Here is a 114615-nt window from a genome sequence, read left to right as displayed (position 1 = left end):
TGTGGCCGCTGCCGTATTCGGCGACGCCAACAAGGTCAAGTTCAGCCAGTTGAACGCCAAGGAGCGCTTCACCGCGCTGCAGTCCGGCGAAATCGACCTGCTCTCGCGCAACACCACCATGACCAGCTCGCGTGACGCCGGCATGGGCCTGAAATTCCCGGGCTTCATCACTTACTACGACGGCGTGGGCTTCCTGGCCAACAACAAGCTGGGCGTGAAAAGTGCCAAGGAACTGGACGGTGCAACCATCTGTATCCAGGCCGGTACCACCACCGAACTTAACGTCTCCGATTACTTCCGCGCCAACGGCCTGAAGTACACCCCGATCACTTTCGACACCTCCGATGAAAGCGCCAAGTCGCTGGAATCCGGTCGTTGCGACGTGCTGACCTCCGACAAGTCGCAGCTGTACGCACAGCGCAGCAAACTGGCTTCGCCAAAAGACTACGTGGTGCTGCCGGAAACCATCTCCAAAGAACCACTGGGCCCGGTCGTGCGTAACGGCGACGACGAGTGGCTGGCGATCGTTCGCTGGGTTGGCTACGCGCTGCTGAACACTGAAGAAGCCGGCGTGACCTCGAAAAACGTGCTGGAAGAAGCCAAATCCACCAAGAACCCGGACGTCGCTCGTCTGCTGGGTGCTGACGGTGAATACGGCAAAGACCTGAAACTGCCGAAGGACTGGGTTGTGAAAATCGTTTCGCAGGTCGGTAACTACGGTGAAATCTTCGAGAAAAACCTCGGCAAGAGCACTCCGCTGGAAATCGACCGTGGCCTGAACGCGCTGTGGACCAACGGCGGCATTCAGTACGCACCACCAGTGCGCTAATGGTTCTATCACCCGGCGGGCCAACCGCCGGGTGATGTTCTGTTCCATTTCTTCCGGGGCACTTCATGCAAAATTCAATCGGCGCACCAAAGCAGAGGCTCAGCCTCAGCGATCCGCGAGTGCGTGCGTGGCTGTTTCAGATCATCACCGTCGTGGCGGTGGTCGCCATGGGCTGGTATCTGTTCGATAACACCCAGACCAACCTTCAGCACCGGGGCATCACCTCCGGTTTCGACTTTCTGGAGCGCAGTGCCGGGTTCGGCATCGCTCAGCACCTGATCTCCTACACCGAAGCGGACAGTTACGCTCGGGTGTTCGTGATCGGCCTGCTCAACACCCTGTTGGTGACCTTCATCGGCGTGATCCTGGCGACCCTGCTGGGCTTCATCATCGGTGTGGCGCGGCTGTCGCCGAACTGGATCATCAGCAAACTGGCGACCGTGTACGTGGAAGTGTTCCGCAACATTCCGCCGCTGCTGCAGATCCTGTTCTGGTACTTCGCGGTATTCCTGACCATGCCGGGACCGCGCAACAGCCACAACTTCGGCGACACCTTCTTCGTCAGCAGCCGTGGCCTGAACATGCCGGCCGCGCAAATGGCTGACGGCTTCTGGGCGTTCTTCATCAGCGTGGTGCTGGCCATCGTCGCCATCGTGCTGATGTGCCGCTGGGCCAACAAGCGTTTCGAAGACACCGGCGTCCCGTTCCACAAGTTCTGGACCGGCCTGGCGATCCTGCTGGTGATCCCGACCTTGTGCGCGCTGATCTTCGGTGCCCCCCTGCACTGGGAAATGCCGCAACTCAAGGGTTTCAACTTCGTCGGCGGCTGGGTGCTGATCCCGGAACTGCTGGCGCTGACCCTCGCCCTGACCGTGTACACCGCGGCGTTCATCGCCGAAATCGTGCGTTCGGGGATCAAGTCGGTCAGCCATGGTCAGACCGAAGCGGCGCGTTCGCTCGGCCTGCGCAACGGCCCGACCCTGCGCAAGGTGATCATTCCGCAAGCCTTGCGGGTGATCATTCCGCCGCTGACCAGCCAATACCTGAACCTGGCGAAGAACTCGTCGCTGGCCGCCGGTATCGGTTATCCGGAAATGGTTTCGCTATTCGCCGGCACCGTGCTCAACCAGACCGGTCAGGCGATCGAAGTCATTGCCATCACCATGAGCGTGTACCTGGCGATCAGTATCAGCATTTCCCTGCTGATGAACTGGTACAACAAGCGCATTGCGCTGATCGAGCGGTGAGGAAACGCGCATGACAACCCATACTTTCAAACCCGACATGCCACCGCCGGCCAAGGTCTTCGGCCCGATGGCATGGATACGCGCGAACATGTTTTCCAGCTGGCTCAACACCCTGCTGACCCTGTTTGCGTTTTATCTGATCTACCTCGTGGTACCACCGATCCTCAGTTGGGCGATTCTCGATGCCAACTGGGTCGGCACCACCCGCGCCGACTGCACCAAGGACGGCGCCTGCTGGGTGTTCATTCAGCAGCGTTTCGGCCAGTTCATGTACGGCTACTACCCGACCGGCCTGCGCTGGCGCGTCGACCTGACCGTGTGGCTGGCGGTGATCGGCGTGGCACCGCTGTTCATCTCGCGCTTCCCGCGTAAAGCGGTGTACGGTCTGAGCTTCCTGGTGATCTACCCGATTGTCGCCTGGTGCCTGCTGCACGGTGGCGTGTTCGGCCTCGACGCCGTGGCGACCAGCCAGTGGGGCGGTCTGATGCTGACCCTGGTCATCGCCACCGTGGGTATCGCCGGTGCCTTGCCGCTGGGGATCATTCTGGCGCTGGGCCGGCGCTCGAACATGCCGGCGATTCGTGTGGTCTGCGTGACCTTCATCGAGTTCTGGCGCGGCGTGCCGTTGATCACGGTGCTGTTCATGTCCTCGGTGATGCTGCCGCTGTTCCTGCCCGAAGGCATGAACTTCGACAAGCTGCTGCGGGCGCTGATCGGGGTGATCCTGTTCCAGTCGGCCTACGTTGCCGAAGTGGTGCGCGGCGGTCTGCAAGCGATCCCCAAAGGTCAGTACGAAGCGGCTGCGGCGATGGGCCTCGGTTACTGGCGCGCCATGGGCCTGGTGATTCTGCCGCAAGCCTTGAAGCTGGTAATCCCCGGCATCGTCAACACGTTTATTGCGCTGTTCAAGGACACCAGCCTGGTGATCATCATCGGCCTGTTCGACCTGCTCAACAGCGTCAAGCAAGCCGCTGCCGACCCGAAATGGCTGGGCATGGCCACCGAAGGCTACGTGTTCGCCGCTCTGGTGTTCTGGATTTTCTGTTTTGGTATGTCGCGCTATTCCATGCATCTGGAACGCAAGCTCGACACTGGCCACAAGCGTTAGGAGTTCTCTGTAAATGAGCGAAGCAATCAAAAAGCCTGTCGGCCCTGAAGGCATTATCCAGATGCAGGGCGTGAACAAGTGGTACGGCCAGTTCCACGTGCTGAAAGACATCAACCTCAACGTCAAACAGGGCGAACGCATCGTCCTGTGCGGCCCGTCGGGTTCCGGCAAATCGACCACCATCCGCTGCCTCAACCGTCTGGAAGAGCACCAGCAGGGGCGCATCGTTGTCGACGGCGTGGAGCTGACCAACGACCTCAAGCAGATCGAAGCGATCCGCCGCGAAGTCGGCATGGTGTTCCAGCACTTCAACCTGTTCCCGCACCTGACCATCCTGCAGAACTGCACGCTGGCGCCGATGTGGGTGCGCAAGATGCCCAAGCGCAAGGCCGAGGAAATCGCCATGCATTATCTGGAGCGCGTACGCATTCCGGAGCAGGCGCATAAATTCCCGGGGCAACTGTCCGGCGGTCAGCAACAGCGTGTGGCGATTGCCCGCGCGCTGTGCATGAAACCGAAAATCATGCTGTTCGACGAACCGACCTCGGCCCTCGACCCGGAGATGGTCAAAGAGGTGCTGGACACCATGATCGGCCTCGCCGAAGACGGCATGACCATGCTCTGCGTGACCCACGAAATGGGCTTCGCCCGCACCGTGGCCAACCGTGTGATCTTCATGGACAAGGGCGAAATCGTCGAACAGGCGGCGCCGAACGACTTCTTCGACAACCCGCAGAATGACCGCACCAAACTGTTCCTGAGCCAGATCCTGCATTGATTGCCTGAAAAGCTCGCCTGACAAAAAGCCCTGCCGGTATGCCGACAGGGCTTTTTTCATGGGGGCGAATCAGCCCGCATTTGTTTTGCGTTCAAGTGCCAGGTGCACGGCACGCAGCGCGTTGAGTCGGCCGTGCCCGTAGTAGTGACTGTGGCCGTTTTCGTCGTACTGGCCGCGCGGCCCGTCATCGGGGTGGCCGATCTTGTCGCAGCAATCGGCAAGGATCTGGCGTACCGCAGAGCGATCAAGCTCGGGATTGACGCCGAGCACCAGCGCAGCGATGCCCGCGGCGCCGGGGCAGGCGCTGGAGGTACCGCTGAAGGTGTCGGTGTAGGCCGGCAATGTGGCGGCGGCAAACTTTGCGCTCAAATCAGTGGTACGGATACCCCGGGTCTGCGGGATCGAGGTTGCAGGTTTGAACTTCGGATCGGGGTGTTGCTGATCGCCGCTGGGAAAGCAGCACCAGAGTGACTTGCCATAATCACTGTAGGCACTGCGCCGGTTCTGATCGTTGCAGGCACCTACCGCAATGACGTGGGGGTGGCTGGAATAGCCATCGTTATCGGCGCACTCGTTACCGTTTCCCGCGCCAAAAAAGATCACACAGCCTTTGCCATTGCGGCCCTTGGTGGCGGCGTATTCGATTGCCAGCCGTGTGCTGGCGGCCAGGGGAAACACTTGCGTGTGACGCGGGTCCGCCGGGTCGGCCCAATGCCCTTCAGCCGGCCCCCAGCTGCAGGAAATGACGTCGGCTCCCTGATCGGCCGCCCAGAAAAAGGCGTCGGCCTCCGCGCGGGCTCCCAAGGGTTTGGTGAGTTTCAACGGCATCAGGCTGGCTTTGGGGGCGACACCGCTGGCGCCGTCCTTTCCATTGGCGCAAGCCACGCCGGCGGCGGCCGTACCGTGGCGCTCCAGGGCGTTCTGTGGGCGCGGGCCGCCTTTGGCGTTGCGTCGGTCAAAGTTCTGTGCACCGACCACTTTGCCTTCTCCGGAAAATTCGGGATGGTCAATATCGAACGCGTCATCGATGACTGCGATGACGATGCCTTCGCCCTGCGCGAGCTCATGTGCGGCTTCGACGTTGGCGCTGGCATCGATTTCAACCTGATAGGTCACGGTGGTTTTCTTCAGGTGCCACTGATTGGCATGGATCGCTCGGCGTTGACCCTGGCGCAGCAGCTCCGGGTGGCAGTATTCGATCTCGTCGCGTTCCAGCCATTCACTCGTGAGGGTGCAGATATCGATGCCATGGATGGCGGGGTGATGCACAAAAAAGGCATTTTTTGCATACGGCACCTGTTGCTTGATCATCAGGCCCAGCGCTTGAAGTATGACCATGCACTCGGTGGCTTTCAGCGAGTCGATGAACTTCAAAAAGATATTTTCGGTATAGAGCACCGGCTCCTGAGTGATGGGATCCACCAGCACGCTGCCCGCGAAGCGCACGTCGGGCAATTCGCGCAACAGCGCCTTGCGTTGCGAGGCGTCCGAGTGCTCAGGCAGTTTGAAAATCTGCACATCAGCGTCCTCGACATGCAGCAACAGTTCGCAACCTTCCAGCGCTGCGTGAGCAGATTCGCAGCAAAGCGTTTGCGCCAACTGCGCTCCCGCGTGGCTGCGGATTGCCAGCAATCGGCGATTTTTCTGCAGAACAAAAGGGCGGTCGTGCCGCTTGCCAAAATTGACTTCTACCATGAACGTTGCATCTTCCTTTGGATAAAGACGGGGCAAAACGCCCCTGGATCAATTTCCAGAGTCTGCAGTCCAGCGTCTGCAAGTGATGTCGGCAGTATTACTGCGGACTGTGGGAAATCACTTCGCCTGTCAGCGGTTTTTACAACTCGTCGGGTAGGACTGATGTCTCGGTTGGGGTTGTGTGCGGCACTTCAGCTGACTACCATGTCAAAAAATTCATCCTATGATTGGATGAAAGGGCGAATTTCATGACAGACATCTCACCTTTGATCAAGCGATCCCTGGTCGATCAGGCCTTGGATCAACTGCGCCAACGCATCACCGATGGCGTGTGGCAGGTCGGCGAACGGCTGCCGACCGAGCCTGAGTTGTGCGCCGAACTGGGCATCAGCCGCAACACGGTGCGCGAAGCCATGCGCGTGCTGGCGTTTTCCGGGTTGATCGAAATCCGTCAGGGCGACGGCAGTTATTTGCGCGCAGTGGTCGATCCGATGGACACGCTCAAGGCGTTGTCCCGTTGCTCGCTGGAGCAGGCGCGTGAGACCCGGCACATCCTCGAAGTCGAGGCGATTGGCCTGGCCGCGCTGCGTCGCACCGATGAAGACCTGCTCGCGCTGCGCGCAGCGCTCGGCACCAGCGGCAGCCACTACCACGGCGATCTCGACACTTACATTGCCTGCGATCTGGTGTTCCACCGCCGTCTGGTGGACGCCGCGCACAACCCCACCCTCAGCGAGTTGTATCGCTATTTCTCCAGTATCGTCGGCGCGCAATTGCGCCAGACGCTGAACATCGTCCCGCGCCGTCAGGAAGTGTTCGACCTGCACATCGAGTTGCTCGATGCCGTCGAACAACGCGACCCGGAACGGGCCAAAGCCATATCGAGACAGTTGATCAATGAACCTTGAAAGCGAGAAAAACTTTTCAACCCCCAAGCGCACGGCGGAGCTCGAGGAGCTGCTGATCGACGCCGAGGCTGACGACGAACAAGTGCAGCAAAGCCATCCGCTGGTGCGCCGGCCGTGGCTGTTGTTGCTGGGACTGATTCTGGTGGCGCTGAACCTGCGCCCGGCGCTGTCGAGCATGGCGCCGCTGCTCAGCGAAGTGTCGAAAAGCCTTGGCCTGTCTGCGGCTCAGGCCGGTTTGCTGACCACGTTGCCGGTGTTGTGCCTGGGACTGTTCGCGCCGCTGGCGCCGATTCTGGCGCGGCGTTTCGGCGCCGAACGGGTGGTGCTGGGGATACTGCTGACCCTGGCCGCCGGGATCATTGTGCGCAGCAACTTCGGTGAGATCGGGCTGTTTGCAGGCAGCGTGCTTGGCGGTGCGAGCATCGGCATTATCGGCGTGCTGCTGCCGGGCATCGTCAAACGCGACTTCGCCAAACACGCCGGGACCATGACCGGCGTCTACACCATGGCCCTGTGCCTGGGCGCGGCAATGGCAGCGGGTTCCACCGTGCCATTGAGCGAACACTTCGACCACAGCTGGGCGCTGGGCCTGGGTTTCTGGGTGATCCCGGCGCTGGTGGCGGCGCTGTTCTGGCTGCCGCAAGTCGGGCAGAAACACGGCGCGCACAACGTCGCCTATCGGGTGAAAGGTCTGCTGCGCGATCCGCTGGCGTGGCAAGTGACCTTGTACATGGGCCTGCAATCGTCGCTGGCGTACATCGTGTTCGGCTGGTTGCCGTCGATCCTGATCGGTCGTGGCCTGACTCCGACCCAGGCCGGCCTGGTGCTGTCCGGTTCGGTGATCATCCAGCTCGCCAGTTCGCTGGCTGCGCCGTGGCTGGCGACCCGGGGCAAGGACCAGCGACTGGCGATCGTGGTGGTGATGGCGCTGACCCTCGGTGGTCTGTTCGGTTGCCTGTATGCGCCGATTGAAGGGCTCTGGGGCTGGGCGATTCTGCTGGGGCTGGGGCAGGGCGGTACGTTCAGTCTGGCGCTGACCCTGATCGTGCTGCGCTCGCGGGATTCGCATGTGGCGGCGAACCTGTCGAGTATGTCCCAGGGCTTCGGCTACACCTTGGCGTCGATGGGACCGTTCGCGGTCGGCGTGGTGCATGACTGGACCGGCGGCTGGAATGCGGTGGGCTGGATCTTCGGCATCATTGGCACCGGTGCGATCATTGCCGGGCTGGGTGCCGGCCGGGCGTTGTACGTGCAAGTGCAAAGCGAAAAGATCTGACACGGTTCAACTTGTAGGAGTGAGCCTGCTCGCGATAACGGTGTGTCGGTCAACATTGCGCTGACTGATACACCGCTATCGCGAGCAGGCTCACTCCTACAGTGGTTCTGTGTGTTGCTGATATTCGGTGCACGAATGCCGATAGTGTTTCTTCGATTTGCAGCTTATCGTGCTGGCAATCTGTCCATTTCCCGGAGTTTGCCCATGAGCGAAGCCCACGCCGCCCTGATCACCCGCTTCTACCAGGCCTTCCAGCGCCTCGACGCCGAGGCCATGGCCGCCTGCTATACCGACGATGTGGTGTTCAGCGATCCGGCCTTCGGTGAACTGCGCGGGCGCGATGCCGGCGACATGTGGCGCATGCTCACCACCCGCGCCAAGGACTTCTCCCTGACCTTCGACAATGTCCGCGCCGACGAGCGCAGCGGCGGCGCGCATTGGGTGGCGACTTACCTGTTCAGCCAGACCGGCAACGTGGTAATCAACGATATCCAGGCGCGCTTCGTCTTTCGCGACGACAAGATCTGCGAGCACCACGATCACTTCGACCTGTGGCGCTGGTCGCGGCAGGCGTTGGGCTTCAAAGGCCTGCTGCTCGGCTGGACTCCGCTGGTGCGCAACGCGGTCCGGGCGCAGGCGCTGAAAGGTCTGAAGGCATTTCAGGCTACTCGCTGATAAGATCGCGGCCTGTTTCCTACACATCCAGATCCCGAAGTGACCAGCCTCAGCGAAAAACCGGTTGAAGTCGTCGAGCCAGCGAGCAAGTCCTGGTTCGTCTACCTCGTGCGCGCGGCCAACGGTTCGCTGTACTGCGGGATCAGCGACGACCCGGTGCGCCGCTTCGCCAAGCATCAAAGCGGCAAGGGCGCACGCTTCTTCCTGTCCAGCCCGGCGATGGCGCTGGTCTACACCGAGCGTTGCCGCGACAAGAGCGACGCGCTGCGCCAGGAACGGCTGATCAAAAAGCTGCGCAAGAGCGCCAAGGAATGCCTGGTCGCGTCTTATCAATCTGACTGATCGGTTCCCATCAGGCAGATCTGTAGGCTGCTAATCAAATGCACGCTAAGCTGCGGACTCACTTTCTGTGCGGCGGAGCCGAGCATGTCCGAGTTGATTCTGCATCATTACCCGACCTCTCCATTTGCCGAAAAGGCTCGTCTGCTGTTGGGCTTCAAAGGCTTGTCGTGGCGCTCGGTGCACATTTCGCCGGTGATGCCCAAGCCGGATCTGACTGCGCTCACTGGCGGCTACCGCAAGACCCCGGTGTTGCAGATCGGCGCCGACATCTATTGCGACACATCGTTGATTGCCCGTCGTCTGGAGCAGGAAAAAGCCCTGCCGGCGTTTTTCCCGGAAGGCCAGGAAATGACCAGCGCCAGCTTCGCCGCGTGGGCCGATTCGGTGGTGTTCCAGCATGCGGTCAGCCTGGTGTTCCAGCCGGAATCGGTGGCGGTGCGCTTCGGCAAGTTGCCGCCGGAAGCGATCAAGGCGTTTATCGCTGACCGTGCCGGGCTGTTCAGTGGCGGCAGCGCCACGCGACTGTCGGCCGAACAGGCCAAGCATCAATGGCCAACGATCATGGCGCGGCTGGAGCAGCAGTTGCAGCGCGAGCAGGGCGACTTCCTGTTCGGTGAGCCGTCGATTGCCGACTTCGCCCTGGCGCATCCGCTGTGGTTCCTCAAGGCGACGCACGTCACTGCGCCGTTGGTCGATGAATATCCGGCCGTGACTGCCTGGCTGGGCCGTGTGCTGGGCTTTGGTCATGGTGCCGCGAGCGAAATGACTGCCGAGGAGGCGCTGGAAGTGGCGCGCAGTTCGACGCCGGCGGCGCTGCCGGATGAGCAGTTTGTCGATCCGAACGGTTTCAAGGCCGGGCAGCAGGTGGCGATTGCCGCGACAGATTACGGGGTTGATCCGGTGGTGGGTGAGTTGCTGTTTGCTGGCCGCGAAGAGCTGATCCTGCGCCGCGAAGACCCGCGTGGCGGCGTGGTGCATGTGCACTTCCCGCGTTTTGGTTTCCGCATCGAAGCTCGCTGATCAGCAAGCGGCCTTTGCTTGTGGGGGCAATTGTGGTGAGGGGATTTATCCCCGATGGGGCGCGAAGCGCCCCCAAAAAACTGCACGCCCTACCAGGCAGATTTTGCGACGGCTTCGCCGCCGATCGGGGATAAATCCCCTCACCACAGATGAGTTGTGTTATTTCAGGGCGGCGAGGATCTCGTCTGGGTCGAACCCGCGAATCAATGTGCCATTCACGTCGATCAGCGGAATCCCGCGCCCGCCCAGCGCCTCGTACGCCTTGCGCGCCTCGGCGTCCTTTTCGATATCGAATTCCTTGAAAGGAATCCCCTTGCTGTCGAGAAAGCGCTTGGTCTGCTTGCAGTAGCCGCACCAGTCGGTGGCATACAGCACGACATGGGCGTTGGCGCGAACCTGTTCAGAGACCATTTGCGACGGCTTGAACACCCGCTCGATCTTGCCCCAGTTCTGATAGATCACCACCACCAGCAGAACCAGCGCGACCTTCTTCAGTACATTGCCGAGCATCAGTTGCGGCGCTTGAGCTGATCAGTGAGCGAGGTCGGCAGGCCCTTGATGATCAGGGTGCCAGCCTCTTCGTCGTACTCGATCTTCGAGCCCAGCAGGTGCGCTTCAAAGCTGATCGACAGGCCTTCGGCGCGGCCGGTGAAGCGGCGGAACTGGTTGAGGGTGCGTTTGTCCGCGGGAATCTCCGGCGACAGGCCGTAGTCCTTGTTGCGGATGTGGTCGTAAAAGGCTTTCGGGCGTTCTTCATCGATCAGCTCCGACAGCTCTTCCAGGCCCATCGGCTCGCCGAGCTTGGCCTGGCTGCTGGCGTAATCGACCAGGGTCTTGGTTTTCTCGCGGGCGGAGTCTTCCGGCAAGTCTTCGCTCTCGACGAAGTCGCTGAAGGCCTTGAGCAGCGTGCGCGTCTCGCCCGGGCCATCGACGCCTTCCTGGCAACCGATGAAGTCGCGGAAGTATTCCGAAACCTTCTTGCCGTTCTTGCCCTTGATGAACGAGATGTACTGCTTGGACTGCTTGTTGTTCTGCCACTCGGAGACGTTGATCCGCGCCGCCAGGTGCAATTGGCCGAGGTCGAGGTGACGCGACGGCGTCACGTCCAGCTCATCGGTCACCGCCACGCCTTCACTGTGGTGCAGCAGGGCGATCGCCAGGTAGTCGGTCATGCCTTGCTGATAGTGGGCGAACAGCACGTGGCCGCCGACCGACAGGTTCGACTCTTCCATCAGCTTTTGCAGGTGCTCGACCGCAACCTTGCTGAACGCGGCGAAGTCCTTGCCGCCTTCCATGTATTCCTTCAGCCAGCCGCTGAACGGGAACGCACCGGATTCCGGATGGAACAGGCCCCAGGCTTTGCCCTGTTTGGCGTTGTAGCTCTCGTTGAGGTCGGCGAGCATGTTCTCGATGGCCGCGGACTCAGCCAGTTCAGAGTCACGGGCGTGCAGAACTGCGGGCGTGCCGTCGGGTTTTTTGTCGATCAGGTGGACGATGCAATGACGGATCGGCATGGGCTTCTCGGCTGGTGGAAGGGAGGAGGGCAGGCTCCCCCGAAAAAGCGCCCAGTGTACCGCAACCACTGGTTTTGGCGCGGGGTGAAGGGCAAATCCAGGGCGGGTGGGTGCCCTTATGCAGTTTTTTACCGATTTAGAGCAATAAAGCTGACCAAATGGGTAGCTAGAGGCGGATATTTCCCCGTCTCTGTGCTAGTTTTGCCCGGTCTTACGCGAAGTCACTGCGTTAAGCGTGCAATCAGCATTTGTCAGGTCGAACCAAACCCTGATTTCGGCATCTATAACCCGACTCGTCGTGGTTATCGCCGAGGGTGCCAGATCCAGAAGATCGGGCTCGATGGCTGACACTGCACTCTGCAATCCATATGAATTTGATAGGGAAGGAACACTACATGGCTCTTACTAAAGACCAACTGATCGCCGACATCGCTGAAGCTATCGACGCGCCGAAAACCACCGCGCGTAACGCTCTGGACCAACTGGGCCAAATCGTTGCCGATCAGCTGGAAAACGGCGGCGAAATCACCTTGCCAGGTATCGGCAAGCTGAAAGTGACCGAGCGTCCTGCCCGCACTGGCCGTAACCCTTCGACTGGCGCTGCCATCGAAATCCCTGCCAAGAAAGTGATCAAGCTGGTTGTGGCCAAAGGCCTGACCGACGCTGTGAACAAGTAAGACGCAGCGATAAAAAACCGTGCACCGGAGTGATCCGGGCACGGTTTTTTTGTGCCTGTGATTTAGCGATGCACCTCGAACCTTTGTAGGAGTGAGCCTGCTCGCGATAGCGGTGTGTCAGTCACCCTGATGTCGGCTGATATACCGCTTTCGCGAGCAAGCCCGCTCCCACAAGTAGCTCAGTGTCAGCGAACCCAGCGCTCGCGCCGCCAGATCTGCTGCTCGGACTTGGTCTGGAAGGTCCACGCCACGAAGCGGCTCTGCTTCTGCCCTTGCGACATCTCCACCACCTTGCTTTCCAGCACGCCGGCCTTCTTCAGCGCGCTTTCGATGGCGGGCAGGTTCGAGGCTTTCGACACCAGCGTGCTGAACCACAGCACCTTGTGCTGGAAGTGCGCGCTTTCGGCGATCAGTTGCGTCACGAAACGCGCTTCACCGCCTTCACACCACAGCTCGGCGGACTGCCCACCGAAGTTCAGCACTGGCAGCTTGCGTTTTGGATCGGCTTTGCCCAGTGCGCGCCATTTGCGCTCGCTGCCCTTGGTCGCCTCTTCCATCGAGGCGTGGAACGGCGGGTTGCACATGGTCAGGTCAAAGCGCTCGCCCGGCTCCAGCAGACCAATCAGGATGTGCTTGCGGTTTTCCTGCTGGCGCAGCTGGATCACCTTGTTCAGCCCGTTGGACTGGACGATGGCTCGGGCGGCGGCCACGGCCGTCGGGTCGATTTCCGAACCGAGGAAGTGCCAGCGGTATTCGCTGTTACCAATCAGCGGATAAACGCAGTTGGCGCCCATGCCGATGTCCAGCACGTTGACGATCGCACCGCGCGGGACCTTGCCGTCGTTCATGCTGGCCAGCAGGTCGGCGAGGAAATGCACGTAATCGGCACGGCCCGGGACCGGTGGGCACAGATAGTCCGCCGGAATGTCCCAATGCTCGATGCCATAGAACGCCTTGAGCAGCGCCCGGTTGAACACGCGCACCGCGTCGGGGCTGGCGAAGTCGATGCTTTCCTTGCCGTACGGGTTGGTGATCACGAATTTCGCCAGTTCCGGCGTGGTCTTGATCAGCGCCGGGAAGTCGTAGCGACCCTGGTGGCGATTGCGCGGATGCAGGCTGGCCTTTTCACGCGGCTCGACGGCTTTGGCCGGGGTCGCGGCATCAGGCTTCTTGCGCGCAGGTTTGGGTGTGCGGGGGGCGTTCATGGGTGTGATCGATTCGGGTATGGCTGAAAGTGGCGGGTATTGTCCCACATCTAAAGGCAACACCGTTCAAACTGTGGGAGCGGGCTTGCTCGCGAAGGCGGTTACACATCCGGCAGATTTGTCGACTGACACACCGCATTCGCGAGCAAGCCCGCTCCCACAGGGTATTTGTAGCGATTCTTGAAAAAAAAGGGAGGCCTTTGCGGGCCTCCCTTTTTCATTGCGGCTTGCCCTTACAGGCTGGAAATCCGCGCGTGCTGCTCGGCCAGTTTGCCCAGGGCCTGTTCAGCCTCGGCCAGTTTGGCGCGTTCCTTCTCGATGACTTCGGCCGGGGCCTTGTCGACGAAACCGGCGTTGGACAACTTGCCACCAACCCGCTGGACTTCGCCCTGCAGACGCAGGATTTCCTTGTCCAGACGTGCCAGCTCGGCGCCCTTGTCGATCAGACCGGCCATCGGCACCAGCACTTCCATCTCGCCCACCAGTGCGGTGGCGGACAGCGGCGCTTCTTCGCCAGCAGCGAGTACGGTGATCGATTCCAGACGCGCCAGTTTCTTCAGCAGCGCTTCGTTCTCGGTCAGGCGACGCTGATCTTCAGCGCTGACGTTCTTCAGGTAGATCGGCAGCGGTTTGCCCGGGCCGATGTTCATTTCGCCACGGATGTTGCGCGTGCCGAGCATCAGGCCCTTGAGCCATTCGATGTCGTCTTCGGCGGCCGGATCGATGCGCTCCTCGTTGGCCACCGGCCAAGGCTGCAGCATGATCGTCTTGCCCTGAATGCCGGCCAGCGGCGCGATGCGCTGCCAGATTTCTTCGGTGATGAACGGCATGAACGGGTGCGCCAGACGCAGCGCCACTTCCAGTACGCGCACCAGGGTGCGACGGGTGCCGCGCTGACGCTCGACCGGAGCGTTTTCGTCCCACAGCACTGGCTTGGACAGTTCCAGGTACCAGTCGCAGTACTGGTTCCAGATGAACTCGTACAGCGCTTGCGCGGCGAGGTCGAAACGGAACTGATCCAGTTGACGGGTCACTTCGGCTTCGGTGCGCTGCAGTTGCGAGATGATCCAGCGATCCGCCAGCGACAGCTCGTAGGCTTCGCCGTTCTGGCCGCAGTCTTCGCCCTTGTCCAGAACATAACGCGCGGCGTTCCAGATCTTGTTGCAGAAGTTGCGATAGCCTTCGACGCGGCCCATGTCGAACTTGATGTCGCGACCGGTGGACGCCAGCGAGCAGAAGGTGAAGCGCAGGGCGTCGGTGCCGTAGCTGGCGATGCCGTCGGCGAACTCGTCGCGGGTCTGCTTCTCGATCTTCTTCGCCAGTTTCGGCTGCATCATGCCGGAGGTGCGTTTCTGCACCAGGGCTTCCAGCTCGATACCGTCGATGATGTCCAGCGGGTCCAGGACGTTGCCCTTGGACTTGGACATCTTCTGGCCCTGGCCATCACGCACCAGGCCGTGCACGTAAACGGTCTTGAACGGTACTTGCGGAGTGCCGTCCTCGTTCTTGATCAGGTGCATCGTCAGCATGATCATCCGGGCAACCCAGAAGAAAATGATGTCGAAACCGGTGACCAGCACGTCGGTGGAGTGGAATTTTTTCAGGAACTCGGTTTGTTCCGGCCAGCCGAGGGTGGAGAACGTCCACAGACCCGAGCTGAACCAAGTGTCGAGCACGTCGTTGTCCTGTTGCAGTGCAACGTCCGGGCCGAGGTTGTGCTTGGCACGCACTTCGGCTTCGTCGCGACCGACGTAGACCTTGCCCGACTCGTCGTACCAGGCCGGAATCCGGTGGCCCCACCACAGCTGACGGCTGATGCACCAGTCCTGGATGTCGCGCATCCACGAGAAGTACATGTTTTCGTACTGTTTTGGCACGAACTGGATACGGCCGTCTTCAACGGCTGCAATCGCCGGTTCAGCCAGAGGCTTGGTCGACACGTACCACTGGTCGGTCAGCCACGGCTCGATGACGGTACCGGAGCGGTCGCCTTTCGGCACTTTCAGGTTGTGATCGTCGACGCTGACCAGCAGGCCGGCGGCGTCGAACGCAGCGACGATCTGCTTGCGCGCTTCGAAACGCTCGAGACCGGCATACTCGGCCGGGATCTTGCCATCGATGCTGTCATTCAACGTGCCGTCGAGGTTGAACACCTGGGCTGCGGGCAGCACGTTGGCGTTCTTGTCGAAGATGTTCAGCAGCGGCAGGTTGTGGCGCTTACCGACTTCGTAGTCGTTGAAATCGTGGGCCGGGGTGATCTTCACGCAACCGGTGCCGAATTCAGGATCGCAGTAATCGTCGGCGATGATCGGGATGCGGCGGCCAACCAGTGGCAGCTCGACAAATTTGCCGATCAGGGCTTTGTAGCGCTCATCGTTCGGGTTAACCGCGACGGCAGAGTCGCCGAGCATGGTTTCCGGGCGGGTGGTCGCGACGATCAGGAAATCGTTGCCTTCAGCGGTTTTCGCGCCGTCAGCCAGCGGGTACTTGAGGTTCCACAGGAAACCTTTCTCGTCGTGGTTTTCCACTTCGAGGTCGGAAATCGCCGTGTGCAGCTTGGTGTCCCAGTTGACCAGACGCTTGCCGCGGTAGATCAGGCCGTCTTCGTGCAGGCGTACGAAGGCTTCTTTAACCGCTTCCGAGAGACCGTCGTCCATGGTGAAGCGCTCGCGGCTCCAGTCCACGGACGAACCGAGGCGACGGATCTGGCGGCTGATGTTGCCGCCGGACTGATCCTTCCACTCCCAGACTTTCTCGAGGAATTTCTCGCGGCCCAGGTCGTGGCGGTTCTGGCCGGTGGCTTCCAGTTGACGCTCCACCAGCATCTGCGTGGCGATACCGGCGTGGTCGGTGCCCGGCTGCCACAGGGTGTTGCGACCCTGCATGCGGCGGAAACGGATCAGGGCGTCCATGATCGCGTTGTTGAAACCGTGACCCATGTGCAGGCTGCCGGTGACGTTCGGCGGCGGGATCATGATGGTGTAGGAATCGCCCGCGCCTTGCGGTGCGAAATAGTTCTCGGACTCCCAGGTGTTGTACCAGGAAGTTTCAATGGCGTGCGGCTGGTAGGTCTTATCCATGCGCGGCGGGACCCTATTGGCATTTATTCAGGAAAAGCCGGGAAGTATAGCGGGGCATGGGGCCGAGGGCGAGCGGGGGAGGTAGTGCGCGGTTCAAATGTGGGAGCGGGCTTGCTCGCGAATGCGGTGTGTCAGCCAGCGATGATGGTGCCTGACATACCGCATTCGCGAGCAAGCCCGCTCCCACAGGGGATTTGTGGTTATTCGTATTGGCTCAAAAGCCGTTCCATCCGCGCCTCNCCCCCCCCCCCCCCCCCCCCCCCCCCCCCCCCCCCCCCCCCCCCCCCCCCCCCCCCCCCCCCCCCCCCCCCCCCCCCCCCCCCCCCCCCCCCCCCCCCCCCCCGCTCCCACAGGGGATTTGTGGTTATTCGTATTGGCTCAAAAGCCGTTCCATCCGCGCCTCGAGGCGGCGTTTGATTTCGGTTTCGATGTGCGGTGCGAAGTCGTCGATCACGTCCTGCATGATCAATTGCGCGGCGGCGCGCAGTTCGCTATCGAGGTGCAGCAGGGCGTCCGGGCCTTTATCCACAGGTGCGGCAGCAGGTGCCGGGGCCGGAGCAGGTAGCGGTTCGATGGTCGGCGGCGTGGCGTCGACGGCCTCGAACAGCATCGGAATCTGTTCCTGTTCGCCGTCCTCGACCGTGTCGGTCAGCAAGGGCGGTTGCAGGTTGTCATCGCCGAGCAACTGGCGGATCGATTCGAGATCGTCCAGCAGGTGTGCGGGCTTTTGCAGCGGTTTTGGAGTTTCCATCGGCGTACTCAGAGTCGCTGTAAACGGTGATCTTGCAGAGGATAGCCCTGTTCGCGGTAGAAACGGAAACTCTCCCGTGCCGCCGCGCGAATCGTCGGATCTTCCACCACCACTTCCGCCACGCGGGCGAATTTGCTGGCGAAAGCCGGGACTTTCAGGTCGAGGTTGACCAGCAGATCCTGATGCTCGCCGCAGTCAGCGCCCAGTCCCAGCACGATCAAACCGTCCGGTTCGCTCTCGGCAGGGCCGTGCGGCACGAACGTTTCGCCCTTGAACGCCCACAGGCGCGCATCGAGATCGTCACGCTGAGCAGCATCGCTGCAATGCAGGTAGATGCGATGGCCCATGCGCCAGGCTTTCTCGGTGAGCTTGCAGGCAAAGTCCAGACGAGCCGAAGGATCGGCGCTGGGCAGGATGTAGAAGTCGACTTTGGTCATTGCGGTTCCTGAGCCTTGAACGGCGTCACCGTAGAGTGACGCCGCCCAGGTTCATCGGTTTCAGGCTTTGGCGCGGTCCAGCAGGTATTGGGTCAGCAGCGGAACCGGACGGCCGGTGGCGCCCTTGTCCTTGCCGCCGCTGGTCCACGCGGTGCCCGCGATGTCCAGGTGCGCCCAGTTGAGGTTCTTGGTGAAGCGCGACAGGAAGCACGCGGCAGTGATGGTGCCGGCCTTCGGCCCGCCGATGTTGGCGATGTCGGCGAACGGGCTGTCCAGTTGCTCCTGGTATTCGTCGAACAGCGGCAGTTGCCAGGCGCGGTCGTCAGCAGCTTTGCCGGCGCTGAGCAGTTGCTCGATCAGCTCGTCGTTGTTGCCCAGCAAGCCAGACGTGTGTGCACCGAGTGCAACCACGCAGGCACCGGTCAGGGTGGCGATGTCGATCACCGCTTGTGGCTTGAAGCGCTCGGAGTAGGTCAGTGCGTCGCACAGCACCAGACGGCCTTCGGCGTCGGTGTTGAGGATTTCCACGGTCTGGCCGCTCATAGTGGTGACGATGTCGCCCGGACGCGAAGCATTGCCGCTCGGCATGTTTTCGGCGCAGGCGAGGATGCACACCAGGTTGATCGGCAGCTTCAGCTCAAGCACGGCACGCAGGGTACCGAACACCGAGGCAGCGCCGCCCATGTCGTACTTCATTTCGTCCATGCCGGCGCCCGGCTTGAGGCTGATGCCGCCGGTGTCGAAGGTGATTCCTTTACCGACCAGCGCGTAAGGTTTCTCGGATTTCTTGCCACCGTTGTATTGCATGACGATCAGGCGCGGCGGTTGGGCGCTGCCTTGGCCGACGGCGTAGAACGAGCCCATGCCCAGGGATTTGATCTTCTTCTCGTCGAGGACTTCGACTTTCAGATCCTTGAACTCTTTGCCGAGGTTCTTGGCTTGCTCGCCGAGGAAGGTCGGGTGGCAGATGTTCGGCGGCAGGTTGCCCAGATTACGGGTGAAGGCCATGCCGTTGGCGATCGCGGTGGCATGGTTCACGGCGCGCTGCACTTCGGCCTGAGCGGCTTTGATGGTCAGCAGGGTGATTTTCTTCAGGGCGCGCGGTTCGGCTTTCTGGCTCTTGAACTGGTCGAAGGTGTATTCGCCGTCCACCAGGGTTTCCGCCAGCAGACGGGTCTTGCCGTAGCTGTCGCGGTTCTTGACGATGATTTCATCCAGGGCCAGCACGGCATCGCTGCCACCCAGACCTTTCAGGGTGTTGAGGATGCCAGCCACGATTTTACGGAACGGACGGTCGCCCAGTTCTTCATCCTTGCCCACGCCGACCAGCAGCACGCGCTCGGCTTTCAGGTTCGGCAGGCTGTGCAGCAGCAGGCTCTGACCGACCTTGCCGGCCAGATCGCCACGCTTGAGCACGGCGCTGATCGCGCCACCGCTCAGCTCGTCGACCTGTCTGGCGGCGACGCCGAGTTTGCGGCCTTCGCCGACGGCAACCACCAGGGTGGCGGTTTTCAACGTTTCTGGGCTAACGCTTTTTACAACCAGTTCCATGTCCGGATCCCTGAATGAATGGTCAACACACAGGCGTTCGACGGTGTCCGCAGTCGCCTGCTTATAGATAGAAGAGGCGCAGGTCTGTGCCTGCGACGAAGGCGGCAGTTTGAACCTCGCTCACCGCGCCTGACAACCCTCGGTTGTGCGATCTTCAACGGAATCTACGCTTGGGTGAGTGTGCGCAGTGACAGGCGCCCTCAATCACAGGATAATGCCGCATCTTTTTTCGACGGCTCTGCCTTGCGGGTCGCTCGAAACGTTTGCTTGTTTGGCCGCCTTAGCCTGACAACCCTGGAGTGTCTGGTTTGATCGTCTTCCGTTATCTGTCCCGTGAAGTGATGTTGACCCTGAGCGCCGTCAGCGCCGTGCTGCTGGTCATCATCATGAGCGGTCGCTTCATCAAATACCTTGCCCAGGCCGCTGCGGGCCAACTCGATCCGGGATCGCTGTTCCTGATCATGGGTTACCGTCTGCCGGGTTTCATGCAACTGATCCTGCCGTTGGGTCTGTTTCTCGGGATCCTGCTGGCTTACGGCCGGTTGTACCTCGAAAGCGAAATGACCGTGCTCTCGGCCACCGGCATGAGTCAGCAGCGTCTGCTGCGCATGACCCTGTTCCCGGCGACGCTGGTGGCACTGGTGGTGGCGTGGCTGAGCCTGAGTCTGGCCCCGCAGGGCGCCAACCAGTTCCAGCTGCTGCTGAACAAACAGGACGCCCTGACCGAATTCGATACCCTCGAACCTGGCCGTTTCCAGGCGTTGCGTGACGGCACTCGGGTGACCTACACCGAAAGCCTGACCGACGATCGCGTCAACCTCGGTGGCGTGTTTATCTCGCAGAAAAACCTCGGCTCCGATCAGAAGGACCGCGGGATTTCCGTGCTGGTGGCCGAGAAGGGCCGTCAGGAGATCCACTCTGACGGCAACCGCTACCTGATCCTGCACAACGGCTATCGCTATGACGGCAGCCCGGGTCAGGCCGATTACCGCGCGATCAAATACGACACCTACGGCGTATTGCTGCCAAAACCCGATGCCAGTGACGAAGTCACCGACCGTGACGCGATCCCGACTTCGACCCTGCTGGGCGCCAACGACGAGCGTTCCAAGGCCGAACTGCAATGGCGGATTTCCCTGCCGTTGCTGGTGTTCATCGTGACCCTGATGGCGGTGCCGCTGTCGCGGGTCAATCCGCGTCAGGGCCGTTTCCTGAAGCTGCTGCCGGCGATTCTTCTTTATATGGCTTACCTGACCATCCTGATTGCCGCCCGCGGCGCCCTCGAAAAAGGCAAGATTCCAGCGGCGCTGGGCCTGTGGTGGGTGCACGGGATCTTCCTGGTCATCGGTCTCGGCCTGCTGTACTGGGAGCCGTTGCGCCTGAAGCTGGCCAGCCGTCGCAGCGCTGCGCTGGAGGTGGCCCGTGGTTAAACTCGACCGCTACATCGGCAGCAGCGTATTCGTGGCGATCATCGCCGTGCTGGCGATCATTCTGGGTCTGGCGACCCTGTTTGCCTTCATCGACGAGATGAGCGATGTCAGCGATACCTACACGCTGACCGACGTGCTGAGCTTCGTCCTGCTCACCGCGCCGCGTCGCCTGTATGAAATGCTGCCGATGGCCGCGCTGATCGGCTGTCTGATCGGCCTTGGCAGTCTGGCCAGCAGCAGCGAGCTGACGGTCATGCGTGCCGCGGGTGTGTCCATCGGGCGCATCGTCTGGGCCGTCATGAAGCCAATGCTGGTGCTGATGCTGGCCGGCGTGCTGATCGGCGAATACGTGGCCCCGGCCACCGAAAGCATGGCTCAGGCCAATCGCTCGCTGGCGCAAGGCAGCGGCGACGCGCAGAGCGCCAAGCACGGCATGTGGCACCGTCAGGGTGAGGAATTCATCCATATCAACGCCGTGCAACCCGACGGCCTGTTGTATGGCGTGACCCGCTATCACTTCGACAAAGAGCGCCACCTGCTCAGCTCCAGCTTCGCCAAGCGTGCGGAGTTCGACGGCAAGCGCTGGCTGCTGAGCGACGTGACCACCACGGTGTTCCACGAGCGCAGCACCGAAGTGGTGAACGCGCCGAGCGAGGAGTGGGACGTATCGCTGAGCCCGCAATTGCTCAACACGGTGGTGATGGCGCCTGAGTCGCTGTCGATTTCCGGTCTGTGGGGCTATATCCACTATCTGGCGGATCAAGGCCTGAGCAATGGCCGCTATTGGCTGGCATTTTGGGTCAAGGTGTTGCAGCCGCTGGTCACCGCCGCGCTGGTGCTGATGGCGATCTCCTTCATCTTCGGCCCGTTGCGCTCGGTCACCCTCGGTCAGCGAGTGTTCACCGGTGTGCTGGTGGGCTTCACCTTCCGCATCGTCCAGGATCTGCTCGGCCCGTCGAGCCTGGTGTTCGGCTTCTCGCCGCTGTTCGCGGTGCTGGTGCCGGCCACGGTCTGTGCGCTGGCAGGTGTCTGGTTGCTGCGACGGGCCGGTTGATGGCCGCGTTGTTGCCAACGCTTTAACCGCGAAAACGCCTCGGTCGACAGATCGGGGCGTTTTCGTATGCAATCGGGGTGACAGGCGAACGTGACGCTTGCGCCGTGTATCAGGTACAATTCCCGGCTATTTTTCGGCGGGCCAAGCCTGCAGCCTTTTTGAGTGTTGATCCGTGAGTGATTTGAGTCATATCCGCAATTTCTCCATCATCGCCCACATTGACCATGGCAAGTCGACGCTGGCTGACCGTTTCATCCAGATGTGCGGTGGCCTGGCCGAGCGTGAGATGGAAGCCCAGGTACTGGATTCCATGGATCTGGAGCGCGAACGCGGGATCACCATCAAGGCCCACAGCGTTACCCTCTATTACAAGGCCAAAGATGGCGTCACCTACCAGCTGAACTTCATTGACACCCCGGGTCACGTCGACTTCACCTACGAAGTCAGCCGTTCCCTGGCCGCGTGTGAAGGCGCGTTGCTGGTGGTCGATGCCGGTCAGGGTGTTGAAGCCCAGTCCGTGGCCAACTGCTACACCGCCATCGAGCAAGGCCTCGAGGTCATGCCGGTGCTGAACAAGATCGACCTGCCACAGGCCGAGCCGGACCGCGTCAAGGACGAGATCGAGAAGATCATCGGCATCGACGCCACCGACGCCGTCACCTGCAGCGCCAAGACCGGCCTGGGTGTCGACGAAGTGCTCGAGCGTCTGGTCGCGACCATTCCTGCGCCGACCGGCAACATCGAAGATCCGCTGCAAGCGCTGATCATCGACTCCTGGTTCGACAACTACCTGGGCGTTGTCTCCCTGGTGCGCGTGCGTCATGGCCGCGTGAAGAAGGGTGACAAGATCCTGGTGAAATCCACCGGCAAGATCCACCTGGTCGACAGCGTTGGTGTATTCAACCCGAAGCACACCGCTACCGCTGACCTCAAGGCTGGCGAAGTGGGCTTCATCATCGCCAGCATCAAGGACATTCACGGTGCACCGGTCGGTGACACCCTGACCCTGAGCTCGACCCCGGATGTCCCGGTTCTGCCCGGTTTCAAACGCATCCAGCCACAGGTTTACGCCGGTCTGTTCCCGGTCAGCTCCGACGACTTCGAGGACTTCCGCGAAGCGCTGCAGAAACTGACCCTGAACGACTCGTCGCTGCAGTACACCCCGGAAAGCTCCGACGCACTGGGCTTCGGCTTCCGTTGCGGGTTCCTCGGCATGCTGCACATGGAGATCATCCAGGAGCGCCTCGAGCGCGAATACGACCTGGACCTGATCACCACCGCGCCAACGGTAATTTTCGAGCTGGTACTGAAAACCGGTGAAACGATTTACGTCGACAACCCATCCAAGCTTCCGGATGTGTCGGCCATCGAAGACATGCGCGAGCCAATCGTGCGGGCCAACATCCTGGTTCCGCAGGAGCACTTGGGTAACGTCATCACCCTGTGCATCGAGAAACGCGGCGTACAGGTCGACATGCTGTTCCTCGGCAATCAGGTCCAGGTGACCTACGACCTGCCGATGAACGAAGTGGTCCTGGATTTCTTCGACCGCCTCAAATCCACCAGCCGCGGCTATGCTTCGCTGGATTACCATTTCGATCGTTACCAATCGGCTAATCTGGTGAAACTGGACGTGCTGATCAACGGTGACAAGGTCGACGCCCTGGCGTTGATCGTGCACCGTGACAATTCGCACTTCAAAGGTCGCCAGTTGACCGAGAAGATGAAAGAACTGATTCCTCGTCAGATGTTCGACGTGGCGATCCAGGCGGCCATTGGCGGTCAGATCGTTGCCCGGACAACCGTCAAGGCACTCAGAAAGAACGTATTGGCCAAATGCTACGGCGGTGACGTAAGCCGTAAGAAAAAGCTGCTTGAAAAGCAAAAGGCCGGTAAGAAACGCATGAAGCAGGTCGGCAACGTGGAAATTCCACAAGAAGCCTTCCTTGCCGTGCTCAGGTTGGAATAGTCAGGTCCTATGTCACTAAATTTCCCGCTGTTGCTGGTCATCGCCGTGTTCGTCTGCGGCCTGTTGGCGTTGCTCGATCTGCTGTTCCTGGCGCCGCGTCGGCGTGCTGCCATTGCCTCTTACCAAGGCAGTGTCAGCCAGCCCGAGCCCGTGGTGGTCGAGAAGCTGAACAAAGAGCCGTTGCTGGTCGAATACGGCAAGTCGTTCTTTCCGGTGCTGTTCATCGTGCTGGTGCTGCGTTCGTTCCTGGTGGAACCGTTCCAGATCCCGTCCGGCTCGATGAAACCGACTCTGGACGTGGGCGACTTCATTCTGGTGAACAAGTTTTCTTACGGGATCCGCCTGCCGGTGATCGACAAGAAAATCATCGAAGTCGGTGATCCACAGCGTGGCGATGTGATGGTGTTCCGCTACCCGAGCGACCCGAACGTCAACTACATCAAGCGTGTAGTCGGTCTGCCGGGCGACACGGTGCGTTACACCGCCGACAAGCGTCTGTTGGTCAATGGCGAGTCGATTGCCGAGCAACTGGTCGGCTCCGAGCCAGGCACGCTGGGCAGCGCCGAGCTCTACAAGGAAAAACTCGGCGCCGCCGAGCACCTGATCCGCAAGGAAATGAGCCGCTACCGCGCCACGCCGGACCATACCTGGACCGTGCCGGCCGGGCACTACTTCATGATGGGCGACAACCGCGACAACTCCAACGACAGTCGCTACTGGGATGACCCGAACATTCCCAAGGACCTGCTGGGCATGGTTCCCGACCAGAATATCGTCGGCAAAGCCTTCGCTGTCTGGATGAGCTGGCCGGAACCGAAACTCAGCCACCTGCCGAATTTCTCGCGGGTTGGCCTGATCAAGTAATCAATCACGGCGCTGTTGACCACAGCGCCGAATGCATTTCTGGAGTCGACACAAATCGGCACCAGGGCATGAAGCCACGATATTCAGGACGTCATTTTTGAACACAGCGTTAATTGTCCCAGGCCTGCGCCGTACCCCGGCGATGGCAGTGGAATCCAGCCACGAACTCAGCGTGGGTAAACCGTGAGCGTTTCTCTAAGCCGTCTCGAGCGCCAGCTCGGTTACACCTTCAAGGATCAGGAGCTGATGCTGCTGGCCCTCACGCACCGCAGCTTTGCCGGGCGTAACAACGAACGCCTGGAATTCCTCGGCGATGCCATCCTCAACTTCGTTGCCGGCGAGGCGCTGTTCGATCGCTTCCCGCTGGCCCGCGAAGGCCAGTTGTCGCGTTTGCGCGCACGTTTGGTGAAGGGTGAGACACTGGCTGTGCTGGCCCGTGGTTTCGACTTGGGCGACTACCTGCGTCTGGGCTCGGGCGAACTGAAAAGCGGTGGCTTCCGTCGCGAATCGATTCTGGCCGATGCCCTCGAAGCGCTGATCGGTGCGATCTACCTCGATGCCGGCATGGACGTCGCTCGCGAGCGGGTACTGGCCTGGCTGGCCGGTGAGTTCGAAGGCCTGACGCTGGTCGACACCAACAAGGATCCCAAGACCCGACTGCAGGAACACCTGCAATCGCGCGGTTGCGAACTGCCACGCTACGAAGTGGTGGATATCCAGGGTGAGCCGCACTGCCGTACCTTCTTCGTCGAGTGCGAAGTGGTCTTATTGAATGAAAAAAGCCGAGGTCAGGGTGTGAGCCGTCGTATTGCCGAACAGGTAGCGGCCGCCGCAGCACTGATTGCCCTGGGCGTGGAGAATGGCAATGACTGATACAAACGCAACTCGCTGTGGCTACGTTGCCATCGTCGGCCGTCCCAACGTCGGCAAGTCGACGTTGCTGAACCACATCCTCGGCCAGAAGCTCGCGATCACCTCGCGCAAGCCGCAGACCACCCGTCACAACATGCTCGGGATCAAGACCGAGGGTGACGTGCAGGCGATCTACGTCGACACCCCCGGCATGCACAAGGGTGGCGAAAAGGCCCTGAACCGCTACATGAACAAAACCGCTTCGGCGGCGTTGAAAGATGTCGACGTGGTGATCTTCGTGGTTGATCGCACCAAGTGGACCGAAGAGGACCAGATGGTGCTGGAGCGCGTGCAGTACGTGACCGGGCCGCTGATCGTCGCACTGAACAAGACCGACCGCATCGAAGACAAGGCCGAGCTGATGCCGCACCTGTCGTGGTTGCAGGAACAGCTGCCGAACGCACAGATCATCCCGATTTCCGCGCAACACGGGCACAACCTCGACGCGCTGGAAAAGGTCATCGCCGATCACCTGCCGGAGAACGATCACTTCTTCCCGGAAGACCAGATCACCGACCGCAGCAGCCGTTTCCTCGCCGCCGAACTGGTGCGCGAGAAAATCATGCGCCAGATGGGCGCCGAGCTGCCGTACCAGATCACCGTCGAGATCGAAGAGTTCAAGCAGCAGGGCAAGACCCTGCACATCCACGCGCTGATCCTCGTCGAGCGTGACGGCCAGAAGAAAATCATCATTGGCGACAAGGGCGAGCGCATCAAGCGCATCGGCACCGAGGCGCGCAAGGACATGGAGCTGCTGTTCGACTCCAAGATCATGCTCAACCTGTGGGTCAAGGTGAAGGGCGGCTGGTCCGACGACGAGCGTGCACTGCGTTCGCTGGGTTACGGCGACCTGTAATCACCGGTTTTCCGAGACATCGGAGAACTCCCTGTGGGAGCGGGCTTGCTCGCGAATGCGCAGTGTCAGTCGACCTATACTTTGACTGATTCACCGCTTTCGCGAGCAAGCCCGCTCCCATAGTAGTTTTGGGTTGTGAGTAAAACCGCGTTTCTTCATCGAGAACTCCATGTCGCAAACCCCACCTCCCGCCCAGCTCGCCTACGTCCTGCATTCGCGCGCCTACCGCGAAACCAGCGCGCTGGTCGACTTCCTTACGCCGCAAGGGCGGCTGCGGGCGGTGTTGCGCAGTGCGCGGGGCAAGGCCGGGACATTGGCGCGACCGTTTGTGCCACTGGAAGTCGAGTTTCGTGGCAAGGGTGAACTGAAGAATGTCGGGCGCATGGAAAGTGCCGGCAACGCGACCTGGATGGTCGGCGAGGCGCTGTTCAGTGGCCTCTACCTCAATGAGCTGCTGATCCGCCTGCTGCCTGCCGAAGACCCGCACCCGGCGGTGTTCGACCATTACGCTGCAACACTGCTGGCCCTGGCCGAAGGTCGCCCGTTGGAGCCACTACTGCGTTCTTTCGAATGGCGCCTGTTGGATGATCTCGGTTACGGCTTCTCCCTGAATACCGATATCCACAGCGAACCGGTCGCGCCGGACGGTCTGTATCGTCTGCAAGTGGACGCCGGGCTTGAACGGGTGTTTCTGTTGCAGCCGGGCCTGTTCAACGGCACCGAACTGCTGGCCATGGCCGAAGCCGACTGGACCGCTCCCGGCGCACTGTCGGCGGCCAAGCGCCTGATGCGTCAGGCACTGGCCGTGCACTTGGGCGGTCGTCCCCTCGTCAGCCGCGAGCTATTTCGCAAGCCCTGATATGCTGTGCGCCGAATCTTTCCCTTCAGGAGCGCATCCGTGACCACCAGCAATCGCATTCTTCTTGGCGTGAACATCGACCACGTCGCCACCCTGCGTCAGGCCCGTGGCACACGCTACCCGGATCCGGTCAAGGCAGCGCTGGACGCGGAAGAGGCGGGCGCCGACGGCATCACCGTGCACTTGCGTGAAGACCGCCGGCACATTCAGGAGCGCGACGTGCTGCTGCTCAAGGATGTGCTGCAGACCCGCATGAATTTCGAAATGGGCGTCACCGAAGAAATGATGGCGTTCGCCGAACGCATCCGTCCGGCGCACATCTGCCTCGTCCCGGAAACCCGTCAGGAACTGACCACTGAAGGCGGTCTGGATGTAGCGGGGCAGGAAGAGCGCATCAGGGCAGCGGTCGAGCGCCTGTCGAAGATCGGCAGCGAGGTGTCGCTGTTCATCGATGCTGACGAGCGCCAGATCGCTGCGTCGAAGCGCGTCGGTGCGCCGGCCATCGAACTGCATACCGGGCGTTACGCTGATGCCGAAACTCCGAGCGAAGTCGCTGAAGAGCTGAAGCGTGTGGCGGACGGCGTGGCGTTTGGTCTGGCGCAGGGCCTGATCGTCAACGCCGGGCATGGCCTGCATTATCACAACGTCGAAGCCGTGGCGGCGATCAAAGGCATCAACGAATTGAACATCGGCCATGCGCTGGTGGCGCATGCGTTGTTCGTCGGGTTCAAGTCTGCAGTGTCCGAGATGAAGGCGCTGATCTTGGCTGCCGCCAAGCCCTAAGCAACACCCCAGAACCCAATGTGGGAGCGGGCTTGCTCGCGAATGCGGTGTATCAGTCAAAGAACATGTCGACTGACACTCCGCATTCGCGAGCAAGCCCGCTCCCACATTGGATTTATGCTGTTGGTTAGAGCGGGGCAGGCTCTTGAGTCGGTTTTGACTTGTCGATCCCCGGCACATGCAGATTGCCCTCGGCCACCTGATCGCCTTCAAGCTGCGGCTGGGTCACCCAGGTGAGGATGTCGTAGTAGCGACGGATGTTCGCCACGAAATGCACCGGCTCGCCGCCCCGGGCGTAGCCATAGCGGGTCTTGCTGTACCACTGCTTCTGCGACAGGCGCGGCAGCATCTTCTTCACGTCCAGCCACTTGTCCGGGTTCAGGCCTTCGCGGGACGCCAGTTTGCGTGCGTCATCGAGGTGACCGCTGCCGACGTTATATGCCGCCAGGGCAAACCAGGTGCGGTCCGGCTCCTGAATCGATTCGTCGAGCTGATCCTTCATGTAGGCCAGGTACTTGGCGCCGCCCATGATGCTTTGCTTGGGATCGAGACGGTTCGACACGCCCATCGCCTGAGCGGTGTTCTGGGTCAGCATCATCAGACCGCGCACGCCGGTTTTCGAAGTGACGGCAGGTTGCCACAGCGATTCCTGATAACCGATGGCCGCCAGCAGGCGCCAGTCGACTTTCTCTTTCTTGGCGTAGGTCTTGAAGTGCTGTTCGTATTTGGGCAGGCGCTGCTGCAAGTGCTGGGCGAAGGTGGTGGCGCCCATGTAGCCGAGGACATCGACGTGGCCGTAATAACGGTCTTTCAGGCGCTGCAGGGTGCCGTTTTTCTGCACCTTGTCGAGGTAGGCGTTGATCTCGTTGAGCAGGCTGTTGTCTTCGCCGGCGGCCACCGCCCAACTCTGGCTGCGCGCATCGCCGAGGTCGAAGGCCACGCGGATGTTGGTGAAGTACACCTGGTTCATCGCCACTTCGTTGGAGTCGACCAGCGTCAGGTCGATCTGGCCTTCATCGACCATGCGCAACAGGTCGACCACTTCAACGGCGTCGGATTCTTCGTATTCGATGCCCGGAAATTTCTTTTTCAGCTCCGCCAGTTGTTCGGCGTGGGTGCTGCCCTTGAGCACCATGATCTTCTTGCCGACCAGATCGCCTGGGTCGGTAGGGCGAGACTGGCCGTTGCGGTAGATGATCTGCGGGGTGACTTCGAGGTAGGAGTGGGAAAACCGCACCTGCTTCTTGCGATCCTCGCTGCTGACCAGACCTGCCGCCGCCAGCACCGGGCCGTTCGGCTTGCCAATCTGGTTGAACAGGTCATCGAGGTTGTCGGCGGTCTCGATCTTCAGTTCAACCCCCAAATCGTCGGCGAAGCGCTTCACCAGCTCGTATTCGAAGCCGGTTTCACCGCTGCGATCCTGAAAGTAGGTGGCGGGGCTGTTACGGGTAATCACCCGCAGCACACCATCCTCCTTTACGCGCTCGAGTGTGTTGGGTTTATCAACACAGCCACCGAGCATCAGGAAGAGTCCGGTTGCGATCAGCCATTTGGCGTACCGCGGACGCAAAGCCGTTGGGAAAAACATCTGCGCAGTATACGCAAACGGCTGCGGGCGCCATATCTCGACAGTGAGCGGCTTGTCTGCTAGAGATCACAAAACCGCACGAAACCCCGCAGGAATAGGGCTGAACGGCATTTTGTGACAGAAAAAATAAGCGCTGCTCGCACACCCTTGAAATTTGACTTCAAAGGCAGAAACACAGATTGATATCCGAGTGCAACCGTGCGTAGCGTTTCGGGTGATGTTGAGGGCGGTTTAGGCTAGAATGCACGGCCTCAAAGCACACCCCTTCCCGAGGCTGTCCCGAAGATGTTGATCCTGCGCGGCGCTCCTGCCCTTTCTGCCTTTCGCCACAGCAAACTCCTTGAGCAACTGAGCCAGAAGGTTCCAGCTGTCAGTGGCCTGTATGCTGAATTCGCTCACTTCGCCGAAGTCACCGGCGTCCTGACCGGCGACGAACAGCAGGTGCTTGCGCGCCTTCTGAAGTACGGCCCAAGCGTTCCGGTACAAGAGCCGACCGGCCGTCTGTTTCTGGTGTTGCCGCGTTTCGGCACCATCTCGCCATGGTCGAGCAAGGCCAGCGACATCGCTCGCAACTGCGGCCTGAGCAAGATCCAGCGCCTGGAGCGCGGCATCGCGTTCTACGTGGCCGGCCAGTTCAGCGACGCCGAAGCCCAGCAAATCGCCGACGTGCTGCATGACCGCATGACCCAGATCGTTCTGGGCAATCTGGAACAGGCCGCCGGTCTGTTCAGCCACGCCGAGCCGAAGCCGCTGACCGCGATCGACATCCTCGGTGGCGGCCGCGCCGCGCTGGAAAAGGCCAACACCGAGCTGGGCCTGGCCCTGGCCGAAGACGAGATCGATTACCTGGTCAACGCCTTCAACGGTCTCAAGCGCAACCCGCACGACATCGAACTGATGATGTTTGCCCAGGCCAACTCCGAGCACTGCCGCCACAAGATCTTCAACGCCAGTTGGGATATTGACGGCGAGAGCCAGGAAAAAAGCCTGTTCGGCATGATCAAGAACACCTATCAAATGCACAACGAAGGCGTGCTGTCCGCTTATAAGGACAACGCTTCGGTGATCGTCGGTAACGTCGCCGGCCGCTTCTTCCCGGATCCGGAAACCCGCCAGTACGGCGCGGTGCAGGAGCCGGTGCACATCCTGATGAAGGTCGAAACCCACAACCACCCGACCGCGATCGCCCCGTTCCCGGGCGCGTCCACCGGTTCCGGTGGCGAGATTCGCGACGAAGGTGCAACCGGTCGTGGCGCCAAGCCAAAGGCCGGCCTGACCGGTTTCACCGTGTCCAACCTGCAGATCCCGGGCTTCGAACAGCCGTGGGAAGTGCCGTACGGCAAGCCTGAGCGCATCGTTACCGCGCTGGACATCATGATCGAAGGCCCGCTGGGCGGCGCCGCGTTCAACAACGAATTCGGTCGTCCGGCCCTGACTGGCTACTTCCGTACCTTCGAACAGTCGATCACCACCCCGCACGGTGACGAAGTTCGTGGCTACCACAAGCCGATCATGCTCGCCGGCGGCATGGGCAACATCCGTGAAGAACACGTCAAGAAAGGCGAGATTCTGGTCGGCTCCAAGCTGATCGTGCTTGGCGGCCCGGCAATGCTGATCGGTCTGGGCGGCGGTGCTGCGTCCTCGATGGCCACCGGCACCAGCTCGGCGGATCTCGACTTCGCTTCCGTACAGCGTGAAAACCCTGAGATGGAGCGTCGCTGCCAGGAAGTCATCGACCGTTGCTGGCAACTGGGCGACAAGAACCCGATCAGCTTCATCCACGACGTGGGTGCGGGCGGTCTGTCCAACGCCTTCCCGGAACTGGTCAACGACGGCGACCGTGGTGGCCGTTTCGAACTGCGCAACATTCCAAATGACGAGCCGGGCATGGCCCCGCACGAAATCTGGTCCAACGAATCTCAGGAACGTTACGTTCTGGCGGTCGGCCCGGCCGACTTCGAGCGCTTCAAGGCGATCTGCGAACGTGAGCGCTGCCCGTTCGCCGTGGTCGGCGAAGCCACTGCCGAGCCGCAACTGACCGTGACGGACAGCCACTTCGGCAACAACCCGGTGGACATGCCACTGGAAGTGTTGCTGGGCAAGGCCCCGCGCATGCACCGTTCGGTGGTTCGCGAAGCCGAGCTGGGCGACGATTTCGATCCGTCGAACCTCGACATCAGCGAATCCATCGAGCGCGTCCTGCATCACCCGGCCGTGGCGAGCAAAAGCTTCCTGATCACCATCGGCGACCGCACCATCACCGGCCTCGTGGCCCGTGACCAGATGGTTGGCCCATGGCAGGTACCGGTGGCCGACGTCGCCGTCACCGCCACCAGTTTCGACGTCTACACCGGTGAAGCGATGGCCATGGGCGAGCGCACTCCGCTGGCGCTGCTGGACGCTCCGGCGTCGGGCCGCATGGCCATCGGCGAAACCCTGACCAACATTGCCGCTTCGCGCATCAACAAGATCTCCGACATCAAACTGTCGGCGAATTGGATGTCCGCTGCCGGCCACCCGGGCGAAGACGCGCGTCTGTACGACACCGTGAAAGCGGTCGGCATGGAACTGTGCCCTGAGCTGGGCATCACCATTCCGGTGGGCAAGGACTCCATGTCCATGGCCACCCGCTGGAACGACAACGGCGAAGAAAAAACCGTGACCTCGCCGATGTCGCTGATCGTGACCGGTTTCGCCCCAGTGGCTGACATCCGTCAGACCCTGACCCCGGAACTGCGCATGGACAAGGGCACCACCGACCTGATCCTGATCGACCTCGGTCGCGGTCAGAACCGCATGGGTGCCTCGATCCTCGCACAGGTTCACGGCAAGCTCGGCAAACACGCGCCGGACGTTGATGACGCCGAAGACCTGAAGGCCTTCTTCGCGGTGATCCAGGGCCTCAACGCCGACGGTCACCTGCTGGCTTACCACGACCGTTCCGACGGTGGTCTGCTGACCTCCGTGGTGGAAATGGCGTTCGCCGGCCACTGCGGTCTGAGCCTGAACCTGGACAGCGTTGCCGAAAACTCGGCAGAAATCGCCGCAATCCTGTTCAACGAAGAACTGGGTGCGGTGATCCAGGTTCGTCAGGACGCCACGCCAGACATCCTCGCGCAGTTCAGCGCGGCCGGTCTGGGTGACTGCGTGTCGGTGATCGGTCAGCCTATCAACAACGGCCAGATCAACATCACCTTCAACGGTGACACGGTGTTCGAAGGCCAGCGTCGTCTGCTGCAACGTCAGTGGGCCGAGACCAGCTACCAGATCCAGCGTCTGCGCGATAACGCCGACTGCGCCGAGCAAGAATTCGACGCGCTGCTGGAAGAAGACAACCCGGGCCTGAGCGTCAAGCTGAGCTACGACGTCAACCAGGACATCGCCGCGCCTTACATCAAGAAAGGCATCCGCCCACAGGTTGCCGTGCTGCGTGAGCAGGGCGTCAACGGTCAGGTGGAAATGGCCGCAGCGTTCGACCGTGCCGGTTTCAACGCGATCGACGTGCACATGAGCGACATTCTCGCTGGCCGCGTCGACCTGAACGAGTTCAAAGGTCTGGTGGCCTGCGGTGGTTTCTCCTACGGCGACGTACTTGGCGCCGGTGAAGGCTGGGCCAAGTCGGCGCTGTTCAACAGCCGTGCCCGCGATGCGTTCCAGGGCTTCTTCGAGCGTAACGACAGCTTCACCCTCGGTGTGTGCAACGGTTGCCAGATGATGTCCAACCTGCACGAGCTGATCCCGGGCAGCGAGTTCTGGCCGCATTTCGTGCGCAACCGCTCCGAGCAGTTCGAAGCGCGCGTGGCGATGGTGCAGATCCAGGAGTCGAACTCGATCTTCCTGCAGGGCATGGCCGGTTCGCGTATGCCGATCGCCATCGCGCACGGTGAAGGCCATGCCGAGTTCTCCAGCGAAGAAGCCTTGCTGGAAGCCGATCTGTCCGGTTGCGTGGCGATGCGTTTCGTCGACAACCACGGCAAGGTCACCGAAGCCTACCCGGCCAACCCGAACGGTTCGCCGCGCGGGATTACCGGTCTCACCAGCCGCGACGGTCGCGTGACGATCATGATGCCGCACCCGGAGCGGGTGTTCCGCGCGGTGCAGAACTCGTGGCGTTCGGAAGACTGGACCGAGGATGCTCCCTGGATGCGCATGTTCCGTAATGCGCGCGTCTGGGTGAACTAAGCGTCGTGTACAAGCTCGGGTTTTTTGTTCCTGACAGTCATGTCGAGGTGGTCAAGGACGCTATATTCGCTGCCGGTGGTGGGCGGATCGGGGACTATGACCACTGTGCCTGGCAGGTGCTTGGGTCTGGTCAGTTTCGGCCTTTGGACGGCAGTCAGCCGTTCATTGGTGAGGCGGGGCAGGTTGAGCGGGTCGAGGAATGGAAGGTTGAGCTTGTGGTTTGTGACGCGTTGATTGGTGATGTGGTGGCTGCTTTGAAGTTGAGTCACCCTTACGAGACGCCGGCTTATGAGGTGTGGCGGCTGGAGGATTTCTGATCTTTTTGCCGCTGGAACGGAAAACCCGTAGATGAGTGATTGTCTGCGGGTTTTTTGTTGCCTGCGATTTGCTTTTCTGTAGGAGTGAGCCTGCACGCGATGGCGCCCTGACAGGCGACCATGCTCTGGCTAACTGTGTGAATATCCGTTGCTTCGGGTGCAGCGGCTGGCTGTTTCGCCCTTACGGCGAGTCACTTTTTACAAACGCCTAAAAAGTAACCCAAAACGCTTGCTCCTGCGTTCGGCCCGCTCGCTGGGGCTCGGGGTCCCTTCGCTGCGGGATTGATCCGGGCGCAGCGCCTCCGGTTTGCTTCGCTGCACCTCCTCTCGCTGTGTTTGGCTGCGCCAAACGGTCGCTGCGCTCCCACCCCCGGATCAATCCCTCCACTCAGCCTTCCGACGTCGCCCGTGGATCAAGATCAAGAGCGACAGCCGAGCTTGCGCTCATCCTGGAGTGGGGCGGCTTCGCCGCATGGGGTGTGCGCTTGCTAAATTGCAGGAGCCAGGATGCTGGCGATGGCGGCCTGACAGCCGACCGATCTCTACCTGAATACACCGGGTTCAAACTGTGGGAGCGGGCTTGCTCGCGAAGGCATCCTGATAGCTCACTGATCCATTGCAGATGCCCACAACCCCTGTGGGAGCCTGGCTTGCCAGCGATGGCGGCCTGACAGCCGACCAGTCTCTATCTGAATAAACCGGGTTGAAACTGTGGGAGCCAGCCTGCTGGCGATGGGGCCAGTCTGGTCACCAAGGGCATTGGGCTTGTTTAAATCTGTGTCAAATAACCAGAAGCTTCCCACAAGGTTTTCAGGTTGTCCCTCGGACGTCCGGTCTCTAGGCTTCGTCTGTCGCTGCCAATTCAGCGACCGGGCGTGAGATCCCCGGAATGCTTGCAACTAGCACCAACACCACGATAATTGGCGCCAGCTCAATCTGCTGCCTGCTTTATGGCGGCTGTGTGCGGGCAGACTTCGGTCTGGCCGGTTGCCTGCTCCGGTGGATCTCACCCTGCACATAGCTGCCACCTCTTTGCCGCGTGAGATCCGGCGAAGATGGCATCTTCACACGCCGTAGCAGGAGTTGAATTTTGGACAAACTGATCCCCGACCCACCCCACAAAGTCACACTTCCACCCGCCGACGCCATCCGGGTTGAAGACTTGACGAAAGACCGCGAAGCCATCAAGCGCGCTGTCGATTTCTACTTCACCCCGCAATCCGCTGAGGCGCATCAGCCCAGCACGATGTTCCTGGTCAACCCCAGCATCGACACCGAAACCCTGCTGGCCCACGCCTACGAATCGTTGGCCTGCGCCAGTGCCATGGCCAGCAACTTCGCCAGCGAACTCAGCGGCCTGCAACGCAGCACCGCACTGGCGATCCAGCAAATCGTCATGCTCGCCGAACTCGCGGTAAACCGGGCGCTGGATCGGGTCGATCCACAAACCTGACGAGCGCCCATCGTTCATCGCCAGCAGGCTGGCTCCCACATTTGAAATGCTTCACTGTGGAAGTGAGCTTGCTCGCGAAAGCATTTTTCTAGCTGTCGGAATACTTCCTGTACCTCATCAATTAGTAGATTTTTCCTACCAGATGTTCAGGTTGTCCCTCGGAAGCAGCCTCTCTACCTTGGGTTGTCTCTGGCAAACAGCGAACTTGGCAATAGACCGAAAACGGGATGTTGCTCTTTCACTGAGCCGTCGCTATGACTCTGAGGTTTAAAATGGAATTGCTTCCCGTCGTTACGCCCCGTATCAACACGAACACCGCGTTGGGGCGGGCGCTGGTATCGATGTTCAAGTCAGTCGAGACGGAACTGATTCAAGAGAACGCTGCGCCGGGGGCGGTCAAGATCATCGTGTTTGGAGGATGCGCGGTTCACCTCTACACCAATCACCGCATATCGTTGGACGTCGACGCGGAAATCTATGAGGCTTGTATTCCGGCAGGATTCGACCTGCGTACGCTGCTTGCCGAGGTGCCGGAGCCGTTTGTCGATGAGCGTTCTGCGCGAAAGATGGAGTTGAACTACGACTTGCAATACAACACTAGCTTTGGCCCGATCCACGAAGATTATTGGTCTCGAAGTATTCCCCTGCCAGAGTTTTCGCGGGTGTCCCCTCTCCGTGTACATATTGCTGCACCCGTCGACATAGCCATTACAAAACTGGGCAGGGCTACCGATCACGATATCGCCGACATCAATGCCCTTCTCAGGTTTGGATTCATACTGACCAGCGAGCTTCGGCGTCTGGCATTGCAGGCCATTGATGTATATGTTGGCAACAAAGAGGCGCCGACTTCGGTGCTGACTAACATATTGCAAGACTATCTGGAGAAGGGAGATGACGAAGGTGAATGACGCGCACGTCCTCTCATCCGCGTTGGATACTCTCGTCAGGAGCCCTCTCAATCAGGCCGATGACGTCGCGCTGGTGAACGCTGCGAAAGAAGTGTGGTACTCGAATTCTAGTGTTGAAAGCGAGGTTAAGGCGTTTCTGAAAAATCACAGTGACGATATAGAACGCCGTCGCGCGGCTTACCTGTTGGAGCGGTTTACGCGCTTCTCTTGTGTGTCTGATAGTCGCGTGCTGGAAACGCTGCATGCGTTGCAGCTTTTCGCGCACTCGACGCCGAAGCAGGATGTTGCACCTCCAAAGATGGTTTCGTTACGAAATCGCAAGGATCAATTAGCCGTCTCTTGGGGGTTAGCAGAAAGCCTTGGATTGAAGGTTCAAACGCTGATGCCATTCCAGACTCGCCATTACCAGGCAGAACAGCATTTACCCTGAGCTGAACGTGCCAGCGATAAAAAAAACCGGCCTGAGCCGGTTTTTTTGTGTTGATTAAACCTTGGCGCTGACCTCACTCCGATTAACCAACGCCTCAATCGCCCCACTCAAACTCGCCGCTTTCTCGCCAATCAACAAATGCCAGACCCCACCCTCCAGCGGGCTGACACCCTGGCAACCCAGCTCTTTCAACTGAGCCTCGGACAACGCTTTACCATCGGCCAGTTGCAGGCGAATGCGGGTCAGTGCGATGCAGTCCAGCTGCAGCACATTGTCGCTACCGCCCAACGCCGTCAGCCATTGTTGGGCTTCCGGTGCAGCGACCATTGCAGCTTTTGGTTCCTCGACCACCACCGCAGGCGCAGCCACCAACGCACGCCCCAGAGTCGGCATGGCGAGGCGGATTTCGTCGGCGATGCTGTCGGCCAATGGCCCGACCACCACCTGCAAGCTGCCGCCCTTGCCCGGGCGTACCACGGCCATCGCGCCCAGTGCCTTCAAGTCAGCGTCGGAAGCCTTGTTGCGATCGACCATTTCCAGGCGCAGACGAGTCGTGCAGGCGCCCACGGTAAGCAGATTCTCGGCACCGCCCAAGGCCTTGATGTACGCAGCGGCACGTTCGTTTTTTGTCAGCACCGACTTCTCGGTGGCGGCCACGTCCTCACGCCCCGGCGTCTTCAGATTGAAGCGGCGGATACAGAAATCAAACACCGCGTAATACACCACGGCGTACGCCAGCCCGACCGGAATCACCAGCCAGCCATTGGTCGAGCGCCCCCAACCGAGCACCATGTCGATGAAGCCGCCGGAGAAGGTGAAACCGAGGTGGATGTTCAGCGCATTGGTGATCGCCATCGACAGGCCGGTCAGCAGCGCATGCAGCAGATACAACAACGGAGCCAAAAACATGAAGGCGAATTCAATCGGTTCAGTCACCCCGGTCAAAAACGAGGTCAGCGCCATCGACAGGAAGATCCCGCCCATGACCTTACGGCGCTCCGGCAACGCGTTGCGGTACATTGCCAGGCACGCGGCGGGCAGGCCGAAGATCATCATCGGGAACATGCCGGTCATGAACTGGCCGCCCTTTGGATCGCCGGCGAAGTAGCGTGACAGGTCGCCGGTGACCAGTGCGCCGGTGGTCGGGTCGGTGAAGTTGCCGAACACGAACCACGCCATGTTGTTGAGGATGTGGTGCAGGCCGGTGACGATCAGCAGGCGGTTGAACACGCCGAAGACGAACGCGCCGAAGCTGCCGCTTTCCATCATCAGGCTGCCAAAGCTGTTGATGCCGTGCTGGATCGGCGGCCAGATGTAGCCGAACACCACGCCCAGACCGACCGCCGCAAATCCGGTGACGATCGGCACGAACCGGCGGCCGCCGAAGAACGCCAGGTACTCCGGCAGCTTGATGTCCTTGAAGCGGTTGTACAGCGCGCCGGCCATCAGGCCGCTGACAATCCCGGCGAGCATGCCCATGTTGATGCTCGGGTCGAGCACCTTGAGGGTGGAGATCATCACCAGGTAACCGATCACCCCGGCCAGGCCTGCGGTGCCGTTGTTGTCCTTGGCGAAACCGACAGCGATGCCGATGGCGAAGATCATTGCCAGGTTGGCGAAGATCACTTGCCCAGCATCGTGGATGATCGCGATGTTCAGCAGGTCGGTGTCACCCAGACGCAGCAGCAGGCCGGCAATCGGCAGGATCGCGATCGGCAGCATCAGCGCGCGGCCGAGGCGTTGCAGGCCTTCGATGAAGAGTTGGTACATGGTGGTTCTCCCTGCTCTTTATAGAGAGCTTGTTGTTAGTGCAGAGGCCAATGCTGGTGGCAGGCGTGACGTACCGCAGCGGCGCTGTTGAGTTTCAACAGGTCGAGGCTGAGGCGTTGGCATTCGGCCTCGTGCAACTGGCGCACGCGATCCTTGATTTCACCGATTTGCACCGGGCTCACCGACAGCTCGGTCACGCCGAGGCCGATCAGCACTGGTGTCGCCAGTGGATCGGAGGCGAGGGCACCGCACACGCCAACCCAGCGTTTGTGCACCGCCGCGCCTGCGCAGGTCATGGCGATCAGCCGCAGCAACGCCGGGTGCAGGGCATCGACGCGAGCGGCGAGACCTGCGTGGTCGCGGTCCATGGCCAAGGTGTATTGCGATAGATCGTTGGTACCGATCGAGAGAAAGTCGGCGTGCTCGGCCAGTTGTTCGGCTTGCAGCGCGGCGGCGGGGACTTCGATCATCACGCCGATTTCCGGGCGCTGATTAATGCCCAACTCCAGGCACAGCGCATCGACCCGCTGACGGATGTGCAGCAGTTCATCGACTTCGGTGACCATCGGCAACAGGATCCGGCAACGGCGCAGCGGGCTGACTTGCAGCAGTGCGCGCAGTTGCTGATCGAGGATTTCCGGACGGGCCTGTGCCAGACGAATGCCGCGCAGACCCAAGACCGGGTTGGCTTCGGCGGGCAGCGGCAGGTAGTCGAGTTGCTTGTCGCCGCCGACGTCGATGGTGCGGATGATCACCGAGTGCTCGCCCATGGCATCGAGCACGGCTTGATAGGCGGCACGCTGCTCTTCGATGTCCGGCGCGGTCTGCCGGTCGACGAACAGAAACTCGGTGCGCAGCAGGCCGACGCCATCGGCACCGTTGGCAAAAGCGTCTGCCGCTTCATGGCTGGAGGCGACATTGGCGACCACTTCGATCGCCACGCCATTGCGGGTTTCAGCGGGCAGATGCGCCTTGGCCTGTTGCGCATCGCGGCGTTGCTGACGCTCGATTTGCGCCTGTTGTACTTCGGCCAGGCGTTCGGTGCTCGGCGCCAGTTCGAGGCGACCGCCATCGGCATCCAGCACCACCGACTGACCTTGTGCTTGATCGAGTAAAGCGGCGCCCAGTGCAACCAGGCACGGCAGGCCTTTGCCGCGCGCCAGAATCGCCACGTGCGAGGTCGCGCCACCCTCGGCCATGCACAACCCGGCGACACCTTGCGCGCTGAGTTGCAGCAGATCCGACGGCGTCAGTTCATGCGCAGCGACAATGGAGCCGGCCGGCACGTCGTAATGCCAGGCTTCGCCGAGCAGGGCGCGCAGGACACGTTGCTTGAGGTCGCGCAGATCGTTGGCGCGTTCGGCCAGCAGCGCGCTGCCGGTGTGTTGCAGTACTTCGCACTGCACGTCGATCGACTGGCTCCAGGCGTGGGTCGCCGCCGTGCCTTGGTCGATGGAATGCTGCGCGGTGTCGAGCAGGGCCGGGTCTTCGAGCAGGGCCAGGTGCGCGGCGAAGATCGCTTCTTCATCGATGTTCTTGTGCTTTTTTGCTTGGGTGAGCGTGGCGTTGATTTCGCCGCGAACCTGATTCAGCGCGGCTTCAAGTTTCTGCAGTTGCTCAAGCGGAGCATGATTGCCCGCATCTGCCGGCAGGCTGATCGCGTTCAGGCGAAACAGCGGCCCGCCGACCAGACCCGGTGCGGCGCACACACCCTGCAATACGCCAGCCTCGGCGGGGCGTTTGCGCGGTGCGGCGTTGACCGGTGCAGCGGCGTGATGATCATCCGGCAGGGCGGTCGCCAACGCATTCAGCAATGCTTGCAGCGCGGCTTCGGCGTCCGGCCCCTGACAGCTGACGTGCACTTCATCCTGCTCGCCGATGGCCAGTCCCATCAGCCCGATCAGGCTGTTGCACGGCGCCGATTTACCGGCGAAGTGCAGCTGCGACTGGCTCTTGAAACCTTGTGCGGTCTGGCGAATCAGCGCGGCGGGGCGCGCATGCAAGCCGCCGCGATGCGCCACCAGCACCTGACCCTGAACCTCTGGCCCGCCAACCGCTTCGGCAGTCGCCGCAGAGCTGTTGCGTGCAATGATGTGCAGCAGCGGCTCGCCGACCTTTACCGCTTTGAGCGTGATCGGGCGCACCTGGAAATCCTGGCTGTTGGTCAGGATCAACAGGCTGACCAGGCTTTTGCATTGCTGGGCGACCTTGTCCAGGTCATAGCGCAACAACGGCTGGCCGTTGCTGACCCGCGTGCCTTCCTTGACCAGCATCGAGAAGCCTTCGCCGTTCAGTTCAACGGTATCGAGGCCCAGGTGCAGAAGGATTTCCGCGCCGTTGTCGGCGCGCACGGTCAGCGCGTGGCCGGTGCGGGCGACGTGGATGATCTCCCCGGCGCAGGGCGAATACAGGGTGTCATTCAACGGGTCGATGGCGATGCCGTCACCCATCGCGCCGCTGGCGAACACCGCGTCCGGGACTTTGGCGAGCGTGAGCACCGGGCCGCTGAGCGGGGCGCTGAGGGTCAGCTCTTTATTGTTGTTGTGCATGGCTCGGTCTCATCAGGTGTGCAGTCATTCGGACTTAGTGCGTACGGGTCACTTTGCTCAGGTGGCGCGGTTGATCCGGGTCCATGCCACGGGCCACGGCGAGACCTGCGGCCATCACGTAGAAGCTCTGGATCGCCAGAATCGGATCGAGGGCCGGGTGTTCGGCGCGGCTCAGGGTCAGGTCGCGTTCGAGGATGTCGTCCGGCGCGGCCAGCAACACGCGAGCGCCGCGTTGACGCATCTCTGCCGCAAGGCTGATCAGACCGGCCTGTTCGGCACCGCGCGGGGCGAACACCAGCAACGGGTAATGCTCGTCGATCAGCGCCATCGGGCCGTGACGGACTTCGGCGCTGCTGAAGGCTTCGGCCTGGATCGCCGAGGTTTCCTTGAATTTCAGCGCGGCTTCCTGAGCGATGGCGAAACCGGCACCACGGCCAATGACCATCAGGCGTTCACAGTCGCGCAAGGCGTCGATCGCGGTGCTCCAGTCCTGTTGCGCCGCGTCGCGCAGTCCTTCGGGCAGGGCGTTGTGCGCTTCCAGCAGTTCGCTGTCTTCTTTCCAGTGCGCGATCAGGCGGGCGCTGGCGCTGAGGGTGGCGATGAAACTCTTGGTCGCGGCGACGCTGCTTTCGATACCGGCGAGCAACGGCAGGCTGAATTCACACGCCGCTTCCAATGGCGAATCGGCGGCATTGACCATCGATACGCTCAGTGCGCCGCGCTTGCGCAGCAGACGCAGACTGTTGACCAGATCCGGGCTCTGACCCGATTGCGAGAACGCGAACGCCACCTGACCGCTGACCTTCAGCGGCGCCTGCTGCATGGTCACCACCGACATCGGCAACGACGCCACCGGTACGCCCAGTTGCTGCATGGTCAGGTAGGCGAAGTAGCTCGCCGCGTGGTCGGAGCTGCCGCGCGCAACGGTCATCGCCACTTGCGGCGGCTGACGGCGCAGGCGCCCGGCGATCTCGATCATCTGCGGGTCGAGCTGTTGCAGTTGGGCTTGCACGGCCTCGAACGAGGACAGCGCCTCTTCAAGCATTTTTGAAGTCAATGTCTTCTCCTTCGACCATGACGGCGGTCAGTGTGAGTGAGCGATCCAGCCGCACGCAGTCGGCCCAGGCCCCCGGTTGCAGGCGCCCGCGTTCAGTGATGCCGAGGTAGTCGGCGGGGAATTGCGAAAGACGTTGCGAGGCCTCGGCGATCGGCAATCCGATCTTCACCAGATTGCGCAGGGCCTGATCCATGGTCAGGGTGCTGCCGGCCAGCGTGCCGTCGGGCAGGCGCACGCCGCCCAGGCATTTGGTCACGGTGTGGCTGCCGAGCTTGTATTCACCGTCGGGCATGCCGGCGGCGGCGGTCGAATCGGTGACGCAGTACAGGCACGGGATCGAACGCAGGGCCACGCGGATCGCACCGGGATGCACGTGCAGCAAGTCCGGGATCAGTTCGGCGAATTTGGCGTGGGCCAGCGCGGCGCCGACGATCCCCGGTTCGCGGTGATGCAGCGGGCTCATGGCGTTGTACAAATGGGTGAAACTGGTCGCGCCAGCCTCCAGAGCGGCGACGCCTTCCTCGTAGCTGCCGAGGGTATGGCCGATCTGCATGCGGATGCCCCGGCTGCTCAGTTCACGAATCAATCCGTCGTGACCGGCGATTTCCGGGGCGATGGTGATCACCCGGATCGGCGCCAGCGCGAGGTATTGCTCGACCTCGGCCATCAACGCGGTGTGGGCGAAATTCGGTTGCGCGCCGAGTTTGCCGGGGTTGATGTACGGGCCTTCGAGATGCACACCGAGTACCCGGGCGGCGCCTTGCGGACGCTGTTCGCAGAACTCGCCGACTTCTTTCAGCACGCTGGAGATCTCAGCACTCGGCGCGGTCATGGTGGTGGCCAGCAGCGAAGTGGTGCCGAAGCGCACGTGGGTGCGGGTGATGGTCTCGAAGGCACTGGCACCTTCCATGATGTCTTTGCCGCCACCGCCGTGGACGTGCAGGTCGATGAAACCCGGCAGCAGGTAGGGCAGATCATTGTCGGCCGGATCGCAGGGCACGCCTTCGATCGACACGACTTTGCCGTGTTCGTGGATCAGCCGGCCGCGAACCCAGCCGCTGGCGGTGAGGATGTTGTCTTCGGACATTTCGGTTCTCGCTTATGGCCGCTCTTAACGACGCAGCTCTGCAACAAAGTCGTAGTAGTCGTTGCGGCAATAGGTGTCGGTGACTTCGATCGGCGTGTTGTCTTCCAGATAGCCGACCCGGGTCATCAGCAGCATGGCGGTGCCGGGGGCGATGCCGACCAGCGCGGCGAACTCGTCCGAGGCGTTGATTGCCTGGATGTGCTGCAGGGCGCGGACGATCGGTTTGCCGATGCCGTCGAGGTACTCGTAGAGTGAATCGCCGACCAATTGCGGCTTGGGCATGATCTTGGCGGGCAGGGTGCTCATCTCGATGGCCATCACCGTGTCGTCGGCCTTGCGCAGGCGTTTCATGCGCGCGACCTTGTCGTTCGGCGACAGGCTCAGGCGGATCAGTTCTTCGTGAGTCGGCAGGGTGATTTCGCGTTCCAGCCACTGCGAGCTGGGGACAAAGCCCTTGAGGCGAAGCATTTCGCTGAAGCCCGAGAGGCGTGACAGCGGTTGTTCCAGACGGGGTGTGATGAAGGTGCCGGAACCTTGCAGGCGGCGGATCAGACCTTGATCGAGCAGCACTTCCAGCGCTTTGCGTGCGGTGACCCGGGAGATACCCAGTTGCTCGCTGAGGTTGCGCTCGGACGGCATCGCCTGCTCGGCCTTCCACTGCCCGGAATGGATCGCCGATTCCAGATTGCGCGCCAGCTGCAGGTACAGCGGCGTCGGCTGGGAGTCATCTGGGCGTAGGGCCTGGAGGTCGTTCATGTAGGTCATTTCCGACGCGAGTATAGGATTGTTGTGGCTCGCTTGTGGGGCGGAAATTAATACCACTTGAATACCATGTCAACGCGGGGAAATAGCGTTTAGCCCAATGAAATGGCGGGTTTCGGGGGTTGTGGATTGAAGTGGTATTAGGGGTGGGCTATAAAAAGCAAAAGATCGCAGCCTGCGGCAGCTCCTACAGTGGGAAGTGGTATCAACCCTGTAGGAGCTGTCGCAGGCTGCGATCTTTTGATTTATTTTTTTCAGGTGACCAGTGGTCGCTGGTTAAGGACGGATCTCGATCATCGTGCCGTCCGGCACCAGACCCCAGACTTCACGCATGTCCATGTTGCGCATGGCGATGCAGCCGTCGGTCCAGTCCAGGGTGTGGAACAGGTCTTCCGGGGTTTCTTCCGAATCCGGGGTGCCGTGGATCATGATCATGCCGCCAGGCTCGACGCCTTCGCGGCGGGCACGGGCCGAATCGCTGATGTTCGGATAGGAGATGTGCATCGCCAGATTGAATTTTTCACTGACCTTGCGCCAGTCGATCCAATAGAAACCTTCGGGTGTGCGTTTGTCGCCTTCAATCAGTTTCGGACCTTTTTTCGCGCCCTTGCCCAAGGAGATTCGATAGGTCTTGATCGGCTTGCCGTCGGCGATCAATTGCAGTTGATGAGCCGATTTGAGCACCAGGATTTTTTCGATCATCGGGGTATTCGACGGCGTCACGGTGGTCACGAATGACGCTTGGGACACGGTGACGAACGACAGGCAAAACAGGGCAAGCAACCAGCGCATTGAAACGATTCCCCAGGGAGTGACGCAGATATTTTATTTATAGAAGCTTTTAGGTGATGGCAGGCTGCGTCAACGGCGGAATCGATTCGGAGCGAACCGGGTAGCTTTCGGCGCGGCGATCAGCGAAGAAGCATTCTAAGGTACGCCCCACGGTGCGGAAAGCCAGCTCGTCCCACGGGATGTCGGCTTCGTCGAATAGTTGTACTTCGAGGCTTTCGGGCCCGGCAGCAAAGTCCAGATCGGCCAGTTCTGCGCGGAAAAATACGTGCACCTGACTGATGTGCGGCACGTCGATCAGCGTGTAGATGCTCAGATTACGCACTCGGGCGCAGGCTTCCTCGGCGGTTTCGCGGATCGCGGCTTGCTCGATGGTTTCGCCGTTTTCCATGAAACCGGCGGGCAGCGTCCAGTAACCGAGGCGTGGCTCGATGGCGCGGCGGCAGAGCAGCACTTTACTGCCCCAGGTCGCGACGCAACCGGCGACGATATTGGGGTTTTGATAGTGAATGGTCTGACAGCTGTCACAGACAAATCGCAGCCGCGAATCGCCTTCGGGAATGCGCTGGGTCACCGGGTTGCCGCACTGGCTGCAAAATTTCATGCTGGGGTTCCTGAATGCTGCGCCTATCTTGGCGTGCAGCGGTGCCGGTCGGCAAGTTGTCGTTTCGCGACATGGCCCGGCGAGGGGCTTGGGCGGCTGCAATGATTGGTGCATGATGCAGGGTAAGGCACAGATCGAGAACACTCATGCTGGACGAGCTACTGCATAGGGTAAGCAACCACACACCGCGCACGCTGGAGACCGATAAACGTTTCCCCGAGGCCGCTGTTCTGGTGCCGATCACCCGCAGTGACGAACCCGAGCTGGTGCTGACCCTGCGCGCCAGCGGCCTCTCGACCCATGGCGGCGAGGTGGCCTTCCCCGGCGGACGCCGTGACCCGGAAGACCCCGACCTGATCTTCACCGCTCTGCGCGAAGCCGAGGAAGAAATCGGCCTGCCACCGGGGCTAGTCGAGGTGATCGGCCCGCTCAGCCCGCTGATCTCCCTGCACGGCATCAAGGTCACGCCGTATGTCGGGGTGATCCCGGACTTCGTCGAATACCAGGCCAACGATGCCGAGATCGCAGCGGTGTTCAACGTGCCGCTGGAGTTTTTCCGCAAAGATCCGCGCGAACACACGCACCGTATCGATTACCAGGGCCGTAGTTGGTATGTGCCGAGTTATCGCTACGGCGAATTCAAGATCTGGGGTTTGACCGCTATCATGATCGTCGAACTGATCAATCTGCTCTATGACGAACAGATCAGCCTGCATCACCCGCCCAAAAGTTTTATTAATACCTGAAGCATCAACACCTGAAGCCATCGCTCGAATGGCCCGTTCTTGAGCCCTGAGGAAAACAAGATGAAATACCGCCTGGGCGACGCCCGCGTCGAAACCCATCCACAGAGCTGGGTCGCGCCCAATGCCGTGCTGGTGGGCAAGGTCAGACTGGAAGAGGGCGCCAACGTCTGGTTCAACGCCGTATTGCGCGGCGACAACGAACTGATCCTGATCGGCAAGAACAGCAACGTCCAGGACGGCACGGTGATGCACACCGACATGGGCTATCCGCTGACCATCGGCACCGGCGTGACCATCGGTCACAACGCCATGCTGCATGGTTGCACCGTCGGCGATTACAGCCTGATTGGCATCAACGCGGTAATCCTCAACGGCGCGAAAATCGGCAAGAACTGCATCATCGGCGCCAATTCGCTGATCGGCGAAGGCAAGGAAATTCCCGATGGCTCGCTGGTGATGGGCTCGCCGGGCAAGGTCGTGCGTGAGCTGACCGAGGCGCAGAAGAAAATGCTTGAGGCCAGCGCCGCGCACTACGTGCACAATTCCCAGCGCTATGCGCGTGATCTGGTCGAGCAGGAAGAATGAGTACTCCCGAAAGACCGGTTGCCTCGCCGTGTGTGAATATCTGCGCACTGGATGAGGACGATATTTGCACCGGTTGCCAGCGCACGGTCGCTGAGATCACCCGCTGGGGCCGGATGACCAACGATGAGCGGCGGGTAGTGCTCGGGTTGTGTCATGAGCGGGCGAAGGCGAGTGGGTTGGTGTGGATGGTTCCCGGAAAATCAGGCGCCTGACAGGCCGCCTTCGCGAGCAAGCCCGCTCCCACATTTGAAATGCATTGCCCTGTGGGAGCGGGCTTGCTCGCGAAGAGGCCGGAACAGCCGCTACTTCTTATTGGCCCGACTCCAAGCCTGAAGTAACCTGTGCGCCAATTTCCCAGGTCGCCGCCATGATTTTCCTCATCGCCTACATCAGCAGCGTCGTGCTGATCAACTTCGCTTTCTCCACCGCGCCACACCTGGACATCATCTGGTCGGCCTGGGGCGGGTTGGTGTTCGTGTTGCGCGACATGGTGCAAACCCGTTTCGGCCACGGTGCGCTCGTGGCGATGCTGGCGGCGCTGGTGCTGTCTTACGTCACTTCTGATCCATCCATCGCCTTGGCCAGCGCCACGGCGTTCGCGGTGTCGGAAATCATCGACTGGCTGGTGTTCAGCGTCACCAAACGGCCGCTGCGCGACCGCCTGTGGATCAGCTCGGCGCTGAGCATTCCGCTCGATACCTTCATCTTTTTCGGCATGATCGACCTGATGACGCCACCGGTGATCATCACCGCACTGGTCTCGAAGTTTGCCGGCGTCACTGCCGTTTGGCTGATCATGGCCTGGCGCGAGCGCAAACAGGCTGTCGCCAGCTGAGCCAAACCCTGCGGTTCATGTAAAATGCCGCGCTTTCTCCCCATGGAAAGCGCGTCTGGCGTTGCTTTCCTCGATGATCCGCTTCTTTGAGGACCTGAGATGACCCGTATCGGAACTCCATTGTCGCCGACCGCGACCCGCGTATTGCTGTGTGGCTGTGGTGAGTTGGGCAAGGAAGTGGTGATCGAGCTGCAACGCCTGGGCGTTGAAGTGATTGCCGTCGACCGTTACGCCAACGCGCCGGCCATGCAGGTGGCGCACCGCAGCCACGTGATCAACATGCTCGACGGCGCCGCGCTGCGTGCAGTCATCGAAGCCGAGAAACCGCACTTCATCGTGCCGGAAATCGAAGCCATCGCCACCGCCACGCTGGTCGAGCTGGAAGCCGAAGGCTTCACCGTGATCCCGACCGCCCGCGCCGCGCAACTGACCATGAACCGCGAAGGTATCCGCCGTCTGGCCGCTGAAGAGCTGGACCTGCCAACCTCGCCGTACCACTTTGCCGACACCTTCGAGGACTACAGCAAAGCCGTGCAGGACTTGGGCTTCCCGTGCGTGGTCAAGCCAGTCATGAGCTCGTCGGGCAAAGGCCAGAGCCTGCTGCGCAGCGCCGATGACGTGCAGAAAGCCTGGGATTACGCGCAAGAGGGCGGTCGCGCCGGCAAAGGTCGGGTGATCATCGAAGGCTTCATCGATTTCGACTACGAAATCACCCTGCTGACCGTGCGCCACATCGGCGGCACCACGTTCTGCGCACCGGTCGGTCACCGTCAGGAGAAGGGCGACTATCAGGAATCCTGGCAGCCGCAAGCCATGAGCCCGATTGCTCTGGCTGAGTCCGAGCGCGTGGCCAAAGCCGTGACCGAGGCCTTGGGCGGTCGCGGGCTGTTCGGCGTCGAGCTGTTCATCAAGGGTGATCAGGTATGGTTCAGCGAAGTCTCGCCGCGCCCGCATGACACCGGTCTGGTGACCCTGATTTCCCAGGACCTGTCGCAGTTTGCCCTGCACGCACGGGCCATTCTCGGTCTGCCGGTGCCGCTGATCCGTCAGTTCGGCCCATCGGCTTCGGCGGTGATTCTGGTGGAAGGGCAGTCGACCCAGACCGCGTTCGCCAACCTGGGCGCAGCGCTGAGCGAGCCGGATACGGCGTTGCGTCTGTTCGGCAAGCCTGAAGTCAATGGTCAGCGCCGGATGGGCGTGGCGTTGGCGCGGGACGAGTCGATCGAAGCTGCGCGTGCCAAGGCGACCCGTGCTGCTCAGGCTGTTGTTGTAGAGCTGTAAACCGAGGCGCGGCATTCGCGAGCAAGCCCGCTCCCACAGAGAAATGCATTCCAATGTGGGAGCGGGCTTGCTCGCGAAGCTTTTGATCTTCCGTCAGGCAACCTGATTCAGATCGTTATTGCGCGTTTCCTTCAGGCACAGCACAGCAATCAGGCTGAGCACCGCTGCCGCCGACACATACCCGCCGACATAACTCAAACCACCCATTGCCACCAGTTTCTGCGCGAAGAACGGAGCCGCCGAGGCGCCGACGATCCCGCCGAGGTTGTAAGCGGCCGATGCGCCGGTATAGCGCACGTGGGTCGGAAACAGTTCCGGCAGCAGCGCGCCCATCGGGGCAAACGTCACGCCCATCAGGAAAAGCTCGATGCACAGGAACAGCGCCACGCCCCAGGTCGAACCTTGCGTCAGCAACGGCTCCATCAGAAACCCGGACAGAATCGCCAGCACGCCGCCAACGATCAGCACCGGTTTGCGCCCGTAACGGTCACTCGCCCAGGCGGACAACGGTGTTGCCGCGGCCATGAACAGCACGGCAAAACACAGCAGTCCAAGAAACGTCTCACGGCTGTAGCCGAGGGTGGACACGCCGTAGCTCAGAGAAAACACCGTCGAGATGTAAAACAGCGCATAGCACACCACCATCGCCGCTGCGCCAAGCAGTGTTGGCGCCCAGTACTGGGTGAAAAGCTCGACCAGCGGCACCTTCACTCGCTCCTGACGGGCGATGGCGTTGGCGAACACCGGGGTTTCGTGGAGCTTCAAGCGCACATACAGGCCGACCATCACCAGTGCCGCGCTGAGCAGAAACGGAATCCGCCAGCCCCAGCTGCGGAACTGCTCGTCATCGAGGGTCATGGCCAGGGTCAGGAACAGGCCATTGGCTGCAAGAAAGCCGATTGACGGGCCAAGCTGCGGGAACATGCCGAACCACGCCCGTTTGCCCTTGGGCGCATTCTCCGTGGCCAGCAACGCCGCGCCACCCCATTCGCCACCCAATCCCAAACCCTGACCGAAACGCAGCACACACAACAGAATCGGGGCCCAGGCGCCAATGCTGGCGTAACCCGGCAGCACGCCGATCAGCGTGGTGCACACGCCCATCAGCAAGAGCGAGGCGACCAGTGTCGACTTGCGCCCGATGCGGTCACCGAAATGGCCGAACAGTGCCGAACCCAGCGGGCGGGCGAGGAAGGCGATGCCGAAGGTGAGAAACGCCGAAAGCATCTGCGCGGTGCCGGACGTCTGCGGAAAGAACACCGGCCCGATCACCAGTGCAGCGGCGGTGGCGTAAACGTAGAAGTCGTAGAACTCGATGGCGGTGCCGATGAAGCTCGCCGTCGCCACGCGGGTGGCGGAGTTGGTCGGCTGGGCAGGCGCGGTGGCGCTGTAAGCGGTACTGGTCGTCATGCGGTGATCCCTGACAGTCATGAGCTCCGTTGGAGCGAATTATTATGGTTGAACACCCAGGGATGTGGGATGAGACGCGAGCGCTGTTTCGAGTAGGAACAGTCGTCGGGGTGATGCGGAAATTGCCGAAACCTGTCTTGTGCGGGGTAAGCACGAGGTTCGGTGGCGCTTGGGTGAGCACCTCGATTATAGGAAGGGGGCTAACGATCAAACAAGAGCAAAAGATCGCAGCGGATTGACGTCGATTGATCTTCCTGTGGCGAGGGAGCTTGCTCCCGCTGGGTTGCGAAGCGACCCCAACACATTTACGGCCGCTGCGCGCCCGAGCGGAAGCAAGCTCCCTCGCCACAAAAGCGCCTAAACCTTGGCAGGCACAGCGCTCGTATGCCAGATCAGCACCTTGCTCACCCGGTTGTCCTCGGTCTCGAGAATCTCCAGCCGATAGCGCCCGATCTTCAGACACACCGCGCTGTCCGGAATGGTCTCCAGCGCTTCGGTCACCAGACCGTTGAGGGTTTTTGGCCCGTCGCTCGGCAAATGCCAGCCGAGGCATTTGTTCAACTCGCGGATCGACGCGGTACCATCGATCACCATGCGCCCGTCGGGCTGCGGATGGATGTGCGGGTTGTCGAGGCTGTGCTCGCTTTCGAATTCGCCGACGATTTCTTCGAGAATGTCTTCCAGAGTGACGATGCCCAGCACTTCGCCGTACTCGTCCACCACCATGCCCAAGCGGCGCTGCTGCTTGTGGAAGTTCAGCAGTTGCAGTTGCAGCGGGGTGCTTTCCGGAACGAAGTACGGCTCGTAGCTGGCGGCCAGCAGCGCTTCGCGGGTCAGCTGGCCATCGTTGAGCAGATGGCGGATCTGCCGGGTGTTGAGCACCGCTTCGACCTGATTGATGTCGCTATGGAACACCGGCAGGCGCGTGCGTTTGTTCTGGCGCAGTTGTTCGATGATCTCCTCGATCGAATCGTCGAGGTTGATGCCGTCGACGTCGCTGCGGGGCACCAGAATGTCATTGACCGTGATGTTGTCCAGCGCGTGAATCCCTGACACCGGGTGGGTGCGAGACGGGTGTTCCGGGTCTTCGTTCGGGTCGGCAGGTTCTTCGTCTTCGCTTTGCTGCACCACTTGGGGTTTGCGCGCGAAGGGACGCAGCAGCAAACCGCTGATGCGGCTCAGCAGCCACGCCAGCGGGTAAAGAATCTTCAGCGGAACCGCCAGCAGGGTATTACCGAACGACAGCACCGCATCCGGGTAGCGCTGGGCCACGGTGCGCGGAAAGTAATCGGCAAACACCAGCAATACGGCGCCGGCGCCGAGGCAGGCGGCCCACGGGCCGTTTTCTTCGCAAAGGAAGATTGCCAGCAGCGTGGCAATGATTACCGCAAGGGCGCGGCACAGGGTGTTGCACAGGATCAGACTGTCGAGCGGAAAGCTCAGCTTCGCCAGCGGCTTATCGCTGGCACGCGAGGCGGTGCGTTGCGCGAGCAAGTGCTGCTGCGCGATTTCGACGGCGGTAAACAGCCCCGACCATAAAATCAGCAGGACAAATACCGCGAGCATCGGCCCTATGGGCAAACCGTCCATTTATGCCGCCCGTCAGATGTGCAGGATGTATTCACGAACCAGCTTGCTGCCGAAATACGCCAACATCAGCAGGCAGAAACCGGCGAGGGTCCAGCGAATCGCCTTGTGGCCGCGCCAGCCGAGGCGATTACGGCCCCACAGCAGCACGCTGAACACGATCCAGGCCAGACACGCCAGCAAGGTCTTGTGCACCAGATGCTGGGCGAACAGGTTCTCGACGAACAGCCAGCCGGAGATCAGCGACAGCGACAGCAGCGTCCAGCCAGCCCAGAGGAAGCCGAACAACAGGCTTTCCATGGTTTGCAGCGGCGGGAAGTTCTTGATCAGGCCCGACGGGTGTTTGTGCTTGAGCTGGTGATCCTGCACCAGCAGCAACAAGGCCTGGAACACCGCGATGGTGAACATGCCGTAGGCGAGGATCGACAGCAGGATGTGGGCGAGGATGCCCGGTTCTTCGTCGATGATCTGCACCGTGCCGGCCGGGGCGAACTGCGCCAGCAACACCGTCGCCGCGCCGAGTGGGAACAGCAGCACCAGCAGGTTTTCAACCGGGATCCGCGAGCAGGCCAGCAGCGTCAGGGCGATGACAGCCGCGGCGATCAGGCTGGCGGCGCTGAAGAAGTCCAGGCCCAGGCCGATCGGCGTCAGCAGGTGAGTGAGCAGGCTGGCGCTGTGGGCGAGCACGGCGAGGATGCCGAGCGTAACCAGCAGGCGCTTGTTCGCCTTGGCGCCGGAGGCCAGGCGGGTGCCCTGATAAAGGGTCGCAGCGGCATAAAGAAGCGCGGCGGCGATGGAAGTCAGCAAACTGGGTGACAAGGGGAGCATAAATCCTGTTAGGCAGGCCCGAAAGGCGCTGAGTTTGGCATAGAACCGCCACACCACGAAAGTGCGAGGTGTCCGCCCGACGCAGTCTTCGCTATAATCCGCGACCTGCCCACGCCGCAGGCTCGCCGAGCACATGTTGAATCCGGTCTGGGCCGCCATTATCCCGGTCTACACAGGGCCTGAAAGGATCGCGCAATGTTTGAAAACTTAACCGACCGTCTCTCGCAGACGCTGCGCCATGTCACCGGCAAGGCGAAGCTGACTGAAGACAATATCAAAGACACCCTGCGCGAAGTGCGCATGGCGTTGCTCGAAGCCGACGTCGCCCTGCCGGTGGTCAAGGACTTCGTCAATTCGGTCAAGGAGCGCGCTGTCGGCACCGAGGTGTCGCGCAGCCTGACGCCGGGCCAGGCCTTCGTGAAGATCGTCCAGGCCGAACTCGAAAGCCTGATGGGCGCGGCCAACGAAGACTTGAACCTGAGCGCCGTGCCGCCCGCCGTCATTCTGATGGCCGGTCTGCAGGGTGCCGGTAAAACCACCACCGCCGGCAAACTCGCGCGCTTCCTTAAAGAGCGCAAGAAGAAGTCGGTGATGGTCGTGTCGGCGGACATCTACCGTCCGGCTGCGATCAAACAGCTGGAAACCCTGGCCAACGACATCGGCGTGACGTTCTTCCCGTCCGATCTGAGCCAGAAGCCGGTCGACATCGCCAACGCGGCTATTAAAGAAGCAAAACTGAAATTCATCGACGTGGTCATCGTCGACACCGCCGGTCGTCTGCACATCGACGAAGAGATGATGGGCGAGATCAAGGCGCTGCACGCCGCGATCAACCCGGTCGAAACCCTGTTCGTGGTTGATGCCATGACCGGCCAGGACGCCGCCAACACGGCCAAGGCCTTCGGTGATGCGCTGCCGCTGACCGGTGTGATTCTGACCAAGGTCGACGGCGATGCCCGTGGCGGTGCCGCACTGTCGGTGCGCGCGATCACCGGCAAGCCGATCAAGTTCATCGGTATGGGCGAGAAGAGCGAAGCGCTTGATCCGTTCCACCCTGAGCGTATCGCTTCGCGGATCCTCGGCATGGGCGATGTGCTCAGCCTGATCGAACAGGCTGAAGCGACCCTCGACAAGGACAAGGCCGACAAACTGGCCAAGAAGCTGAAGAAGGGCAAGGGCTTCGACCTCGAAGACTTCCGCGATCAGCTGCAACAGATGAAGAACATGGGCGGCCTCGGCGGCCTCATGGACAAGCTGCCGAGCATCGGCGGCGTCAATCTGTCGCAAATGGGCAATGCCCAGAACGCGGCAGAGAAGCAGTTCAAGCAGATGGAAGCCATCATCAACTCCATGACCCCGGCCGAGCGCCGCGACCCTGAACTGATCAGCGGTTCGCGCAAACGCCGGATCGCCATGGGTTCCGGCACTCAGGTGCAGGACATCGGTCGCTTGATCAAGCAGCACAAGCAGATGCAGAAGATGATGAAGAAATTCACCGCCAAAGGCGGAATGGCGAAAATGATGCGCGGCATGGGCGGTATGTTGCCCGGCGGCGGCATGCCGAAAATGTGATTCAGGACACCAAGACTTCGCCGGTCGTCGCACCGGCGCAGACCCTGCAAGGACGCAGGATCAACAGCAAACCCGCACTCGGCGGGAGCTGACTGGCCGTTTTCATCGACGGCTCTATATGCAAATCCGCACGGCATGCCATAGGCGCCGGAAAAAGTCATTTGCAAAAGTCCGGATATTCCTTAGAATATGCGGCCTTTCGGGCACCCATGCCCGCTGTGCATTTAGATTTGCAGCACCGACTACAGGAACGATGTTCACATGCTAACAATCCGTCTTGCCCTTGGCGGCTCCAAAAAGCGCCCGTTTTACCACCTGACCGTAACCGACTCGCGTAACCCGCGTGACGGCTCCCACAAAGAACAGGTTGGCTTCTTCAACCCTGTTGCCCGTGGTCAGGAAATCCGTCTGTCCGTGAACCAAGAGCGCGTAGCCTACTGGCTGAGCGTTGGTGCACAGCCATCTGAGCGTGTTGCTCAGTTGCTGAAGGAATCTGCCAAGGCTGCAGCCTGAGCAGTATGAGCGCGACGCCAGAAAAAGCTGATGACCTGATCGTTGTCGGCAAGATTTTTTCGGTTCACGGCGTTCGCGGCGAGGTGAAGGTCTTTTCCTTTACCGATCCGATTGAAAACCTGTTGGACTACCGCAACTGGACGCTTCGGCGCGAAGGCGTGGTGAAACAGGTCGAGCTGGTCAGCGGCCGATCCACTCAAAAGGATCTGGTTGCCAAGCTCAAAGGCCTCGACGATCGCGATGAAGCCCGTCTTCTGAGCGGTTATGAGATTTGCATCTCGCGAAGCCTTTTGCCCAACCTGACAGGCGACGAGTACTACTGGTACCAGTTGCAGGGTCTGAGCGTCATCAACCAGGACGAGCAATTGTTCGGCAAGGTTGATCACCTGTTGGAGACCGGCGCGAACGATGTATTGGTGGTCAAGCCCTGCGCGGGCAGCCTGGATGATCGTGAGCGTTTGTTGCCCTACACAGAGCAATGCGTGCTGGCAATCGACCTGGATGCAGGCGTGATGCGGGTGGAATGGGACGCGGACTTCTAAGCAATGGCCAGCCTGCGCGTAGACGTCATTACGCTGTTCCCCGAGATGTTCTCGGCCATCAGTGAGTACGGCATTACCAGTCGTGCGGTCAAACAGGGGCTGTTGCAGCTGACCTGTTGGAATCCGCGGGATTACACGACGGATCGGCATCACACTGTGGACGATCGCCCGTTTGGCGGTGGTCCGGGCATGGTGATGAAGATCAAGCCCCTGGAAGATGCTCTGGTTCAGGCCAAGGCAGCAGCCGGGGAGGCGGCGAAGGTGATTTACCTGTCCCCCCAAGGCCGTCAACTGACTCAGTCGGCGGTACGCGAGTTGGCAAAATCGGATGCATTGATCCTGATTGCCGGCCGCTATGAAGGCATTGACGAGCGCTTTATTGAGGCTCATGTCGATGAAGAGTGGTCGATTGGTGACTATGTACTGTCTGGCGGCGAGCTGCCGGCCATGGTCATGATCGATGCGGTTACACGACTGCTGCCCGGAGCTTTAGGGCATGCGGATTCCGCTGAGGAAGATTCCTTTACGGATGGTCTGCTGGATTGCCCGCACTACACCCGACCTGAGGTGTATGCGGATCAGCGTGTTCCCGACGTGTTGCTAAGTGGCAATCACGCGCATATCCGGCGTTGGCGTTTACAGCAGTCCCTTGGTAGGACCTATGAACGACGCGCCGATCTTCTGGAAAGCCGCTCGCTTTCTGGAGAAGAGAAGAAGCTGCTCGAGGAATACATCCGCGAGCGGGACGATAGTTAACAACGTATCGATGGTAGATCAGTTGATTTACCTTAGGAGCACAGCATGACCAACAAAATCATCCTTGCACTCGAAGCAGAGCAGATGACCAAAGAAATCCCTACCTTTGCCCCAGGCGACACCATTGTCGTTCAGGTGAAAGTGAAGGAAGGCGATCGTTCCCGTCTGCAAGCGTTCGAAGGCGTTGTCATCGCCAAGCGTAACCGCGGCGTGAACAGTGCGTTCACCGTTCGTAAAATCTCCAACGGTGTTGGCGTAGAACGTACTTTCCAGACCTACTCCCCGCAGATCGACAGCATGGCTGTTAAACGTCGCGGTGACGTACGTAAAGCCAAGCTGTACTACCTGCGCGACCTGTCGGGTAAAGCAGCTCGCATCAAGGAAAAACTGGCTTAAGTCCAGCTTCCGATGCAGAAAAAAGCAGCCTACGGGCTGCTTTTTTGTTGCCTGTAATTTATCCACAGCATTTTTGTTTCAGGCCAGAACCATGACCACCCGCGACCAGGAAATCCAGCGCCGTACCGAACTCTCGGTAACCCGCGTGACCAAAGCCGTCTTCCCGCCGACCACCAACCACCACAACACCCTGTTCGGCGGCACCGCGCTGGCATGGATGGACGAAGTGTCGTTCATCACCGCCACCCGCTTCTGCCGCCTGCCGCTGGTGACTGTTTCAACCGACCGCATCGACTTCAACCACGCGATCCCGGCCGGCTCCATCGTCGAACTGGTCGGTAAAGTGATCAAGGTCGGCAATACCAGCCTCAAGGTCGAGGTGGAAGTGTTTGTCGAGAGCATGAGTTGTGATGGCCGCGAGAAGGCGATTCATGGGCAGTTCAGCTTTGTCGCTATTGATGATGACAAGCGGCCGGTGCCGGTGCTGCCTGGGTTTGCAGCCTGATCTGGAACCGAGTCGCGCCATTCGCGAGCAGGCTCGCTCCCACAGGCTTTGTGTCGGACACAATTTCCGATCACTGTGGGAGCGAGCCTGCTCGCGAAGGCGTCAGCTCAGGCACCGCTGCTCTCAGGCTGAATCAACGCCAGCAACGTCCACCCGGATCCCGGTTTCAAAGCAGTCTCCGGCGTCACCACATGCACCCAGCCACTGTCATCGCGCATGAACAGCAGGGTCGCCCGATTGCCATGCAATGCCTGGTAATCCTCCCAACCGAAACCGTCCGTCAGCGTCGTGCTGTAGACCTCGGCGCCGTTGCTGATCAGGCTGGCCAGCTTGGCGTAGGTCAGCGCCTCGCTCCCCAGCTGATTGCCGCGATGTTCCAGGCTTGCCCGATGCTTGTCACTGCGACGACTTTCCTGACCACTGGCCAGACCAAACAGGCGTTGATGACCAAAGTCGTGTCGAAAACGCATCGCCGCCAGGGTGTTCAGTTCGCCCGACGGCGATAGCGCCAGCAGATGCCCCAGCCCCACCAGATCAAGATGCGCATCGGCATGCTGTGAAGCCGGGTTGCCAAAGTACGTCGGCAAACCCTCCATGCGCGCCGCACGAATGTTTTCCCAACTCGAATCGGTCAGTAGCACCCGGCTGCCCAGCTGCTGCAGCGACTTGCCCAGCAGGCGCGCCGGGCCGTTGGCGCCGACGATCAGGAAGCCGCTCGGCGCCGGTTCAGCGACGTTCAGCAAGCGTGCCAGTGGCCGAGCGGTTGCACTTTGCAGCACCACGGTGCCGATGATCACCGCGAAAGTCAGCGGCACCAGCAGCAGCGCACCTTCGTGCCCGGCTTGATCCAGACGAATCGCGAAAATCGCCGACACCGCCGCCGCCACGATCCCGCGCGGGGCGATCCAGCACAGCAGGGCGCGTTCACGCCAGCTCAGGCTAGAGCCGGCAGTGCTCAACAGCACGTTCAGCGGGCGCGCGATCAGTTGAATCACCAGCAGCAGAATCAGCACCAGCGGCCCGAGGCCGATCAGGGCATGCAGGTCCAGCCGCGCCGCCAGCAGAATGAACAACCCGGAAATCAGCAGTACGCTGAGGTTTTCCTTGAAGTGCAGGATGTGCCGCACATCCACGCCCTTCATGTTCGCCAGCCACATGCCCATCAGCGTCACCGCGAGCAGGCCGGACTCGTGCATCACCTGATTCGACGCAATGAAAATCCCCAGCACGGCTGCCAGCGAGGCGAGGTTATGCAGGTACTCGGGCAACCACTGGCGCCGGATGATGGTGCCCAGCACCCAGCCGCCGACCACCCCGAATACGCTGCCGCAGACAATCACCCCGCCGAAGGTCAACAGGCTCTGTTCGAGGCCGTTGCCCTCGGAGCGGGCGATGATGAAGCTGTAGACCACCACCGCGAGCAGGGCGCCGATCGGGTCGATGACGATGCCTTCCCAGCGCAAGATGTTGGCGATCGAGGCTTTCGGCCGCACCACCCGCAGCATCGGCACGATCACCGTCGGGCCGGTCACCAGCGTCAGGCTGCCGAACAGGATCGCCAGCAGCCAGTCGAAGCCGAGCAAGAAGTGCGTCGCGACGGCGATGACCACCCAGGTGACGAGCGCACCGAGAGTCACCAGCCGATGCACGACACTGCCGATCTCGCGCCATTCCGACAGGTGCAGGGTCAGACTGCCCTCAAACAGGATCAACGCTACCGCCAGCGACACCAGCGGCATCAGCAGCGGGCCGAACATTTCCTGCGGGTCGAGCCAGCCCAGCACCGGCCCGGCGAGAATCCCGGTCAGCAACAGAAACAGAATCGCCGGCAGCTTCAGGCGCCACGCCAGCCACTGGCAACCCAGCGCAGCGGCGCCGATCCCGCCAAATGCCAAGAGAATTTGCTGCTCGTTCATTGAAGCTCCCTGTTCCTTGAATTAGCGGGCTATGAAAGACTAGCGGCCATTCCTACAGTTCACTCTACATTTGCGCACGGCCCCGGAGGTTGTGTGTCTTGAGCGCCCATGCCTGCCATCGACCATCCGCTGATTGACCAATTCCTCGACGCCCTGTGGCTGGAAAAAGGCCTGTCCGACAACACCCGCGGCGCCTACCGCAGCGATCTGGCGCTGTTCAACGGCTGGCTGCAGGAGAAAAACCTGGAGCTGATCAATGCCGGTCGCGAGTTGATCCTCGATCACCTGTCCTGGCGCCTGGAACAGAACTACAAACCGCGTTCCACCGCCAGATTTCTTTCCGGTGTGCGTGGCTTTTATCGCTATCTGCTGCGGGAAAAGCTGATTACGGTCGATCCGACCTTGCGCGTCGACATGCCGCAACTCGGTCGGCCGTTGCCCAAATCGTTGTCGGAGGCCGACGTCGAAGCGCTGCTCAAGGCGCCGGACCTGAGCGAAGCCATCGGTCAGCGTGATCGCGCCATGCTTGAAGTGCTGTATGCCTGTGGCCTGCGGGTGACCGAACTGGTGAGCCTGACCTTGGAGCAGGTCAACCTGCGTCAGGGCGTGTTGCGGGTGATGGGCAAGGGCAGCAAGGAGCGGCTGGTGCCGATGGGCGAAGAGGCGATTGTCTGGGTCGAGCGTTACATGCGCGATGGCCGCAGCGAGCTGCTCGGCGGACGCCCCAGCGATGTGCTGTTCCCCAGCCAGCGCGGCGAACAGATGACCCGCCAGACTTTCTGGCACCGGATCAAGCATTGGGCCAAAGTCGCCGGGATCGGCAAATCGCTGTCACCGCACACCTTGCGTCACGCCTTCGCCACGCACCTGCTCAACCACGGCGCCGACCTGCGGGTGGTGCAAATGTTGCTGGGTCACAGCGACCTTTCCACTACGCAAATCTACACCCATGTGGCCCGCGCGCGGTTGCAAGATCTGCACGCCAAACACCACCCAAGAGGCTGATGAAAAACCTGTGGGAGCGGGCTTGCTCGCGAAGAGGCCGTCACAGACGAGATATTTGTCGCCTGCCAGGACGCCTTCGCGAGCAAGCCCGCTCCCACAGGGTTTGCGTCGCCCACAATCTCTGGCGACAGGCGCATTCGGCCATGCGAGCCTTATGTGGTAGGCTTTGCCGGTTTGCACGATGGACGGTTATGACCCGGTGTTCCGGCACGGGCGTTCTGACCGTTTCATTTGTCCGCCTTCAGGAGTTCTCATGCGTCTGACCCAGATTTTCGCCGCCGCAGCCATTGCGTTGGTCAGCACCTTTGCCGTCGCCGATGACGCGGCCGACAAAGCCATTCGTCAAAGCCTGGAAAAACTCGAACTCGAGGTTCCGGTAGAAAGCATCAGCGCCAGCCCGTTGCCGGGCATGTATGAAGTCAAGCTCAAGGGCAGCCGCGTGCTGTACGCCAGCGCCGACGGCCAGTACATCGTTCAGGGCTACCTGTTCCAGCTCAAGGACGGCAAACCGGTCAACCTGACCGAGAAGACCGAACGCCTGGGCATCTCCAAACTGATCAATGCCATTCCAGTTGCCGAAACCGTGGTGTATCCGGCGGTGGGCGAAACCAAATCGCACATCACCGTGTTCACCGACACCACCTGCCCGTACTGCCACAAGCTGCACGCCGAAGTGCCTGAGCTGAACAAGCGCGGCATCGAAGTGCGTTACGTGGCGTTCCCGCGTCAGGGCCTCGGCTCGCCGGGTGACGAGCAGCTGCAAGCCGTGTGGTGCTCGACCGACAAGAAAGCCGCCATGGACAAAATGGTCGATGGCAAGGAAATCAAGGCCGCCAAGTGCGCGAACCCGGTCTCCAAACAGTTCGCCCTCGGTCAGTCGATCGGCGTGAACGGTACACCGGCCATCGTTTTGGCCGACGGACAAGTCATTCCGGGCTACCAGCCGGCGCCACAAGTCGCCAAACTGGCGCTGGGCGCCAAGTAATTCGCATCGTCACGGTCAGCCTTTGACGATCATGGTCCGGCGGTAACTTCGCCGGGCCATTAATAGAGAGCCGCGAACACGCGGTTGTTTTCCGGCCGACCTTGCGTCGGCCGTTTCATGGGGAGTTCACAGTGAATCCGGTCAAAGTAGGCATCTGTGGGTTAGGGACCGTCGGTGGCGGTACCTTCAACGTACTTCAGCGCAACGCCGAGGAAATTGCTCGTCGTGCCGGGCGTGGGATCGAAGTGGCACAAATTGCCATGCGCACGCCAAAGCCTCAGTTCCAGACGACCGGTATTGCGATTACCAACGATGTCTTCGAAGTGGCCACGAACCCTGAGATCGACATCGTCATAGAGCTGATGGGCGGCTACACCGTTGCCCGCGAGCTGGTACTCAAGGCCATCGAGAATGGCAAGCATGTGGTCACCGCGAACAAGGCACTGATCGCCGTTCACGGTAATGAGATTTTCGCCAAGGCACGCGAGAAAGGCGTGATCGTGGCGTTCGAAGCGGCCGTGGCCGGTGGCATTCCGGTGATCAAGGCGATCCGTGAAGGCCTGTCCGCCAACCGCATCAACTGGGTCGCCGGGATCATCAACGGCACCGGTAACTTCATCCTCACCGAAATGCGCGAGAAGGGTCGCACCTTCGAAGACGTGCTGGCCGAAGCGCAAGCGCTGGGCTACGCCGAAGCCGATCCGACCTTCGACGTCGAAGGCATCGACGCGGCGCACAAGCTGACGATTCTGGCGTCGATCGCGTTCGGCATTCCGCTGCAATTCGACAAGGCCTACACCGAAGGCATCACCAAGCTGACCACCGCTGACGTGAACTACGCCGAAGCGCTGGGCTACCGCATCAAGCACCTCGGCGTGGCGCGCAGCACCGCTGCCGGCATCGAGCTGCGCGTACACCCGACGCTGATCCCGGCCGATCGTCTGATCGCCAACGTCAACGGCGTGATGAACGCCGTGATGGTCAATGGTGACGCTGCCGGTTCGACCCTGTTCTACGGCGCCGGCGCCGGCATGGAGCCGACCGCTTCGTCGGTGATCGCCGACCTGGTGGACGTGGTTCGCGCCATGACGTCCGATCCGGAAAACCGCGTGCCGCACCTGGCCTTCCAGCCGGACTCGCTGTCGGCGCATCCGATCCTGCCGATCGAAGCCTGCGAAAGTGCCTACTACCTGCGCATCCAGGCCAAGGACCATCCGGGCGTACTGGCTCAGGTGGCGAGCATCCTCTCGGAGCGTGGCATCAACATCGAGTCGATCATGCAGAAGGAAGTCGAGGAACACGACGGTCTGGTACCGATGATCCTGCTGACCCACCGCGTGGTCGAGCAGCGTATCAACGATGCGATCGCTGCCCTCGAAGCCCTGGCCGGCGTGAATGGTCCGGTTGTACGGATCCGCGTCGAGCACCTGAACTAAGTCGTTGTCCTGCAATGGCCCCGTGAAAGGGGCCACTGTTGTGCACACTCTCCATTGGAGTCAGTCATGCGTTACATCAGTACCCGCGGCCAGGCACCGGCCCTGAATTTCGAAGACGTCCTGCTGGCCGGTCTGGCCACTGACGGCGGTCTGTACGTCCCGGAAAACCTGCCACGTTTCACCCAGGAAGAAATCGCTTCCTGGGCCGGCCTGCCGTATCACGAGCTGGCTTTCCGGGTCATGCGCCCGTTTGTCACCGGCAGCATCCCGGACGCCGATTTCAAAAATATCCTCGAAGAAACCTACGGTGTGTTCTCGCACAGCGCTGTTGCGCCGCTGCGTCAGCTCAACGGCAACGAATGGGTGCTGGAGCTGTTCCACGGCCCGACCCTGGCGTTCAAGGACTTCGCCCTGCAACTGCTCGGTCGTCTGCTCGATTACGTGCTGGAAAAGCGCGGCGAGCGCGTGGTCATCGTCGGTGCCACCTCGGGTGACACCGGTTCGGCCGCCATCGAAGGCTGCAAGCACTGCGAAAACGTCGACATCTTCATCCTGCACCCGCACAACCGTGTGTCCGAAGTGCAGCGTCGGCAGATGACCACCATTGTCGGCGAGAACATCCACAACATCGCCATCGAAGGCAACTTCGATGACTGCCAGGAAATGGTCAAGAACAGCTTTGCCGACCAGAGCTTCCTCAAGGGCACGCGCCTGGTAGCGGTGAACTCGATCAACTGGGCGCGGATCATGGCCCAGATCGTCTACTACTTCCACGCAGCGCTGCAGCTGGGCGGCCCGGCGCGTTCGGTGGCGTTCTCGGTACCGACCGGCAACTTCGGCGACATCTTCGCCGGTTACCTGGCGCGCAACATGGGCCTGCCGATCAACCAGTTGATCGTCGCGACCAACCGCAACGACATCCTGCACCGCTTCATGAGCGGCAACCAGTACGTCAAGGAAACCCTGCACGCTACGCTGTCGCCGTCGATGGACATCATGGTTTCGTCGAACTTCGAACGCCTGCTGTTCGACCTGCACGGTCGTAACGGCGCGGCGATTGCCGGGCTGATGGATTCGTTCAAGCAGGGCGGTGGTTTCAGCGTCGAGCAAGAGCGCTGGACCGAAGCCCGCAAGCTGTTCGACTCGCTGGCCGTGGATGACGCGCAAACCTGCGAAACCATCGCCGAAGTCTACGCGCAATGCGGCGAAGTGTTGGACCCGCACACCGCCATCGGCGTCAAGGCCGCGCGCGAATGCCGCCGCAGCCTGGACATCCCGATGGTGATCCTGGGCACCGCACATCCGGTGAAATTCCCGGATGCCGTGGAGAAAGCGGGTGTAGGAAAAGCTCTCGAACTGCCTGCACATCTTTCTGATTTGTTCGAGCGAAACGAGCGCTGCACCGTTCTGCCAAACGAGCTGAAAGCCGTACAGGCCTTTGTCAGCCAGCACGGCAACCGCGGCAAGCCGCTGTAAGCCGAAAAAGCTGTCACATTTTGAAGCCCGTCTCCTGACGGGCTTTTTTGTTTCTGCTGCCACACTGCTCGGGTTTTCGCCCATGAAGGACGGGTGAGTCGATCACGAAGGAAGTGGCAATGCTGTTTGAAAGAGGATGGAAACACGCCCTGAAGCGGGTTTTTCTGTTATGCCTGTTGGTTGGCTGGCGCGTGGGCGTTGCGGCGCATCTGGCGCATGATGAAGAGCAGTTGAACATCGGCACCGTTGTGCTGAGTGAAGCCGAGCGGCAATGGGTTCGCGATAACCCGACGGTGATCGTGGCGGCGGAGCAGTACCCGTTGTACCTGTTTCTGGATGAGCATGGTCATTGGAGCGGCTTGAACAATGATGTGCTCAAACGCATCAGCGCCATGACCGGGTTGCAATTCGTTTACCGGGAGTCGTTTTCCACCGCGCAGATGCTCGAGCGCCTGGAAACCGGTGCCGCAGACATGAGCACGACCCTGGCGATGAATGATGAGCGCCGTTTGAGTCTGGATTTCAGTCATGCCTTTGGCGGTGCCGGCTGGGTATTTGTCGGCCGCGCCGGCGAGCCTGGAGTGCAATCGCTGGAGCAGTTGGCCAAACGGGTGCTGGTGTTGCCGGGTCGGCATGCGCTGGAGGGGGTGATCCGACGCGATTATCCGTCCATCGAATTACGTTCGGTGAAAACCTATGCCGAGGCACGGGCGCTGGTCGAAAGCGGTGAGGCCTATGCCACCATCGAAAACGAAATCGGTGCGCAGCTCTATCCCTCAGGCTTGCTGAAGGTTGGCGAATTGCTGGAGGGAAAATGGGAGGCGGATCTTCTGGCCGTGCGCAAGGGTCAGCCGCAATTGCTGAGCATCCTGAACAAGGCGCTTGAAGCGTTCCCGGCTTCCGAACTGCGGGCCATTCGCCTGAACTGGCTGGGCGGCATCGGGCCGAAACCAGCTGCTGCGGGCTGGCAACACTGGTCGCGTTTGGGCTACTGGGGTGTGTTTGTGGTGGGGGCTTTTTGTGGGTTGTCGCTGTTATGGCATCGGCGAATGGCGGCGCTGATCAAACAGCATCGAGACGTGCAAAGCCAACTCGGTGATCAATTGGTCTTCCAGCGCGCGCTGATAGACGCCATGCCTGACCCGGTGTTCGTTCGCGACCTGGAAGGGCGTCTGATCCTCTGTAACAAAAGCTACGAAGAGGCGTTGTCGATCCGCTTTGAGCAGGTGCAGGGGTGTCGCTTGATCGACGTCGATGCCCTGCCGCGTGCCACCGCCGGCATGCTGCATGAGGAGTTCATGATTCAGCTGAGAACCCGCCGAACCCGCTTCAGCAGACGTCGCCTGCAATTCAAGCAGGGTAATCGCGACATCTATCAATGGACGGTGCCGTTTTACTGTGCCAGTGGGGAGTTGCGAGGCCTGCTCGGCGGGTGGACGGACATCACCCGGCGTGATGCGGCAACGACGGGACATCCGCATTGATATAGGGAAATTTCCTATATCACGCGTTTCCTTTTCCGATGGGGGACTGAAGGAGGCTGCCCTAAAGTGGGCGGCAACTGCGGACGAGTCCGCGATTGCCGTTTCAGAGGTCGTCCATGCGCTCGCTCAAAGTACTGATTCTCGAACCCGATCCTTATCGAATGATGGCGTTGCACCAGATGCTCAATGCGGTCGGTATCTACGACGTGCTGACAGCGCCGTCGCTGGCGTCCGCAAAGTGCTCGCTGGAGCGCCGCATCCGGGTCGACATAGCGATTTGCGATCCGCAACTGCGCGGCGGAGAGGGCCTGGCGCTGATCCGTCATCTGGTGGCCGGGCGGGAAGCGCGGGCGCTTATCCTGCTGGGGCGTGTGGCACCCGGCCTGCTGAGTGATCTCGAAAGCCTGCTGCACCAGCAGGAGCTGAAACTCCTGGGGCGTTTGCAAACGCCGGTCTCGGCGGTGCTGATGCGCGGGCTGCTGGACAGCTACCTGCAAGCGGCAGCCCATCCGGCGGGGGCTTGAGCCGATGGTTATGTTTCTGTCATCTTCACCGTGCATGCTCTGACAGACCGCTAACTGCTCCGGGAGCAGCGCGGTATTCAGAACTTTCTTCTCGGGCCGGTGGTCATTTATTGTGAACACGCCCTAGGCACAATGTTTTCGGACTATTGAGTGGAGATCGAGATGGAAAGTATCAGTCTATTGCTCGGTGAGGCTCTGAGCCCGTATCAGGTGACGTTGACTCCGTGTGGCGCCCATGGCGAATGCCTGGTGACGCTGAAGAACAGCAACGGCGCCCTCGTGGTGGAGCGCGAATTCAATCAGGCGCAGTTGAGCGACAAACGCCTGCTGACAGATGTGGTTGACGGTTTGCACCGTGACGTCCTGATCGCTGAAGGGCGGCTGGAGCCCTGTGTGATTGCGGCCTTGCGCAATGCGGCGCTGGATAAGCGTGCGGCCCTGTAAAGATGAAATATTTTTTGTGGGAACCTTCCTGCATCCCCGTCAGTCAGACCCCATAACAGCAGGATCAAGCATTGTGCTCCGGTGCTTGTCGCTTGCTGCTACGGGTCTTTAAGCAGACCGCGTTTAACCCCGAGTTGTCTCCCCACTGCTCGGGGTTTCTTTTTGCCCGCAGGTTTTACTGCGTGGCCTGTTGCTCGAAAAAAATCCGCGCCTGTTGCAGATAATCCGTGCGCATTTCGGGGTCCAGCCAGTCGGCATACGACTGGTTCAGTTGCTCGTGGGGCAGGGTACGCAGCAGTTGGTTGATCTCACTGATCGCCTGACGGCCCTGAGGCGTATCGGAACACCCGACAAAGCCAGACAGATACTTGCCGGTGCCGCGAATCGGAAAGAACACCAGTTCGTCTTCGGCAATTTGCGCCTGCTGCGCCTGATAGCGGATCTCCGGCCAGTAACCCAGCACCACTTGCAGACGCCCCAGGCGCTGCATCGACAGCAGGCTGCTCAGGGCGTCGTTGCCATAATGCGGCGTCAACGCACCGCCGGGAGCCTGCTTGAGCAGACTGTCGAGATACTCGCCGTAACTGCGTTCCGCGACAACTCCGACCTTGATCTCGCCATTGGCCAGAAATGCCGGCAGATCGACTTCACCGTCGATCAGGTAAGGCGCCAGTACGCTGCGATCCTTCTGACGCACCACCAGACCATTACTGACAGCGCGAAACGCCGGGATAGAGAAAGTGATCCATTGCGTGCGCTCCTTGCTCCAGATCAGCGACGGATCGCAGGTAAAGGACGGCTCGTGCAGCATCTGCATGCCGCGGGCGCGATTGACCCGCATCAGCGTGTGTTCGTATTGCGGCATGCCGGCGATCAGCATCGGCATCAGTTGATCGATGACGCCCTGGCCCTTTTTCGGGCCTTCGAAGATGGTCAGGGGCGGCAGGTCGCGCAGCAACCAGACCAGCGTGGGCTTCGCTTGCGCCCAGGCGGGCAGGGCGAGCAGAAACAACAGGCCGAACAGCCGCCACGTCCACCAGTGGTGGGCGCGGTTGGCGTCCGATGTCTGCCGATGTTTCAGCTTAGATAGCTCCGTCTGCGCGCAACCGGGCGATCTGCTGTTCGTCGTAGCCAAGATCGTGCAGTACCTGCGCATTGTGTTCACCGAGTTGCGGTCCGACCCATTCGGAAGTACCCGGTGTCTCGGAGAGTTTCGGCACGATGCCCGGCATCTTGAAAGGCTTGCCGTCCGGCAGCTTCGCCTGCAGGAACATTTCCCGGGCGAGGTACTGCGGATCGCTGAACATGTCCTCGGCACTGAAGATCCGGCTGGCCGGCACTTCCGCCTGATTGAGCAGGTCGAGCACGCTTTGCAGCGGCAGCGAATTGACCCAGCGGTCGATCACGCCATACAACTCGTCGCGGCGACTGTCGCGCCCGTCGTTACTCGCCAGTGTCGGGTCGTTGGCCAGATCCTCGCGGCCGATGATCAGCATGAAACGCTTAAAGATTGCGTCGCCATTGGCACCGATCTGCACATGCTTGCCGTCGGCACTGGTGTGGATCGATGACGGCGTGATGCCCGGCATGATGTTACCGGTGCGCTCGCGGATGAAGCCGAACACGTCGAACTCCGGCACCATGCTTTCCATCATGGCGAAAATCGCCTCGTACAACGCGACATCGACCACTTGGCCGAGACCGCCGTTGACCTCGCGATGACGCAGCGCCATCAGCGCGCCGATGACGCCCCACAACGCGGCAATCGAGTCACCGATGGAGATCCCGGTGCGCACCGGTGGCCGGTCTTCGAAGCCGGTGATGTAGCGCAAACCGCCCATGGACTCGCCGACCGCGCCGAAGCCCGGTTGATCCTTCATCGGCCCGGTCTGGCCGAACCCCGAGAGGCGCACCATCACCAGTTTCGGATTCAGCGCGTGCAGGGTTTCCCAGCTCAGCCCGAGTTTTTCCAGCACGCCGGGGCGAAAGTTTTCGATCAGGATGTCGGCTTCGCCCAGCAGTTTTTTCAGGATCGCCAGGCCGTCGGGGTGCTTGAGGTTCAGGGTCAGCGACTTCTTGTTGCGCGCCTGGACGAACCACCACAGCGAGGTGCCTTCATACAATTTGCGCCACTTGCGCAGCGGATCACCGCCGTCGGGCGATTCGATCTTGATCACTTCGGCGCCGAACTCGCCGCAGATGCGCGAGGCGAACGGCCCGGCAATCAACGTACCCAATTCAATGACTTTCACACCGCTGAGCGGTTTGTTGGCGAACGGCATACTGAATCCTGTAGGACAAGGCTGAGCGGATACAGCGTTTTAACATAGCCGGCTGTCAGACGCCGCAGGTTGATCGCCATCAATTCGATGATTGCCTACGGCATCGGTTAGACTTGCCGACTTTCCTCGTATCAAGAAGCCCGTTCATGGCCCAGCCGTCTACCACGTACAAATTCGAACTGAACCTCACTGACCTCGACCGCAGCATCTACGAGAGCGTCAAGCAGACCATCGCCCGTCACCCTTCGGAAACCGAAGAGCGCATGACCGTGCGGCTGCTGGCCTACGCCCTCTGGTACAACGAGCAGTTGTCGTTTGGCCGTGGTCTGTCGGACGTGGATGAACCTGCGCTGTGGGAAAAAAGCCTGGATGATCGCGTTCTGCACTGGATCGAAGTTGGCCAGCCGGACGCCGATCGTCTGACCTGGTGCTCGCGTCGCACCGAACGCACCAGCCTGCTGGCCTATGGCAGTCTGCGCGTGTGGGAAGGCAAAGTGATCCCGGCGATCAAGAACCTGAAAAACGTCAACATCGCCGCTGTGCCGCAGGAAGTGCTGGAAACCCTGGCCAAGGACATGCCGCGCGTCATCAAGTGGGACGTGATGATCAGCGAAGGCACGATCTTCGTCACCGACGACCGCGGTCAGCATGAAGTCCAGTTGCAATGGCTGCAAGGTGAACGCGGCTGATCCTGCGTCGTTCACTGATTAATCCCACGTATTCAAGAGAAGTTTCCGTTAGCCCATGCGTATTGATCCTCGACCGTTGCCTGCCACGCTGCCGTTTCTCGGTGACCTGCCACCTTTGCTGACCCGTTTGTACGCGGCGCGGGGCGTGCAATCCGAGGCGGAGCTGGATAAAAGTCTGGCGCGGCTGATTCCGTTCCAGCAGCTCAAGGGCATCGAGGCAGCGGTGGATCTGCTGGTGACGGCGCTGGAGCAGCGTCAGCGGATTCTGATCGTCGGTGACTTCGACGCCGATGGCGCGACGGCCAGTACGGTCGGCGTGCTTGGCTTGCGTCTGCTGGGCGCGGCGCATGTCGATTATCTGGTGCCGAACCGCTTCGAATACGGCTATGGCCTGACCCCGGAAATCGTCGAGGTTGCCCTGGCGCGCGAGCCGCAGTTGTTGATCACTGTCGACAACGGCATCTCCAGCGTCGAAGGTGTGGCGGCGGCGAAAAAGGCCGGGCTCAAGGTGTTGATCACCGACCACCACTTGCCCGGCGATGAACTGCCGCTGGCCGATGCGCTGGTCAACCCGAACCAGCCCGGCTGCGAGTTTCCGAGCAAGGCGCTGGCCGGGGTCGGGGTGATTTTCTACGTGTTGATGGCCTTGCGCGCGCGCCTGCGCAGCCTTGGCTGGTACGAGAGCAAGCCGCAGCCGAACATCGGCGAACTGCTGGATCTGGTGGCGCTGGGCAGCGTTGCCGACGTGGTGCCGCTGGATGCCAACAACCGGATTCTGGTGCATCAGGGCCTCGAGCGGATTCGCGCCGGGCGTGCACGACCGGGGATCAAGGCAATTCTTGAAGTGGCCAAGCGTGACGCGGCGCGAATCACTTCCACCGACCTTGGATTTATCGTCGGCCCGCGCCTGAACGCGGCGGGGCGCCTGGACGACATGAGCCTCGGGATCGAATGCCTGCTCACTGCCGACGCCAATCTGGCGCGGGAAATGGCCGCGCAACTGGACGGCATGAATCAGGATCGCAAATCCATCGAGCAGGGCATGCAGCGCGAGGCGCTGGCCCAGCTCAAGGACTTGCCGGTGGAATCGATGCCGTTCGGCCTGTGCCTGTTCGATCCCGAATGGCACCAGGGCGTGATCGGCATTCTCGCCTCGCGCATGAAAGAACGTTATTTCCGCCCGACCATTGCCTTCGCCGATGCCGGTGACGGTTTACTCAAGGGCTCGGGGCGTTCGGTGCAGGGTTTCCACATTCGCGATGCTTTGAGCGTGGTGGCGGCGCAGCATCCGAACCTGATTGCCAAGTACGGTGGCCACGCGATGGCGGCCGGTCTGACTTTGCCGCAAGAGAATTTTCCGCTGTTCGCCGAAGCTTTCGATGCCGAAGTGCGTCGGCAACTTCGTGAGGAGGACCTGACCGGGCGCATGCTTTCGGATGGCACGCTGGCGGTCGAGGAGTTCCATCTGGAACTGGCCCGCGCCCTGCGCCATGCCGGGCCTTGGGGCCAGCACTTCCCGGAGCCGCTGTTCCATGGCGTGTTCCAGTTGGTCGAGCAACGGGTGGTCGGCGAGCGGCACTTGAAAGTGGTGCTGAAAAGCGAGTGCGGGTCGGTGAAGCTGGATGGCATCGCTTTCGGCATCGACCGTGATGTCTGGCCGAACCCGACCATTCAGTGGGTCGAGCTGGCCTACAAGCTCGACGTCAACGAGTTCCGGGGCAACGAGACGGTGCAACTGATGATTGCCCACATCGAACCGCGCTGACGCCATTCGCGAGCAGGCTCGCTCCCACAGGCACGGTGTTGACTTTGTGGGAGCGAGCCTGCTCGCGAAAGCACCCTTTCACACACTGAATCACTCTGAACCCTCCCTCATCCCCGGTTGTCGACTAGGCTCTAAGCACTGCTTGATTGGCCTTGTGACGTCTGTCGAATGTTTTGCCCGCGGGGGCGGGTGCTGCACCTTTTCCTGTCACTCGTCGACTTTTCAAACAGAACCCTGGAGCCTGCCCACTGATTTGAGAGGTGCCCCATGAGTCTGCTGCTCGAACCCTTTACCCTTCGCCAACTGACCCTGCCCAACCGCATCGCCGTGTCGCCGATGTGCCAGTATTCCAGCGTCGACGGTCTGGCCAACGACTGGCATCTGGTGCACCTGGGCAGCCGTGCGGTGGGCGGTGCCGGCCTGATTTTCACCGAGGCCACGGCGGTCACCGCCGACGGGCGGATCACCGCCGAAGACCTCGGTTTGTGGAACGACGAACAGATCGAACCGCTGCAACGCATCACCCGTTTCATTACGGCTCAGGGTGCGGTTGCTGGCATTCAACTGGCCCACGCCGGGCGCAAGGCCAGCACCCATCGGCCATGGATCGGCAAACACGGCAGCGTCAAACCGGAGGATGGCGGCTGGATCCCGGTCGGGCCGTCGCCGATTGCCTTCGACCCGCAACACACGCAACCCAAGCAGCTGGATGAAGGGCAAATCGCCGAAGTCATCCAGGCCTTCGTTGCTGCGGCCAGACGTGCGTTGACCGCAGGTTTCAGCGTGGTCGAGGTGCATGCCGCCCACGGTTATCTGCTGCATCAGTTTCTGTCGCCATTGAGCAATCAGCGCCGCGATCAATACGGTGGTTCGTTCGAAAACCGTATTCGGCTGGTGTTGCAAGTCACCGAGGCCGTGCGCGAGGTCTGGCCACAAGAGTTGCCGGTGTTTGTCCGGGTTTCGGCCACCGACTGGGTGGAAGACGGCTGGAACCCGGATGAAACCGTGGAACTGGCGCGCCGCCTCAAGGCACTGGGAGCGGACCTGATCGACGTCTCCTCCGGTGGTACCGCCGCCAACGCCGAGATTCCGGTGGGGCCGGGTTATCAGACGCGCTTCGCCGAACGGGTGCGTAAGGAGTCGGGCATCGCCACCGGCACCGTCGGCATGATTACCGAGCCGGCGCAGGCTGAGCACATTCTGCGCACCTGTCAGGCCGACATCATCTTCCTCGCCCGCGAGCTGCTGCGAGACCCGTACTGGCCGCTGCATGCCGACGATGATCTGGGTGGGCGCAAAGCGGTATGGCCGGCGCAGTATCAGCGCGCGACCCATCGTGATCAGCCGATTCACGAGTCCGATCTGCGCGATTGATTTCGGGTTTGCGTAACGTCTATAAAACCCGCCATTGAACCGGCGGGTTTTTTCTTGCCTGCCATTTGCCAAGGATGTCGAGCATGTTGATCGAACGAGAACTGACCGAACACGACTTGCCGCTGCTGGCGCAGATCGACCGCAGCGAGCTGGTGGAGGAATGTTATCGGCTGGAAAAAGGTGAGCTGATTTTGTATCCGGTGCATTTCGATATGCGTGGCTGGCCGGAAGGGGAAGCTGAGGAAAACGCGCTGGCGCTGGAGAAGTGCTTGCGGCGCGGTGGCTGGTTGTACGGGGTTTTCGATGGGCAGGCGCTGGTCGCGGCGGTGGTTGTGGATAACCGGGTTATTCACAATCAGGGGTTGAGCATGCGCCAGTTGAAGTTTCTGCACATCAGCCGTGATTACCGCGGGCAAGGGCTGGGGGCGAAGTTGTTTGCGCTGGCCTGCGAGCAGGGCCGGCGATTCGGTGCCGAGGCGTTGTATGTTTCAGCGACTGAATCGCGCAACACTGTGGAGTTTTATCAGCGTCAGGGTTGCCGGTTGGTTGATCAGGCGGATCCAGAGTTGTTTGATCAAGAACCCAGAGACATTCATCTGTATTGCCCACTGACCTGACGCAGTTTCTTCAATAACCGATGTTGAATGTTCTGACGCATTCGCGAGCAAGCCCGCTCCCACCCTGGTTCTGTGTCGGTCGCAAACTGTGTGATCGACCGGGATCCAGTGTGGGAGCGGGCTTGCTCGCGAAGAGGCCCTTACAGGCGCCTCAAATCATCAAGGATATTTGCGCTTGTCCGGCGCCGGCGGGAAGTACTGGTACAGCCAGGTCTCGCTCAGTGTGCGGTCATTGGTGCGGATGAACAGGCGCAGTTCCACCGGGTCGACGCTGTCGCTGGTCGGGTACCAGTCGAACAGGATCCGGTAACCCTTGATGTCATCGAGCACCAGCACGCTGAAGTCCTGCACCTTGCCGTTGGAGCAGGTGACCACCGGTTCGATCCCGGTGCCCTGCGGCAGGCGATCGAGACCGCCACCGGTGAAGTCCACGGCAAAGCGACGGGCCCAGACCGGTGGGTAATGCTCGCCTGGTGCCCAGCCCTCGACGAAGCCACCCATGCCCGAACGGGTCGCATGCACCCGCGCCAGTGGCGTACCGACCGGTGGCAGGGCGCTCCAGTAGAGCTTGTAGCCATAGTTCAGCGAGTCGCCGGCAGCCACTGGCTTCTTCGGGGTCCAGAACGCGACGATGTTGTCGAGGGTTTCGCCGGTGGTAGGAATTTCCAGCAGATCAATCGAGCCTTCGCCCCACGCGGTGGTCGGTTCAACCCACAGGCTCGGGCGCTTGCTGTACCAGTCAACGGTGTCCTGATAGTTGGCGAACTCGTGGTCGGTCTGCACCAGACCGAAGCCTTTCGGATCGGTGTCGGCGAACGCGTTGAACTGCAGGGTCGCCGGGTTGTTCAGCGGGCGACAGATCCACTCGCCGTTGCCGCGCCACATCGCCAGGCGATCGGAGTCGTGAATCTGCGGGTGGATGGTGTCGCACATGCGGCGTTCGTGGGTGCCGCAGCTGAACATGCTGGTCATCGGTGCGATGCCCAGTTGTTCGATGGCGGTACGCGCGTTGATGTGGGCGTCGATCTCCATCACCACGCGCTCGGCCTGGCAATCGATGTCGAAGCGGTAGGCACCGGTGGCGCTCGGCGAGTCGAGCAGCGCATAGACCACAAAACGCGTGGCGTTCTGATCCGGAGTCTCGAACCAGAATTTGGTGAAGTCAGGGAATTCTTCGCGCTTTTTCGCGTAGGTGTCGACGGCCAGACCACGGGCCGAGAGGCCATATTGGCCAGTGGCATCCACCGCACGGAAATAACTGGCGCCGAGGAACGACACCACGTCATGGCGATCCAGCTCCGGCGCCTTGAACAGCTTGAAGCCGGCAAACCCCAGGTCGCCCTTGAGCTGTTGGGTGTCGACCGAGGTGTTCTCGTAGTTGAACAGCGTCGGGCGGAAATGCACTTCGCGCGCGGTACGGGTCTTCGGATCGACGCTGTACATGCGCACCGGCTGGCGGAAACCCATGCCGACGTGGAAGAACTGCACGTCCAGCTGACCCTTGTTCTCTTTCCACAGCGAATGATCGCCGTCGTAGCGGATCGCGTTGAAGTTCTGCGGGGTCATGGTCGCCAGCGTTGGCGGCAGCACCTGTTTAGTGTCCTGATAGGCCGAGCCGGCCAGTTGCTTGGCTTGGCGCTTGAGCGCTTCGAAGTCGAAAGCCTGGGCCTCGCCATCGGCGGCGCCACCATTGGCGGCCCAGGCACGGGCGGCCAGCAGGCCGGAAGCCGAGAGACCGGTGTAAGCCGCAATGGCCATCGACGCTTTGAGCAAATTCCTGCGGTGCATAGATACAACCTGTCGTGAGCAATCCCGCGCCGTTCCTGGCACGTGCTGGATCAGAAATTACGGTTCGGACAAGCCTTCGGCCAAACGCAACGGACTATAAACAGATGCCGGCTAGCTTAAACGGTTCGCTCGTCGAGCAGAATTCGTTGATTCACAGTGACAGAGTGTCAATGAAACAAGACATGTCGGTTAAAAATCTGACAGGGCGTTCTGATTTATGCGGCATATCTGCTTTTTTCGACTAATTACTCTAAAAACCGCTTTTCAGCGCCGATTTAATTTCTATTCTATGGGCATGACCGGTGTTGACCGGTAGGGCACACGGCGCTGCTGTAAGGGGCAGGGCGATGTGGTGGTTTAGCAATTCTTTGAAGTATTGAAGGACATCGTCCATGGCAAAAATACAAGGTATCGCCGAAATGCTCGGCATCTTTCCCTGCCTCGGCAGCGGCCGCAGAAGGCGTCGATTGAGTTCTGAAGAGCTGAAGCTGGTGGAGCGTTATCGCGAGTTGTCGGAGAGCGACCGGATTGCGATGCGGTATCTGGTGGATGCGATGCGCAGTGTTTCGCGGTTTTGAGTGGAAATAAAAAGGTGCGGACTGAAAGGTCCGCACCTTTTTATCTGGATCAGCTACACGTTCCCAGGACTGGATACGGCCGCTGGCCGCGCATCAACTCCGGCACATCCCGCCATTTGACCCACGCCTGCTGTTGCCAGTGCAGCAGCGGTACGGTAACGCCTGCCCAATGCATTGAGCTCAAGCTCGGGTGGTTTTCCACAGGGCTTGATTGAGTTTCGCGCAGCATCGGGATGACTTCATGGCTCAGCCATTGGCGCAGGTGTCGGTTTTCCGGGACGAAGTGATGGACGAGCAGGGCGAACAGGCCGGACTCGCTGACCATCGCGCAATCGATGATTTCGCCGTCCCGACGCAGGAGGACATGGCGACGCTGGTCGGGATCGAGTTTCAGGGTAAGGCGTTCGTTCAGGGGGTAACCCATCAAGCGACCGAGATCTTGCACGCAGAACCAGGCTTCGTGGTCTTGCATGAATGCGTGGAGGAAGCGGTTGTGGCGGGTGAAGACGGTGGGGGTGAAGTGGGTCGACGATGAGTTTTGGATTTGTGCAGACATGTAGTGACTTCCGATTTGAGTAGGAAAGTCGCCATCAACTCTTCGACAAGTTGGGTGGCGAACCGTATGGCGTTCGAAGTCGGGATACTTCCAGTCAAACACGGAAAAGCCAGAAGGCCCGCGCCACACGGCCCGCCATAAAGCAAAACTGAAGCTGCGAAACAGCCACAATTCAATGGAGGGCATGCAAGCACCGCGTTGACAGTTTCCGGCTTCGACCCCGGGTCGCTGAATGAACAGCGACGGGATAAAGCCTATCGGTCAGGCGCTTGCGGCGACAAGTCTACCCTTTCGCCCCACATCGTAGGAAATGGGGCTTTTTCAGGCAGGCTGTAGCTGTAGGAAATGCCTGTTTTTTTAGATTCCGCTGCTAAACCATCCCTGCACCGAAGATTTTCCTTTATGAGTTAGCAATCGGGAAAAGGGAGAAGCAATTCTGTGAGCAAAGATGAAGCGAAGGGTAAAAAGAGAAAGGTGATCGATCTGGATCGCTTCGAAGCTGTTAGAGGTAAAGCCGATATCAAATGGCGTACTGATGAATTGATGACAGTGCTTCGAGGAGACCCCGGAATCAAATCTCGATTCCGGGGTGATTCTTCTTAGCGACTCACCTTCCAAGCATCCCCAGCCGGCGCCTTCCCATGGTCATACGGCTTGCCGATCCACATGTAAACCAGCCCCAACCCAATCACGATCACCGTGCTTAACACCATCGCATAGTTCACATACCACGCCGCATCCGGCGTACGTGGCCAGGCCATGTTGATGATCGCGCCGACGCCATACACCAGCGCGCCGATGTTCACCGGCCAGCCCCAGGCGCCGAGGGTGAATTTGCCGCTGGGTTTCCAGCCTTTCATCCGCGCATACAAAGCGGCCAGCACGATCATCTGGAACGCGAGGTAGATGCCGATGGCGGCGAAGCTGACGATGGTGGCCACGGCGTCCTGCAGGAAGAAGCCGAGGGCGATGATCAGGGCGGGCAGGACGCCGGACACGAACAGCGCGGCAACTGGCACCTGGGTTGTAGGAGAAATCTTTTTCAGCAGTCGGCTGCCGATGACCATTTCGTCGCGGGCGTAGGAGTACAGCAGACGACTCGCCGCAGCCTGCAGGCTGATGACGCAGGAGATGAAGGAAATCATCACCACGCCCATCACCACTTTCGAGCCGATCGGGCCGAAGGCGTTGTTGAGGATGGTGGTGACCGGGTCCTTGTCGGTGCCGTTGATCACCGCTTGCATGTCCGGCACGGCGAGGATCAGCGCCAGGCAGGCAAACATTGCCGCGATGCCGCCGATGTAGATGGTCATGCGCATGGCCACCGGAATTTTTGCACTGGGGTTCGGGGTTTCTTCGGCGACGTCGCCGCAGGCCTCGAAGCCGTAGTAGAGGAACATCCCGGCCAGCGAAGCGGTGAGGAACGCCGGCAGGTATGAGCCATCGACGCTGATGTCGAAAGTGTTGAACAGCACACTCAGCGGTTGGTGGCGCTCGAAGATCAGCAGGTACACGCCGACGATTACCGCGCCGACCAGTTCGCAGAGGAAGCCGAACATGGCGATACGCGCCAGCACTTTGGTGCCGCTCAGATTGACCAGCGTGGCGAACAAGGTCAGCACCAGCGCGATGACGATGTTGGTGTTGTTGCTCGGCTCAAACCCGAGCATCGCCGCCAGATACGGGCCGGCACCGACGGCCACCGCCGCGATGGTCACGCACAGGGCGATGGAGTAGATCCAGCCGACCATCCACGCCCATTTTTTGCCGACCAGACGTCGCGCCCATGGATAAACGCCGCCGGAAATCGGGAACTGCGAGACCACTTCGCCGAAGATCAGGCACACCAGCAACTGGCCGCAACCGACCAGCAAGTAAGCCCAGAACATCGGTGGCCCGCCGGCCGCGAGGCACAGACCGAACAGGGTATAAACCCCTACGACCGGTGACAGATAAGTGAAGCCCAAAGCGAAGTTTTCCCACAGGCTCATGCTGCGATTGAAGTTCGAGGTGTAGCCGAGTTTGCGCAGTTGTTCGGCATCGCTGTCGGCAATGGCGGCCGAGAATTCGGGTGAGGCACTCATGGGTGTTTGCTCCGTGAAATCGGCAGATTTCGGATGGCCGAGGCCGTGGCGGGGCTTTGTGGGCACCGCCCGGGTCGGTAGTTATTGTTTTGGGATCCTGGTGGTGCGTAATGCCGGTTTCCTTCCTGAAACCGAGGTGACGCCTTCGCGAGCAAGCCCGCTCCCACAAGAGCTGCACCGAACCTTGTGGGAGCTGGCTTGCCAGCGATGCTTTTAGTGCTTGAACATCACATGCCGAACCGTGGTGTAGTCCTCCAGTCCGTACATGGACATGTCCTTGCCGTAGCCGGACAATTTCTGACCGCCATGGGGCATTTCGCTGACGAGCATGAAGTGGGTGTTGACCCAGGTGCAGCCGTACTGCAATCGCGCGGACAAGCGATGCGCGCGTCCGACATCCGCCGTCCACACCGAGGACGCCAGGCCGTAGTCGGAGTCGTTGGCCCACTCCAGCGCCTGCGCTTCATCGGTGAACTTGGTTACTGACACCACCGGCCCGAACACTTCGCGGCGGACGATCTCGTCATCCTGTTGCGCGTCGGCCAGCACCGTCGGTTCGAAGAAGAAACCGTTGCCTTCCACAGCCTTGCCGCCGGTGATCAAGCGAATGTGCGACTGCGCCACGGCGCGTTCGACGAAAGCAGCGACGCGGTCGCGATGCTGCGCGGTGATCAGCGGCCCCAGCTCGGTCGACGGATCATCCTGCAAGCCGTACTTGATTTTGCTGACCGCCGCGCCGAGCTTCTCGACGAACTGGTCGTAGATGCCTTGCTGCGCGTAGATCCGGCACGCGGCGGTGCAGTCCTGCCCGGCGTTGTAGAAACCGAAGGTGCGGATGCCTTCGACGGCGGCATCGATGTCGGCGTCGTCGAAGATGATCACCGGCGCTTTGCCCCCCAGTTCCATGTGCATGCGTTTGACGCTGTCGGCGGTGCTGGAAATGATGTTCGAACCGGTGGCGATGGAACCGGTCAGCGAGACCATGCGCACTTTAGGATGCGTGACCAACGGGCTGCCGACGCTAGGACCGCGACCGAATACCAGATTGAGTACACCGGCCGGGAAAATTTCCGACGCCAGTTCGGCCAGACGCAACGCGGTCAGCGGGGTTTGTTCCGACGGCTTGAGCACCACGGTATTACCGGCAGCGAGGGCCGGGGCGATTTTCCAGGCGACCATCATCAACGGGTAGTTCCACGGCGCGATGGAGGCAATTACGCCCACCGGGTCGCGGCGGATCATCGAGGTGTGGCCGGGCAGGTATTCGCCACCGGCCGAACCGCTCATGCAACGGCTGGCGCCAGCGAAGAAACGGAACACGTCGGCAATCGCCGGGATCTCGTCGTTCAATGCAGCGCTGTAGGGTTTACCGCAGTTGTCGGATTCGAGTTTCGCCAGTTCCTCGCCGTGGGCTTCGATGGCGTCGGCGAGTTTGAGCAGCAGCAGCGAACGGTCTTTCGGTGTGGTTTGCGACCACTCGGCGAACGCATTATCGGCGGCGCGCACGGCGGCATCGACTTGGGCCTCGGAGGCCTCGTTGATCTCCACCAGTACGCTGCCGAGCGCCGGGTTGAGCACCGGTTGGGCCGGGCCTTCGCCGTTGACCAGGTGGCCGTTGATCAAGAGTCTGGTTTGCATTTCATTGTCCTCGCTAACACTTTTATTGTTCTGTCGAAACCGATTCCCAATGTAGGAGTGAGCCTGCTCGCGATAGCGGTCTTACAGTCGACTCCCCTGTTGAATGACAGTCAGTCATCGCGAGCAGGCTCACTCCTACAGGGATCCGGTTTCTTCAGTTATTCGGTTATTTCCCACCACTGCCCGCGACACTCTCGCCACCCCGGGTCAGGTAATACGCGCCGAGAATCGGCAGCATGGTCACCATCATCACCAGCATGGCGACGACGTTGGTCACCGGCACATCCCGTGGGCGGCTGAGCTGGTTGAGCAGCCACAACGGCAACGTGCGCTCATGCCCGGCGGTGAACGTGGTGACGATGATTTCGTCGAACGACAGCGCAAAGGCGAGCATGCCGCCGGCCAGCAACGCCGAGCCGAGGTTCGGCAGGATGATGTAGCGGAAGGTCTGCCAACCGTCGGCACCAAGATCCATCGACGCCTCGATCAAACTGTGCGAAGTGCGGCGCAGGCGGGCGATGACGTTGTTGTAGACGATCACCACACAGAAGGTCGCGTGGCCGACGATGATGGTGAACATCCCCGGCTCGATCCCCAGTGTCTTGAACGTCGCCAGCAAGGCGATCCCGGTGATGATCCCCGGCAGCGCGATCGGCAAAATCAGCATCAGCGAAATGCCCTGCTTGCCGAAGAAGTCGCGGCGGTACAACGCGGCTGAAGCCAGTGTGCCGAGCACCATCGCGATCAACGTGGCGATGGCGGCAATCTGCAGCGAGAGCTTGATCGCCTCCAGCACATCCGGCCGCGAAAACGCCACGCTGAACCAGTGCAGGGTGAAGCCCTTCGGCGGAAAGCTGAACGCGGCTTCCTCGGTGTTGAAGGCGTAAAGAAAGATGATCAGGATCGGAAAGTGCAGAAACACCAACCCGCCCCAGGCCGCGATGCGCAGACCGAGAGATGCTTTTTCAGAGTGCATCGAAGGCCCCCAGTCGTTTGACGATGGACAGGTAAATGGCGATCAACACAATCGGCACCAACGTGAACGCTGCGGCCATCGGCATGTTGCCGATCGCACCTTGCTGCGCGTAGACCATGCTGCCGACGAAGTAACCCGGCGGCCCGACCAATTGCGGCACGATGAAGTCGCCCAGGGTCAGGGAAAAAGTGAAGATCGAACCGGCCGCAATTCCTGGCACCGACAGCGGCAAAATCACCTGCATGAAGGTCTGGCGCGGCTTGGCCCCGAGGTCGGCGGAAGCCTGCAACAGCGATGGCGGCAGACGTTCCAGCGACGCTTGAATCGGCAGGATCATGAACGGCAGCCAGATGTAGACGAACACCATGAACCGTCCCAGATGTGAGGTCGACAAGGTGCTGCCGCCCACCCCGGGAATGCCGAGGATGAACTGCAACACCGGCTCCAGTCCCAGATGCTGGACGAACCATTGCGCGACGCCGCCCTTGGCCAACAGTAACGTCCAGGCGTAGGCCTTGACGATGTAACTGGCCCACATCGGCATCATCACTGCGATGTAGAAAAACGCCTTGGTCTTGCCCGTGGTGTAGCGCGCCATGTAGTAGGCAATCGGGAACGCGACGATGGCGCTGGCGATCGATACTACGATGGCCATGCTCAGCGTGCGCAAAATGATGTCGAAGTTCGATGGCTGAAACAGCGCGGCAAAATTCGCCAGGGTCAGGTCAGGAGTGACCGCCATGGTGAAGTCGTCGAAGGTGTAGAAACCCTGCCACAACAGCACCAGCAGCGAGCCGAGGTAGATCGCGCCAAACCACAGCAACGGTGGCACCAGCAGCAGCGACAGATACAGGTTCGGCTTGCGATAGAGCAGGTTGGAGAACCGCCGCAACGGCGGTGCTTGAGTCATCGCGAGCGTGCTCATTTCAGACCCCGCTCGCGACGGTATCATGCAGCGGGATCATCGCTTCCCGCGCCCAGCGTGCGCTCAGGCGCTGGCCGGTTTGGTGTTGTGCGCTGCTGTCGATCCACTGATTGTTGGCGTGGCTGATGCTCAGGGTCTGGCCGTTTTCCAGCGTCAGTTCATAGCGCGTGGCGCTGCCCTGATACTGGATGTCGTGGAGCAGACCGCTGACTTCGATTTCATGGCTGGCGAGAGGCCCTTCGGCGAAACGCACGTGTTCGGGGCGAATCGAAAACGGCTGCGGATGGCCGCTGAGCTGGCGCGCCAGATCGCCGCGAATCACGTTCGAGGTGCCGACGAATTCGGCGACGAACGTGGTGGTGGGTTTCATGTACAGATTGCGCGGGGTGTCGACCTGTTCGATGCGGCCCTTGTTGAATACAGCGACGCGATCGGACATCGACAGCGCCTCGGTCTGGTCGTGAGTGACGAAGATGAAAGTGATGCCGAGCTGGCGTTGCAGCTTCTTCAGTTCACTCTGCATCTGCTCGCGCAATTTCAGGTCGAGGGCGCCCAATGGCTCATCAAGCAACAGCACGCGCGGGCGATTGACCAAGGCGCGGGCGAGGGCGACACGCTGGCGCTGACCGCCGGACAACTGCACCGGTTTGCGTGCGCCATAACCGCCGAGGGCGACCATGTCCAACGCCTCTTCGGCGCGCTTGTGGCGTTCGGTTTTGCTCACGCCTTTGACCTTCAAGCCATAGGCGACGTTGTCCAGCACGTTCATGTGCGGGAACAGTGCGTAATCCTGGAAGACGGTGTTCACATCACGTTGATACGGCGGCAGACCGGCGGCTTCCGCGCCGTGAATGCGGATCGAGCCGGCACTCGGTTGTTCGAAACCGGCGATCAGGCGCAGGCAGGTGGTCTTGCCCGAGCCGGAAGGGCCGAGCATGGAAAAGAACTCGCCGTCCTGGATGTCAATGGAAACCCGGTCAACGGCCTTCACCTCGCCGAACTGCCGGGAAACGTTGGTGAACTGGACTGCAAGCGTCATGGTGCGGTGCTCCAAAAAGGCGTGGGCCGTCGCCTGGACTTCTGAAAAAGCTGAAACGAATGCGATCTACCGGTGATGGAGATCAAATGTGGGAGCGGGCTTGCTCGCGAATGCGGTCTTTCATTCGACTTTGATGCTGACTCACCTGGCGCTTTCGCGAGCAAGCCCGCTCCCACAGGGAGAGCGGAGTCAACTCAAAGGCTAACGGCCGCCCATGATCGCAATGTAGTCCTGAGTCCAGCGGCTATAAGGCACGAACTTGCCGCCCTCAGCCTGCGGGGTTTTCCAGAAGGCGATCTTGTCGAACTGGTCGAAGCCATTGGTCTTGCAACCCTCGGCGCCGAGCAGTTCGCTCTCCTTGCACGCCGCCGGCACGGCTGGCAGCGAACCAAACCACGCCGCCACGTCACCCTGGACTTTCGGCTGCAACGACCAGTCCATCCACTTGTAGGCGCAGTTCGGATGCTTGGCTTCGGCGTGCAGCATGGTGGTGTCGGCCCAACCGGTGGCGCCTTCTTTGGGGATGGTCGAGGCGATCGGTTGTTTCTCGTTGATCAGGCCGTTGACCTGATACGGCCAGGCGCTCGACGCCACCACGCCTTCGTTCTTGAAGTCGCTCATCTGTACCGTGGTGTCGTGCCAGTAACGGTGAATCAATGGCTGCTGCGCGCGCAGCAGATCGAGCACGGCCTTGTACTGCGCCTCGGTGAGTTGATACGGATCCTTGATCCCCAGCTCAGGTTTGGCGGTCTTCAGGTACAGCGCCGCGTCGGCGATGTAGATCGGGCCGTCATAGGCCTGCACGCGACCCTTGTTCGGTTTGCCGTCGGGGAAATTCTGCGCGTCGAACAGGACGTTCCAGCTGGTCGGCGGCGTCTTGAACACGTTGGTGTTGTACATCAGCACGTTCGGGCCCCACTGATACGGGGTGCCGTAGGTCTGGTTGTTGACCACGTACCACGGTGCATCTTTCAGCCGTGGATCGAGGGTTTTCCAGTTCGGGATCAATGCGGTGTTGATCGGTTGCACGCGCTTGCCGACGATCAGGCGCAACGAGGCATCGCCCGAAGCGGTGACCAGGTCGTAACCACCCTTGGCCATCAGACTGACCATCTCGTCGGAGGTCGCGGCGGTCTTGACGTTGACCTTGCAGCCGGTTTCTTTCTCGAAACCGCTCACCCAGTCGTAAGCCTTGTCGCTCTCGCCACGTTCGATGTAGCCCGGCCAGGCCACGATATCCAACTGACCTTCGCCGGCGCCGACCGCCTTCAGCGGCTCGGCAGCTTGCAGGCTGGCGCTGGCCAGCAAGGCTGTGGTGATTGCACTAAACAGTGCGGTCTTGTGCACGAACATGGTTGAACCCTCTTCTTTAAATTATGGTCGGGGCAGTTGTGAACGCGGTGCAGCATGCCGTTGGCGGCTTGTTATTAGCGTAGTCAGAGATGCTGGCCGTGGCGGGCCATGATGTGCCGCACCACGCTGTAGTCCTGCAGCGAATCACTGGATAAGTCTTTGCCGTATCCGGAGCGTTTCAGCCCGCCGTGGGGCATTTCGCTGACCAGCATGAAGTGGCTGTTGATCCACGTGCAGCCGTACTGCAAACGGGCGGCGACCTGCATTGCCTTGTCCAGATTCTGCGTCCACACCGACGAGGCGAGGCCGTATTCGGAGTCGTTGGCCCAGTCCACGGCTTGCGCGAGTTCGTCGAAGCGGGTCACGGTGACCACCGGGCCGAACACTTCGCGCTGGACGATTTCATCAGTCTGTTTGCAACCGGCCAGCAACGTCGGCTGGTAGAAGAACCCGGCGCCGGAATGCACCGCCGCGCCAGTCACGCGCTCGATGTGCGGCTGGCCGAGGGCGCGCTCGACGAAACTGGCGACGCGGTCGCGCTGGCGGGTGCTGATCAGCGGGCCGATCTCGTTGTCGGCATCGCGCTTGCCGGCGAAGCGCAGGCTGCTGACCGCTGCGCCGAGCTCGGCGACCAATTTGTCGTGAATGCCTGTTTGCGCGTAGATCCGGCACGCGGCGGTGCAGTCCTGCCCGGCGTTGTAGTAACCGTAGGTGCGCACGCCGTCGACCACCGCTTGAATGTCGGCATCGTTGCAGACGATCACCGGGGCTTTGCCGCCGAGTTCCAGATGCGTGCGCTTGAGGGTTTTTGCTGCCGCCTGAAGGATCTTCTGCCCGGTGACGATATCGCCGGTCAGCGAGACCATGCGCACCTTGGCGTGCCCGACCAGATGGCTGCCGACGCCTTCACCGCCGCCGCAGATGATGTTGATCACCCCGCGCGGCAGGATCTCGGCGAGTGCTGGCGCCAGTGCGAGGATCGACAGCGGTGTGTGTTCCGACGGCTTGAACACCAGCGTATTGCCGGCGGCGAGGGCCGGGGCGATTTTCCACGCGGCCATCATGATCGGGTAGTTCCACGGCGCAATCGACGCCACCACGCCAATCGGATCGCGACGCACCATGCTGGTGTAGCCCGGCAGGTATTCGCCGCTGAGCTGACCGGTCTGGCAGCGCACGGCACCAGCGAAGAAGCGGAACACGTCGACGGTGGCGGTCAGATCGTCCTGCCGCGCCAAGTGCAGCGGCTTGCCGCAGTTCAGCGCTTCGAGGCGGGCGAGGTAATCGGCGTGTTTTTCGACGGCGTTGGCGATGTCCAGCAGCAGACTGGAACGTTGTTGCGGCGTGGTGCGCGACCATTCGCCAAAAGCGCGATGGGCGGCGAGGATCGCGGTTTCGACCTGCTCGGTGCTGGCCTCGGCGATGTGGGTGAGGATTTCACCGCTGGCCGGGTTGAGGATCGGTTCGACAAAACCCTGCCCGGCGACCAGTTCGCCGTCGATCAACAACGCGGTACACATCGGGGTCTGCACGCCAGCCATTTTCCGCGATCTCTTTTCTTGTGTGGTCATTGTGGCTCCCGTGCCCGGGAGCCGACCGTCTTATAGATGCAGCAAGACTAGTGCGCGGCTCCGAGGTCGACAAATTCTAAATACTGAAGGTGGCATTCGATTAAATAGATGGCTTGCGTCCGCCGTGCGGTTGTTCGCGGGCTACGGTCAGGAATGGATCAACCAGGGCAGGGCGCGCGGTCCCTCGGCGCCAGGCCAGACCGACGTCGAGGGTCTGGTTGAGGTCGGCAATCGGCCGCGCTTCGATGATGTCGCCTTCGAGTGACCATGGGCGGTAAGTCATGTCCGGCTGGATTGATACACCCAGACCTGCAGCGACGAGGCTTCGCACGGCTTCAGTGGATGCCGTGCGCAGGGTGATCTTCGGTTGCAGCCCGGCGCCGCGCCAAAGTCTTTGGGCGTTGCGATCCATTTCATCAACATTCAGTTGAATCAACGGCTCGCGAGCGACGTCGGCGAGGTTGATGCTGTCGTGTTCCAGCAGTGGATGCTGGGCCGGCAGCCACAGACGATGCGGCGAGTGGGTCAGCACTTCGGTCTGCAGGGCGTGGCGGTCTTCGAGATTGGAGAGGATCAGCACGCCGACATCGATTTCGCCGCTGACCAGCAAATGCTCGATGTATGGCCGCTCGTCCTCCATCACCCGGATCTCGACGTTGGGATAGGCGCGCTGGAACCGGGTGAGCAGATCGGCGAGGTAATAACCGGCGACCAGGCTGGTTACGCCGACGATCAACTGTCCGGCGACCTGATCGGTGCTTTGTTGCAGGCTGCGCTTGGCATTGTCTACGGTGGCCAGAATCAGGTGCGCCTGGCGCAGGAACTGGTGGCCCTGGTGAGTCAGGGTCATGCCCTTGGCGTGGCGGTTGAACAGGCTGACGCCGATTTCCTCTTCCAGTTGCTGAATCGCCAGGGTCAGGGTCGATTGGGAAATAAACGCGGTTTGCGCGGCGGCGGAAATCGAGCCGGTCTCGGCCACCGCGATGAAGTGACGGATCTGACGTAGGGTCATCATGAGGAGGGGTACCCGGTGGGCGGTTTTTATAGATTGGCCTGAGTGTATATCTATTTTCGCGAAGGGCCTGCGCCTGCTGAGCAACATCTGGAAGCACACTTGCGGGCAGGGCCGGGGCACTTTCGAACTAGGCTGAGGGCCTGATAGATCCGGATAACCCCTGTTTTGGAGGCGGAACATGAACACCCGTGGATTGCTCGATCAACTACTCAAGTCTGGCCAGGATCTGTTGCAGAACAAGGCCGGTGGCGCGCAGAACAAACCCGCGGCTGGCGGGCTGGGCGGTTTGCTGGGTGGGTCTTCAGGCTCCGGTGCGCTGGGCGGCCTGCTCTCGGGGGCGGGCGGTGGTGCTCTGGCGGCCGGGGCCATGGGCCTGCTGCTCGGCAGCAAAAAGGCGCGCAAGGTCGGCGGCAAAGTTGCGGTCTACGGTGGCCTCGCTGCCCTTGGTGTGCTGGCCTATAAGGCTTACGGCAACTGGAACGCCCAGAAAGGCACCGCCCCACAAACCGAACCGCAAACCCTGGATCGTCTGCCCCCCGCGCAAGCCGAACAACACAGCCAGGCCATTCTCAAAGCACTGGTCGCCGCCGCCAAGGCTGACGGCCATATCGATGACCGCGAACGTCAACTGATTGAAGGCGAATTCACCAAACTCGACAACGATCAGGAATTGCAACACTGGCTGCACGCCGAACTCAACAAACCCCTCGACCCGGTCGACGTCGCCCGGGCCGCGAGCACGCCGGAGATGGCTGCCGAGATGTACATCGCCAGCGTGATGCTGGTGGATGAGGAGAGCTTTATGGAAAAGGCGTATCTGGAGGAGTTGGCCAAGCAACTGAATCTGGAGCCGGGGTTGAAGGTGGAGCTGGAGAAGCAGGTGCGCCAGGCATCGCTATAGAACTGCCTGAGCACGGTATTCATGTAGGAGCTGCGGTACGCTGCGATCTTTTGATGTTGGCTTTAAAAATCAAAAGATCGCAGCGTGCCGCAGCTCCTACAAAGTTTTGGACTGGACGCCGAAATGTGTAGGAGTGAGCCTGCTCGCGATTGCTTTCCAGCCTCACAACAACAGCAATGGCCGATCCAGCGCCCCTTTTTGCCATTCCATCACTGGCACGCCAGCCCCGGATTGTCGGACAGTCCCACCCCAGAGCCTTCCCGCGAACCAAGTCGGGCCGGCCCGAGGGTTAAAAAGCGTCTTATAAATGAAACACCGCCCTCGGCTATACTCCCCGCATTTCGACTTAGGCACGAGGAATCACTGTGAAGAACTGGACGTTGCGCCAACGCATTTTGGCGAGCTTTGCGGTGATTATCGCCATCATGTTGCTGATGGTCGTCGTTTCGTATTCCCGCCTGCTGAAAATCGAAGCCAGTGAAAGCAGCGTGCGTGATGACGCCGTTCCCGGCGTCTATTACAGCTCGATGATCCGCGGCGCGTGGGTCGACAGTTATCTGCAGACCCAGGAACTGCTCGGCCTCAAGGAAGGGCAGGGTATCAGCAGTGAAGATGCGGCGGACTACAAGGCGTTCGAAAACCGTCTGCAAGAGCAGATGGCCAACTACCGCAACACCGTCACCACCGACGAAGACCGGGTCGAGTTCGCCGCGTTCGAGAAGGATCACGACACCTACATGCAGATTCAGGATCAGGTACTCGATCTGCACAAGCGCAATCTGGAAGCCGAGGCTGTCAAGCTGTTCACCGAGAAGCTGACCCCGGCCTGGTACACCGGCCGCATGAAACTCAACGACATCATCGGCGAGAACAAGCGGGTCGCTGATCAGGCCATGGCCAACATCGACGAAGCCGTGGCGGCGGCCAAGGTCAGCATGTTCGTCTCGCTGCTGGTGGCCGTGCTGGCGGCCGGTGCCTGCGGTCTGCTGCTGATGCGCGCGATCATGGCGCCGATGAACCGCATCGTGAAAATCCTCGAAATCATGCGTACCGGAGACTTGAGCAGCCGGCTGAATCTGGATCGCAAGGACGAGTTCGGCGCGGTGGAAACCGGCTTCAACGACATGATGACCGAGCTGACTTCGCTGGTGTCCCAGGCCCAACGCTCCTCGGTGCAGGTGACCACTTCGGTGACCGAAATTGCCGCCACCTCCAAGCAGCAACAGGCCACCGCCACCGAAACCGCGGCCACCACCACCGAAATCGGCGCGACCTCACGTGAAATCGCCGCCACCTCGCGGGATCTGGTGCGCACCATGACCGAAGTGTCCACCGCCGCCGATCAGGCCTCTGTGCTTGCCGGTTCCGGCCAGCAAGGCCTGGCGCGCATGGAAGACACCATGCACTCGGTGATGGGCGCGGCCGATCTGGTCAATGCCAAACTGGCGATCCTCAACGAGAAGGCCGGCAACATCAATCAGGTGGTGGTGACCATCGTCAAGGTCGCCGACCAGACCAACCTGCTGTCGCTCAACGCTGCCATCGAGGCAGAGAAGGCTGGCGAATACGGTCGTGGTTTTGCCGTGGTCGCCACCGAAGTGCGGCGTCTGGCGGATCAGACTGCCGTCGCCACTTACGACATTGAGCAGATGGTCCGCGAGATCCAGTCGGCGGTGTCTGCTGGCGTGATGGGCATGGACAAGTTCTCCGAAGAAGTGCGCCGGGGCATGGCCGAAGTGCAGCAGGTCGGCGAGCAACTGTCGCAGATCATCCATCAGGTGCAGGCGCTGGCGCCGCGGGTGTTGATGGTCAACGAAGGCATGCAGGCCCAGGCCACCGGTGCCGAACAGATCAACCATGCGCTGGTGCAGTTGGGCGACGCCAGCAGCCAGACCGTCGAGTCGCTGCGTCAGGCCAGTTTCGCCATCGACGAACTGAGCCAGGTGGCCGTCGGGCTGCGCAGCGGCGTTTCGCGATTCAAAGTCTGATGAGCGAAGTCACCGCCAAACGCAGCGCTGCGCCGGTGGCGAAGCAGGCGTTGTTCCTGCTGTTTCGCATCGGCAGCGAGCGTTACGCCTTGCGCGCCACCGAGGTGGCGGAAGTGTTGCCGCGCCTGCCGTTGAAGCCGATTGCCCAAGCGCCGAACTGGGTCGCCGGGGTGTTCGCCTATCGCGGTGCGGTGGTACCGGCCATCGACCTCAGCGCGCTGACTTTCGGCCATCCCGCCGAGGCGCGCACCAGTACGCGGCTGGTGCTGGTGCATTACCGTCCGGATGAACAGCAGCCGTCGCGCTGGCTCGGGCTGATCCTTGAACAGGCGACCGATACCCTGCGCTGCAACCCCGAGGATTTTCAGCCGTATGGCCTGGACAATCGTCAGGCGCCGTACCTCGGCCCGGTGCGCGAAGATGCCCAGGGGCTGGTGCAGTGGGTGCGGGTCAACGACTTGCTGGATGACGCGGTGCGCAGCCTGCTGTTTCCGGCGCCGCTTGGGGCGCAGTCATGAGCAGCGACCAGCGTTTTTTCGATTTCCTCAAGGAACGCATCGGCCTGGATGTCACGTCGGTGGGGCCGGCGATCATCGAGCGCGCGGTGCGCCAACGCACCACGCTCTCGCAAGCCGCGCACAGCGATGAATACTGGCAACTGCTGCAAGGTTCTCGGGACGAACAGCAGGCGTTGATCGAAGCGGTGATCGTCCCCGAAACGTGGTTTTTCCGTTATCCGGAATCCTTCGCCACCCTCGGCAAGCTGGCGCGCAAGCGTCTGGACGAATTGAACAACATGCGCGCGCTGCGCATCCTCAGCCTGCCGTGCTCGACCGGCGAAGAACCCTATTCGATTGCCATGGCCTTGCTCGATGCCGGGCTCAAGCCGCATCAGTTCAAGGTCGACGGCATGGACGTCAGCCCGCTGTCGGTGGACAAGGCGCGACGGGCGTTGTACGGCAAGAACTCGTTTCGGGGGCAGGATCTGGATTTTCGCGAGCGTCATTTCACCGCCGAGCAGGACGGCCATCGGGTCAGCGAAGCGGTGCGTGAGCAGGTGCGCCTGCAGGCCGGCAATGTGCTGGATCCGACGCTGCTGGCGGGTGAGCCGCCGTTCGATTTTGTGTTCTGCCGCAACCTGCTGATCTATTTCGACCAGCCGACGCAGAAGCAAGTCTTCGAAGTGCTCAAGCGTCTGACGCACGTTGATGGCGTGTTGTTCATCGGCCCGGCCGAGGGCAGTCTGCTTGGGCGCCTGGGCATGCGCTCGATCGGCATCCCGCAGTCGTTTGCCTTCAGTCGACACGCTGAACTCATGCCCGAACCTGTGGCATTGCCCACCCCGACCCCTTTGCCCGTGCGCCAACCGCTGCGCAGTCCGCCGCCAGTATCGCCGCCGGTGCGTCCGCGGCCGTTTGCCAGCGTTGCACCGTTGCCCGTCAGCAGCAAAAGCGCCAACCCGGACGCGGCGACCTTGCTCGCCAACATCGCCGCGCTGGCCAACGAAGGCAAAAGCGCCGAGGCCCGCGCGGCATGCGAGCAGTATCTGCGCAGTCACGAACCGGTGGCGCAGGTGTTTTACTGGCTCGGTCTGCTCAGCGATGTTGCCGGTGCCGCGCTCGAAGCCCAGAGTCATTACCGCAAGGCCTTGTACCTTGAACCGCAACACCCCGAAGCGTTGATGCACCTGGCCGCCTTGCTGCAGGCCCAGGGCGACAGCGCCGGTGCCAGACGATTGCAGGAACGCGCCGCCCGCAGCGGCCGCACCGCCGACAGTGAGCGTAAACGATGATCCCGTCCGACACCTTGAACGTCACCCACGAAGACGCCCGGGCCATCGATGATTGCTGGAACCGTATCGGTATTCATGGCGACAAGTCGTGCCCGTTGCTGGCCGAGCATATTCATTGCCGCAACTGCGCGGTGTATTCCGCCGCCGCTACGCGCCTGCTGGACCGTTATGCATTGCAGCAGGACGAACGCGATCCGGTCGCCGTGGCGGTCGAAACCGATGTGAAAACCCGTTCGCTGCTGATGTTCCGCCTCGGCGAAGAATGGCTGGGACTGGCGACTCGCAGTCTGGTGGAAGTGGCGCCGCTGCAGGCGATTCACTCGTTGCCGCATCAGCGTTCGCGGGCCTTGCTTGGCGTGGCGAACGTGCGCGGGGCGTTGGTCGCGTGCCTGTCGCTGGTCGAGTTGCTCGACCTTGATGGCAACGCCGCACCGGCCACTGGCGCGCGAATCATGCCGCGCATGCTGATCATCGCCGCCCACGGCGGACCGGTGGTGGTGCCGGTGGACGAGGTCGACGGCATCCACGCCATCGATGAAAAAATTCTCGACGCCGCGTCGCGTGCCGGCGCTGAGCACAACAGCACGGCCAGCGCCAAATACACCCGTGGTGTCCTGCAATTCCGGGGGCGCAGCCTACGCTGGCTGGATGAAGAACAGCTGCTGTCCGCCGTGACCCGGAGCCTCACATGACCCCCGAGCAAATGCGCGACGCCTCGCTGCTGGAGCTGTTCAGCCTGGAAGCCGAAGCCCAGACCCAGGTGCTCAGCAGCGGGCTGCTGGCGCTGGAGCGCAACCCGACTCAGGCCGACTATCTGGAATCGTGCATGCGTGCGGCGCACTCGCTCAAGGGCGCGGCGCGGATCGTCGGCATCGACAGCGGTGTCAGCGTCGCCCATGTGATGGAAGATTGCCTGGTCAGCGCGCAGGAAGGTCGGCTGTTGTTGCGTCCGGAGCACATCGATGCGCTGTTGCAAGGCACCGATCTGTTGATGCGCATCGCCACGCCAGCGAATGCTCCGCAAGCAGCGGACATCGAAGCGTATGTGGCGTTGATGGGACTCCTGCTCGACCCTTCGGCAGCGCCCACAGTGGCGCCAACGCCGATGGCCGAGTTGCAGATGCAGGCGCCGACGTCTGCGCCCGCACCGATTGAAACCCCGGCGCAAGTGATCGAGACACCGCTGGAAACCTCCGACCCGGCACCGCGCAAGAACAAGCGCACCACCGAGGGCGGCGAGCGCGTGCTGCGGGTCACCGCCGAACGCCTGAACAGCCTGCTCGACCTGTCGAGTAAATCGCTGGTCGAAACCCAGCGCCTCAAGCCGCATCTGGCGACCATGCAGCGTCTCAAACGCATGCAGAATAATGGCCTGCGGGCACTGGAAAGCCTCAACGTGCATCTCAAGGAACATGCGCTGAGCCTTGAGGCCCAGGAAGCCCTTGAAGATGCGCGGCGCTTGCTGGCCGAGTCTCAGCAATTACTCGCGGAAAAGAACGCCGAGCTCGACGAGTTCGCCTGGCAAGCCAGCCAGCGCGCCCAGGTGCTCTACGACACTGCGCTGGCCTGCCGCATGCGCCCGTTCGCCGACGTGCTCACCGGTCAGGTGCGCATGGTTCGAGACCTGGGGCGCAGCCTCGGCAAACAGGTAAGGCTGGAGATCGAGGGCGAGAAGACCCAGGTCGATCGCGACGTGCTGGAAAAACTCGAAGCGCCGCTGACTCATTTGCTGCGCAACGCGGTCGATCACGGCATCGAAACCCCGGAACAACGCTTGCTCAAGGGTAAGTCCGAAGAAGGCCTGATCCGCCTGCGTGCCTCGCATCAGGCCGGTTTGCTGGTGCTGGAATTGAGCGATGATGGCAATGGCGTCGATCTGGAAAAGGTCCGCCGCAGCATCGTTGAACGCCAATTGTCACCGGCAGAAACCGCCGCACAATTGAGCGAAGAAGAGTTGCTGACGTTCCTGTTTCTGCCGGGTTTCAGCCTGCGCGACACGGTCACCGAAGTGTCCGGGCGTGGCGTCGGTCTCGATGCGGTGCAGCACATGGTGCGGCAACTGCGCGGCGCGGTGGTGCTGGAGCAGACGGCGGGCGAGGGCAGCCGCTTTCATCTGGAAGTGCCGCTGACCCTGTCGGTGGTGCGCAGTCTGGTGGTGGAAGTCGGCGAGGAGGCTTATGCGTTTCCGCTGGCGCATATCGAACGCATGTGCGATCTGGAGCCACAGGACATCGTGCAGATCGAGGGCCGTCAGCATTTCTGGCACGAAGGTCGGCATGTCGGGCTGGTCGCGGCCAGCCAGTTGCTGAATCGTCCGGCCAGTCAGAGCAGCGGCGAAACCCTCAAGGTCGTGGTGATCCGCGAGCGTGACGCGGTCTACGGGGTGGCGGTCGAGCGTTTTGTCGGCGAGCGCACGCTGGTGGTGCTGCCGCTGGATGAGCGACTGGGCAAGGTTCAGGATATTTCCGCCGGGGCGCTGCTCGACGACGGTTCGGTGGTGCTGATCGTCGATGTCGAGGACATGCTGCGCTCGGTGGACAAACTGCTCAACACCGGGCGTCTGGAGCGTATTGCTCGCCATGGCAATCAGGCCGCCGAAGTGGCGCGCAAACGGATTCTGGTGGTCGATGACTCGCTGACCGTGCGCGAGTTGCAACGCAAGTTGCTGCTCAATCGCGGCTACGACGTGGCGGTCGCGGTGGACGGCATGGACGGCTGGAACGCGCTGCGTTCGGAGGACTTCGATTTGCTGATCACCGACATCGACATGCCGCGCATGGATGGCATCGAACTGGTCACCCTGTTGCGCCGCGACAACCGTCTGCAATCGCTGCCGGTGATGGTGGTCTCGTACAAGGATCGTGAAGAGGACCGGCGTCGTGGACTGGACGCTGGCGCCGACTATTATTTAGCCAAGGCCAGTTTTCATGACGACGCCCTGCTTGATGCAGTGGTTGAGCTCATTGGAGGAGCGCGGGCATGAAAATCGCAATCGTCAACGACATGCCCCTGGCGGTGGAGGCTTTGCGCCGTGCGCTGGCCTTCGAGCCGGCGCATCAGGTGGTCTGGGTCGCCAACAACGGCGCCGAGGCGGTGCGTCTGTGCGCCGAAAACACCCCGGATCTGATCCTGATGGACCTGATCATGCCGGTCATGGATGGCGTCGAGGCCACGCGACGGATCATGGCCGAAACCCCGTGCGCGATTGTTATCGTCACGGTCGACCGTCAGCAAAACGTGCACCGGGTCTTCGAGGCCATGGGCCACGGCGCGCTGGACGTGGTCGACACCCCGGCCATTGGTGCGGGGAACGCGCAGGAAGCGGCGGCGCCGTTGCTGCGCAAGATCCTCAACATCGGCTGGCTGATCGGCGAGAAAACCCCGCGCTCGCGTCCGGTGCCGACGCCTCACCGCAGTTCGGCGTCGTGCAAGCGGCTGGTGGCGATCGGCTCGTCTGCCGGCGGACCGGCCGCGCTGGAAGTCCTGCTCAAGGGCCTGCCACGCAATTTCTCGGCCGCCATCGTGCTGGTGCAGCACGTGGATCAGGTGTTTGCCGCGGGCATGGCCGAATGGCTGGCCAGCGCCAGTGGCCTTGACGTGCGTCTGGCCCGCGAAGGCGAGCCACCGCAGGCCGGCGCGGTGCTGCTGGCCGGCACCAACCACCATATTCGCTTATTGAAAAACGGCACGCTGGCCTACACCGCCGAGCCGGTCAACGAGATCTACCGACCTTCGATCGACGTGTTTTTCGAAAGTGTCGCCAGTTATTGGAACGGCGATGCCATCGGGGTTTTATTGACCGGGATGGGACGCGACGGGGCGCAAGGGCTTAAGCTCATGCGCCAGCAGGGTTATCTGACCATCGCGCAGGATCAGCAAAGCAGTGCGGTGTACGGCATGCCCAAGGCAGCAGCGGCGATCGATGCGGCCGTCGAAATCCGTCCACTGGAAAAGATAGCGCCACGGTTGCTGGAGGTATTCCCCAAATGAACAGGCTATTCCGCAATCCTGGCCCCCGCAGTACTCAGGTGACCGCCCATGAATGATTTACAGATCGACGACATTAAAACCGACGAAAACGCCGCCATGGTGTTGTTGGTGGACGATCAGGCGATGATCGGCGAAGCCGTGCGCCGTGGGCTGTCGAATGAAGAGAACATCGACTTCCACTTTTGCTCCGACCCGCACCAGGCCATCGCCCAGGCGGTACGGATCAAGCCGACGGTGATTCTGCAGGACCTGGTGATGCCCGGCCTCGACGGCCTGAGCCTGGTGCGCGAATACCGCAATCATCCGGCGACCAAGGACATCCCGATCATCGTGCTGTCGACCAAGGAAGACCCGCTGATCAAGAGCGCGGCGTTTTCCGCCGGGGCCAACGACTATCTGGTGAAACTGCCGGACACCATCGAGCTGGTGGCGCGCATCCGCTATCACTCGCGCTCCTACATGACCCTGCTGCAGCGCGATGCGGCGTACCGTGCGTTGCGCGTCAGTCAGCAGCAGTTGCTCGACACCAACCTGGTGCTGCAACGGCTGATGAACTCCGATGGCTTGACCGGACTGTCCAACCGCCGGCACTTCGACGAGTACCTGGAGCTGGAATGGCGCCGCTCGTTGCGCGACCAGAGCCAGTTGTCGTTGCTGATGATTGATGTCGATTACTTCAAGTCCTACAACGACAGTTTTGGTCATGTTGAAGGCGATGAGGCGCTGCGCAAGGTCGCCACGGCGATCCGCGACGCCAGCGCCCGACCGTCGGACCTGCCGGCCCGCTACGGCGGTGAAGAGTTCGCCCTGGTGCTGCCGAATACCTCGCCGGGCGGCGCACGCCTGGTGGCGGAGAAACTGCGCCAGACCGTGGCGGCGCTGAAGATTCCGCACAACACCCCGGGCGACGGGGCGAGCCTGACCATCAGCATCGGCCTGGCGACCATGGTGCCGCAGGCGGGCAGCGATTGCCGGCTGCTGATTTCGGCGGCGGATCGCGGGTTGTATCTGGCGAAGAACAACGGGCGTAATCAGGTGGGTATCGAATAGGTCTCTCGAACCTGCAAATCCCCTGTGGGAGCGGGCTTGCTCGCGAAGGCGGAGTATCACTCGACATCAATGCTTAATGACACACCGCCTTCGCGAGCAAGCCCGCTCCCACAGAGGATGCGCATCAGGCCATGTCAAGTGAATCGCCTTAACAGCCGCCAGACGGGCTGCCGTCACAGCCTGATTACGTTATACTCGCCGGCTTTCAAAAGTTCGCCAACGAGTGCTGCCCGTCATGGAAATCAACCCGATCCTGAACACCATCAAGGACCTGTCCGAGCGCTCCGAAACTATTCGGGGGTATCTTTGACTACGATCAAAAGCATGAGCGTCTGATCGAAGTCAATCGCGAGCTTGAAGATCCTGCAGTCTGGAACAAACCTGAATACGCCCAGGAACTGGGCCGCGAGCGAGCATCGCTGGCGCAGATCGTCGACACCCTGGATGAGCTGTCCAGTGGTCTGGCCGATTCCCGCGAGCTGCTCGACATGGCCGTTGAAGAAAACGACGAAGGCGCGGTAAACGACGTCGTTGAACTGCTTCAAGGGCTTGAAGAGTCACTGGCCAAGCTTGAATTCCGCCGCATGTTCAGCCACGAGATGGACCCGAACAACGCCTACCTGGACATCCAGGCCGGCTCCGGCGGCACCGAGGCCCAGGACTGGGCCAACATCCTGCTGCGCATGTACCTGCGCTGGGCGGACAAACGCGGTTTCGACGCGACCATCATGGAACTGTCGGCCGGTGAAGTCGCCGGTATCAAAGGCGCGACCGTGCACATCAAGGGCGAATACGCCTTTGGCTGGCTGCGTACCGAGATCGGCGTGCACCGTCTGGTGCGCAAGAGCCCGTTCGACTCCGGCAACCGTCGCCACACCTCGTTCTCTGCGGTTTTCGTCTCGCCAGAGATCGACGACAAGGTCGAAATCGAAATCAACCCGGCAGACCTGCGGATCGACACCTATCGTTCCTCCGGTGCCGGTGGTCAGCACGTAAACACCACCGACTCGGCCGTACGTATTACTCACGTACCGACCAACACCGTGGTCAGCTGCCAGAACGAGCGTTCCCAGCACGCCAACAAGGACACCGCCATGAAAATGCTGCGGGCCAAGTTGTACGAGCAGGAAATGCAGAAGCGCAACGCCGCTTCCCAGGCGCTGGAAGACACCAAGTCGGACATCGGCTGGGGTCATCAGATCCGTTCGTACGTGCTCGACGCGTCGCGGATCAAGGACCTGCGCACCAACATTGAACGCAGCGACTGCGACAAGGTGCTCGACGGCGACATCGATGAATACCTGGAAGCCAGCCTGAAGTCGGGGCTGTAAAAGACGCACGCAGGGTCGCTGATGCAACGCGATCCCTGTAGGAGCCAGCCCTGCTGGCGATTCCCGGGCCGCCAGGCCCGGGGGCAACGAACCTGATGGAATATCTGAAGACATGAGCGACCAACAACTCGACCCGCAAGCCCTGCAACAGGAAGAAAACTCCCTGATCGCCCTGCGCAAGGAAAAGCTGGCTGCCGAGCGCGCCAAGGGCAACGCCTTCCCGAACGACTTCCGCCGCGAAAACTACTGCGAAGATCTGCAGAAGAAATACGCGGACAAGACCAAGGAAGAGCTGGCCGAGGCTGCAATCCCGGTCAAGGTTGCCGGTCGCATCATGCTCAACCGTGGCTCGTTCATGGTGATCCAGGACATGACCGGTCGCATCCAGGTCTACGTCAACCGTAAAACCCTGTCCGAAGACACCCTGGCCGCCGTCAAGACCTGGGACATGGGCGACATCATTGCCGCCGAAGGCACCCTGGCGCGTTCCGGCAAGGGCGACCTGTACGTCGAAATGACCAACGTGCGCCTGCTGACCAAGTCGCTGCGCCCGCTGCCGGACAAGCATCACGGCCTGACCGACACCGAACAGCGCTACCGTCAGCGTTACGTTGACCTGATCGTCAACGAAGACGTGCGCCAGACGTTCCGCGTGCGTTCGCAAGTGATCGCGCACATCCGCAGCTTCCTGATGAAGCGCGACTTCCTCGAAGTCGAGACGCCGATGCTGCAGACCATTCCTGGCGGCGCCGCAGCCAAGCCGTTCGAAACCCACCACAATGCGCTGGACATGGAAATGTTCCTGCGTATCGCGCCTGAGCTGTATCTGAAGCGTCTGGTGGTTGGCGGTTTCGAGAAAGTGTTCGAGATCAACCGCAACTTCCGTAACGAAGGCGTTTCGACGCGTCACAACCCTGAATTCACCATGTTGGAGTTCTACCAGGCTTACGCCGACTACGAAGACAACATGGACCTGACCGAAGAACTGTTCCGTGAACTGGCACAACTGGTGCTGGGCAGCACCGACGTGCCGTACGGCGACAAGGTGTTCCACTTCGGCGAGCCGTTTGCCCGTCTGTCGGTGTTCGACTCGATCCTCAAGTACAACCCTGAGCTGACCGCCGATGACCTGAACGACATCGACAAGGCGCGCGCCATCGCCAAGAAGGCCGGCGCCAAGGTGCTGGGCTTCGAAGGTCTGGGCAAGCTGCAGGTGATGATTTTCGAAGAGCTGGTCGAGCACAAGCTGGAGCAGCCGCACTTCATCACTCAGTACCCGTTCGAAGTGTCGCCGCTGGCCCGTCGTAACGACGAGAACCCGAACGTCACCGACCGTTTCGAGCTGTTCATCGGCGGCCGTGAAATCGCCAACGCCTACTCCGAGTTGAACGACGCGGAAGACCAGGCCGAGCGCTTCATGGCGCAGGTGGCCGACAAGGACGCTGGCGACGACGAAGCCATGCACTACGACGCCGACTTCGTGCGCGCGCTGGAGTACGGCATGCCGCCAACGGCCGGTGAAGGTATCGGCATCGACCGTCTGGTGATGTTGCTGACCAACTCGCCGTCGATCCGCGATGTGATCCTGTTCCCGCACATGCGACCGCAAGCGTAAACGTTTCAGTTAAAAAGCCGCCTAAAACAGGCGGCTTTTTATTGCCTGTCTGGTACAAATGTATCAATTGGTTAATTTTGCAATAGCAGAGGAAGTCCAGTCGTGATGGTTGCAATCGCTCAAGAAGGTGCAGCGGGTATCGCCACTGCGGTCGCTGAAAGTGTTCAGTACCAGGGCCGCAAGGCCAGCCGACAGGGCAGTGAGCAGCGTCGACAGGACATTCTCGACGCGGCGATGCGCATTGTCGTGCGTGACGGCGTGCGCGCCGTGCGCCACCGTGCGGTGGCGGCCGAGGCCGGTGTGCCACTGTCGGCCACTACTTATTACTTCAAGGATATCGATGACCTGCTCACCGATACCTTCGCCCAATACGTCGAACGCAGCGCGGCCTACATGGCCAAGCTGTGGATCAACAACGAAGGCCTGCTGCGCGAGATGGTCGTCAGTGGTGACGGCAGCCCCGAGTCGCGCTCGCAACTGGCGGACGACATCGCGCGGCTGATGGCCGACTATGTGCACCGGCAACTGGTCAATCGCCGCGAACACCTGATGGCCGAGCAGGCGTTCCGCCAGGAAGCGCTGCTCAACCCGCGTCTGGCGGATCTGGTGCGCTCGCATCAGCAGATTCTGCTGCAAGGCACCTGCCAGTTGTTCCAGGTGCTGGGCTCGCGTGAACCGCAGCAGGATGCCAAGGTGTTGACGGCGATTATCGGACGGATGGAATATCAGGGCCTGCTCAACGACGCCGAGCCTTTGGCCGAACAGGACATGCTCGGGATTCTGACGCGGTACATGCATCTGGTCCTGGCCTCTGTCTGACGCCAATCCCTGTGGGAGCGAGCTTGCTCGCGAATGCGGTCTGACATTCAACATCTTTGTTGCCTGACACACCGCTTTCGCGAGCAGGCTCGCTCCCACAGGTGAAAGTGGTGATCGTCAGGGCGGGATATGTTCATAGGGAGTATTGAATGAAAGCCTGGCGTGGCGTGCTGATCGCCTTGTCGTTCCTGCTGCTCAGTGGCTGTCTGGTGACCTTCAAGGATCCGCTGCCTGCCAGTGACCCGGCGCCCAAGGGCCTGCTGGGCACGTGGTCGAGCACCAATGCCTGGGGCGAACCAATGAACCTTGAGCTGACCCGCGTCGGCAACGATCGCTATCAGGCCGTCACCTGGTTCAAGGCCCGGCCTCACGAGCGCGAGGCGTACCCGTTCACCGTGTCGCGCCATGGCAGTCGCTGGTACCTGTCGGCGAAAGTGCCGGCGCGTTACGGTGGCCAATACACCATCGCCGGTTTCGAACTCACCGACAAACACGAGCTGGTGGTGTACAACCTCGACCTCGAACAGATCAATCAGGCGATCAAACAGCAAGCCCTTGACGGCAAGGCTTTCCAGACTGAAGACGACGGCGACGGCGTGCAGGTCGACAGTCGCCTCGACAAGGTCTTTGCTTACCTCGACGATCCGGCCAATTCCGATGTCTTCGTCGAGGCCGCGCGCTATCAGCGCCAGGCCCGCGCCAAATAATTCAGTTTTCTACAGGAGTTTCGGGTGGACGATTACCAGCAGACGATACGCACGCTGTCCGATCGCATTGTGCTGGCGCAGACGCCGATCCGCGTGCTCGATGCGGTGAAGTGGGACGAGAACATCCGCAAGGGCTTTCTCAAGGCCAAGGGCAAGGAAATGCCGGCGGTGGATCGCGACTACTACCTCAATCGGCCGCTGTCCTTCGATTCGAGCAAGGTCAAACTGGAATTCCAGAACATCGAGCGCGACATCACCCGCCAGCTCGGCCAGTTCAACCCGGTCGGGCAGATCATGCGGCGCATGTGCAAGGAATACCGCATGGTGGTGCGCATGCTCGAAGCGCGCGGCACCGAGGATTTCGGCCTGATCTCCCAGGAACTCTACGGCGCCGCCTCTGATGCGTTCCACGCCGGCGACCCGACCCTGGCCGACCTCGGCCTGATGATGTCCGACTACCTGAACAACATCGATGGCCGGGGCGACCTGAAGGACGAGCCGAAGATCCTCACTGCCAAGGATGCCGTGCACCTGCTGCAAACCCGCTTGAACAAGGTGTTTGGCGAGGCCGAAGAAACCATTCGTGTGTTCGAGTCCGATGGCATCGTCGCCGACGCGGCAGCAGGCGCCGACTACATCAAGATCCGCACTGACGCGCTGTTCAACGACCGCGACGTGCGTGCACTGGAAGTCCACGAAGGTCTGGTGCACGTCGGCACCACGCTCAATGGCTTGAACCAGCCGATCTGCACCTTCCTGTCCAAAGGCCCACCCTCGTCGACGGTGACCCAGGAAGGCCTGGCGATCTTGATGGAAATCATCACCTTCGCCTCCTACCCAAGCCGTCTGCGCAAACTGACCAACCGCACCCGCGCCATTCACATGGTCGAGGAGGGCGCGGACTTTTTGCAGGTGTTCGAGTTCTTCCGCGAACAGGGCTTTGAAATGGCCGAAAGCTACGGCAACGCCAGCCGGGTGTTCCGTGGTTCGACCCCGACCGGTCTGCCATTCACCAAAGACTTGTCCTACCTCAAGGGCTTTATCATGGTTTACAACTACATTCAGTTGGCCGTGCGTAAAGGCAAGCTCGAGCAGGTGCCGCTGCTGTTCTGCGGCAAGACCACCCTGGAGGACATGCGTACCCTGCGTCAGTTGGTCGATGAAGGTCTGGTGGTGCCGCCGAAATATCTGCCGGAGCAGTTCCGCGACATGAACGCGCTGTCGGCGTGGATGTGCTTCTCCAACTTCCTCAATCACTTGAGCCTGGACCGGATCGAGGCGGATTACTCCAACATCCTCTAATCCACACACAAATCCCTTGTAGGAGTGAGCCTGCTCGCGATAGCGGTGTATCAATCAACATAAATATCGACTGACACACCGTTATCGCGAGCAGGCTCACTCCTACAGTTTTTGACGGTATTCCAATTCGAATTCTGCGAGGTTTCACCGGATGAGAATCCTCGGTATCCTTTGCCTGCTCCTGACCCTCAGTGGTTGCAGTTCGTTGTTGTTCTACCCCGAGCCGGGCCAGATCTTCACCCCGGAAAAAGCCAAGCTCGAATACCGCACCGTCACACTGGTCACGGCGGATGGCTTGAAGCTGAACGCCTGGTGGCTACCGGCCAAACCTGGCGTCGAAGTCAAAGGCACAGTCCTGCACCTGCACGGCAACGGCGGCAACCTGCCGATGCACCTCGGCGGCAGTTGGTGGTTGCCGAAAAACGGCTATCAGGTGCTGCTGGTGGACTATCGCGGATATGGCTTGTCCGAGGGCAAGCCGAGCCTGCCGGCGATCTATCAGGACATCGACGCTGCGTTCGCCTGGCTCGACAAGGCGCCAGAGGTCAAAGGCAAACCGCTGATCCTCCTCGGCCAGAGCCTCGGCGGCTCGATGGCCGTGCATTGGCTGGTGCAGCACCCGGAGCGGCAGAAACAGCTCAAGGCTTTCGTGCTCGACGGTGTGCCCGCCAGTTACCGCAGTGTCGGCCAATATGCCCTCAGCACGTCGTGGCTGACCTGGCCGTTCCAGGTACCGCTGTCGTGGCTGGTGCCGGACGGCGACAGCGCGATCAACTCGATGCCGCAGGTCACGGGCGTGCCGAAACTGATCTTTCACAGCATCGATGACCCGCTGGTGCCGATGGCCAACGCCATTCGCCTGTATCAGGCGGCGCCACCACCGCGCGTGCTGCAGCTGACCCGCGGCGGCCACGTGCAGACCTTCGGCGACCCGGTCTGGCGCCAGGTGATGCTGCGCTATCTGGAAGATCCCGAACATTTCAACGGCCTGCGCCGCCTCGGCGAGATCCCGAACTACCCGCAACCCCCGAATTCTGAAGATGAGAGTCCGCAATGACTGAAGAACGTAACGCCATCCCGCTGATCATCACCGGTATCTGCAGCATCCTCGGCACCGTCGGCGCCCTGTGGTACTACGGCTACCTGCACTTCGCCAAACCCGAGGATGCGCTGCTGCTCAACGAATTCACCATGCTCAAGACCGTGCCGGGCGAAGACTACAAAGTCTCACTGGACCCGGCGCCGCAAGTGGCGCAGTGCATCGATGGCGTGCTGGTGCTGTTCGACACCGAGCAGAAAGGCCTGACCGGGGTGCTGATCAATGCGCAGAAAAAAGCCGTGCGCTGCATGGGCCAGGAAACCCCACAAAAACTCGAACCATAACCCGATAAAAACTGTGGGAGCGGGCTTGCTCGCGAAAGCGGTGTCTCAGCCACTCTATATTCCGACTGATCCACCGCTTTCGCGAGCAAGCCCGCTCCCACAAGGGGGGAATGTGTAAGGCCAAAAAAAGCCCCGCCTGAGTGATCAGGCGGTGCTTTTTTTGGCCTGACACATTCCCCCCTTGTGGGAGCGGGCTTGCTCGCGAAAGCGGTGTCTCAGCCACTCTATATTCCGACTGATCCACCGCTTTCGCGAGCAAGCCCGCTCCCACAAGGGGGGAATGTGTAAGGCCAAAAAAAGCCCCGCCTGATCACTCAGGCGGGGCTTTTGCGTTAGCGCGTGCTGCTTAGTTCGAGCTGACCGCCGAACGTGGCATCACTGGCTGGTTGTCGTTGGAAATGGTCACTTCCACACGACGGTTCATCGCACGACCGGAAACGCTGCTGTTATCAGCAACCGGGTATTCCTTGCCATAACCCTGAACCACGATGCGCGAAGGATCTACGCCCATCTTGATCAGAGCGACTTGCACCGAGGTGGCACGACGCTCGGACAGCGACTGGTTGTACGAAGCCGCGCCGGTGCTGTCGGTGTAACCCTCGACGATCACTTTGCGATCAGGGTTTTCCTGAAGGAATTGCGCCAGTTTGTTGATGTTCACCAGACCGCTGGATTTCAGGTCAGCCTTGTTGGTGGCGAACAGCACGTCACCGAAGGTCACCAGGGTACCGCGATCGGTCTGCTTGGCGTTCAGGCTCTGCTGCAGTTGTTTGATCTGCTGATCACGAGCGTCCAGACGCGCCTGAGCACGTTGCGCGGCAGCGTTTTTCAGGTTGTTTTCAGCGGTGCGCAGGGCGATGGTCTGCTTGGCCACTTCCACGCGCTGGTTGGTCAGGTAGGCCAGTTGGTCAACCTTGGCTGCGTCTTGCTTGTCCAGATAAGCCTTGTCGGCCTTGTCCAGGTAATCGCTGGCGTCCTTGGTTTCCAGGGCAGCGACTTTGCTCGCCTGTGGGTTGGCCTGCAGGCCGGCGTAGTTGGTGCGCGCCTGTTCCAGGTTCGGGTTAGGCGGAGTAGAGCAGGCAGCCAAGGCAACGCTTGCGGCCAGAAGAGCGGGGATCATCAGTTGCTTACGCATAATTTGTCGTCCTTTCTATCGATAAAAGTTTCAGCTTTGCGATTCGGGATGCGCGCTTACTGCACGGTGCGCTGACTTTCCTGACGCAGTTCCTGAACACCTTTCTGGGAATCCTTCACAGCCTGTTCGGCCTTGGCAGCCTGAGCCTTGCGTTCTGCTACGCGAGCGTCCCATTCGGCTTGCTCGGCGAGGGTGCGAGCCTGTTCATACTTCTTGTCGTGCATGGCAATTTCGGCTTGCTTGAGCTTGTCCTGAGCCTGCTTCATTTCCACTGCAGCGAACTCGGTACCACCGGCGCTGACGGCGCTGTTGACGGCCGATTGAGTCACGGCGTACTGCTCGGTCGGCGGGTTACCGGCGCAACCGGCCAGAACGAAGCTGGTACCGATAGCCAGAGCAGCCAGTTTCAGACCGCGCAGGTGGGAGAACGAGGTTTGGGTCTTCATGGTCTTCAACTCCATTGTTTAACTCCTGATAAAACCGAAAATCCATCCTGGTCGAGGAGCCGCAAGCGTCGTGTAAAAGCGCGTTTTTGAAACGCTCGTTCCAGGCGTGGTTACAGCTTCCGACCGGAGGCGTTTTTCAAAAGTTCAGAAAAGATGGCCTATCGCCAAATTTTTTTTGACCAGATGGACAAGGCTCTAAACCGGGAACTTTGGAGGCGGGGAGAGGTACGCGCGGGGAAAAGTCAGACAACTTTTCAAAAGGAAACACGACCCTGTAGGAGTGAGCCTGCTCGCGATAGCATTGTGTCAGTCAGCATCAAAAGCTACAGATACACCGCTATCGCGAGCAGGCTCACTCCTACAGTTTGATCTTTGTTGTGTCAGTGTTTTTGCTTTCCGGCAGCAGTCGACAAATCCTGCAGATGCCGCCTCGACAGCGCCAGAAACCGCGGTGTCGGCCCGACATCTTCGTACAGCGGATCACCTTCCTCATCGGTGGCGACCACGGTCGAACCTTTCACATACGGCAGGCTCGCCTCGAACTCTTCGAGCGCGGCGCCGATCAGTTCGCCGAGCAGTTCTTCCGGGTGGCGTTTGGGGTACATCTCGGCGATCGCCGCCAGTCGCGCAGCGGCCTCGACGTCCAGATGAATCGTGTAGCCGGTGTCGGTCAGGCGACCCTTGGCGTTTTCTTCCCAATGCTGGGCGAGTTCACGAATTTTCATGATGACCTCATTTCGCGCCTGCTCGTGGCAGGCCTGGGTGAGTGTCCGGCGGGGCCGGCGGCAAGCCGTTGTACGGCTTACTGTTGAGACTAGCTTCAAGCCACAAGGTTTAAAGTCCCTTCGTCGTCTGCTTGTAAGAAGCGCCGTAGAGCGGCACTCTCTGGGCAAAGCATTCGTTTCTGCGCCGTCCCGATTACCGCTGGAGAACTGCTGATGACCGATATTGATGCACGCTTGCGCGAGGACGTTCACCTGCTCGGTGAGCTGTTGGGCAATACCATCCGTGACCAGTACGGCGAGGAATTTCTCGACAAGATCGAGCAGATCCGCAAGGGCGCCAAGGCCGACCGCCGTGGCTCGATGGACGCCGAACTCAGCGCCAGCCTCAATCAGTTGAGCGAAGACGAACTGCTGCCGGTGGCGCGGGCGTTCAACCAGTTCCTCAACCTGGCGAACATCGCCGAGCAGTATCAATTGATTCATCGCCGCGAAGAGTCGCAACCGGCGCCGTTCGAGTCTCGCGTACTGCCGGAACTGCTAGCGCGCCTGCGCAATGAAGGCCACAGCGCCGAATCCCTGGCGCGGCAACTGGCGCGCCTGGAAATCGAACTGGTGCTGACTGCCCACCCGACCGAGGTGGCGCGGCGCACGTTGATCCAGAAGTACGACGCGATCGCTGCGCAACTGGCCGCGCAGGATCATCGCGATCTGACCAGCGCCGAACGCGAACAGATCCAGAACACCCTGCAACGACTGATCGCCGAAGCCTGGCACACCGAAGAAATCCGCCGCACGCGGCCGACCCCAGTCGATGAGGCGAAATGGGGATTTGCGGTGATCGAGCATTCGCTGTGGCAGGCGATTCCCAACCATATGCGCAAGGCCGACAAGGCGCTGTATGAAGCGACGGGCCTGCGCTTGCCACTGGAGGCGGCGCCGATTCGCTTTGCCTCGTGGATGGGTGGCGACCGCGACGGCAACCCGAATGTCACGGCCGCAGTGACCCGCGAAGTGCTGTTGCTGGCGCGCTGGATGGCTGCCGACCTGTATCTGCGCGATGTCGATCACCTGGCGGCCGAGCTGTCGATGCAGCAGGCGAGCGATGCGCTCAAGGCCAAGGCCGGCGACAGCGCCGAACCTTACCGGGCGGTGCTCAAGCAATTGCGCGAACGCCTGCGCGCCACGCGCAACTGGGCGCACGCCTCGCTGAGCGCAACAACGCCACCGCCAGCCGACGTGTTGCACAACAACCGCGATCTGCTCGATCCGCTGGAACTGTGTTTCAACTCGCTGCACGAATGTGGCATGGGCGTGATCGCCGATGGGCCGTTGCTCGATTGCCTGCGTCGGGCGGTGACCTTCGGCCTGTTCCTGGTGCGCCTCGACGTGCGCCAGGATTCGACGCGGCACAGTTCGGCAATGACCGAAATCACCGATTACCTCGGCCTCGGTCGCTACGAAGACTGGGACGAAGAGCAGCGCATCAGCTTCCTCACCCGCGAATTGAGCAATCGTCGCCCACTGCTGCCGGCGCATTTCAAACCGTCCGCCGACACCGCTGAAGTGCTCGCCACCTGCAAGGAAATCGCTGCCGCACCGTGCGCCTCGCTGGGTTCCTACGTGATCTCGATGGCGGGCGCCGCCTCCGACGTGCTGGCGGTGCAACTACTGCTGAAAGAGTCCGGCGTGCTGCGGCCGATGCGCGTGGTGCCGCTGTTCGAAACCCTCGCCGACCTCGACAACGCCGGGCCGGTGATGGAGCGTCTGTTGCTGCTGCCGGGCTACCGCGCGAGGCTGCAAGGCCCGCAGGAAGTGATGATCGGTTATTCCGACTCGGCCAAGGACGCCGGCACCACCGCGGCGGCGTGGGCGCAATATCGCGCGCAGGAGCGGCTGGTGGAGATCTGCCGCGAGCAGCAAGTCGAACTGCTGTTGTTCCACGGTCGCGGTGGCACCGTGGGCCGTGGCGGCGGTCCGGCGCACGCGGCGATTCTGTCGCAGCCGCCGGGCTCGGTGGCGGGGCGCTTCCGCACCACCGAGCAGGGCGAAATGATTCGATTCAAATTCGGCCTGCCGGACATCGCCGAGCAGAACCTCAATCTGTATCTGGCTGCCGTGCTCGAAGCGACGTTGTTGCCACCACCGCCACCGACGCCCGAATGGCGACACCTGATGGATGAACTGGCCGCCGATGGCGTCGCCGCGTACCGCGCCGTGGTGCGTGAAAATCCGCAGTTCGTCGAGTATTTCCGCCAATCGACGCCGGAGCAGGAACTGGGGCGCTTGCCCCTTGGCAGCCGTCCGGCCAAGCGCCGTGCCGGTGGGATCGAGAGCCTGCGGGCGATTCCGTGGATCTTCGGCTGGACGCAAACGCGGCTGATGCTGCCGGCGTGGCTCGGCTGGGAAACTGCGTTGAGCAAGGCGCTGGAGCGCGGCGAAGGCGAACTGCTCGGGCAAATGCGCGAACAGTGGCCGTTCTTCCGCACCCGTATCGACATGCTGGAAATGGTCCTGGCCAAGGCCGACGCTGACATCGCGCTGTCGTACGACCAGCGTCTGGTCGAGCCGGACTTGCTGCCGTTGGGCGCGCAGTTACGCGACCTATTGTCGCAGGCGTGTGCGGTGGTGCTCGGCTTGACCGGGCAGTCGCAGCTGCTGGCACATAGCCCGGACACCCTGGAATTCATCCGTCTGCGCAACACTTATCTTGATCCGCTACATCTATTGCAGGCCGAGCTGTTGGCCCGATCACGGCAGCAAAATGTCGAGCAAGGCAGCCCGGTGGAGCAGGCGCTGCTGGTGTCTGTGGCGGGGATTGCCGCCGGGTTGCGCAATACCGGCTAAGGTTTTTGCGGTGGCATCAGGCACCCGGTGCACAGGCCGGGTGCCGCTTTGTACACAGAGAGAAAGTGCGGTCAGGCGACAGTTAGTGATGGGGTTGCGACTTGGGTTACCGCGTCGCGAGGTCGCGGCGGGCGCCGGTTTCTCCGACTTTTGGCGTCTTGTGTGGGCGCAGCCTGCTGTGTATCTTGATCAGCCTTTGGCCGTTTGTGCGGCCACGACCCGTTTTTTAAGATTGGCCCAAAGAGGCGAATCCCGTTGTTTTCTATATAAAAAATTGAGGAGCACATCGATGCGCGTCATTCTGCTGGGAGCTCCCGGGGCCGGTAAAGGTACTCAGGCTAAGTTCATCACCGAGAAATTCGGCATTCCGCAAATCTCCACCGGCGACATGCTGCGTGCAGCGGTCAAGGCTGGCACTCCGCTGGGCGTTCAAGCCAAGAGCATCATGGATGCCGGCGGCCTGGTGTCGGATGACCTGATCATCGCGCTGGTGCAGGATCGCATCGCTCAACCAGACTGCGCCAACGGCTTTCTGTTCGACGGTTTCCCGCGCACCATTCCACAGGCCGAAGCGCTGGTAACTGCCGGTGTCGAGCTGGACGCCGTGGTTGAAATCGCGGTTGAAGACGAAGAAATCGTTCAGCGTATCGCCGGTCGTCGCGTTCACGAGGCCAGCGGCCGCGTTTACCACATCGTCTACAACCCGCCGAAAATCGCTGGCAAAGACGACATCACTGGCGAAGAGCTGGTGCAGCGCAAGGACGACACCGAAGAAACCGTGCGTCATCGCCTGTCGGTCTACCATTCGCAGACCAAGCCGCTGGTGGAGTTCTATCAGAGCCTGTCCGCCAAAAACGCTGGCAAGCCAAAGTACAGCCACATTCCGGGCGTTGGTTCGGTTGAAGCGATCACCGCCAAGGTGCTTGAAGCGCTGAGCTGAAAAAGCTGATTGGCTGCATCATCCACGGCCCGCTTGCGGGCCGTAGTTGTTTATACTGACGCACTTTTTCCCTCACCTGTTTTGGATACATCGATGAGCACCTTGCTGGCCCTGGACACCGCGACCGAAGCTTGCTCCGTTGCCTTGCTGCATGACGGCAAGGTCACGAGTCATTACGAGGTGATCCCGCGTCTGCACGCGCAGAAGCTGCTGCCGATGATCCAGCAACTGCTGGCCGATGCCGGCACCACGCTGCAAGCGGTGGACGCCATCGCGTTCGGTCGCGGGCCGGGTGCGTTTACCGGTGTGCGGATCGCCATCGGTGTGGTGCAAGGTCTGGCGTTCGCGCTGGATCGTCCGGTGCTGCCGGTGTCCAACCTCGCCGTCCTGGCGCAACGTGCGTATCGCGAACACGGCGTGAGCCAGGTCGCGGCGGCTATCGATGCGCGGATGGATGAAGTGTATTGGGGCTGCTACCGCGAAACGGCTGGCGAGATGCGTCTGGTCGGCGTCGAGGCGGTACTGCCGCCGGAAGTCGCGGCGCTGCCGGGCGATGCCAGCGGTGAGTGGTTCGGTGCAGGTACCGGTTGGGGCTATGGCGAGCGGATCGTGGTCAACCTCACCGGCTCCGATGCCGGCATGCTGCCTCACGCCGAAGACCTGCTGACCTTGGCGCGGTTTGCCTGGGAACGCGGCGAGTCGATCCCTGCCGATGACGCGCAACCGGTTTACCTGCGCGACAAAGTCGCCACCCCCAAGGCTCGCTGATTCACCACAAAACCTGTGGGAGCGGGCTTGCTCGCGAAGAGGCCATGTCAGTCTCTATCCAGGTGCCTGACACACCGATTTCGCGAGCAAGCCCGCTCCCACAGGTCCGGTGTTCAATTAAAGTCACTGCCAATCGTCAGTTTCCAACCCCGGGCTTTAAACCTTTTGCGCTTTATGTGTTCTAGTTATCACTCGGCAATTTGCTAAGTCGGTCAAGTGCCGCTAAATTGCCATCATCGATACCGAGCATGAAATTATGCGTATAGACGGCCTCTCCTCTCAGTCCTACCCCATCAAGCGCAAGCCTCGCAAAGGCAATGTGGCGCTGGATGAATCCGTCGACGATATCGACGGCGAGCTGGAATTCCCGACTGAAGAGCAACTGGCCGCCCGCGCTGCCAAAGCCTCCGCACAACGCCTGGCCAATCTGCCCGCCCGTCAGCAAGACATGATTTATCACCGCGCCATGAGCAAAAGCGTAGCGATGGCCTTGGCCAGCTACCTGAGCACCGCCGGTTTTGTCGATTGGGATGCGGATGTGCTGGGCCTCGACCTGTACATCTGATGGACCTGCCTTACTACCTCGGTTGTCCGTCCTGGAGTGAAAACGCCTGGCGCGAGTATCTGTACCCCGAAGACGCCAAGACCTCCGACTTCCTCGCTCTCTACTCCCAAGTATTCAATGCCGTCGAAGGCAACACGACCTTCTACGCCAGCCCCTCGCCGGCCACCGTGCAGCGCTGGGCCGAGACCATGCCCGAACACTTTCGCTTCACCGCCAAGTTTCCCGGCGACATCAGCCACAGCGGTGATCTGCGCGATCAACTGACCGCCGCCGAAACCTTCGTAAACCTCCTCAGCCCGCTCGGCGAACGTGTTTCGCCGCTGTGGCTGCAATTGTCGAAAAGCTTCACCCCGCATCGTCTGCCGGAGCTGACCGCGTTCATCGACGCGCTGGACCGGCCACTGGCGGTGGAAGTGCGTCACGAGCAGTTCTTCGCCAAGGGCGAGAGCGAACGCCTGCTCAATCGTCTGCTGCTCGACCGTGGCGTGGAGCGCATCTGCCTCGATCCACGGGCGCTGTTCAGTTGCCTGTCGACCGAGTCTTCGGTGATCCACGCGCAATCGAAAAAGCCGCGGGTGCCGACGCGGCCGGCGGCGTTTACCCAGTTCCCGCAGGTGCGCTTTATCGGCCACCCGGAGCTGGAAGCCAATGATCCGTTCCTGGTGCCGTGGGTGGCTAAAATCGCCGAGTGGATCGAAGAGGGCCGCACGCCGTACATCTTCCTGCACACCGCCGACAACGTCATGGCGGCGAAGCTGGCGCAACGTTTTCACGCACAATTGATGCAACGTTTGCCTGGCCTGCCATCCCTGCCTGAGCTATACAGAGAACCCGCCGCCGAGCAACTCGGCTTGCTCTGAAGGCGGATTTTTCCCCTGCCCAGGAGCCTGCCGATGGACGCCCACGCCCTTCAAGAACAAACCCGCAAAGCCCAGGCCTTCAAGGCCCTGCATGAAGGTGCGGGGATTTTCGTGATTCCCAACCCGTGGGATGCCGGCTCGGCGAAGATGCTCGCCAGTCTGGGCTATCAGGCGTTGGCGACCACCAGCGCCGGTCACGCGTTTTCCCAGGGCAAGGCTGACGGCGCCCTGAGTCTCGATGACACTTTGGCCAACGTCCGGGCGATTGTCGCGGCGACCGATCTGCCAGTGGCGGTGGACCTGGAAAACGGTTTCGCCGATGACCCGGCCGAGTGCGCCAAAAGCTTGCTGCGTGCGGCCGAGGCCGGCGCGGTGGGCGGTTCGATCGAAGATGCCACGGGCCGTGCCGATGCGCCGATCTACTGCTTCGAACACGCCGTTGCACGCATCGAGGCCGCCGTCGCTGCGGTGCGCACGCTGCCATTTCCCTTCATCCTGACTGCCCGCGCGGAAAACTACCTGCACGGCAATCCCGATCTCAACGACACCATTCGCCGCCTGCAAGCCTTTGCCGAGGCGGGTGCCGACGTGCTGTATGCGCCGGGTCTGCGCAGCGCCGAAGAGGTGTTGGCGGTGGTGCGCGCAGTGGCGCCGAAGCCGGTCAATGTGTTGATGTCCGGCGGTTTGAAACTGACCGTACGGGAGTTGGAAGAAATGGGTGTGCGCAGGATCAGCACCGGCTCGGCGCTGGCCTTGGCAGCGTTCGGCGAGTTCTTCCGCGCGGCTGAAGAGATCCAGCAGCACGGCACGTTCGGCTTCACGTCGCAATCGATGCCGTACGCCAAGGCCAATCAGTTTTTCAAAGGCTGAGCATGGGCCGCTGGATCGCGCTGTCGCTACTGCTGATCATCGCGGGTGCCGTGTTCAGCGTCTGGCGCGGCTGGCTCGATGTGCCGGCCGAGTGGAACCCGTGGGCGCCGCTGGACGTGAAGGCCGCGCCGAACTGGTTGACCGGTTTCAAGCTGATGCGCCTGCGCGGCAATCCCGAATTATGCGCACAAGTCCTGAGCAACTCGGGTCTGCGCGTCACCGCGCAAGCCGACAGTCCCGATGCCAAGTGCCCGCTGATCGGCACCGTGCGCGTGCAGGGCGGCGAGGTGGCGCTGAGCGGCAGCTTCCTCGCCAGTTGCCCGCTGGCGGTGGCTTACGCGATGTTTGAACGGCATACCCTGCAACCCGCCGCGCAATCTGTTTACGGGCAGAGGGTGGCGCGCCTTGATCACCTCGGCAGCTTCGCCTGCCGCAATGTCTATAACCGCGAGAGCGGGGCGCTCAGCCGGCATGCCAGTGCCGATGCGCTGGACATTGCCGGTTTTCGTCTGGCGGACGGGCGCACTATCAGCGTGCTCAAGGACTGGCCGAAGCAGAATCAGGATGCGCAGTTTCTGCGGCAGGTGCGCGATGGCGCCTGTGAGGCGTTCAGTGTGGTGTTGAGTCCGGATTACAACGCCGCCCACCGCAATCACTTTCATGTCGATGTCGGGCGCTGGAGCGTGTGTCGCTGAGGGATCAGGCGGCGAGGCGCAGGTTCTGCAGGACGATCGGGCGCGCCCAACCGTTATCGAAGTCCAAAGCCTTCTGCTGCTCGACGATTTCTTCCGGCGGGAACGGCGGATAAGGTTTTTGCAGCAGGTCGAGGTCGAATTCGGCAATCGGCAGGTACAGCGGCTTCTTTTGCGGCGCCGGGCCAGGCTCTGGCACCGGCTGACCATTGTTGATCACGATTGGACGGACCCAGCTGCTGTCGAAGTCCTGCTGCTCTTGCTGAGCTTTGAGTTCTTCTGGCGGGAACGGTGGGAACGGCTTGTCCAGCAGATCGGTTTCGAACTCGGCGATCGGCAGGAACAGCGGCTCCGGCGGACGCACTTCGGTCTCGACCACGTCGCACTGACGCTGTTCGACGATGTGCGCGTGCAGCTCGCTGCCCAGGGTCGGTTCTTCCGGGCTGTTCAGGTCAACCGGTGGAAAGGTGCCACAGGCCGGCACCACATCACTCGTCTGTTCGGCCAGAGCCTGGGCAAAGAAATCCTGCCACAGGTGACTGACGCCGCCCAATGCTTGAGTGTTATGACGGCTGAAGTCGCCCTTGGGCGAAATGTAGCCAATCGATGTGGGAAGAATGCCTGACATTTTTTTCGGTTGACGCTCAGCTCTGGCAAAATGCGCGTTGATTGGTTTATCGGCCACTTTTTGCCGATCCTTAACTTTTTTGAGCGTGTTTTCATGATTGAGCAACCCGCGGCCTGCCGCATCCATGTCCAGGCCCTCGGCCCGACGTTTGAAGCGCAAGCCGAGCAATGGGCCGAGCGCCTGGGCCTGCCGCTGCAGGAGGACGACGGCGAGTTCGCCTTGCAGGTCGGCGAGCAGGGTTTGCAGCTGCAACAGCTCGGCCCGGATGCGCCGGGACCGGTGCGGGTGGACTTTGTCGAGGGGGGCGCGGCGCACCGGCGTCTGTACGGCGGCGGCAGCGGGCAGATGATCGCCAAGGCGGTCGGCATCGCCCAAGGTGTGCGTCCACGGGTGCTGGACGCCACGGCGGGGCTGGGCAAGGATGCGTTCGTGCTGGCCAGTCTGGGTTGCGAGATGAGCCTGATCGAACGCCAGCCGTTGATCGGGGCGTTGCTGGAGGATGGTCTGGCGCGGGCGGCGGAAGATTTCGACGTGGCGCCGATTGTCGCGCGGATGAAGTTGCTCAAGGGCAACTCGATCGAGGTCATGCGCAACTGGGAGGGCGAGCCACCGCAGGTGATCTACCTCGACCCGATGTTTCCGCACCGCGAGAAAACCGCGCTGGTGAAGAAGGAAATGCGCCTGTTCCGGCCGCTGGTTGGTGATGATCCGGATGCGCCGGCATTGCTCGAAGCGGCGCTGGCCCTGGCGACACACCGGGTGGTGGTCAAGCGCCCGCGCAAGGCGCCGTGCATCGAGGGGCCGAAGCCGAGTCATGCGCTGGATGGCAAGTCGAGCCGGTATGACATCTACCCGAAGAAAGCGCTCAA

The 114615-nt window shown here is 61.1% G+C and carries 106 protein-coding genes (1 of these 106 cut by a window edge); 70 read left to right on the top strand and 36 right to left on the bottom strand.

What is annotated here, in order from left to right:
- The 4 genes from VLA07_RS03350 to VLA07_RS03335 all read left to right on the top strand — a co-directional run.
- Positions 1-829, top strand: partial view of an amino acid ABC transporter substrate-binding protein gene (locus VLA07_RS03350; protein ID WP_007965188.1) — the 3' portion only. Its footprint begins 203 nt before the window's first position; the window shows 829 of its 1032 coding nt (coding positions 204-1032); its start codon lies off the left edge, out of view; it ends in the stop codon at positions 827-829.
- A 65-nt stretch (positions 830-894) separates the two neighbouring features.
- On the top strand, positions 895-2076 hold the full coding sequence (locus tag VLA07_RS03345; RefSeq protein ID WP_097086328.1) for an amino acid ABC transporter permease: 1182 nt from the start codon (positions 895-897) through the stop codon (positions 2074-2076).
- A gap of 10 nt (positions 2077-2086) precedes the next feature.
- Positions 2087-3184 carry an amino acid ABC transporter permease gene (locus VLA07_RS03340; RefSeq protein WP_007965184.1) on the top strand — a complete coding sequence of 366 codons (1098 nt, stop codon included), beginning with the start codon at positions 2087-2089 and terminating at the stop codon, positions 3182-3184.
- Between the two features lie 13 nt (positions 3185-3197).
- Complete coding sequence (locus tag VLA07_RS03335) at positions 3198-3962, top strand: amino acid ABC transporter ATP-binding protein (RefSeq protein ID WP_003221897.1); 765 nt, start codon at positions 3198-3200, stop codon at positions 3960-3962.
- Between the two features lie 69 nt (positions 3963-4031).
- Here the strand turns inward: VLA07_RS03335 and VLA07_RS03330 are convergent, their stop codons facing one another.
- Positions 4032-5426, bottom strand: coding sequence for a S8 family peptidase (locus tag VLA07_RS03330; protein ID WP_333988394.1), 1395 nt, complete (start codon positions 5424-5426; stop codon positions 4032-4034).
- 479 nt (positions 5427-5905) lie between these two features.
- On the opposite strand from VLA07_RS03330, the gene VLA07_RS03325 reads away from it, so the two are divergent.
- The 5 genes from VLA07_RS03325 to VLA07_RS03305 all read left to right on the top strand — a co-directional run bounded on the left by VLA07_RS03325 (position 5906) and on the right by VLA07_RS03305 (position 9878).
- A complete protein-coding gene (locus VLA07_RS03325) occupies positions 5906-6565 on the top strand; it encodes a FadR/GntR family transcriptional regulator (protein ID WP_333988393.1) in 660 nt (219 codons plus the stop codon).
- On the top strand, positions 6555-7841 hold the full coding sequence (locus VLA07_RS03320) for a CynX/NimT family MFS transporter (RefSeq protein WP_282413463.1): 1287 nt from the start codon (positions 6555-6557) through the stop codon (positions 7839-7841). Before VLA07_RS03325 ends, VLA07_RS03320 begins: the two co-directional genes overlap by 11 nt.
- Before the next feature lie 204 nt (positions 7842-8045).
- Entirely contained in the window at positions 8046-8516 is a 471-nt protein-coding gene (locus VLA07_RS03315) for a nuclear transport factor 2 family protein (RefSeq protein WP_333988392.1), read from the top strand.
- Between the two features lie 39 nt (positions 8517-8555).
- Positions 8556-8858, top strand: coding sequence for a GIY-YIG nuclease family protein (locus tag VLA07_RS03310; RefSeq protein WP_247267850.1), 303 nt, complete (start codon positions 8556-8558; stop codon positions 8856-8858).
- Positions 8859-8942: 84 nt separating this feature from the next.
- On the top strand, positions 8943-9878 hold the full coding sequence (locus tag VLA07_RS03305) for a glutathione S-transferase family protein (protein ID WP_183785812.1): 936 nt from the start codon (positions 8943-8945) through the stop codon (positions 9876-9878).
- Between the two features lie 159 nt (positions 9879-10037).
- Here VLA07_RS03305 and VLA07_RS03300 read toward each other — a convergent pair whose 3' ends face one another.
- Together VLA07_RS03300 and yejK are read right to left on the bottom strand one after the other, a co-directional pair.
- Positions 10038-10388 carry a glutaredoxin family protein gene (locus VLA07_RS03300; protein WP_333988391.1) on the bottom strand — a complete coding sequence of 117 codons (351 nt, stop codon included), beginning with the start codon at positions 10386-10388 and terminating at the stop codon, positions 10038-10040.
- On the bottom strand, positions 10388-11392 hold the full coding sequence (gene yejK / locus VLA07_RS03295) for a nucleoid-associated protein YejK (RefSeq protein WP_027610948.1): 1005 nt from the start codon (positions 11390-11392) through the stop codon (positions 10388-10390). Before yejK ends, VLA07_RS03300 begins: the two co-directional genes overlap by 1 nt.
- Before the next feature lie 395 nt (positions 11393-11787).
- Between yejK and VLA07_RS03290 the strand changes: the two genes are divergently transcribed.
- Positions 11788-12069, top strand: coding sequence for an HU family DNA-binding protein (locus VLA07_RS03290; RefSeq protein ID WP_003221909.1), 282 nt, complete (start codon positions 11788-11790; stop codon positions 12067-12069).
- 185 nt (positions 12070-12254) lie between these two features.
- Here the strand turns inward: VLA07_RS03290 and rlmF are convergent, their stop codons facing one another.
- The 5 genes from rlmF to VLA07_RS03265 all read right to left on the bottom strand — a co-directional run bounded on the left by rlmF (position 12255) and on the right by VLA07_RS03265 (position 19093).
- Complete coding sequence (gene rlmF, locus VLA07_RS03285; protein WP_333988390.1) at positions 12255-13274, bottom strand: 23S rRNA (adenine(1618)-N(6))-methyltransferase RlmF; 1020 nt, start codon at positions 13272-13274, stop codon at positions 12255-12257.
- A gap of 233 nt (positions 13275-13507) precedes the next feature.
- Complete coding sequence (locus tag VLA07_RS03280; protein WP_183785810.1) at positions 13508-16354, bottom strand: valine--tRNA ligase; 2847 nt, start codon at positions 16352-16354, stop codon at positions 13508-13510.
- A 364-nt stretch (positions 16355-16718) separates the two neighbouring features.
- Positions 16719-17105: a DNA polymerase III subunit chi gene (locus VLA07_RS03275; protein WP_333988389.1), complete on the bottom strand. Its 387-nt coding sequence runs from the start codon at positions 17103-17105 to the stop codon at positions 16719-16721.
- A gap of 8 nt (positions 17106-17113) precedes the next feature.
- On the bottom strand, positions 17114-17542 hold the full coding sequence (locus VLA07_RS03270) for a DNA polymerase III subunit chi (protein WP_095138269.1): 429 nt from the start codon (positions 17540-17542) through the stop codon (positions 17114-17116).
- 60 nt (positions 17543-17602) lie between these two features.
- Entirely contained in the window at positions 17603-19093 is a 1491-nt protein-coding gene (locus tag VLA07_RS03265) for a leucyl aminopeptidase (RefSeq protein WP_027610952.1), read from the bottom strand.
- Positions 19094-19401: 308 nt separating this feature from the next.
- Here VLA07_RS03265 and lptF point away from each other — a divergent pair, with 308 nt between their 5' ends.
- The 8 genes from lptF (at position 19402) to pdxJ (ending at position 27820) form a co-directional block, all read left to right on the top strand.
- The gene (gene lptF, locus VLA07_RS03260) at positions 19402-20523 is read left to right on the top strand and encodes an LPS export ABC transporter permease LptF (RefSeq protein ID WP_330206298.1); all 1122 of its coding nucleotides are present in this window, start codon (positions 19402-19404) and stop codon (positions 20521-20523) included.
- Positions 20516-21577, top strand: coding sequence for an LPS export ABC transporter permease LptG (gene lptG, locus VLA07_RS03255; protein ID WP_007965162.1), 1062 nt, complete (start codon positions 20516-20518; stop codon positions 21575-21577). Before lptF ends, lptG begins: the two co-directional genes overlap by 8 nt.
- A gap of 172 nt (positions 21578-21749) precedes the next feature.
- Positions 21750-23546, top strand: a complete 1797-nt coding sequence (lepA, locus tag VLA07_RS03250) for a translation elongation factor 4 (protein WP_003221926.1) — start codon at positions 21750-21752, stop codon at positions 23544-23546.
- Positions 23547-23555: 9 nt separating this feature from the next.
- A complete protein-coding gene (lepB, locus tag VLA07_RS03245) occupies positions 23556-24410 on the top strand; it encodes a signal peptidase I (protein WP_025112167.1) in 855 nt (284 codons plus the stop codon).
- Between the two features lie 183 nt (positions 24411-24593).
- Positions 24594-25283: a ribonuclease III gene (gene rnc / locus VLA07_RS03240; protein WP_024011703.1), complete on the top strand. Its 690-nt coding sequence runs from the start codon at positions 24594-24596 to the stop codon at positions 25281-25283.
- Complete coding sequence (gene era, locus VLA07_RS03235) at positions 25276-26178, top strand: GTPase Era (protein WP_003221935.1); 903 nt, start codon at positions 25276-25278, stop codon at positions 26176-26178. Before rnc ends, era begins: the two co-directional genes overlap by 8 nt.
- A gap of 169 nt (positions 26179-26347) precedes the next feature.
- The gene (gene recO / locus VLA07_RS03230) at positions 26348-27037 is read left to right on the top strand and encodes a DNA repair protein RecO (RefSeq protein WP_007965159.1); all 690 of its coding nucleotides are present in this window, start codon (positions 26348-26350) and stop codon (positions 27035-27037) included.
- Positions 27038-27076: 39 nt separating this feature from the next.
- Positions 27077-27820 (top strand): pyridoxine 5'-phosphate synthase, encoded by a 744-nt coding sequence (gene pdxJ, locus VLA07_RS03225; protein WP_134785501.1) that lies wholly within the window; start codon positions 27077-27079, stop codon positions 27818-27820.
- 127 nt (positions 27821-27947) lie between these two features.
- On the opposite strand, the gene mltF is transcribed toward pdxJ, so the two are convergent.
- A complete protein-coding gene (mltF, locus tag VLA07_RS03220) occupies positions 27948-29408 on the bottom strand; it encodes a membrane-bound lytic murein transglycosylase MltF (RefSeq protein WP_247267844.1) in 1461 nt (486 codons plus the stop codon).
- Positions 29409-29693: 285 nt separating this feature from the next.
- On the opposite strand from mltF, the gene purL reads away from it, so the two are divergent.
- The 5 genes from purL to VLA07_RS03195 all read left to right on the top strand — a co-directional run bounded on the left by purL (position 29694) and on the right by VLA07_RS03195 (position 36701).
- Positions 29694-33590: a phosphoribosylformylglycinamidine synthase gene (gene purL, locus VLA07_RS03215; protein WP_139053787.1), complete on the top strand. Its 3897-nt coding sequence runs from the start codon at positions 29694-29696 to the stop codon at positions 33588-33590.
- Positions 33591-33595: 5 nt separating this feature from the next.
- Complete coding sequence (locus tag VLA07_RS03210) at positions 33596-33907, top strand: Nif3-like dinuclear metal center hexameric protein (protein ID WP_096795278.1); 312 nt, start codon at positions 33596-33598, stop codon at positions 33905-33907.
- 1090 nt (positions 33908-34997) lie between these two features.
- Positions 34998-35360 carry a DUF6124 family protein gene (locus VLA07_RS03205; protein ID WP_247267842.1) on the top strand — a complete coding sequence of 121 codons (363 nt, stop codon included), beginning with the start codon at positions 34998-35000 and terminating at the stop codon, positions 35358-35360.
- A gap of 272 nt (positions 35361-35632) precedes the next feature.
- The gene (locus VLA07_RS03200; RefSeq protein WP_247267841.1) at positions 35633-36271 is read left to right on the top strand and encodes a DUF6036 family nucleotidyltransferase; all 639 of its coding nucleotides are present in this window, start codon (positions 35633-35635) and stop codon (positions 36269-36271) included.
- A complete protein-coding gene (locus tag VLA07_RS03195) occupies positions 36255-36701 on the top strand; it encodes a hypothetical protein (protein ID WP_007967820.1) in 447 nt (148 codons plus the stop codon). Before VLA07_RS03200 ends, VLA07_RS03195 begins: the two co-directional genes overlap by 17 nt.
- Positions 36702-36755: 54 nt before the next feature.
- Here VLA07_RS03195 and nagE read toward each other — a convergent pair whose 3' ends face one another.
- The 7 genes from nagE to VLA07_RS03160 all read right to left on the bottom strand — a co-directional run bounded on the left by nagE (position 36756) and on the right by VLA07_RS03160 (position 45319).
- Complete coding sequence (gene nagE, locus VLA07_RS03190) at positions 36756-38471, bottom strand: N-acetylglucosamine-specific PTS transporter subunit IIBC (RefSeq protein WP_333988388.1); 1716 nt, start codon at positions 38469-38471, stop codon at positions 36756-36758.
- Between the two features lie 35 nt (positions 38472-38506).
- Positions 38507-41020 carry a phosphoenolpyruvate--protein phosphotransferase gene (gene ptsP / locus VLA07_RS03185; protein ID WP_333988387.1) on the bottom strand — a complete coding sequence of 838 codons (2514 nt, stop codon included), beginning with the start codon at positions 41018-41020 and terminating at the stop codon, positions 38507-38509.
- Between the two features lie 34 nt (positions 41021-41054).
- Positions 41055-42077, bottom strand: a complete 1023-nt coding sequence (locus tag VLA07_RS03180; RefSeq protein ID WP_330206304.1) for an SIS domain-containing protein — start codon at positions 42075-42077, stop codon at positions 41055-41057.
- Positions 42058-43164: an N-acetylglucosamine-6-phosphate deacetylase gene (gene nagA, locus VLA07_RS03175; RefSeq protein ID WP_330206305.1), complete on the bottom strand. Its 1107-nt coding sequence runs from the start codon at positions 43162-43164 to the stop codon at positions 42058-42060. The genes VLA07_RS03180 and nagA overlap by 20 nt, the downstream gene beginning before the upstream one ends.
- 24 nt (positions 43165-43188) lie before the next feature.
- Positions 43189-43920, bottom strand: a complete 732-nt coding sequence (locus VLA07_RS03170; protein ID WP_442962646.1) for a GntR family transcriptional regulator — start codon at positions 43918-43920, stop codon at positions 43189-43191.
- 282 nt (positions 43921-44202) lie between these two features.
- A complete protein-coding gene (locus VLA07_RS03165) occupies positions 44203-44718 on the bottom strand; it encodes a L,D-transpeptidase family protein (protein ID WP_027610965.1) in 516 nt (171 codons plus the stop codon).
- Positions 44719-44767: 49 nt separating this feature from the next.
- Positions 44768-45319, bottom strand: coding sequence for an NUDIX hydrolase (locus VLA07_RS03160; RefSeq protein WP_027610966.1), 552 nt, complete (start codon positions 45317-45319; stop codon positions 44768-44770).
- Positions 45320-45465: 146 nt separating this feature from the next.
- On the opposite strand from VLA07_RS03160, the gene VLA07_RS03155 reads away from it, so the two are divergent.
- From VLA07_RS03155 to purT, 5 genes are all read left to right on the top strand, one after another.
- Complete coding sequence (locus VLA07_RS03155; protein WP_003221960.1) at positions 45466-46065, top strand: CoA pyrophosphatase; 600 nt, start codon at positions 45466-45468, stop codon at positions 46063-46065.
- 60 nt (positions 46066-46125) lie between these two features.
- The gene (locus VLA07_RS03150; protein WP_115986558.1) at positions 46126-46650 is read left to right on the top strand and encodes a gamma carbonic anhydrase family protein; all 525 of its coding nucleotides are present in this window, start codon (positions 46126-46128) and stop codon (positions 46648-46650) included.
- Positions 46647-46862 (top strand): DUF1289 domain-containing protein, encoded by a 216-nt coding sequence (locus VLA07_RS03145; protein ID WP_223008423.1) that lies wholly within the window; start codon positions 46647-46649, stop codon positions 46860-46862. Before VLA07_RS03150 ends, VLA07_RS03145 begins: the two co-directional genes overlap by 4 nt.
- A gap of 155 nt (positions 46863-47017) precedes the next feature.
- Positions 47018-47485, top strand: coding sequence for a VUT family protein (locus tag VLA07_RS03140; protein WP_007967799.1), 468 nt, complete (start codon positions 47018-47020; stop codon positions 47483-47485).
- Between the two features lie 99 nt (positions 47486-47584).
- Entirely contained in the window at positions 47585-48766 is a 1182-nt protein-coding gene (gene purT, locus VLA07_RS03135) for a formate-dependent phosphoribosylglycinamide formyltransferase (protein ID WP_003221968.1), read from the top strand.
- Positions 48767-48859: 93 nt separating this feature from the next.
- Here the strand turns inward: purT and VLA07_RS03130 are convergent, their stop codons facing one another.
- The 3 genes from VLA07_RS03130 to VLA07_RS03120 form a co-directional block, all read right to left on the bottom strand.
- Positions 48860-50176, bottom strand: a complete 1317-nt coding sequence (locus VLA07_RS03130; protein WP_333988386.1) for an MFS transporter — start codon at positions 50174-50176, stop codon at positions 48860-48862.
- Positions 50177-50533: 357 nt separating this feature from the next.
- Positions 50534-51766, bottom strand: coding sequence for an HlyC/CorC family transporter (locus VLA07_RS03125; protein ID WP_333988385.1), 1233 nt, complete (start codon positions 51764-51766; stop codon positions 50534-50536).
- A gap of 12 nt (positions 51767-51778) precedes the next feature.
- Positions 51779-52591, bottom strand: coding sequence for a cytochrome C assembly family protein (locus VLA07_RS03120; protein ID WP_333988384.1), 813 nt, complete (start codon positions 52589-52591; stop codon positions 51779-51781).
- A gap of 195 nt (positions 52592-52786) precedes the next feature.
- Between VLA07_RS03120 and ffh the strand changes: the two genes are divergently transcribed.
- The 6 genes from ffh (at position 52787) to VLA07_RS03090 (ending at position 56875) form a co-directional block, all read left to right on the top strand.
- Entirely contained in the window at positions 52787-54163 is a 1377-nt protein-coding gene (gene ffh / locus VLA07_RS03115; RefSeq protein ID WP_007967791.1) for a signal recognition particle protein, read from the top strand.
- 261 nt (positions 54164-54424) lie between these two features.
- Positions 54425-54676, top strand: coding sequence for a 30S ribosomal protein S16 (gene rpsP / locus VLA07_RS03110; RefSeq protein WP_003185073.1), 252 nt, complete (start codon positions 54425-54427; stop codon positions 54674-54676).
- A 5-nt stretch (positions 54677-54681) separates the two neighbouring features.
- A complete protein-coding gene (rimM, locus tag VLA07_RS03105) occupies positions 54682-55218 on the top strand; it encodes a ribosome maturation factor RimM (RefSeq protein WP_003221979.1) in 537 nt (178 codons plus the stop codon).
- 3 nt (positions 55219-55221) lie between these two features.
- Entirely contained in the window at positions 55222-55974 is a 753-nt protein-coding gene (trmD, locus tag VLA07_RS03100) for a tRNA (guanosine(37)-N1)-methyltransferase TrmD (protein WP_003221981.1), read from the top strand.
- A gap of 45 nt (positions 55975-56019) precedes the next feature.
- Positions 56020-56370: a 50S ribosomal protein L19 gene (gene rplS / locus VLA07_RS03095; RefSeq protein ID WP_003175895.1), complete on the top strand. Its 351-nt coding sequence runs from the start codon at positions 56020-56022 to the stop codon at positions 56368-56370.
- A 91-nt stretch (positions 56371-56461) separates the two neighbouring features.
- Entirely contained in the window at positions 56462-56875 is a 414-nt protein-coding gene (locus VLA07_RS03090) for an acyl-CoA thioesterase (RefSeq protein WP_007908981.1), read from the top strand.
- 107 nt (positions 56876-56982) lie between these two features.
- On the opposite strand, the gene VLA07_RS03085 is transcribed toward VLA07_RS03090, so the two are convergent.
- Entirely contained in the window at positions 56983-58791 is a 1809-nt protein-coding gene (locus VLA07_RS03085) for a cation:proton antiporter (RefSeq protein WP_333988383.1), read from the bottom strand.
- Positions 58792-58899: 108 nt separating this feature from the next.
- Here VLA07_RS03085 and xerD point away from each other — a divergent pair, with 108 nt between their 5' ends.
- From xerD to VLA07_RS03050, 7 genes are all read left to right on the top strand, one after another.
- A complete protein-coding gene (gene xerD / locus VLA07_RS03080) occupies positions 58900-59796 on the top strand; it encodes a site-specific tyrosine recombinase XerD (RefSeq protein ID WP_007967784.1) in 897 nt (298 codons plus the stop codon).
- Between the two features lie 253 nt (positions 59797-60049).
- The gene (dsbC, locus tag VLA07_RS03075; protein WP_007967782.1) at positions 60050-60781 is read left to right on the top strand and encodes a bifunctional protein-disulfide isomerase/oxidoreductase DsbC; all 732 of its coding nucleotides are present in this window, start codon (positions 60050-60052) and stop codon (positions 60779-60781) included.
- 131 nt (positions 60782-60912) lie between these two features.
- Positions 60913-62217, top strand: a complete 1305-nt coding sequence (locus VLA07_RS03070; RefSeq protein ID WP_007908972.1) for a homoserine dehydrogenase — start codon at positions 60913-60915, stop codon at positions 62215-62217.
- 66 nt (positions 62218-62283) lie between these two features.
- The gene (gene thrC, locus VLA07_RS03065) at positions 62284-63693 is read left to right on the top strand and encodes a threonine synthase (RefSeq protein WP_333988382.1); all 1410 of its coding nucleotides are present in this window, start codon (positions 62284-62286) and stop codon (positions 63691-63693) included.
- A 119-nt stretch (positions 63694-63812) separates the two neighbouring features.
- Complete coding sequence (locus VLA07_RS03060) at positions 63813-65177, top strand: transporter substrate-binding domain-containing protein (RefSeq protein ID WP_103368453.1); 1365 nt, start codon at positions 63813-63815, stop codon at positions 65175-65177.
- A 116-nt stretch (positions 65178-65293) separates the two neighbouring features.
- Positions 65294-65701, top strand: coding sequence for a DNA-binding protein (locus VLA07_RS03055; RefSeq protein ID WP_333988381.1), 408 nt, complete (start codon positions 65294-65296; stop codon positions 65699-65701).
- Positions 65702-65863: 162 nt separating this feature from the next.
- Positions 65864-66145 carry a DUF3509 domain-containing protein gene (locus tag VLA07_RS03050; protein ID WP_027610974.1) on the top strand — a complete coding sequence of 94 codons (282 nt, stop codon included), beginning with the start codon at positions 65864-65866 and terminating at the stop codon, positions 66143-66145.
- Positions 66146-66320: 175 nt separating this feature from the next.
- On the opposite strand, the gene VLA07_RS03045 is transcribed toward VLA07_RS03050, so the two are convergent.
- Both VLA07_RS03045 and VLA07_RS03040 read right to left on the bottom strand, forming a co-directional pair.
- Entirely contained in the window at positions 66321-67301 is a 981-nt protein-coding gene (locus VLA07_RS03045; protein ID WP_193774875.1) for a TIGR02285 family protein, read from the bottom strand.
- The gene (locus VLA07_RS03040) at positions 67228-68427 is read right to left on the bottom strand and encodes a CaiB/BaiF CoA transferase family protein (RefSeq protein ID WP_027610976.1); all 1200 of its coding nucleotides are present in this window, start codon (positions 68425-68427) and stop codon (positions 67228-67230) included. The genes VLA07_RS03045 and VLA07_RS03040 overlap by 74 nt, the downstream gene beginning before the upstream one ends.
- Before the next feature lie 146 nt (positions 68428-68573).
- Here VLA07_RS03040 and VLA07_RS03035 point away from each other — a divergent pair, with 146 nt between their 5' ends.
- From VLA07_RS03035 to VLA07_RS03020, 4 genes are all read left to right on the top strand, one after another.
- Positions 68574-69116, top strand: a complete 543-nt coding sequence (locus tag VLA07_RS03035) for a YaeQ family protein (protein WP_027610977.1) — start codon at positions 68574-68576, stop codon at positions 69114-69116.
- A gap of 55 nt (positions 69117-69171) precedes the next feature.
- On the top strand, positions 69172-70881 hold the full coding sequence (gene recJ, locus VLA07_RS03030; RefSeq protein WP_333988380.1) for a single-stranded-DNA-specific exonuclease RecJ: 1710 nt from the start codon (positions 69172-69174) through the stop codon (positions 70879-70881).
- A gap of 267 nt (positions 70882-71148) precedes the next feature.
- Complete coding sequence (locus VLA07_RS03025; protein WP_330206316.1) at positions 71149-72255, top strand: NADH:flavin oxidoreductase/NADH oxidase; 1107 nt, start codon at positions 71149-71151, stop codon at positions 72253-72255.
- A gap of 83 nt (positions 72256-72338) precedes the next feature.
- Positions 72339-72872, top strand: a complete 534-nt coding sequence (locus VLA07_RS03020) for a GNAT family N-acetyltransferase (RefSeq protein WP_330206317.1) — start codon at positions 72339-72341, stop codon at positions 72870-72872.
- A gap of 159 nt (positions 72873-73031) precedes the next feature.
- Here the strand turns inward: VLA07_RS03020 and VLA07_RS03015 are convergent, their stop codons facing one another.
- On the bottom strand, positions 73032-74660 hold the full coding sequence (locus tag VLA07_RS03015; RefSeq protein ID WP_115988137.1) for a glucan biosynthesis protein D: 1629 nt from the start codon (positions 74658-74660) through the stop codon (positions 73032-73034).
- Between the two features lie 392 nt (positions 74661-75052).
- Here VLA07_RS03015 and VLA07_RS03010 point away from each other — a divergent pair, with 392 nt between their 5' ends.
- Complete coding sequence (locus VLA07_RS03010) at positions 75053-75238, top strand: hypothetical protein (protein ID WP_003222012.1); 186 nt, start codon at positions 75053-75055, stop codon at positions 75236-75238.
- A 49-nt stretch (positions 75239-75287) separates the two neighbouring features.
- On the opposite strand, the gene VLA07_RS03005 is transcribed toward VLA07_RS03010, so the two are convergent.
- On the bottom strand, positions 75288-75794 hold the full coding sequence (locus VLA07_RS03005) for a BRO-N domain-containing protein (RefSeq protein WP_247267976.1): 507 nt from the start codon (positions 75792-75794) through the stop codon (positions 75288-75290).
- Positions 75795-76232: 438 nt separating this feature from the next.
- On the opposite strand from VLA07_RS03005, the gene VLA07_RS03000 reads away from it, so the two are divergent.
- Positions 76233-76397, top strand: a complete 165-nt coding sequence (locus VLA07_RS03000; RefSeq protein WP_160056119.1) for a hypothetical protein — start codon at positions 76233-76235, stop codon at positions 76395-76397.
- On the opposite strand, the gene VLA07_RS02995 is transcribed toward VLA07_RS03000, so the two are convergent.
- The 8 genes from VLA07_RS02995 to VLA07_RS02960 all read right to left on the bottom strand — a co-directional run bounded on the left by VLA07_RS02995 (position 76394) and on the right by VLA07_RS02960 (position 86395).
- Positions 76394-77878 carry an APC family permease gene (locus VLA07_RS02995; protein ID WP_333988379.1) on the bottom strand — a complete coding sequence of 495 codons (1485 nt, stop codon included), beginning with the start codon at positions 77876-77878 and terminating at the stop codon, positions 76394-76396. The two genes, VLA07_RS03000 and VLA07_RS02995, sit on opposite strands and share 4 nt — an antisense overlap.
- A 213-nt stretch (positions 77879-78091) precedes the next feature.
- Positions 78092-79516, bottom strand: coding sequence for a gamma-aminobutyraldehyde dehydrogenase (locus VLA07_RS02990; protein ID WP_333988378.1), 1425 nt, complete (start codon positions 79514-79516; stop codon positions 78092-78094).
- Between the two features lie 166 nt (positions 79517-79682).
- The gene (locus VLA07_RS02985) at positions 79683-80492 is read right to left on the bottom strand and encodes an ABC transporter permease (RefSeq protein ID WP_007967757.1); all 810 of its coding nucleotides are present in this window, start codon (positions 80490-80492) and stop codon (positions 79683-79685) included.
- Positions 80482-81417 (bottom strand): ABC transporter permease, encoded by a 936-nt coding sequence (locus VLA07_RS02980; RefSeq protein WP_333988377.1) that lies wholly within the window; start codon positions 81415-81417, stop codon positions 80482-80484. Before VLA07_RS02980 ends, VLA07_RS02985 begins: the two co-directional genes overlap by 11 nt.
- Position 81418: 1 nt before the next feature.
- Positions 81419-82456, bottom strand: a complete 1038-nt coding sequence (locus VLA07_RS02975; protein WP_134785514.1) for an ABC transporter ATP-binding protein — start codon at positions 82454-82456, stop codon at positions 81419-81421.
- 201 nt (positions 82457-82657) lie between these two features.
- Positions 82658-83809, bottom strand: a complete 1152-nt coding sequence (gene ydcS / locus VLA07_RS02970; RefSeq protein WP_103521619.1) for a putative ABC transporter substrate-binding protein YdcS — start codon at positions 83807-83809, stop codon at positions 82658-82660.
- A gap of 83 nt (positions 83810-83892) precedes the next feature.
- The gene (locus VLA07_RS02965) at positions 83893-85350 is read right to left on the bottom strand and encodes a gamma-aminobutyraldehyde dehydrogenase (RefSeq protein ID WP_330206455.1); all 1458 of its coding nucleotides are present in this window, start codon (positions 85348-85350) and stop codon (positions 83893-83895) included.
- Positions 85351-85480: 130 nt separating this feature from the next.
- Positions 85481-86395: a LysR family transcriptional regulator gene (locus VLA07_RS02960; protein ID WP_007954670.1), complete on the bottom strand. Its 915-nt coding sequence runs from the start codon at positions 86393-86395 to the stop codon at positions 85481-85483.
- A 178-nt stretch (positions 86396-86573) separates the two neighbouring features.
- Here VLA07_RS02960 and VLA07_RS02955 point away from each other — a divergent pair, with 178 nt between their 5' ends.
- From VLA07_RS02955 to VLA07_RS02880, 15 genes are all read left to right on the top strand, one after another.
- Positions 86574-87296 carry a tellurite resistance TerB family protein gene (locus tag VLA07_RS02955; RefSeq protein ID WP_333988376.1) on the top strand — a complete coding sequence of 241 codons (723 nt, stop codon included), beginning with the start codon at positions 86574-86576 and terminating at the stop codon, positions 87294-87296.
- 365 nt (positions 87297-87661) lie between these two features.
- Positions 87662-89284 (top strand): methyl-accepting chemotaxis protein, encoded by a 1623-nt coding sequence (locus tag VLA07_RS02950; protein ID WP_097086396.1) that lies wholly within the window; start codon positions 87662-87664, stop codon positions 89282-89284.
- Complete coding sequence (locus VLA07_RS02945; protein WP_027610993.1) at positions 89284-89802, top strand: chemotaxis protein CheW; 519 nt, start codon at positions 89284-89286, stop codon at positions 89800-89802. The genes VLA07_RS02950 and VLA07_RS02945 overlap by 1 nt, the downstream gene beginning before the upstream one ends.
- Entirely contained in the window at positions 89799-91076 is a 1278-nt protein-coding gene (locus VLA07_RS02940) for a CheR family methyltransferase (protein WP_333988375.1), read from the top strand. The genes VLA07_RS02945 and VLA07_RS02940 overlap by 4 nt, the downstream gene beginning before the upstream one ends.
- Positions 91073-91768: a chemotaxis protein CheW gene (locus VLA07_RS02935; RefSeq protein WP_098967414.1), complete on the top strand. Its 696-nt coding sequence runs from the start codon at positions 91073-91075 to the stop codon at positions 91766-91768. The genes VLA07_RS02940 and VLA07_RS02935 overlap by 4 nt, the downstream gene beginning before the upstream one ends.
- The gene (locus VLA07_RS02930) at positions 91765-94059 is read left to right on the top strand and encodes a hybrid sensor histidine kinase/response regulator (RefSeq protein ID WP_333988374.1); all 2295 of its coding nucleotides are present in this window, start codon (positions 91765-91767) and stop codon (positions 94057-94059) included. The genes VLA07_RS02935 and VLA07_RS02930 overlap by 4 nt, the downstream gene beginning before the upstream one ends.
- The gene (locus tag VLA07_RS02925) at positions 94056-95066 is read left to right on the top strand and encodes a chemotaxis response regulator protein-glutamate methylesterase (protein ID WP_047601345.1); all 1011 of its coding nucleotides are present in this window, start codon (positions 94056-94058) and stop codon (positions 95064-95066) included. Before VLA07_RS02930 ends, VLA07_RS02925 begins: the two co-directional genes overlap by 4 nt.
- Before the next feature lie 48 nt (positions 95067-95114).
- Positions 95115-96116 carry a diguanylate cyclase domain-containing protein gene (locus VLA07_RS02920; protein WP_025112221.1) on the top strand — a complete coding sequence of 334 codons (1002 nt, stop codon included), beginning with the start codon at positions 95115-95117 and terminating at the stop codon, positions 96114-96116.
- 235 nt (positions 96117-96351) lie between these two features.
- A protein-coding gene (prfB, locus tag VLA07_RS02910) for a peptide chain release factor 2 (protein WP_096795805.1) occupies positions 96352-97447 on the top strand; the annotation gives its coding sequence in 2 pieces (ribosomal slippage) (positions 96352-96423 and positions 96425-97447; 1095 coding nt in all).
- A 112-nt stretch (positions 97448-97559) separates the two neighbouring features.
- The gene (gene lysS, locus VLA07_RS02905) at positions 97560-99062 is read left to right on the top strand and encodes a lysine--tRNA ligase (protein ID WP_003222049.1); all 1503 of its coding nucleotides are present in this window, start codon (positions 97560-97562) and stop codon (positions 99060-99062) included.
- A gap of 105 nt (positions 99063-99167) precedes the next feature.
- Complete coding sequence (locus tag VLA07_RS02900) at positions 99168-99881, top strand: TetR/AcrR family transcriptional regulator (RefSeq protein WP_007964212.1); 714 nt, start codon at positions 99168-99170, stop codon at positions 99879-99881.
- 149 nt (positions 99882-100030) lie between these two features.
- A complete protein-coding gene (locus VLA07_RS02895) occupies positions 100031-100588 on the top strand; it encodes a hypothetical protein (protein ID WP_027610998.1) in 558 nt (185 codons plus the stop codon).
- Positions 100589-100612: 24 nt separating this feature from the next.
- On the top strand, positions 100613-101890 hold the full coding sequence (locus tag VLA07_RS02890) for a flavohemoglobin expression-modulating QEGLA motif protein (RefSeq protein ID WP_003222055.1): 1278 nt from the start codon (positions 100613-100615) through the stop codon (positions 101888-101890).
- Positions 101891-102041: 151 nt separating this feature from the next.
- Complete coding sequence (locus tag VLA07_RS02885; protein WP_333988373.1) at positions 102042-102947, top strand: alpha/beta hydrolase; 906 nt, start codon at positions 102042-102044, stop codon at positions 102945-102947.
- Positions 102944-103273: a hypothetical protein gene (locus VLA07_RS02880; RefSeq protein ID WP_007964217.1), complete on the top strand. Its 330-nt coding sequence runs from the start codon at positions 102944-102946 to the stop codon at positions 103271-103273. The genes VLA07_RS02885 and VLA07_RS02880 overlap by 4 nt, the downstream gene beginning before the upstream one ends.
- Before the next feature lie 346 nt (positions 103274-103619).
- On the opposite strand, the gene VLA07_RS02875 is transcribed toward VLA07_RS02880, so the two are convergent.
- From VLA07_RS02875 to VLA07_RS02865, 3 genes are all read right to left on the bottom strand, one after another.
- Entirely contained in the window at positions 103620-104408 is a 789-nt protein-coding gene (locus VLA07_RS02875; protein WP_007964218.1) for an OmpA family protein, read from the bottom strand.
- Between the two features lie 56 nt (positions 104409-104464).
- A complete protein-coding gene (locus VLA07_RS02870; protein ID WP_007964219.1) occupies positions 104465-104869 on the bottom strand; it encodes a DUF4398 domain-containing protein in 405 nt (134 codons plus the stop codon).
- Between the two features lie 365 nt (positions 104870-105234).
- The gene (locus VLA07_RS02865) at positions 105235-105579 is read right to left on the bottom strand and encodes a hypothetical protein (protein WP_007964220.1); all 345 of its coding nucleotides are present in this window, start codon (positions 105577-105579) and stop codon (positions 105235-105237) included.
- Positions 105580-105792: 213 nt separating this feature from the next.
- Between VLA07_RS02865 and ppc the strand changes: the two genes are divergently transcribed.
- The 7 genes from ppc (at position 105793) to VLA07_RS02830 (ending at position 113121) form a co-directional block, all read left to right on the top strand.
- A complete protein-coding gene (gene ppc / locus VLA07_RS02860) occupies positions 105793-108423 on the top strand; it encodes a phosphoenolpyruvate carboxylase (protein WP_333988372.1) in 2631 nt (876 codons plus the stop codon).
- Between the two features lie 289 nt (positions 108424-108712).
- The gene (gene adk, locus VLA07_RS02855; RefSeq protein ID WP_102900560.1) at positions 108713-109363 is read left to right on the top strand and encodes an adenylate kinase; all 651 of its coding nucleotides are present in this window, start codon (positions 108713-108715) and stop codon (positions 109361-109363) included.
- Positions 109364-109456: 93 nt separating this feature from the next.
- The gene (gene tsaB, locus VLA07_RS02850) at positions 109457-110131 is read left to right on the top strand and encodes a tRNA (adenosine(37)-N6)-threonylcarbamoyltransferase complex dimerization subunit type 1 TsaB (RefSeq protein WP_333988371.1); all 675 of its coding nucleotides are present in this window, start codon (positions 109457-109459) and stop codon (positions 110129-110131) included.
- A gap of 256 nt (positions 110132-110387) precedes the next feature.
- Positions 110388-110696: a hypothetical protein gene (locus tag VLA07_RS02845; RefSeq protein ID WP_003222071.1), complete on the top strand. Its 309-nt coding sequence runs from the start codon at positions 110388-110390 to the stop codon at positions 110694-110696.
- Complete coding sequence (locus VLA07_RS02840) at positions 110696-111556, top strand: DUF72 domain-containing protein (RefSeq protein ID WP_103368432.1); 861 nt, start codon at positions 110696-110698, stop codon at positions 111554-111556. The genes VLA07_RS02845 and VLA07_RS02840 overlap by 1 nt, the downstream gene beginning before the upstream one ends.
- Before the next feature lie 33 nt (positions 111557-111589).
- The gene (locus tag VLA07_RS02835; RefSeq protein WP_333988370.1) at positions 111590-112426 is read left to right on the top strand and encodes an isocitrate lyase/PEP mutase family protein; all 837 of its coding nucleotides are present in this window, start codon (positions 111590-111592) and stop codon (positions 112424-112426) included.
- A gap of 2 nt (positions 112427-112428) precedes the next feature.
- On the top strand, positions 112429-113121 hold the full coding sequence (locus VLA07_RS02830) for an extensin-like domain-containing protein (protein ID WP_333988369.1): 693 nt from the start codon (positions 112429-112431) through the stop codon (positions 113119-113121).
- 4 nt (positions 113122-113125) lie between these two features.
- Here the strand turns inward: VLA07_RS02830 and VLA07_RS02825 are convergent, their stop codons facing one another.
- Entirely contained in the window at positions 113126-113746 is a 621-nt protein-coding gene (locus tag VLA07_RS02825) for a hypothetical protein (protein ID WP_047293047.1), read from the bottom strand.
- A 93-nt stretch (positions 113747-113839) separates the two neighbouring features.
- Between VLA07_RS02825 and VLA07_RS02820 the strand changes: the two genes are divergently transcribed.
- Positions 113840-114615 (top strand): class I SAM-dependent methyltransferase (locus tag VLA07_RS02820; RefSeq protein WP_442969532.1); only part of this gene is annotated, 776 nt, incomplete at its 3' end.

Source organism: Pseudomonas sp. S3(2024) (genome assembly GCF_036861315.1).
GTDB classification, from domain to species: Bacteria; Pseudomonadota; Gammaproteobacteria; order Pseudomonadales; family Pseudomonadaceae; genus Aquipseudomonas; species Aquipseudomonas putida_A.
This window is presented reverse-complemented; position numbering and strand designations above follow the sequence as displayed.

Coding starts and splice junctions, on each gene's coding strand:
- tsaB (WP_333988371.1), top strand. CDS start 109,457: ATGAGCACCTTGCTGGCCCTGGACACCGCGACCGAAGCTTGCTCCGTT.
- VLA07_RS02995 (WP_333988379.1), bottom strand. CDS start 77,878: ATGAGTGCCTCACCCGAATTCTCGGCCGCCATTGCCGACAGCGATGCC.
- VLA07_RS03125 (WP_333988385.1), bottom strand. CDS start 51,766: ATGGACGGTTTGCCCATAGGGCCGATGCTCGCGGTATTTGTCCTGCTG.
- VLA07_RS03320 (WP_282413463.1), top strand. CDS start 6,555: ATGAACCTTGAAAGCGAGAAAAACTTTTCAACCCCCAAGCGCACGGCG.
- VLA07_RS02830 (WP_333988369.1), top strand. CDS start 112,429: ATGGGCCGCTGGATCGCGCTGTCGCTACTGCTGATCATCGCGGGTGCC.
- VLA07_RS02935 (WP_098967414.1), top strand. CDS start 91,073: ATGATCCCGTCCGACACCTTGAACGTCACCCACGAAGACGCCCGGGCC.
- VLA07_RS02985 (WP_007967757.1), bottom strand. CDS start 80,492: ATGCACTCTGAAAAAGCATCTCTCGGTCTGCGCATCGCGGCCTGGGGC.
- VLA07_RS02975 (WP_134785514.1), bottom strand. CDS start 82,456: ATGACGCTTGCAGTCCAGTTCACCAACGTTTCCCGGCAGTTCGGCGAG.
- rpsP (WP_003185073.1), top strand. CDS start 54,425: ATGCTAACAATCCGTCTTGCCCTTGGCGGCTCCAAAAAGCGCCCGTTT.
- VLA07_RS03305 (WP_183785812.1), top strand. CDS start 8,943: ATGTCCGAGTTGATTCTGCATCATTACCCGACCTCTCCATTTGCCGAA.
- VLA07_RS03265 (WP_027610952.1), bottom strand. CDS start 19,093: ATGGAACTGGTTGTAAAAAGCGTTAGCCCAGAAACGTTGAAAACCGCC.
- VLA07_RS03315 (WP_333988392.1), top strand. CDS start 8,046: ATGAGCGAAGCCCACGCCGCCCTGATCACCCGCTTCTACCAGGCCTTC.
- VLA07_RS03275 (WP_333988389.1), bottom strand. CDS start 17,105: ATGGAAACTCCAAAACCGCTGCAAAAGCCCGCACACCTGCTGGACGAT.
- ppc (WP_333988372.1), top strand. CDS start 105,793: ATGACCGATATTGATGCACGCTTGCGCGAGGACGTTCACCTGCTCGGT.
- VLA07_RS03195 (WP_007967820.1), top strand. CDS start 36,255: ATGACGAAGGTGAATGACGCGCACGTCCTCTCATCCGCGTTGGATACT.
- VLA07_RS03120 (WP_333988384.1), bottom strand. CDS start 52,591: ATGCTCCCCTTGTCACCCAGTTTGCTGACTTCCATCGCCGCCGCGCTT.
- VLA07_RS03300 (WP_333988391.1), bottom strand. CDS start 10,388: ATGCTCGGCAATGTACTGAAGAAGGTCGCGCTGGTTCTGCTGGTGGTG.
- VLA07_RS02875 (WP_007964218.1), bottom strand. CDS start 104,408: ATGCGTAAGCAACTGATGATCCCCGCTCTTCTGGCCGCAAGCGTTGCC.
- VLA07_RS03280 (WP_183785810.1), bottom strand. CDS start 16,354: ATGGATAAGACCTACCAGCCGCACGCCATTGAAACTTCCTGGTACAAC.
- VLA07_RS02885 (WP_333988373.1), top strand. CDS start 102,042: ATGAGAATCCTCGGTATCCTTTGCCTGCTCCTGACCCTCAGTGGTTGC.
- VLA07_RS02880 (WP_007964217.1), top strand. CDS start 102,944: ATGACTGAAGAACGTAACGCCATCCCGCTGATCATCACCGGTATCTGC.
- VLA07_RS03015 (WP_115988137.1), bottom strand. CDS start 74,660: ATGCACCGCAGGAATTTGCTCAAAGCGTCGATGGCCATTGCGGCTTAC.
- VLA07_RS03060 (WP_103368453.1), top strand. CDS start 63,813: ATGCTGTTTGAAAGAGGATGGAAACACGCCCTGAAGCGGGTTTTTCTG.
- VLA07_RS02955 (WP_333988376.1), top strand. CDS start 86,574: ATGAACACCCGTGGATTGCTCGATCAACTACTCAAGTCTGGCCAGGAT.
- VLA07_RS02960 (WP_007954670.1), bottom strand. CDS start 86,395: ATGATGACCCTACGTCAGATCCGTCACTTCATCGCGGTGGCCGAGACC.
- VLA07_RS02945 (WP_027610993.1), top strand. CDS start 89,284: ATGAGCGAAGTCACCGCCAAACGCAGCGCTGCGCCGGTGGCGAAGCAG.
- VLA07_RS02925 (WP_047601345.1), top strand. CDS start 94,056: ATGAAAATCGCAATCGTCAACGACATGCCCCTGGCGGTGGAGGCTTTG.
- VLA07_RS02835 (WP_333988370.1), top strand. CDS start 111,590: ATGGACGCCCACGCCCTTCAAGAACAAACCCGCAAAGCCCAGGCCTTC.
- yejK (WP_027610948.1), bottom strand. CDS start 11,392: ATGCCGATCCGTCATTGCATCGTCCACCTGATCGACAAAAAACCCGAC.
- VLA07_RS02980 (WP_333988377.1), bottom strand. CDS start 81,417: ATGAGCACGCTCGCGATGACTCAAGCACCGCCGTTGCGGCGGTTCTCC.
- ffh (WP_007967791.1), top strand. CDS start 52,787: ATGTTTGAAAACTTAACCGACCGTCTCTCGCAGACGCTGCGCCATGTC.
- VLA07_RS03145 (WP_223008423.1), top strand. CDS start 46,647: ATGAGTACTCCCGAAAGACCGGTTGCCTCGCCGTGTGTGAATATCTGC.
- era (WP_003221935.1), top strand. CDS start 25,276: ATGACTGATACAAACGCAACTCGCTGTGGCTACGTTGCCATCGTCGGC.
- VLA07_RS03035 (WP_027610977.1), top strand. CDS start 68,574: ATGGCCCAGCCGTCTACCACGTACAAATTCGAACTGAACCTCACTGAC.
- rlmF (WP_333988390.1), bottom strand. CDS start 13,274: ATGAACGCCCCCCGCACACCCAAACCTGCGCGCAAGAAGCCTGATGCC.
- rplS (WP_003175895.1), top strand. CDS start 56,020: ATGACCAACAAAATCATCCTTGCACTCGAAGCAGAGCAGATGACCAAA.
- VLA07_RS03155 (WP_003221960.1), top strand. CDS start 45,466: ATGCTGGACGAGCTACTGCATAGGGTAAGCAACCACACACCGCGCACG.
- VLA07_RS02920 (WP_025112221.1), top strand. CDS start 95,115: ATGAATGATTTACAGATCGACGACATTAAAACCGACGAAAACGCCGCC.
- VLA07_RS02865 (WP_007964220.1), bottom strand. CDS start 105,579: ATGAAAATTCGTGAACTCGCCCAGCATTGGGAAGAAAACGCCAAGGGT.
- VLA07_RS03020 (WP_330206317.1), top strand. CDS start 72,339: ATGTTGATCGAACGAGAACTGACCGAACACGACTTGCCGCTGCTGGCG.
- thrC (WP_333988382.1), top strand. CDS start 62,284: ATGCGTTACATCAGTACCCGCGGCCAGGCACCGGCCCTGAATTTCGAA.
- VLA07_RS03085 (WP_333988383.1), bottom strand. CDS start 58,791: ATGAACGAGCAGCAAATTCTCTTGGCATTTGGCGGGATCGGCGCCGCT.
- VLA07_RS03160 (WP_027610966.1), bottom strand. CDS start 45,319: ATGAAATTTTGCAGCCAGTGCGGCAACCCGGTGACCCAGCGCATTCCC.
- VLA07_RS02845 (WP_003222071.1), top strand. CDS start 110,388: ATGCGTATAGACGGCCTCTCCTCTCAGTCCTACCCCATCAAGCGCAAG.
- VLA07_RS03005 (WP_247267976.1), bottom strand. CDS start 75,794: ATGTCTGCACAAATCCAAAACTCATCGTCGACCCACTTCACCCCCACC.
- VLA07_RS03200 (WP_247267841.1), top strand. CDS start 35,633: ATGGAATTGCTTCCCGTCGTTACGCCCCGTATCAACACGAACACCGCG.
- VLA07_RS03335 (WP_003221897.1), top strand. CDS start 3,198: ATGAGCGAAGCAATCAAAAAGCCTGTCGGCCCTGAAGGCATTATCCAG.
- nagE (WP_333988388.1), bottom strand. CDS start 38,471: ATGTACCAACTCTTCATCGAAGGCCTGCAACGCCTCGGCCGCGCGCTG.
- nagA (WP_330206305.1), bottom strand. CDS start 43,164: ATGTCCGAAGACAACATCCTCACCGCCAGCGGCTGGGTTCGCGGCCGG.
- VLA07_RS03325 (WP_333988393.1), top strand. CDS start 5,906: ATGACAGACATCTCACCTTTGATCAAGCGATCCCTGGTCGATCAGGCC.
- rimM (WP_003221979.1), top strand. CDS start 54,682: ATGAGCGCGACGCCAGAAAAAGCTGATGACCTGATCGTTGTCGGCAAG.
- lepB (WP_025112167.1), top strand. CDS start 23,556: ATGTCACTAAATTTCCCGCTGTTGCTGGTCATCGCCGTGTTCGTCTGC.
- VLA07_RS02900 (WP_007964212.1), top strand. CDS start 99,168: ATGGTTGCAATCGCTCAAGAAGGTGCAGCGGGTATCGCCACTGCGGTC.
- VLA07_RS03270 (WP_095138269.1), bottom strand. CDS start 17,542: ATGACCAAAGTCGACTTCTACATCCTGCCCAGCGCCGATCCTTCGGCT.
- VLA07_RS02940 (WP_333988375.1), top strand. CDS start 89,799: ATGAGCAGCGACCAGCGTTTTTTCGATTTCCTCAAGGAACGCATCGGC.
- VLA07_RS03025 (WP_330206316.1), top strand. CDS start 71,149: ATGAGTCTGCTGCTCGAACCCTTTACCCTTCGCCAACTGACCCTGCCC.
- VLA07_RS02840 (WP_103368432.1), top strand. CDS start 110,696: ATGGACCTGCCTTACTACCTCGGTTGTCCGTCCTGGAGTGAAAACGCC.
- VLA07_RS03165 (WP_027610965.1), bottom strand. CDS start 44,718: ATGCGCTGGTTGCTTGCCCTGTTTTGCCTGTCGTTCGTCACCGTGTCC.
- VLA07_RS03130 (WP_333988386.1), bottom strand. CDS start 50,176: ATGACGACCAGTACCGCTTACAGCGCCACCGCGCCTGCCCAGCCGACC.
- VLA07_RS02870 (WP_007964219.1), bottom strand. CDS start 104,869: ATGGAGTTGAAGACCATGAAGACCCAAACCTCGTTCTCCCACCTGCGC.
- VLA07_RS03290 (WP_003221909.1), top strand. CDS start 11,788: ATGGCTCTTACTAAAGACCAACTGATCGCCGACATCGCTGAAGCTATC.
- VLA07_RS03040 (WP_027610976.1), bottom strand. CDS start 68,427: ATGCCGTTCGCCAACAAACCGCTCAGCGGTGTGAAAGTCATTGAATTG.
- VLA07_RS02825 (WP_047293047.1), bottom strand. CDS start 113,746: ATGTCAGGCATTCTTCCCACATCGATTGGCTACATTTCGCCCAAGGGC.
- VLA07_RS03090 (WP_007908981.1), top strand. CDS start 56,462: ATGACCACCCGCGACCAGGAAATCCAGCGCCGTACCGAACTCTCGGTA.
- purL (WP_139053787.1), top strand. CDS start 29,694: ATGTTGATCCTGCGCGGCGCTCCTGCCCTTTCTGCCTTTCGCCACAGC.
- VLA07_RS03345 (WP_097086328.1), top strand. CDS start 895: ATGCAAAATTCAATCGGCGCACCAAAGCAGAGGCTCAGCCTCAGCGAT.
- ptsP (WP_333988387.1), bottom strand. CDS start 41,020: ATGCACAACAACAATAAAGAGCTGACCCTCAGCGCCCCGCTCAGCGGC.
- xerD (WP_007967784.1), top strand. CDS start 58,900: ATGCCTGCCATCGACCATCCGCTGATTGACCAATTCCTCGACGCCCTG.
- purT (WP_003221968.1), top strand. CDS start 47,585: ATGACCCGTATCGGAACTCCATTGTCGCCGACCGCGACCCGCGTATTG.
- VLA07_RS02965 (WP_330206455.1), bottom strand. CDS start 85,350: ATGGCTGGCGTGCAGACCCCGATGTGTACCGCGTTGTTGATCGACGGC.
- VLA07_RS03010 (WP_003222012.1), top strand. CDS start 75,053: ATGGCAAAAATACAAGGTATCGCCGAAATGCTCGGCATCTTTCCCTGC.
- lysS (WP_003222049.1), top strand. CDS start 97,560: ATGAGCGACCAACAACTCGACCCGCAAGCCCTGCAACAGGAAGAAAAC.
- recJ (WP_333988380.1), top strand. CDS start 69,172: ATGCGTATTGATCCTCGACCGTTGCCTGCCACGCTGCCGTTTCTCGGT.
- adk (WP_102900560.1), top strand. CDS start 108,713: ATGCGCGTCATTCTGCTGGGAGCTCCCGGGGCCGGTAAAGGTACTCAG.
- VLA07_RS03050 (WP_027610974.1), top strand. CDS start 65,864: ATGGAAAGTATCAGTCTATTGCTCGGTGAGGCTCTGAGCCCGTATCAG.
- VLA07_RS03170 (WP_442962646.1), bottom strand. CDS start 43,920: ATGAACGACCTCCAGGCCCTACGCCCAGATGACTCCCAGCCGACGCCG.
- recO (WP_007965159.1), top strand. CDS start 26,348: ATGTCGCAAACCCCACCTCCCGCCCAGCTCGCCTACGTCCTGCATTCG.
- ydcS (WP_103521619.1), bottom strand. CDS start 83,809: ATGTTCGTGCACAAGACCGCACTGTTTAGTGCAATCACCACAGCCTTG.
- VLA07_RS03150 (WP_115986558.1), top strand. CDS start 46,126: ATGAAATACCGCCTGGGCGACGCCCGCGTCGAAACCCATCCACAGAGC.
- VLA07_RS02895 (WP_027610998.1), top strand. CDS start 100,031: ATGAAAGCCTGGCGTGGCGTGCTGATCGCCTTGTCGTTCCTGCTGCTC.
- VLA07_RS03055 (WP_333988381.1), top strand. CDS start 65,294: ATGCGCTCGCTCAAAGTACTGATTCTCGAACCCGATCCTTATCGAATG.
- VLA07_RS02930 (WP_333988374.1), top strand. CDS start 91,765: ATGACCCCCGAGCAAATGCGCGACGCCTCGCTGCTGGAGCTGTTCAGC.
- VLA07_RS03045 (WP_193774875.1), bottom strand. CDS start 67,301: ATGCGCAGGTACTGCACGATCTTGGCTACGACGAACAGCAGATCGCCC.
- VLA07_RS03140 (WP_007967799.1), top strand. CDS start 47,018: ATGATTTTCCTCATCGCCTACATCAGCAGCGTCGTGCTGATCAACTTC.
- VLA07_RS03340 (WP_007965184.1), top strand. CDS start 2,087: ATGACAACCCATACTTTCAAACCCGACATGCCACCGCCGGCCAAGGTC.
- mltF (WP_247267844.1), bottom strand. CDS start 29,408: ATGTTTTTCCCAACGGCTTTGCGTCCGCGGTACGCCAAATGGCTGATC.
- dsbC (WP_007967782.1), top strand. CDS start 60,050: ATGCGTCTGACCCAGATTTTCGCCGCCGCAGCCATTGCGTTGGTCAGC.
- VLA07_RS02990 (WP_333988378.1), bottom strand. CDS start 79,516: ATGCAAACCAGACTCTTGATCAACGGCCACCTGGTCAACGGCGAAGGC.
- trmD (WP_003221981.1), top strand. CDS start 55,222: ATGGCCAGCCTGCGCGTAGACGTCATTACGCTGTTCCCCGAGATGTTC.